The organism is Nocardia sp. Marseille-Q1738 (genome assembly GCF_965283145.1).
This window is the reverse complement of record NZ_CBDIMS010000002.1, coordinates 514827-630169: the sequence shown is the minus strand read 5'-3', so window position 1 is coordinate 630169 and position 115343 is coordinate 514827. Positions and strand designations below refer to the sequence as shown.

Annotated in this window: 106 protein-coding genes (2 of these 106 cut by a window edge); 43 read left to right on the top strand and 63 right to left on the bottom strand. The window is 67.9% G+C overall.

Annotated elements, in window-relative coordinates:
- The 7 genes from ACWPXK_RS11280 to ACWPXK_RS11250 form a co-directional block, all read right to left on the bottom strand.
- Window positions 1-110: the 5' portion of a cold-shock protein gene (locus tag ACWPXK_RS11280; protein WP_014987157.1), read on the bottom strand. Its footprint begins 94 nt before the window's first position; 110 of the gene's 204 nt are visible here — the first part of the coding sequence; it begins with the start codon at window positions 108-110; its stop codon lies off the left edge, out of view.
- Window positions 111-579: 469 nt separating this feature from the next.
- A complete protein-coding gene (iolD, locus tag ACWPXK_RS11275; RefSeq protein WP_454196011.1) occupies window positions 580-2433 on the bottom strand; it encodes a 3D-(3,5/4)-trihydroxycyclohexane-1,2-dione acylhydrolase (decyclizing) in 1854 nt (617 codons plus the stop codon).
- 145 nt (window positions 2434-2578) lie between these two features.
- On the bottom strand, window positions 2579-3517 hold the full coding sequence (gene iolC / locus ACWPXK_RS11270) for a 5-dehydro-2-deoxygluconokinase (protein ID WP_454196010.1): 939 nt from the start codon (window positions 3515-3517) through the stop codon (window positions 2579-2581).
- Complete coding sequence (locus tag ACWPXK_RS11265; RefSeq protein WP_454196009.1) at window positions 3514-4296, bottom strand: ATP-binding cassette domain-containing protein; 783 nt, start codon at window positions 4294-4296, stop codon at window positions 3514-3516. Before ACWPXK_RS11265 ends, iolC begins: the two co-directional genes overlap by 4 nt.
- Complete coding sequence (locus ACWPXK_RS11260) at window positions 4293-5342, bottom strand: ABC transporter permease (RefSeq protein ID WP_454196008.1); 1050 nt, start codon at window positions 5340-5342, stop codon at window positions 4293-4295. Before ACWPXK_RS11260 ends, ACWPXK_RS11265 begins: the two co-directional genes overlap by 4 nt.
- 17 nt (window positions 5343-5359) lie before the next feature.
- Window positions 5360-6370, bottom strand: coding sequence for a sugar ABC transporter substrate-binding protein (locus ACWPXK_RS11255; RefSeq protein WP_454196007.1), 1011 nt, complete (start codon window positions 6368-6370; stop codon window positions 5360-5362).
- Between the two features lie 9 nt (window positions 6371-6379).
- Window positions 6380-7276: a TIM barrel protein gene (locus tag ACWPXK_RS11250; RefSeq protein ID WP_454196006.1), complete on the bottom strand. Its 897-nt coding sequence runs from the start codon at window positions 7274-7276 to the stop codon at window positions 6380-6382.
- A 283-nt stretch (window positions 7277-7559) separates the two neighbouring features.
- Between ACWPXK_RS11250 and ACWPXK_RS11245 the strand changes: the two genes are divergently transcribed.
- From ACWPXK_RS11245 to ACWPXK_RS11225, 5 genes are all read left to right on the top strand, one after another.
- Entirely contained in the window at window positions 7560-8564 is a 1005-nt protein-coding gene (locus ACWPXK_RS11245; protein WP_454196005.1) for a LacI family DNA-binding transcriptional regulator, read from the top strand.
- 55 nt (window positions 8565-8619) lie between these two features.
- On the top strand, window positions 8620-9639 hold the full coding sequence (locus tag ACWPXK_RS11240; protein WP_454196004.1) for a Gfo/Idh/MocA family protein: 1020 nt from the start codon (window positions 8620-8622) through the stop codon (window positions 9637-9639).
- Window positions 9640-9684: 45 nt separating this feature from the next.
- Window positions 9685-10869 (top strand): hypothetical protein, encoded by a 1185-nt coding sequence (locus tag ACWPXK_RS11235; protein ID WP_454196003.1) that lies wholly within the window; start codon window positions 9685-9687, stop codon window positions 10867-10869.
- Between the two features lie 201 nt (window positions 10870-11070).
- Entirely contained in the window at window positions 11071-11364 is a 294-nt protein-coding gene (locus tag ACWPXK_RS11230) for a hypothetical protein (protein ID WP_454196002.1), read from the top strand.
- Window positions 11277-11645, top strand: coding sequence for a TIGR02391 family protein (locus ACWPXK_RS11225; RefSeq protein ID WP_454196001.1), 369 nt, complete (start codon window positions 11277-11279; stop codon window positions 11643-11645). Before ACWPXK_RS11230 ends, ACWPXK_RS11225 begins: the two co-directional genes overlap by 88 nt.
- A gap of 554 nt (window positions 11646-12199) precedes the next feature.
- Here the strand turns inward: ACWPXK_RS11225 and ACWPXK_RS11220 are convergent.
- Window positions 12200-12859 carry a hypothetical protein gene (locus tag ACWPXK_RS11220; protein WP_454196000.1) on the bottom strand — a complete coding sequence of 220 codons (660 nt, stop codon included), beginning with the start codon at window positions 12857-12859 and terminating at the stop codon, window positions 12200-12202.
- 108 nt (window positions 12860-12967) lie between these two features.
- On the opposite strand from ACWPXK_RS11220, the gene ACWPXK_RS11215 reads away from it, so the two are divergent.
- Together ACWPXK_RS11215 and ACWPXK_RS11210 are read left to right on the top strand one after the other, a co-directional pair.
- On the top strand, window positions 12968-13579 hold the full coding sequence (locus ACWPXK_RS11215; protein ID WP_454195999.1) for a hypothetical protein: 612 nt from the start codon (window positions 12968-12970) through the stop codon (window positions 13577-13579).
- Between the two features lies 1 nt (window position 13580).
- Window positions 13581-13898, top strand: a complete 318-nt coding sequence (locus ACWPXK_RS11210) for a hypothetical protein (RefSeq protein ID WP_454195998.1) — start codon at window positions 13581-13583, stop codon at window positions 13896-13898.
- 45 nt (window positions 13899-13943) lie between these two features.
- Here ACWPXK_RS11210 and ACWPXK_RS11205 read toward each other — a convergent pair whose 3' ends face one another.
- Both ACWPXK_RS11205 and ACWPXK_RS11200 read right to left on the bottom strand, forming a co-directional pair.
- Window positions 13944-14249 (bottom strand): hypothetical protein, encoded by a 306-nt coding sequence (locus ACWPXK_RS11205; protein ID WP_454195997.1) that lies wholly within the window; start codon window positions 14247-14249, stop codon window positions 13944-13946.
- A 528-nt stretch (window positions 14250-14777) separates the two neighbouring features.
- Window positions 14778-15929: an alpha/beta hydrolase family protein gene (locus ACWPXK_RS11200; protein WP_454195996.1), complete on the bottom strand. Its 1152-nt coding sequence runs from the start codon at window positions 15927-15929 to the stop codon at window positions 14778-14780.
- A gap of 873 nt (window positions 15930-16802) precedes the next feature.
- On the opposite strand from ACWPXK_RS11200, the gene ACWPXK_RS11195 reads away from it, so the two are divergent.
- The 3 genes from ACWPXK_RS11195 (at window position 16803) to ACWPXK_RS11185 (ending at window position 19440) form a co-directional block, all read left to right on the top strand.
- Window positions 16803-17090, top strand: a complete 288-nt coding sequence (locus ACWPXK_RS11195) for a hypothetical protein (RefSeq protein ID WP_454196416.1) — start codon at window positions 16803-16805, stop codon at window positions 17088-17090.
- Window positions 17090-18940, top strand: a complete 1851-nt coding sequence (locus ACWPXK_RS11190; RefSeq protein WP_454195995.1) for an alpha/beta hydrolase — start codon at window positions 17090-17092, stop codon at window positions 18938-18940. Before ACWPXK_RS11195 ends, ACWPXK_RS11190 begins: the two co-directional genes overlap by 1 nt.
- 110 nt (window positions 18941-19050) lie before the next feature.
- Window positions 19051-19440, top strand: a complete 390-nt coding sequence (locus ACWPXK_RS11185; RefSeq protein ID WP_454195994.1) for a hypothetical protein — start codon at window positions 19051-19053, stop codon at window positions 19438-19440.
- A gap of 594 nt (window positions 19441-20034) precedes the next feature.
- On the opposite strand, the gene ACWPXK_RS11180 is transcribed toward ACWPXK_RS11185, so the two are convergent.
- The 4 genes from ACWPXK_RS11180 to ACWPXK_RS11165 all read right to left on the bottom strand — a co-directional run bounded on the left by ACWPXK_RS11180 (window position 20035) and on the right by ACWPXK_RS11165 (window position 24510).
- On the bottom strand, window positions 20035-21423 hold the full coding sequence (locus ACWPXK_RS11180) for a hypothetical protein (protein ID WP_454195993.1): 1389 nt from the start codon (window positions 21421-21423) through the stop codon (window positions 20035-20037).
- Window positions 21420-22028: a hypothetical protein gene (locus tag ACWPXK_RS11175; RefSeq protein ID WP_454195992.1), complete on the bottom strand. Its 609-nt coding sequence runs from the start codon at window positions 22026-22028 to the stop codon at window positions 21420-21422. The genes ACWPXK_RS11180 and ACWPXK_RS11175 overlap by 4 nt, the downstream gene beginning before the upstream one ends.
- Window positions 22029-22582: 554 nt before the next feature.
- On the bottom strand, window positions 22583-23128 hold the full coding sequence (locus tag ACWPXK_RS11170) for a GNAT family N-acetyltransferase (RefSeq protein WP_454195991.1): 546 nt from the start codon (window positions 23126-23128) through the stop codon (window positions 22583-22585).
- Window positions 23125-24510, bottom strand: a complete 1386-nt coding sequence (locus tag ACWPXK_RS11165; protein WP_454195990.1) for a hypothetical protein — start codon at window positions 24508-24510, stop codon at window positions 23125-23127. Before ACWPXK_RS11165 ends, ACWPXK_RS11170 begins: the two co-directional genes overlap by 4 nt.
- Window positions 24511-25319: 809 nt before the next feature.
- Here ACWPXK_RS11165 and ACWPXK_RS11160 point away from each other — a divergent pair.
- Together ACWPXK_RS11160 and ACWPXK_RS11155 are read left to right on the top strand one after the other, a co-directional pair.
- Window positions 25320-25529, top strand: coding sequence for a hypothetical protein (locus tag ACWPXK_RS11160; RefSeq protein ID WP_454195989.1), 210 nt, complete (start codon window positions 25320-25322; stop codon window positions 25527-25529).
- A gap of 60 nt (window positions 25530-25589) precedes the next feature.
- Window positions 25590-26486 (top strand): HNH endonuclease, encoded by an 897-nt coding sequence (locus tag ACWPXK_RS11155; protein WP_454195988.1) that lies wholly within the window; start codon window positions 25590-25592, stop codon window positions 26484-26486.
- A gap of 50 nt (window positions 26487-26536) precedes the next feature.
- On the opposite strand, the gene ACWPXK_RS11150 is transcribed toward ACWPXK_RS11155, so the two are convergent.
- From ACWPXK_RS11150 to ACWPXK_RS11140, 3 genes are read right to left on the bottom strand one after another with little or no spacing between them, the layout of a single operon-like run.
- Window positions 26537-27907, bottom strand: a complete 1371-nt coding sequence (locus tag ACWPXK_RS11150) for a vWA domain-containing protein (RefSeq protein ID WP_454195987.1) — start codon at window positions 27905-27907, stop codon at window positions 26537-26539.
- A 47-nt stretch (window positions 27908-27954) separates the two neighbouring features.
- A complete protein-coding gene (locus tag ACWPXK_RS11145) occupies window positions 27955-28851 on the bottom strand; it encodes an AAA family ATPase (protein WP_454195986.1) in 897 nt (298 codons plus the stop codon).
- A gap of 30 nt (window positions 28852-28881) precedes the next feature.
- The gene (locus ACWPXK_RS11140; protein WP_454196415.1) at window positions 28882-29856 is read right to left on the bottom strand and encodes an acyl-CoA thioesterase; all 975 of its coding nucleotides are present in this window, start codon (window positions 29854-29856) and stop codon (window positions 28882-28884) included.
- 497 nt (window positions 29857-30353) lie between these two features.
- On the opposite strand from ACWPXK_RS11140, the gene ACWPXK_RS11135 reads away from it, so the two are divergent.
- Window positions 30354-30632, top strand: a complete 279-nt coding sequence (locus ACWPXK_RS11135) for a hypothetical protein (RefSeq protein ID WP_454195985.1) — start codon at window positions 30354-30356, stop codon at window positions 30630-30632.
- A gap of 117 nt (window positions 30633-30749) precedes the next feature.
- Here the strand turns inward: ACWPXK_RS11135 and ilvC are convergent, their stop codons facing one another.
- The 3 genes from ilvC to ACWPXK_RS11120 form a co-directional block, all read right to left on the bottom strand.
- Window positions 30750-31751, bottom strand: coding sequence for a ketol-acid reductoisomerase (ilvC, locus tag ACWPXK_RS11130; RefSeq protein WP_454196414.1), 1002 nt, complete (start codon window positions 31749-31751; stop codon window positions 30750-30752).
- A gap of 230 nt (window positions 31752-31981) precedes the next feature.
- Entirely contained in the window at window positions 31982-32485 is a 504-nt protein-coding gene (ilvN, locus tag ACWPXK_RS11125; RefSeq protein WP_040780853.1) for an acetolactate synthase small subunit, read from the bottom strand.
- A 7-nt stretch (window positions 32486-32492) separates the two neighbouring features.
- Window positions 32493-34415, bottom strand: coding sequence for an acetolactate synthase large subunit (locus ACWPXK_RS11120; protein ID WP_454195984.1), 1923 nt, complete (start codon window positions 34413-34415; stop codon window positions 32493-32495).
- A gap of 341 nt (window positions 34416-34756) precedes the next feature.
- Here ACWPXK_RS11120 and ACWPXK_RS11115 point away from each other — a divergent pair, with 341 nt between their 5' ends.
- Window positions 34757-35350, top strand: coding sequence for a PH domain-containing protein (locus ACWPXK_RS11115; protein ID WP_454195983.1), 594 nt, complete (start codon window positions 34757-34759; stop codon window positions 35348-35350).
- Window positions 35351-35528: 178 nt separating this feature from the next.
- On the opposite strand, the gene ACWPXK_RS11110 is transcribed toward ACWPXK_RS11115, so the two are convergent.
- Complete coding sequence (locus ACWPXK_RS11110; protein WP_454196456.1) at window positions 35529-35888, bottom strand: hypothetical protein; 360 nt, start codon at window positions 35886-35888, stop codon at window positions 35529-35531.
- On the opposite strand from ACWPXK_RS11110, the gene ilvD reads away from it, so the two are divergent.
- Window positions 35773-37614: a dihydroxy-acid dehydratase gene (gene ilvD, locus ACWPXK_RS11105; RefSeq protein WP_454195982.1), complete on the top strand. Its 1842-nt coding sequence runs from the start codon at window positions 35773-35775 to the stop codon at window positions 37612-37614. The genes ACWPXK_RS11110 and ilvD overlap by 116 nt on opposite strands.
- A gap of 82 nt (window positions 37615-37696) precedes the next feature.
- Entirely contained in the window at window positions 37697-38080 is a 384-nt protein-coding gene (locus ACWPXK_RS11100) for a nuclear transport factor 2 family protein (protein WP_454195981.1), read from the top strand.
- A gap of 202 nt (window positions 38081-38282) precedes the next feature.
- Here the strand turns inward: ACWPXK_RS11100 and ACWPXK_RS11095 are convergent, their stop codons facing one another.
- Window positions 38283-39221 (bottom strand): helix-turn-helix domain-containing protein, encoded by a 939-nt coding sequence (locus tag ACWPXK_RS11095; protein ID WP_454195980.1) that lies wholly within the window; start codon window positions 39219-39221, stop codon window positions 38283-38285.
- 124 nt (window positions 39222-39345) lie between these two features.
- Here ACWPXK_RS11095 and ACWPXK_RS11090 point away from each other — a divergent pair, with 124 nt between their 5' ends.
- Together ACWPXK_RS11090 and ACWPXK_RS11085 are read left to right on the top strand one after the other, a co-directional pair.
- Window positions 39346-39660, top strand: a complete 315-nt coding sequence (locus ACWPXK_RS11090; protein WP_454195979.1) for a hypothetical protein — start codon at window positions 39346-39348, stop codon at window positions 39658-39660.
- 8 nt (window positions 39661-39668) lie between these two features.
- Entirely contained in the window at window positions 39669-41033 is a 1365-nt protein-coding gene (locus ACWPXK_RS11085) for a serine hydrolase domain-containing protein (RefSeq protein WP_454195978.1), read from the top strand.
- 16 nt (window positions 41034-41049) lie between these two features.
- On the opposite strand, the gene ACWPXK_RS11080 is transcribed toward ACWPXK_RS11085, so the two are convergent.
- Window positions 41050-41916 carry a DoxX family protein gene (locus ACWPXK_RS11080; protein ID WP_454195977.1) on the bottom strand — a complete coding sequence of 289 codons (867 nt, stop codon included), beginning with the start codon at window positions 41914-41916 and terminating at the stop codon, window positions 41050-41052.
- Window positions 41917-42036: 120 nt separating this feature from the next.
- Between ACWPXK_RS11080 and ACWPXK_RS11075 the strand changes: the two genes are divergently transcribed.
- On the top strand, window positions 42037-43143 hold the full coding sequence (locus ACWPXK_RS11075; protein WP_454195976.1) for a PQQ-dependent sugar dehydrogenase: 1107 nt from the start codon (window positions 42037-42039) through the stop codon (window positions 43141-43143).
- 87 nt (window positions 43144-43230) lie between these two features.
- Here the strand turns inward: ACWPXK_RS11075 and gatB are convergent, their stop codons facing one another.
- The 5 genes from gatB to ACWPXK_RS11050 all read right to left on the bottom strand — a co-directional run bounded on the left by gatB (window position 43231) and on the right by ACWPXK_RS11050 (window position 50277).
- Window positions 43231-44736: an Asp-tRNA(Asn)/Glu-tRNA(Gln) amidotransferase subunit GatB gene (gene gatB / locus ACWPXK_RS11070; protein ID WP_454195975.1), complete on the bottom strand. Its 1506-nt coding sequence runs from the start codon at window positions 44734-44736 to the stop codon at window positions 43231-43233.
- Between the two features lie 57 nt (window positions 44737-44793).
- Window positions 44794-46170 carry an alpha/beta hydrolase family protein gene (locus ACWPXK_RS11065; RefSeq protein WP_454195974.1) on the bottom strand — a complete coding sequence of 459 codons (1377 nt, stop codon included), beginning with the start codon at window positions 46168-46170 and terminating at the stop codon, window positions 44794-44796.
- A 73-nt stretch (window positions 46171-46243) separates the two neighbouring features.
- A complete protein-coding gene (locus ACWPXK_RS11060) occupies window positions 46244-47278 on the bottom strand; it encodes an ATP-dependent 6-phosphofructokinase (protein ID WP_454195973.1) in 1035 nt (344 codons plus the stop codon).
- 82 nt (window positions 47279-47360) lie between these two features.
- Window positions 47361-48251, bottom strand: coding sequence for a hypothetical protein (locus tag ACWPXK_RS11055; RefSeq protein ID WP_454195972.1), 891 nt, complete (start codon window positions 48249-48251; stop codon window positions 47361-47363).
- 790 nt (window positions 48252-49041) lie between these two features.
- The gene (locus ACWPXK_RS11050; RefSeq protein ID WP_454195971.1) at window positions 49042-50277 is read right to left on the bottom strand and encodes an alpha/beta hydrolase family protein; all 1236 of its coding nucleotides are present in this window, start codon (window positions 50275-50277) and stop codon (window positions 49042-49044) included.
- Between the two features lie 90 nt (window positions 50278-50367).
- On the opposite strand from ACWPXK_RS11050, the gene ACWPXK_RS11045 reads away from it, so the two are divergent.
- The 3 genes from ACWPXK_RS11045 to ACWPXK_RS11035 all read left to right on the top strand — a co-directional run bounded on the left by ACWPXK_RS11045 (window position 50368) and on the right by ACWPXK_RS11035 (window position 52877).
- Window positions 50368-50982, top strand: coding sequence for a TetR/AcrR family transcriptional regulator (locus ACWPXK_RS11045; protein WP_454195970.1), 615 nt, complete (start codon window positions 50368-50370; stop codon window positions 50980-50982).
- Window positions 50983-51129: 147 nt separating this feature from the next.
- Window positions 51130-52134 (top strand): permease, encoded by a 1005-nt coding sequence (locus ACWPXK_RS11040; protein ID WP_454195969.1) that lies wholly within the window; start codon window positions 51130-51132, stop codon window positions 52132-52134.
- Complete coding sequence (locus ACWPXK_RS11035) at window positions 52131-52877, top strand: TIGR03943 family putative permease subunit (RefSeq protein ID WP_454195968.1); 747 nt, start codon at window positions 52131-52133, stop codon at window positions 52875-52877. Before ACWPXK_RS11040 ends, ACWPXK_RS11035 begins: the two co-directional genes overlap by 4 nt.
- A 164-nt stretch (window positions 52878-53041) precedes the next feature.
- On the opposite strand, the gene ACWPXK_RS11030 is transcribed toward ACWPXK_RS11035, so the two are convergent.
- The 3 genes from ACWPXK_RS11030 to ACWPXK_RS11020 all read right to left on the bottom strand — a co-directional run bounded on the left by ACWPXK_RS11030 (window position 53042) and on the right by ACWPXK_RS11020 (window position 57659).
- Window positions 53042-55423, bottom strand: coding sequence for a protein kinase domain-containing protein (locus ACWPXK_RS11030; RefSeq protein WP_454195967.1), 2382 nt, complete (start codon window positions 55421-55423; stop codon window positions 53042-53044).
- 70 nt (window positions 55424-55493) lie between these two features.
- Window positions 55494-56147: a response regulator gene (locus ACWPXK_RS11025; protein WP_454196413.1), complete on the bottom strand. Its 654-nt coding sequence runs from the start codon at window positions 56145-56147 to the stop codon at window positions 55494-55496.
- A gap of 198 nt (window positions 56148-56345) precedes the next feature.
- A complete protein-coding gene (locus ACWPXK_RS11020) occupies window positions 56346-57659 on the bottom strand; it encodes a sensor histidine kinase (protein ID WP_454195966.1) in 1314 nt (437 codons plus the stop codon).
- Between the two features lie 159 nt (window positions 57660-57818).
- Here ACWPXK_RS11020 and ACWPXK_RS11015 point away from each other — a divergent pair, with 159 nt between their 5' ends.
- The 3 genes from ACWPXK_RS11015 (at window position 57819) to ACWPXK_RS11005 (ending at window position 61527) form a co-directional block, all read left to right on the top strand.
- Window positions 57819-58127 (top strand): hypothetical protein, encoded by a 309-nt coding sequence (locus ACWPXK_RS11015; protein WP_454195965.1) that lies wholly within the window; start codon window positions 57819-57821, stop codon window positions 58125-58127.
- A gap of 51 nt (window positions 58128-58178) precedes the next feature.
- The gene (locus ACWPXK_RS11010) at window positions 58179-58886 is read left to right on the top strand and encodes an ABC transporter ATP-binding protein (RefSeq protein ID WP_454195964.1); all 708 of its coding nucleotides are present in this window, start codon (window positions 58179-58181) and stop codon (window positions 58884-58886) included.
- 148 nt (window positions 58887-59034) lie between these two features.
- A complete protein-coding gene (locus ACWPXK_RS11005; protein WP_454195963.1) occupies window positions 59035-61527 on the top strand; it encodes an FtsX-like permease family protein in 2493 nt (830 codons plus the stop codon).
- 5 nt (window positions 61528-61532) lie between these two features.
- On the opposite strand, the gene ACWPXK_RS11000 is transcribed toward ACWPXK_RS11005, so the two are convergent.
- Complete coding sequence (locus ACWPXK_RS11000) at window positions 61533-63368, bottom strand: protein kinase domain-containing protein (protein ID WP_454195962.1); 1836 nt, start codon at window positions 63366-63368, stop codon at window positions 61533-61535.
- A 265-nt stretch (window positions 63369-63633) separates the two neighbouring features.
- Here ACWPXK_RS11000 and ACWPXK_RS10995 point away from each other — a divergent pair, with 265 nt between their 5' ends.
- Window positions 63634-64527 (top strand): hypothetical protein, encoded by an 894-nt coding sequence (locus ACWPXK_RS10995; protein ID WP_454195961.1) that lies wholly within the window; start codon window positions 63634-63636, stop codon window positions 64525-64527.
- 7 nt (window positions 64528-64534) lie between these two features.
- Here the strand turns inward: ACWPXK_RS10995 and ACWPXK_RS10990 are convergent, their stop codons facing one another.
- Window positions 64535-65200, bottom strand: coding sequence for a response regulator (locus ACWPXK_RS10990; RefSeq protein WP_454195960.1), 666 nt, complete (start codon window positions 65198-65200; stop codon window positions 64535-64537).
- Window positions 65201-65396: 196 nt separating this feature from the next.
- Window positions 65397-66638: a sensor histidine kinase gene (locus ACWPXK_RS10985; RefSeq protein ID WP_454195959.1), complete on the bottom strand. Its 1242-nt coding sequence runs from the start codon at window positions 66636-66638 to the stop codon at window positions 65397-65399.
- A 240-nt stretch (window positions 66639-66878) separates the two neighbouring features.
- Between ACWPXK_RS10985 and ACWPXK_RS10980 the strand changes: the two genes are divergently transcribed.
- The 3 genes from ACWPXK_RS10980 to ACWPXK_RS10970 are packed head-to-tail and all read left to right on the top strand — an operon-like array spanning window position 66879 to window position 69550.
- Window positions 66879-67673 carry a hypothetical protein gene (locus tag ACWPXK_RS10980; RefSeq protein ID WP_454195958.1) on the top strand — a complete coding sequence of 265 codons (795 nt, stop codon included), beginning with the start codon at window positions 66879-66881 and terminating at the stop codon, window positions 67671-67673.
- The gene (locus ACWPXK_RS10975) at window positions 67670-69049 is read left to right on the top strand and encodes an alpha/beta-hydrolase family protein (protein ID WP_454195957.1); all 1380 of its coding nucleotides are present in this window, start codon (window positions 67670-67672) and stop codon (window positions 69047-69049) included. Before ACWPXK_RS10980 ends, ACWPXK_RS10975 begins: the two co-directional genes overlap by 4 nt.
- Window positions 69050-69103: 54 nt before the next feature.
- Window positions 69104-69550, top strand: coding sequence for an SRPBCC family protein (locus ACWPXK_RS10970; protein WP_454195956.1), 447 nt, complete (start codon window positions 69104-69106; stop codon window positions 69548-69550).
- Window positions 69551-69626: 76 nt separating this feature from the next.
- Here ACWPXK_RS10970 and ACWPXK_RS10965 read toward each other — a convergent pair whose 3' ends face one another.
- Window positions 69627-70214, bottom strand: a complete 588-nt coding sequence (locus ACWPXK_RS10965; RefSeq protein WP_454195955.1) for a TetR/AcrR family transcriptional regulator — start codon at window positions 70212-70214, stop codon at window positions 69627-69629.
- A gap of 109 nt (window positions 70215-70323) precedes the next feature.
- Between ACWPXK_RS10965 and ACWPXK_RS10960 the strand changes: the two genes are divergently transcribed.
- The gene (locus tag ACWPXK_RS10960; RefSeq protein ID WP_454195954.1) at window positions 70324-71259 is read left to right on the top strand and encodes an SDR family NAD(P)-dependent oxidoreductase; all 936 of its coding nucleotides are present in this window, start codon (window positions 70324-70326) and stop codon (window positions 71257-71259) included.
- 101 nt (window positions 71260-71360) lie between these two features.
- Here the strand turns inward: ACWPXK_RS10960 and gatA are convergent, their stop codons facing one another.
- Window positions 71361-72887 (bottom strand): Asp-tRNA(Asn)/Glu-tRNA(Gln) amidotransferase subunit GatA, encoded by a 1527-nt coding sequence (gene gatA, locus ACWPXK_RS10955; protein WP_454195953.1) that lies wholly within the window; start codon window positions 72885-72887, stop codon window positions 71361-71363.
- Window positions 72884-73183 carry an Asp-tRNA(Asn)/Glu-tRNA(Gln) amidotransferase subunit GatC gene (gatC, locus tag ACWPXK_RS10950; protein WP_454195952.1) on the bottom strand — a complete coding sequence of 100 codons (300 nt, stop codon included), beginning with the start codon at window positions 73181-73183 and terminating at the stop codon, window positions 72884-72886. Before gatC ends, gatA begins: the two co-directional genes overlap by 4 nt.
- A gap of 440 nt (window positions 73184-73623) precedes the next feature.
- Here gatC and ACWPXK_RS10945 point away from each other — a divergent pair, with 440 nt between their 5' ends.
- Window positions 73624-74274 carry an amino acid-binding protein gene (locus ACWPXK_RS10945; protein WP_454195951.1) on the top strand — a complete coding sequence of 217 codons (651 nt, stop codon included), beginning with the start codon at window positions 73624-73626 and terminating at the stop codon, window positions 74272-74274.
- Between the two features lie 305 nt (window positions 74275-74579).
- Here the strand turns inward: ACWPXK_RS10945 and ACWPXK_RS10940 are convergent, their stop codons facing one another.
- The 3 genes from ACWPXK_RS10940 to ACWPXK_RS10930 all read right to left on the bottom strand — a co-directional run bounded on the left by ACWPXK_RS10940 (window position 74580) and on the right by ACWPXK_RS10930 (window position 76831).
- Window positions 74580-75128, bottom strand: a complete 549-nt coding sequence (locus ACWPXK_RS10940; RefSeq protein ID WP_454196412.1) for a GNAT family N-acetyltransferase — start codon at window positions 75126-75128, stop codon at window positions 74580-74582.
- A gap of 114 nt (window positions 75129-75242) precedes the next feature.
- Window positions 75243-75566, bottom strand: a complete 324-nt coding sequence (locus ACWPXK_RS10935; protein WP_454195950.1) for a hypothetical protein — start codon at window positions 75564-75566, stop codon at window positions 75243-75245.
- A gap of 20 nt (window positions 75567-75586) precedes the next feature.
- Entirely contained in the window at window positions 75587-76831 is a 1245-nt protein-coding gene (locus tag ACWPXK_RS10930; protein ID WP_454195949.1) for an AAA family ATPase, read from the bottom strand.
- Window positions 76832-77056: 225 nt separating this feature from the next.
- On the opposite strand from ACWPXK_RS10930, the gene ACWPXK_RS10925 reads away from it, so the two are divergent.
- Complete coding sequence (locus ACWPXK_RS10925) at window positions 77057-77605, top strand: Uma2 family endonuclease (RefSeq protein ID WP_454195948.1); 549 nt, start codon at window positions 77057-77059, stop codon at window positions 77603-77605.
- Window positions 77606-77735: 130 nt separating this feature from the next.
- Entirely contained in the window at window positions 77736-78065 is a 330-nt protein-coding gene (locus ACWPXK_RS10920) for a hypothetical protein (RefSeq protein WP_454195947.1), read from the top strand.
- 1 nt (window position 78066) lies between these two features.
- Here the strand turns inward: ACWPXK_RS10920 and ACWPXK_RS10915 are convergent, their stop codons facing one another.
- The 6 genes from ACWPXK_RS10915 to ACWPXK_RS10890 all read right to left on the bottom strand — a co-directional run bounded on the left by ACWPXK_RS10915 (window position 78067) and on the right by ACWPXK_RS10890 (window position 85765).
- Entirely contained in the window at window positions 78067-79101 is a 1035-nt protein-coding gene (locus ACWPXK_RS10915; protein ID WP_454195946.1) for an S-adenosylmethionine:tRNA ribosyltransferase-isomerase, read from the bottom strand.
- Complete coding sequence (locus ACWPXK_RS10910; RefSeq protein ID WP_454195945.1) at window positions 79098-79793, bottom strand: SDR family NAD(P)-dependent oxidoreductase; 696 nt, start codon at window positions 79791-79793, stop codon at window positions 79098-79100. The genes ACWPXK_RS10915 and ACWPXK_RS10910 overlap by 4 nt, the downstream gene beginning before the upstream one ends.
- Before the next feature lie 70 nt (window positions 79794-79863).
- A complete protein-coding gene (gene ligA, locus ACWPXK_RS10905; RefSeq protein ID WP_454195944.1) occupies window positions 79864-81978 on the bottom strand; it encodes an NAD-dependent DNA ligase LigA in 2115 nt (704 codons plus the stop codon).
- Between the two features lie 217 nt (window positions 81979-82195).
- Window positions 82196-83230, bottom strand: a complete 1035-nt coding sequence (locus ACWPXK_RS10900) for a methionine synthase (protein ID WP_454195943.1) — start codon at window positions 83228-83230, stop codon at window positions 82196-82198.
- A 193-nt stretch (window positions 83231-83423) separates the two neighbouring features.
- On the bottom strand, window positions 83424-84539 hold the full coding sequence (gene mnmA / locus ACWPXK_RS10895; protein WP_454195942.1) for a tRNA 2-thiouridine(34) synthase MnmA: 1116 nt from the start codon (window positions 84537-84539) through the stop codon (window positions 83424-83426).
- Window positions 84539-85765 (bottom strand): cysteine desulfurase family protein, encoded by a 1227-nt coding sequence (locus ACWPXK_RS10890; protein ID WP_454195941.1) that lies wholly within the window; start codon window positions 85763-85765, stop codon window positions 84539-84541. Before ACWPXK_RS10890 ends, mnmA begins: the two co-directional genes overlap by 1 nt.
- Window positions 85766-86127: 362 nt before the next feature.
- Between ACWPXK_RS10890 and ACWPXK_RS10885 the strand changes: the two genes are divergently transcribed.
- The gene (locus tag ACWPXK_RS10885; protein WP_454195940.1) at window positions 86128-87360 is read left to right on the top strand and encodes an erythromycin esterase family protein; all 1233 of its coding nucleotides are present in this window, start codon (window positions 86128-86130) and stop codon (window positions 87358-87360) included.
- A 139-nt stretch (window positions 87361-87499) separates the two neighbouring features.
- Window positions 87500-87862 (top strand): hypothetical protein, encoded by a 363-nt coding sequence (locus ACWPXK_RS10880; protein ID WP_454195939.1) that lies wholly within the window; start codon window positions 87500-87502, stop codon window positions 87860-87862.
- Window positions 87863-87923: 61 nt separating this feature from the next.
- Here ACWPXK_RS10880 and ACWPXK_RS10875 read toward each other — a convergent pair whose 3' ends face one another.
- The 3 genes from ACWPXK_RS10875 to ACWPXK_RS10865 form a co-directional block, all read right to left on the bottom strand.
- Complete coding sequence (locus tag ACWPXK_RS10875; RefSeq protein ID WP_454195938.1) at window positions 87924-88958, bottom strand: lysophospholipid acyltransferase family protein; 1035 nt, start codon at window positions 88956-88958, stop codon at window positions 87924-87926.
- A complete protein-coding gene (locus ACWPXK_RS10870) occupies window positions 88955-89782 on the bottom strand; it encodes a GNAT family N-acetyltransferase (protein ID WP_454195937.1) in 828 nt (275 codons plus the stop codon). Before ACWPXK_RS10870 ends, ACWPXK_RS10875 begins: the two co-directional genes overlap by 4 nt.
- Window positions 89783-89952: 170 nt before the next feature.
- On the bottom strand, window positions 89953-91248 hold the full coding sequence (locus ACWPXK_RS10865) for an NAD(P)/FAD-dependent oxidoreductase (RefSeq protein WP_454195936.1): 1296 nt from the start codon (window positions 91246-91248) through the stop codon (window positions 89953-89955).
- Window positions 91249-91359: 111 nt separating this feature from the next.
- Here ACWPXK_RS10865 and ACWPXK_RS10860 point away from each other — a divergent pair, with 111 nt between their 5' ends.
- Window positions 91360-92217 carry a LysR family transcriptional regulator gene (locus tag ACWPXK_RS10860; protein ID WP_454195935.1) on the top strand — a complete coding sequence of 286 codons (858 nt, stop codon included), beginning with the start codon at window positions 91360-91362 and terminating at the stop codon, window positions 92215-92217.
- Between the two features lie 104 nt (window positions 92218-92321).
- On the opposite strand, the gene ACWPXK_RS10855 is transcribed toward ACWPXK_RS10860, so the two are convergent.
- The 3 genes from ACWPXK_RS10855 to ACWPXK_RS10845 all read right to left on the bottom strand — a co-directional run bounded on the left by ACWPXK_RS10855 (window position 92322) and on the right by ACWPXK_RS10845 (window position 95476).
- Complete coding sequence (locus tag ACWPXK_RS10855; RefSeq protein ID WP_454195934.1) at window positions 92322-93377, bottom strand: cobalamin-independent methionine synthase II family protein; 1056 nt, start codon at window positions 93375-93377, stop codon at window positions 92322-92324.
- Window positions 93378-93622: 245 nt separating this feature from the next.
- On the bottom strand, window positions 93623-94579 hold the full coding sequence (locus ACWPXK_RS10850) for an electron transfer flavoprotein subunit alpha/FixB family protein (protein ID WP_454195933.1): 957 nt from the start codon (window positions 94577-94579) through the stop codon (window positions 93623-93625).
- A gap of 111 nt (window positions 94580-94690) precedes the next feature.
- On the bottom strand, window positions 94691-95476 hold the full coding sequence (locus tag ACWPXK_RS10845) for an electron transfer flavoprotein subunit beta/FixA family protein (protein WP_454195932.1): 786 nt from the start codon (window positions 95474-95476) through the stop codon (window positions 94691-94693).
- A 261-nt stretch (window positions 95477-95737) separates the two neighbouring features.
- Between ACWPXK_RS10845 and ACWPXK_RS10840 the strand changes: the two genes are divergently transcribed.
- The 3 genes from ACWPXK_RS10840 to ACWPXK_RS10830 are packed head-to-tail and all read left to right on the top strand — an operon-like array spanning window position 95738 to window position 99470.
- A complete protein-coding gene (locus ACWPXK_RS10840) occupies window positions 95738-96556 on the top strand; it encodes a class I SAM-dependent methyltransferase (RefSeq protein WP_454195931.1) in 819 nt (272 codons plus the stop codon).
- Window positions 96553-98220, top strand: coding sequence for a 1,4-alpha-glucan branching protein domain-containing protein (locus ACWPXK_RS10835; RefSeq protein ID WP_454195930.1), 1668 nt, complete (start codon window positions 96553-96555; stop codon window positions 98218-98220). The genes ACWPXK_RS10840 and ACWPXK_RS10835 overlap by 4 nt, the downstream gene beginning before the upstream one ends.
- Window positions 98217-99470 (top strand): glycosyltransferase family 4 protein, encoded by a 1254-nt coding sequence (locus ACWPXK_RS10830; protein ID WP_454195929.1) that lies wholly within the window; start codon window positions 98217-98219, stop codon window positions 99468-99470. The genes ACWPXK_RS10835 and ACWPXK_RS10830 overlap by 4 nt, the downstream gene beginning before the upstream one ends.
- A 6-nt stretch (window positions 99471-99476) precedes the next feature.
- Here ACWPXK_RS10830 and ACWPXK_RS10825 read toward each other — a convergent pair whose 3' ends face one another.
- The gene (locus ACWPXK_RS10825; protein WP_454195928.1) at window positions 99477-100022 is read right to left on the bottom strand and encodes a DUF1697 domain-containing protein; all 546 of its coding nucleotides are present in this window, start codon (window positions 100020-100022) and stop codon (window positions 99477-99479) included.
- Window positions 100023-100077: 55 nt separating this feature from the next.
- Window positions 100078-100827, bottom strand: coding sequence for an acyltransferase (locus ACWPXK_RS10820; RefSeq protein WP_454195927.1), 750 nt, complete (start codon window positions 100825-100827; stop codon window positions 100078-100080).
- A 244-nt stretch (window positions 100828-101071) separates the two neighbouring features.
- Here ACWPXK_RS10820 and ACWPXK_RS10815 point away from each other — a divergent pair, with 244 nt between their 5' ends.
- A complete protein-coding gene (locus ACWPXK_RS10815) occupies window positions 101072-102418 on the top strand; it encodes an outer membrane protein assembly factor BamB family protein (protein WP_454195926.1) in 1347 nt (448 codons plus the stop codon).
- 84 nt (window positions 102419-102502) lie between these two features.
- Here ACWPXK_RS10815 and ACWPXK_RS10810 read toward each other — a convergent pair whose 3' ends face one another.
- The 9 genes from ACWPXK_RS10810 to ctaD form a co-directional block, all read right to left on the bottom strand.
- Entirely contained in the window at window positions 102503-103702 is a 1200-nt protein-coding gene (locus ACWPXK_RS10810) for a THUMP-like domain-containing protein (RefSeq protein WP_454195925.1), read from the bottom strand.
- A 220-nt stretch (window positions 103703-103922) separates the two neighbouring features.
- Entirely contained in the window at window positions 103923-104900 is a 978-nt protein-coding gene (locus ACWPXK_RS10805; protein ID WP_454195924.1) for a methyltransferase domain-containing protein, read from the bottom strand.
- A 37-nt stretch (window positions 104901-104937) separates the two neighbouring features.
- Window positions 104938-105714, bottom strand: a complete 777-nt coding sequence (locus tag ACWPXK_RS10800; RefSeq protein WP_454195923.1) for an enoyl-CoA hydratase-related protein — start codon at window positions 105712-105714, stop codon at window positions 104938-104940.
- 172 nt (window positions 105715-105886) lie between these two features.
- Window positions 105887-106657 carry an NUDIX hydrolase gene (locus ACWPXK_RS10795; protein ID WP_454196411.1) on the bottom strand — a complete coding sequence of 257 codons (771 nt, stop codon included), beginning with the start codon at window positions 106655-106657 and terminating at the stop codon, window positions 105887-105889.
- A gap of 113 nt (window positions 106658-106770) precedes the next feature.
- Window positions 106771-107604, bottom strand: coding sequence for an ABC transporter ATP-binding protein (locus ACWPXK_RS10790; protein WP_454195922.1), 834 nt, complete (start codon window positions 107602-107604; stop codon window positions 106771-106773).
- A 411-nt stretch (window positions 107605-108015) separates the two neighbouring features.
- Window positions 108016-108819, bottom strand: a complete 804-nt coding sequence (locus tag ACWPXK_RS10785; RefSeq protein ID WP_454195921.1) for an aminoacyl-tRNA hydrolase — start codon at window positions 108817-108819, stop codon at window positions 108016-108018.
- Window positions 108819-109244, bottom strand: a complete 426-nt coding sequence (locus ACWPXK_RS10780; RefSeq protein ID WP_454195920.1) for a protease inhibitor I42 family protein — start codon at window positions 109242-109244, stop codon at window positions 108819-108821. The genes ACWPXK_RS10785 and ACWPXK_RS10780 overlap by 1 nt, the downstream gene beginning before the upstream one ends.
- A gap of 316 nt (window positions 109245-109560) precedes the next feature.
- The gene (serB, locus tag ACWPXK_RS10775; protein ID WP_454195919.1) at window positions 109561-110823 is read right to left on the bottom strand and encodes a phosphoserine phosphatase SerB; all 1263 of its coding nucleotides are present in this window, start codon (window positions 110821-110823) and stop codon (window positions 109561-109563) included.
- 126 nt (window positions 110824-110949) lie between these two features.
- The gene (gene ctaD / locus ACWPXK_RS10770) at window positions 110950-112689 is read right to left on the bottom strand and encodes an aa3-type cytochrome oxidase subunit I (protein ID WP_454195918.1); all 1740 of its coding nucleotides are present in this window, start codon (window positions 112687-112689) and stop codon (window positions 110950-110952) included.
- Window positions 112690-112928: 239 nt separating this feature from the next.
- Between ctaD and ACWPXK_RS10765 the strand changes: the two genes are divergently transcribed.
- The 3 genes from ACWPXK_RS10765 to ACWPXK_RS10755 form a co-directional block, all read left to right on the top strand.
- A complete protein-coding gene (locus tag ACWPXK_RS10765) occupies window positions 112929-113735 on the top strand; it encodes a VOC family protein (protein WP_454195917.1) in 807 nt (268 codons plus the stop codon).
- 332 nt (window positions 113736-114067) lie between these two features.
- Window positions 114068-115159, top strand: coding sequence for an ABC transporter substrate-binding protein (locus tag ACWPXK_RS10760; protein ID WP_454195916.1), 1092 nt, complete (start codon window positions 114068-114070; stop codon window positions 115157-115159).
- A gap of 141 nt (window positions 115160-115300) precedes the next feature.
- Window positions 115301-115343, top strand: partial view of an AMP-binding protein gene (locus tag ACWPXK_RS10755; RefSeq protein WP_454195915.1) — the 5' portion only. 413 nt of this gene lie beyond the right edge of the window; only the first 43 of its 456 coding nucleotides appear in the window; its start codon is at window positions 115301-115303; its stop codon lies beyond the right edge, outside the window.

Below are 115343 nucleotides of genomic sequence, written 5' to 3'. Positions count from 1 at the left end.
GAGCCGCTCACAGCCGAGTAATGCACGAAGACGTCGGGGCCCCCGCCGTCTTGCGCGATGAAGCCGAAGCCCTTCTCGCTGTTGAACCACTTCACAATGCCTTGAGCCATTTCATACTTTCTGTAGACGAGCCAGGTGTGTTCATCGATATGCCCCGGTCTCGTAGATCAACGATGCCATGATCCGACGAATTACTCACGTTCGGTCCACTAACTGTGAGCTAACGCTCACGACTTTACTCTCCTTGGCGCTCGGCTGGCGTCGTGCGCGAGTGCTCGCTCACGGCGGGCCGCGTCTGTCACCTCCCACGCTCGATCGGTACCCGATCCGGACGACCGCTCTCCGGAACAGCACTCGGGTACCCGCACTACTCGCCGGATGGGCCCGCCGCCGTCTTCGACGAGCACATCCCGATCGCATGGGCCACCGCGTCCGGCACCATGGACGTTTCCTTTGTCCACGCGGCTCGGCACCGGTCTTCTGTTACCAGTTTCGTTGTGTCCCAACGGTTTACAGCCTACAGCACAGCAGACTCCGACAGTTCAGCGTACGCCGGCCGACCGTCGGGCGCACCGTTCGTTAAGTTCTGTTCACGCCACGCAGATAGCGCAGCTGGCGCGGTTTGGTCTCGTCGTAGTCGACCCGGCCCGGCAGGTGCTCGGGCACGCCGACCTCCCACCAGGCGCCCGCCTCGGTCCACGCCGACGGCTGTGTCCGCACCACGACCACGGCCGGACGGGATTCGGCAGCGGCGGCGGCGCGCGCCCGCGCGTAGGCGTCGCGGAATTCGTCCAGGTCGACAGCCGTGAAGACGGAACAGCCCAGGGCCGCGGCATGACCGGCGAAGTCGACGCGGGGCGGATGCTCCTGGGTGGTACGGCAATTCGCGTAGAAGTTGTTGAACGGGGCGCCCCCTTGGCCTTCTTGCAGGCGGGCGATCACGCCGTAGCCGTCGTTGTCGCAGACCACCGCGACGAACGGGTGCCCGGCGAAGGCGGCCGAGAACAATTCCGAGTTCAGCATCAGATAGGAGCCGTCCCCGAGCAGCGTCGTGACCACGCCATCGGTATGGGCCATGGCCGCGCCCCACGCGCCCGCGAGCTCGTAGCCCATGCAGGAAAAGCCGTACTCCACGTCCATGGTGGGTGCGCCGCCCGTCGCGCGCCAGCCGCCCACGAGTTCGCCGGGCAGGCCGCCGGAGGCCGTCATCACGTAGTCGCTCGGCCCGCTCAGGTCGTTCACCGCGCCGACGACCTGGGCATAGCTCGGCATGCCCGGGGTCGGCGCGCGCAGTTTGTCGATGTGCGCGTCCCAGGTGCTGCGCAACGCCGCGGCGCGCGCCGTCCACTCCGGATCGAGGCGCCACTCCCCCGGCTGGTCGGCCAGTTCGCGCACGGTGGCGTCGGCGTCACCGACCACCGCGAGGGCGCCGTGCTTGACGGCGTCGAACCGCGCCACGTTGATCGTCACCAGGCGAACGTCCGGGGCGAAGACGGTCCAGGACGCGGTGGTGAAGTCCTGCAATCGGGTCCCGACCGCGAGGACCACGTCGGCCTCGGCGGCCATCGCGTTCGCCGACGCCGAGCCGGTGATACCCAACGGTCCCGCGTACAGCGGATGGTCGTGCGGCACCAGCGTGCGGCCCGCGGTGGTCTCCACGATCGGAATGCCATGACGCTCGGCGAAATCCAGCACGGTGTGCCCGGCGCCCGAATAGCGGACACCGCCGCCCAGCACCAGCAGTGGGCGGCGCGCGGCGTGCAGCGTGGCGGCGGCGTCGGCGAGGGCGCGCTGGTCGGGGCGAGGCCGCGCCAAGCGGTGCACGACCGGCGCGAAGAGCGCGTCGGGGAAGTCGTAGCTTTCGGCTTGGACGTCCTGCGGGAGCGCGAGAACGACCGGACCGGCGTCGGCCGGGTCGGTGAGCACCCGAACGGCTTGGGGCAGGGTGGAGATCAGCTGTTCCGGGCGGGTGATGCGGTCGAAATACCGGCTCACCGCGCGGAACGCGTCGTTCACCGTGACGGTGGCGTCGCCGAAGTGCTCGACCTGCTGCAGGACAGGATCGGGCGCCCGGCCGGTGAACGTGTCTCCCGGAAGTAGCAGCAACGGAAGGCGATTCGCGTGTGCGACGCCTGCCGCAGTCACCATGTTCAGCGCGCCGGGACCGATCGACGAGGTCGCGACGCCGACCTGACGCCGATGCGTGGCCTTGGCATAGCCGACGGCCGCGAGCGCCATCCCCTCTTCGGTGTGTCCGCGCCAGACCGGGAGTTCGTCGCGCCGTTCGTGCAGCGCGGTACCGAGGCCGAGCACGTTGCCGTGCCCGAAGATGCCGAAAACGGCGGGAAAAAGCGGCACCTCGCGGCCGTCGAGTGTTTCGGAGCGCTGGGCGACCAGCCAGGCCACCAGCGCCTGCGCCGCGGTCAGTTTCATCCGAACCCTCCTTCGTTAGTGGTGACCGGGCGGTCGATCGGTTCGGCGTCCCATCGCGCGCACAGCACAGAGGCCCGCTCGGCAGGGTGTGTCGCCCGGACGTGCGGCGGCTCGCGCCGGCGTTCGTCGGTCACATGCCCAGCGGTCAACCGCACAGCAATTCCTCGATTTCCGCGGCGGTAGGCATCGCGTCGGCGCAGGCGAGACGTGCGGCCACCAGCGCCCCCGCCGCGTTGGCGTAGGTGGCGATGCGGCGCGGGTCCCAGTCCGAGAGCAGACCGTGGATCAATGCACCGCCGAATCCGTCGCCCGCGCCGAGCCCGCACACGACCTCCACCCGGCAGGGCTGCACGGTCCAGCGCTCGGAGTCGGTGGCGACCAGCACTCCGTCGGCGCCCTGCTTGATCACCGCGAGCCGCACACCCCGTGCGAGCAGCCGGTCGGCCGCCGCGTCCGGGTCCGCGGTGCCCACCGCCACTTGGACCTCGGCGCGGTTGCCGACCACCACGTTCACGTGGTCGAGCATCCAGCCGATCTCGGCCCGTGCGGTGTCGGCGTCGGGCCAGAACATCGGCCGGTAGTCCAGGTCGAGCACGGTGTGCCCGCGTCGCGCGCGCCGCAGCAGGATCTCGCGCTGCGTGCCCCGGCCCGGCTCGGCGCTCACGCCGGTGCCCGTGACCCACAGCAGTGGCACGGAATCCACCGCGTCCCAGGGCACTTCCTCCGGGGTGATGGTGAGATCCGGCGCGATCGGCGCTCGGTAGAACAGCAGCGGCGGATCGGCGGGCGGGGTGAGCTCGCAGAACACGACGGGGGTCAGCAGGTCCGGCGCGGTCGTCACGTAGCGGGAGGAGACGCCGAAACCCTCCAGCGCGGTCCGCACGAAATCGCCGAAGCCGTCGGGTCCAACCTTGGTGAGCACCGCCGAGCGGTGGCCGAGCCGGGCGGCGGCCACCGCGACGTTCGTCGCGGTCCCGCCCAAGAACTTCGCGAAGCTGCGCACCTGCGCCAGGGCGACACCGCTCTGTTCCGGATAGAGGTCCACCCCGACCCGGCCGATGGTCAGCGCCTCCAGCTCGGTCACGAGTCCATCACCCGCTGCAGTTCGTGCTGCAAAGCGTCCAGTTCCGCCCCACCTGCCATCTGGCGGGTCAGTTCCGGCAGGTCGATCTCCGATTTCTCGTACGAACCGAGCATCGCGCCCCGCTTGAGCAACAGGAACCGGTCGCCGACCGGATAGGCGTGGTGCGGGTTGTGCGTGATGAGCACGACGCCGAGACCGCGTTCGCGCGCCTGCACGACGTACTTCAGCACCACACCGGCCTGTTTCACACCCAGGGCGGCGGTCGGCTCGTCCAGGATCAGCACCTTCGCCCCGTAATGCACGGCGCGCGCGATGGCGATGCATTGCCGCTGGCCGCCGGACAGCGTGCCTACCGGCTGCTCCAGGTCGCGGATGTCGATTCCCATGTCGGCCAAGGCTGTTCGTGCGATCTGCTGGCCCTTCTTGCGATCCAGCAGCCGGATGGGTCCGTATCCGACGGTGGGTTCGGAGCCGAGCACGAAGTTGCGCCATACGCTCATCAACGGCACCACCGCGAGATCCTGATACACCGTGGCGATGCCGCGATCCAATGCCTCCCGGGGCGAGGAGAACCGGACCGTTTCACCTTCGACGCGCAGCTCCCCGCGGTCGTGCTGGTGCACCCCGGCCAGGATCTTGATCAGCGTCGACTTGCCCGCGCCGTTGTCGCCGAGCACGCAGGTCACTTCCCCCGCGTTCACCACGGTGGACACCTCGCGCAGCGCGACCACGCCGCCGTAGCTCTTGCCGAGGTCAACGGCCTCGATGAGGGGAGTCATCGGCGTACCCTTTCGGCTCGTTTCTGGAATCTGTTGTTGACCAGCACCGCCGCCAGCAACAGCACGCCGAGGAACAGCATGAACCAGTCGCTGTCCCAGCGAGCGAACACGATGCCTTGGCGCGCCATGCCGAAGATCAGCGCGCCGATCGCGGCGCCGACCGCGGAACCGAATCCGCCGGTCAGCAGGCACCCGCCCACCACGGCGGCGATGATGTAGTGCAGTTCGAGCCCGACACCCTGGTTGGCCTGCACGCTCGCGAACCGGAGGATGTTGCACGAGCCGACCACCCAGCCCGCGAACGCGGTGCCCATGAACAGCAGGATCTTGGTGCGGTCCGCGGGCACGCCGACCGCGCGGGCGCTCGGTAGCGCGCCACCCACCGCGAAGATCCAGTTGCCGAAGCTGGTGCGCACCAGGATGATCGCGGCGATAGCGGTCAGCACGATCCACCAGACCACCGACGCCTGGATGTGCGCATCGCCGATGTCGAGCGTCGAGGCGAACACCCAGCCCGCCGACTGGTAACCGTCGGCGCTCCGCACACCCGAAACCTGGACCGTGCCGGTGACCAGCCGCGTCACGCCGAGATTCAGGCCCTGTAGGGCAAGGAACGTGCCCAGCGTGACGATGAAGCTGGGCAGGCCGGTACGCATGACCACCCAGCCGTTGAACGCCCCGACCGCCAGCGCCAATACCAGCGAGGCCAGCAGCGCGAACCACACGTTCCACCCGGCGTGCACCGCGAGCAACGCGGTGACCAGCGCGGTGGAGGCGGTCATCACGCCCGCCGACAAGTCGAACTCGCCGCCGATCATCAGCAGGGCCACGGCAACCGCCATGATGCCGAGCGTGGACGCGTCGTCCAGCCAGGTCGCCACGCCGAGCGGGCTCAGGAATCGGTCGGTGATGATCGAGAAGAACACGAATACCAGCAGCGCGCCCAGCGCCGCGCCGATCTCCGGCCGTACGGCCAAGCGCTGGAGTGGCGAGAGGCCCGCCGATCGCTCCTGTGTCGTGTCGGATGTCTTTGTCGCAACGGTCATTTCATCCACTCCCGACCTCAGCGCGTGCCCTGCGCGACGAGCGCGGCGACGGCTTCTACGTTGCTCTTGTCGACGAAGCCGGGGCCGGTCTGCACCGGCGTGCCGCCGCCCACGGTGTTCAGATTCGCCCGGTACAGCCGCAGCAGCACGATCGGCAGGTAGCCCTGCTCGTACTGCTGCTGATCGACGGCGAACAGCAGCCTGCCCGCCCGGAGTGCCTCCACCACATCGGAATTCAGATCGAAGGTGGCGACGGTGGCTGCCGAGCCCGCTTCCCGCACCGCGTCGACGGCTCGCGCGGCGACTTGGGAGTTCAGTGTGAGGACCGCGTCGATGGACCGGTCGGCCTCCAGCGCGCCTTTGATCCTCGACTGCGCGTCGGTCGGGTTGTTGATGTCGACTTGAAGGGTGGTCGCGTTGCCGAAAGCCTTCGTCGCGCCTTCGCAACGCTGGTTCGCGCCGATATTGCCCGCCTCGTGGATGACGCACAGCATCTTGGTGCGCTTGGCGTCGGCCAGTCGCCGGCCCGCTGCCTGACCCGCCAGCGCTTCGCTCTGGCCCACGTGGACGAACGCGCCGAACTTCGCGCTCTCGGCCTCACCGGAATTGATCGTCACCACCGGAATGCCCGCGGCCACAGCCTTTTCCACGGATGGTCGCAGCGCCTCGGGATTGGCCATCGAGACGACGAGGCCGTCGACACCCTGCGCCACCGCGTTGTCGATCAGCTTCGCCTGCTGACCGGGATCGCCCGAGGCGTTGTACTCCACGCGGATGCCCAGATCCTTGCCCGCGGCCTCCGCTCCGTTCTTGACGACGTTCCAGAACGCGTCACCGGGGCTGCCGTGGGTTACGACAGCGACCGAATTCACCGTCCCAACGGCGATCGGGGTTTGTGAAGGAGCGGGCGCGTCGGCGCCAGGGCCGGTGCACGCGGCCAAGAGGGCGGCCGCGGCGACCCACGGCAGCATGCGACTGAAGCGCCACGTGGTCGCGTCGCGCTGTGGTCTCAGAGACATCGTTGTCATCGCTTCCCACTAGATTCCTGCCGCGGCGAGCGCGATGTCCGCCAGGTAGCGCAAGCTGCGTCCGGCGTCACGGCTGGACTGCCGCGCCGAGTCGGTCGGGCGCAGCGCGGCGTCCTGCTCCAGCACGTACCACCCCCGATAGCCCGCGGCCTGCATGCATCGCATGAGCGCTGCGACGTCGACATCGCCCTCGCCCAGCGGGACATACAAGCCGCGACGCACCGCCTCGCTGTACTCCAGGTCCCCGGCGCGCACCTGGTCGGCCAGTGCGCCGCGGACGTCCTTGAGGTGAACGTGCCCGATTCGCTCGGCATGCCGTTGAGCGAGGCGCACGGGGTCGGTGCCGCCGATGAGCAGGTGCCCGGTATCCAGGCAGATGTCGAGATCGGAGTCGGCGAGGAACCGTTCGACCTCCGGCTGGCTCTCCACGTGGGTGCCGACGTGCGGGTGCAGAACAGTGCGCAGGCCGTGCGCGGCGGCGACATCGCGGATCGCGGCGGCCGTGTCGACCAGGGTTCGCCATTCTGTGTCGTCAAGTTGCGGGCGCGCGTCGTATCCACCGAGTCCGGTCGCGGCGGCGAGTACGAGGACTTCCGCGCCGGTTGCGGCCAGCAGCGATGCGGTGTCGTCGGCCCGCGCGATGACGTCCTGCGGATCGCGGTGCAGCACGTCCGCGAGGAACCCGCCGACCGCTGTCAGGCCGAAGGTGTCGAGCAACCGTCGCAGTTCAGCGGGGTCGCGCGGTAGGTAGCCGGGTGGGCCCAGTTCGGTGGCGGACAGGCCGAGTGCGGCCATTTCCGACAGAACGGTGCGCGCGTCGAGCACGTGGCCCCAGCCGGGGACCTCGCAGACTCCCCAGGAGATCGGCGCGGCCGCGATGCGCGGCGGGTAGAGGGATTCGGTCATCGGCACTTCTCCGACCTTCGATGTCGAGGTGACTCCGCTCTATTGGAGCGCTCCAACTATGTAACGTAGGTCATAGTGTGTCAAGAGCTTTCGCTTCGTCGGTCAAAGCGCCACTACCAGCTGATACTCCAGATCTAGCCTGAAAGGCAATGCAATCGAGCGTCCGGAAAGTCCAGTTAGAGCGCTCTATTGTTTCGGATGCTGGGATCTTGTATCGTCCGGTCCGGCGGGTCCAGCATCCGGACCGACCCGATAGATCAGACGAACTCGGAACGGAGGCGATATGGCGCGACCCACCATGGAGGATGTCGCCGCGCGCGCAGGCGTTTCTCGTGCCCTCGTCTCGCTCGTCATGCGCAACTCGCCCAAGGTCAGCGAGCACCGCCGCCGTGCCGTCCTGGACGCGGCGAAGGACCTCGGCTACCAACCGCACATCATGGCGCGCTCGCTGGCCAGCCGGACGTCCAACATCGTCGGCGTCATGGTCTCCGACCTGCGCAACGCCTTCTTCGCCGACGTGGTCGAAGGCATGGACGCCGCCGCCCAGGAATCCGGCCTCGAGCTGATCCTCAATACCGGCCGCCGCAGTGCCGCGCGCGAGCGGACCGCATTGGAAAGCCTGCTGTCCTTCCGGCCCGGGGGCATCATCCTGCTGTCGCCCATCCTGCCCGCCGCCGCTATCCGCGAAGCGGCGCAGCAGGCTCCGCTGGTGCTGGTCTCCCGCACCTCCACCGTCCCCGACATCGACACGGTCAACGACGACGGCGAGATCGGCGCCGGTCTCGCCGTCGATCACCTGGTCTCCCTCGGCCATCGGCGCCTCGTGCATCTCGATGGCGGCGGCGCTTTCACATCGGCGCCACGCCGCAAGGGCTACCGGGCGGCCATGCAACGTCACGGCTTGGAGCCGATGGTCGTGCCGAGCGAACACACCGACTCCGCGGGCATGGCCGCGGTGCGCAAACTGCTGAACCTGTTCTCCCGCGACAACTTTCCCACCGCGCTGATCTGCGGCAACGACTTCAACGCCGTGGGCGCGATGTCCGCGCTGGAGGAAGCGGGATTGAGCGTGCCGGAAGACGTTTCGGTCGTCGGCTACGACAACACCTCGCTCGCCGCGCTGCGCCACGTCGCCCTGACCACCATCGACCAGCCCCGTATCCAGATGGGCCGCCTCGCCGTCGAGGCGCTCACCGAACGACTCCGCGACGGCCGCACCGCCCCGGTCCGCCGTCGCCTGCAACCATCCCTCGTCGTCCGCGCCACCACCGCCGCGCCCGGTCACTGAGCCACCGCCGAGCCCGAACTCGGCGTCCGCGCGATTCCACCGCTAAGGAGAGCCGATGTCATCCCACCGAGCCGTCACCCTGGGCCTGGCCGGAACCGGCCGCATCGGGACCTCGCACGCCGAAACCCTGACCAAACTCCCGAACGTCGCCACCGTGCTCGTCGCCGACGCCGACGCGGACCGAGCCCGCGCGACCGCCACCCACCTCGGCGTCGAATTCGCCCCCGACCTCGAAACCCTCTTCGCCGCCGACCTCGACGGACTGATCATCGCCACGGCCACCGACTCCCATCCCGAACTCATCATCCGCGCCGTCGACGCGGGCATCCCCGTCTTCTGCGAAAAGCCGGTAGCCGCCGACATCGAAGGCACCCTCGCCGTCATCGACCACATCCAGAACTCGCCCGTCCCCGTCCAAATCGGCTTCCAACGTCGCTTCGACACGGGCTACCGCGCCGCGCGTGCAGCCATCCGATCCGGCGAACTCGGCTGGCTACACACGTTGCGCGCCACCACCCTCGACCCCGCTCCCCCACCTGCCGAATACATTCCGCGGTCCGGCGGAATCTTCCGCGACTGCGGCGTGCACGATTTCGACATCATCCGCTGGGTGACGGGACGCGAGATCGTCGAGGTCTATGCCCTCGGGGCCAACCGGGGCGCGGCGTTCTTCGCCGAAGCCGACGACGTCGACACGGCCGCCGTGCTGCTACGCATGGACGACGGAGCGCTGGCGACCGTGTCGCTGACCCGCTACAACGGCGCAGGATACGACGTCCGCCTGGAAGCGTTGGGCTCCAAGGGAAACGTCATCGTCGGATTGGACGACCGCGCACCGCTCACATCGGTCGAATCCGATTACGCACCCTCTTCCCAGCCTGCCTACGCAAGCTTCATGGAACGGTTTCGTCCCGCGTACACCGAGGAACTGTCCGCCTTCGTCGCGGTCGTCAACGGCGAACTCGACAATCCCTGCAGTGGTCTGGACGCGCTCGAAGCTTTCTACGTCGCTGAGGCATGCGAGCTGTCCCGGCGGGAAGGTCGCGCTGTCGAGATAGCCGAGGTACGGCGCTGATCTGCATGATGACGCCCTCGCCCTAGAGCGTGTCAGGATGGCGCGATGAGCACTGCGGCACATCCGGTCAGCGAAGAAACGGTGGAGCTGTTCATGGATTATGGACAGTTCTGTATTGATGGAGGTCTGGGAGACCCGGAGAAAGAACTCGATCTCCTCGACCGCGCGCTGGCGGCACATCCCTACGCATCGGACGGCTCGGCCATGGTGGTGCTCAGCCCGCACCAGAACAACTTCCGCATGCCGGTGACGGTGCAAGTGTGGGGTGCCCGGCCACCCGGCGATCGGGACCAGTGGCAACAGGTATGCGAGGAGCGACTGCGAGTCGGCCCGGAGGGAATACTTCAGCTGTCGTCACCCACAGACGGTGCGGCGGACTGTCCGGTTCCGGAGGGTGACTATCTGATCGAGGTCAGTGGCCGCGGATTCGTCAACTACGGCTGGCCCGGATCCACCGAACCCGGCGACGTGTGGCGAATCCGGCTCTGGCCGGACGACGGCAGTGAACCGTTACCAGCCGTGCAGTGGAGTATGCCCGGATACGGCGTGCCGGAGAATGTTCCGATTCCCGACCGCCCTGCCTCGGCAGAATCCGAAGAGCCCGAATGGGTCATGGTCCTCGATGAGAGCGGCGATTACAGCCGGCTGCACATCTCCGAGTTGCCGGAGCGAGCCGCGGCGGCCGAGCGACAGCGGTGGGGCGGAGAGCCGATCGAAGAATTGCGGGATTACTCCGGCGCTGAAGAGCTGTCCCGCTCCGACCGCGCGCTCGCCGAGGCGATCGTCGCGATGGGCGAGCAGGATCTACGGCGCTTGGCGCACTGGTCCGCCGTCCAGGCCTGCGAAAAGGCCGAAATCGCCCAACGACCATGGGTACGAACAGCTTTGATCGCCCTGCGAGAGGACAGACCGCTGCCGCCGCCGTTCGACGACATGGAGGCGGCGTTCGACCGTTTGCACGAGGAGGATTTCGGGCCGGTGGACGCAGACGGGAACGATGCGGTCGGATCCCTCGTCTGCGTCGTTTCGCCCGAGTCGCCACCGAATCCCTTCGACCTGGGTCCGATCCACCGGCCGTCCTTCGCCCTGCCGACGCTCGTCGACGCGACCAAGCCCGATGCCAGGGACGCGGCGATCACGACCCTGTACGAGACGGCCATCGTCTTCGGCCCGGATGTCGATGTTCTCCTCGCCGCGATCCGATCCGAATTCGGGCTCCCACCTCAATGATCAGTTCGGCCCGCGAAGGTCGTGACGGATGCGCTGCACGCGTCGGTGCGGCACGTCCGGTCCGCGCTCGAGGCCCAGCAGTCGGGCCATCTCGTCCATAACAGCCGGGTGGGATATCCGGCACTGGGAGGCTGGCGCTGTGGGTGTCGGAGCCGCTGCAATTCGCCTGACCGCGGCTATGCGTATACGTATACTGCAAGTGTGTTGGATCCCCTCAGCCTTGCAGTAGGCGCCGGCCTGGTCGGGGTCGGCTGGGTATGTGGCCGGTTCGGGCATCGGCGGCGAGCCGGGTCGAGGGACAAACTTCCCGCGCGCTGCGGTTGCGGCCACGACCTGGCGCTGCACGACCGCGCCACAGGTACTTGCCACGCCGAGATCTCCCGTAAGGGCACTCACGGCCTGCGGGAGTGGGTCGGCTGCCACTGCCGCCGCTACACCGGCCCGACTCCGCTGGAGGACGTGTTCACGTCGCCGATACTCCCGCCGGAATCCTGAACGGTTCATCTTCTCCGGAGCGATGTCGGCCGCGTCGGGACCCCGAAGCAGGCAAGCCGCGCCTGCGGTACAACGAGATCCCGGCTGACAAGATGCGGGGTTCGATGCGTCAGGGAGTGATGGATTTCGGGGCAGGATGCTTTGCGGCGATTCGTAACCCGATCGGGCACCGACCGAACGAGGAGATCGAGCGGACCGAACAGACCGCGCTGGAGCGACTGTGTGCGTTGAGCCTGTTCGCCCGTTGGATAGACCAGGCCGAGATCCACAAGGCCGAGTAAGGCACCAGTGCACCGACCGCCGGTTCTTCCTGCTTATCGGCGGTTAGAAATCGGCGCTTTCTCCGGTCGAAACGCCGTCAGCGTTCCCTGACTGCACCTGGACCGCCCCGGTCTGCGCGCTGTGCGACACCGACCACCGCGCCCACGTGCCGGGAAGAAACGCCGGGTTCGACGGCTGGCTCGAGCTGCGCCGGCGGGCCGAGATCCTGACCGACCCCGCCACCGGCCACCGGTTCCTACACCCTCGGGTGGCCTGTAGCCGCGGGCGCCCCGGCCGAGCCGGACGGCCGCTGGAATGGCCGCATGGTCTACCCTTCGGCCGCCGGCCACACGGCATCCGACCCCAATCTGGTCGAACTGCTGGCTCTGTCCGCGAACTGTGACGTCAGTTGTTCGCGAATCCTGGTGGTGTGTCGCCACCTACACCACTTCGAAGATGTTCACGAATGACGCGCAGGGGTCAGTCCGACTCAGCCGAGCATCCACCGCCTGCCTCGAACGCTCGGTAATAGCCGATGTGCGGACGCATTCGCGGTGGTGGGCGCGCGGCACGATCACCGTCGTCCTCCGCTCAGTCCCCATTCGTCGAGACCGGCGTAGACGCGGGCGACACGGAGCCTTGGCGCGTCGTAGCATTCGGCCTCTCCCGTATAGATCGCGATCAGCGAATCCGGGCCTCGCCACCAGGTGTCGGCCAGGCCGCGAATCTCGATCACGGGTTCGAGGGTGCTCAATGCCAGCCCGTCGATCGCATCACCGCGAATCGTGCTGATCTGCTGGGCCCAGTAGGACGCATGGTGAGCCAGCGCAACCGATTCGATCCATCCTTCGATGCTTGCGTGCAGTGGCACCCACCGATCGCCGTCGATGCCGAATTCTCCTGCGGGACCGATCATGAACGCGTAGGCCATCGACGCTCGCTCTACCCCCGCCTCGAACCACCCGACCCGCTCGAGTGCCCCACTCGGCATCTCGGCACACAGCATCTTCGGCCCGCCCTCATAGGCTGGAGACGGCGGCAGGACCAGCCCGCCCCACCGCCGCTGAAACTCGACGACACGGTCGACCTGCGTTGCGGGAATGCCGATTTCGAGCCACCGATCCCGATACTCCTCCAACCGGGGGCATTCGCCGCGAACACCGTGCGTCGAAATGAATAACTCGGTCCGGCGCGTGAGCCGCTCGGACGAATCGACGACGGGCTGCAGATCCACGCGGCCGACAGTACGCCGACTCGACAGTTCGCAGGAACACGCGCTCATGCCGGTGGGCGCGCGTCGACCCGCTGCGGTAGGTGGGACGACGCGCCGCTGTCATCATTCGTGAACATCGCCTCACCGCCGAACGCCAGTGCTGTCGATGTTCGCGAACAACCGCTCATGCTCGTTACTCCGACGCTACGGGCGTGCTTCGAGGCGGCGCTCACTGCGCACTGGATCGCGATGTCCACCGACGCGGCTAAGGCGATGTTCAACAAGGAAGTCAAGCAACGTCGTGCGCTGCAGAGGACCTTGGCTGATGCGCGCTCGAACACCATGCAGGAGATGGTTGATCGAGTCGCTCATACTGATCTTCCGATGCTGGTGACCTCGTCGGAAGATCAGGCCAGGTTCTTCGAGCGGATGCCGGCCCCAGCTGCGTCAGCCCCGGCGCCGCTGACGCGGACATCTACCGCCGATGGCGGTATGCTCGGCGGTATGGCTGGACGGAAGACGTCGGTGTCGTTCGACGACGAGACCCTGGCAATCCTCGCCCGCCGCGCCGAAGAGGAAGGCATGGACCGCTCCGCTTACCTCGCGCAGCTGGTTCACCGTGACGATCTGCGGCGGCGCATCGCCGCCGACAGCGCCACGCTGAATGCCGCCGGGTACACCCCGGACCGGGCGACCACGCTGACCGCGGGCCTCATCGCCCAGCGCCGCGCGGCCAGCTGATATGGCTGCTCCCCGATTCGGCGAGGTCTGGCACGCCCCGTCGGGCTCGGTGCTGCCCGGCGGAATGCTGTGCCTGATCGTCAGCTCCGACGACTACAACCGGATCCGGCGCCAGTACATCATCGTCGAAGTGGTGTCCGACCCGCTGTCGGGCGACGCCATCATCTGCGAACTCGGCCCGGTCGGCGTCGCCCTCACCGGCGCACCATTCACCGTCGGCCCGCAGTGGTTCGCCGGAACCGATGAACCGGTCGCGGTCGTCGACGAGGAGATCGCGCGCCGCGCTGCGGACCAGATCCGCGCCATCCTCGGTCCCTGAACGGCGGGAAGAAGTAGCCCAGCACAGAGGGTGTTCAGGTGTTGGTCAGATGTCCTCGATCCGGATGGTGGCGACGGTGAAGTACCGCACCGCGCCGGAGTTGGTGGTTCTGCGGCGCCAGTCGCCGGTGCGGGTGTACCCGGCGGCGGTGAGCGCGGCATCCAGCGCAGTGAGGCTGACCGGTGCGCCCGGTTCGGCGGGAACGGACTCCCATCGGCAGCTGACGTGGCGGCCGTGGATGCTGCCGTCGTCGTTGTAGAACAGCTCGCAGCTGTAGAGGTCGGCGACCGCACCGGCGGGGTCGTCGAGTCGGGCGATGACGTGCAGATCGACGGTTTCGGTGTCGGTCACCGCTCCACCCCCGAATTGCGCACCGGCCGCCGTCCTGCAGAACGGGCTGGGGCAGGCGAGGCGGTCTGTGCCGCCCGGTCGGGACGGTTCGCGCAGCGTCCCGACCGTGGGCTACGGCCAGCGGCGGCGGCCTGGCGCTGAGCACCTATCTGGCAACAGCAGGTCGGTGGACTCCTACCGCGGTGAGCTGTCTCCACGCGCACCGCAGCGCATGACAGAAATAGCTCCCCGGCGGGACTGTCTCGTTGCATGGGGCATGTATGGGAAACATCAAAAACGAAGGTCAGCTGATCGTTTCAGGCACGGTCCGTGGTCACATCCAGAGCACTCCCGAAGCAGACACAGTTGTCGAAGATGGAGCGATCGGTGGCCGGGGATAGTAAGCATCCCGGTCCACACGTTTCTTGGACACCACGAACTTGTTGAGGCCCTGTGTGACTCGCAGCGGTAGATGGCGGTGTTCTCGCGCTGATAGTTGGCGCTGCGAGCAGGGACCTGCCGCCGCCGAACACCTGGGATGCGGCGCGTCTACGGGCGCGGGAGGACTTCGGGTTGGGTCAGGGTTGTGATCGCCTCGACGATGCCGGTGTTGTTGCGGCCGAAGGACGCGTCGAAGAAGGTGCGTAGATAGTTTGGTTGCAGGTCGATCGAGCGCTGGGGGTCGATCTTGCCGACTGCTTTCGTTGTTGTTTCTGTCGAGAGCAGTCCGGCGGCGGTCAGTTGAGGCAGGATCGTCTGCTGATCGCAGAAGGACATGTGCTCGGTGCCCGACACCTGCAGGGGCAGCTTTACGCCGGTATTGCTGGACCAGTAGGGCTCCCAGCCAGGGTTGCCGTACCAGGGCGAGGCGCCACCGGCCAGCATGAGCAGCGGTTTGTCGGTTCCCTCGGTGGCGACCGATCCCAGGATCGGCCCGTCCAGATTGATCCCGGCACCGATCCTGGGATCGTCGTGCAGGGCTTGCACCGTGGTCGAGCCGCCGAGTGAATGCCCGAACATTCCCACCTTCGTCAGGTCCAAGCTCGTAGCCAATCCTGCGGGCAGGGCTCTGGTGGCCTGAGATCCCTGCCCGGAGGCGGCGGCGGAGAGTTCGTCGAGCACGAAGCGGGTGTCGGCCACCCGTGTCGGGAGCAGGACATCGCGCAGGACTTCCTGCGGGGAATCCAGCGGGACAACTGTGTGTTCGATCCGTCCGTCGGGGAAGTGGACCGAGAACGCCTCGTGTGTGTGGTTGATCGCGGCCACGACATAGCCGTGACTGGCGAGATCCTCGGCTTGGGCGGTGCTCCAGCCGGTTGCGTCGCCCATACCGGGGGAGTTCAACAACACCGGGAACTTGCCGGTTTCTTCGCGTGCCGGTCGATGCGGGTAGCTGTGACTCGGGCCGAGCGACCAGCGTTCGCGCGGGACGCCGAGTTCGGCGAGGTAGTCGGCTTGCTCCTCCCACCCGCCCGGCGGCATCCACGCCGCCGCGGAAGCACGCGAATCCTGCGCTGGATACCAGATTTGCACCAGCAATTCCCGGTGGCCTCCGCCCCACGGGTCGTTTCGATCGGCGTCGGTGAGATGAAGTTCGGTCACGCCGACAGTGTTCTTGCCGGTAGGGGAAGGCAGAGAGACGACCACGGCATCGGCTGACACCGAATCAGGCGCGGCTCCGGCCGCTGCCACAGTGGTCATGGTCGCCATCCATGCCACCATGACCATGCCCCCGAATCGTCGTAAACCTCTGCGCGCCATAACAACCCCCGAGTTCGGTCCGCCAACGAACCGCCACCCTACAAGACCTCTGTCACCGCGCCCGAGCTGCTAACTCTGACACCTACCCTGTCACCGAACGCCCCGCCAGTCACAGCAGCGTGTGCCGCGACAGGAATCGCGGGGCGGCGTGCGCAGCCTCGGTGAACTGTCAGCATTGTCCGGAAACGATCGTTCACGAGACACCCTCGACCACAGCAGGTTTCCGCAGGCCGGATCTGTAAAGGTTGCCGTGTACGCGCCAATGTCAACTTGTCGGGGTTCGCCATGCGGCTATACAGGATGGCTGCCACCGAGGCCGCACCGCTCGCTGCGGCGTCAGGATGCTCTGTGCCGTCTGGTACGTTCGCGGCGCAGGGACGGCCGGCCCGCCCAGGCCATCGCCCGGCCGCCTTGCCCAGCAGATCGCGCGCGTCCGTGCCATACGGGACGTTCAAACACGTGCGACTCCAGACCACAGACCCCACATTCGGTCTCACCGGCGCCACCTGACGGTGCGAGAACACCGCCATCTACCGCTGCGAGTCACAGCCCTGCGACTTCCGGCCCGGACGGCCGAGTGTCCAAGAACCGTTTCTCGACACCGGCCGCGACGATGGCATCTGATCGCCGGTAACACTCGGCCTCGCATGCCGGTGGCGCACCGAGGCGAGATCCGATTACGGTGAACGGACCGCATGTCCAGATCACCCGGGTAGCCCGGGCAGACGAGGGGGGAACATGAGTCCCGATCCAACGACGTCACCGACGCCGCCTGCACCAACCACTCCACCCGCAGCACCACCGGCCGGAAATGTGGCGTTGGGTGTCACACCGGATCAGCTGAAGAACATTTCGGCGACGTGGCGGCGGGAGGGCGAGGAGATCGGCAAGATGTCCTGGTCCGCCATGGCGGAAGCGACCGGTGCGGGCAGCGACGTCCTCGCCCTGGTCCGCGGCATGGCGGATCCGGCGCAGCAGGCGATGACCTCGATCGCGACCCGGTTCACCACGTTGGCCGACCTGCTGGACAAGTACTCGGCGAACATTCAGGACAAGGACGCCGAGATCGCCACCGAGATCGGAAAGCTGAGTCCCCGCTGATGCGCCCGCTGATCAGCCAGCTCGAAGGCTGGAACATCGACGGACTCAACCGCGCCGCCGAGGCAGCCCGGAACAATGCCGAAGCCCTCTACAGCTCGGTCAACGACTGCTCTCGAGCGGCATCGGCCGCCGGCGACTGGAAGGGACAGACCCGCGACGCGGCGATGCGACGCATCGATGAGGAGGTCGATCACGGCTACGAGGTCCGCAGTCTTCTGCTGCGGCTTGCCGATGACGCCGACGACGCGTACAAGGGTATGCGGCATTCCAGGGACTACGTTCTCGGTCAGCGCAATGCGGCTGTCGAGCAAGGATTCGTTGTTGCCGATGACGGTCAGGTGACGCATCCGGATCCCGCAAAGGCTGGTGATGCCGGAGTTTTCCAGCTCAATATCTCCAGTGGGTTGGATGAGCTCGAACGTCTCGACAACACCTTCGGTGCGAGCCTGCGGGACATCCAGGCCGACCTCGCGGCGATCCGCAGCGGTCAGCAGGACATCACGCTCCCGGATGGTTCGCGCCAGGACCCGGATGCCGTGGCCACCCAGCTGGCATCGATGGCGCCGGATCAGCGGGCCACGTTCGTGGCCGGATTGAGCCCCGAGGCACAGCGGCAATTGGTGATCGCGGCACCGGAGAAACTGGGGAACATGAACGGTGTGCCGTTTTCGATGCGGATCGATGCCAACGAGATCAACATCCGCAACGCCCTCACCATCGAGAAGCAGAAGCCAGATCCCGACAAAGCCCGCGTGGCACAGTTGGAGAAGATGCTCGCCCTGATCCCCAACCCGGACACCACTCAGCCCGGCCAGAAAATCGAGTCGCGAGGGCCAAATGCGACACCGGGTAACCACTTGATCGACCGCAAGTTCGTCATGTTCGACCCCGAGGGCAACGGCCGCATGATCGAGATGATCGGCGAGATGAAACCGGAAGCACCCGGCGTGGGGGTGTACGTCCCGGGCACGAGCACGAACCTGAACGGGTCCGGATCGAACCATACGGCGGCGTGGAATCTAGCCGATCAGACTGGTGGCCCGATCTTCCTCTATATGGAAGGCGACTTCCCGCAGAGCCTGACTAGTCTGAGTGACGGCGCACCGAGCCCGAAGTTCGCGCAGGACATGGCCCCGAAGCTGGTCGAGTTCGGCCGCGAAATCGATCGCGAAGTGGCGCAGCACGCGCCAGGAAAACCGGTGTCCTACGTCGGGCACTCCTACGGTGGATCCATCGTCGCTTCCGCCGAGCAGTTGGGTCTGCGTGCCGACCGGATTCTGCATGCCTCCTCAGCCGGAACCGGCGTGTTCGAAGGCAGCTGGAACAATCCGAACCCAAACGTCCAGCGCTACTCAATGACCGCTCCCGGCGACATGATCGGCATTGTCCAGTCCTACCCGCAAGCTGGCCTCACCCTCCCCGGCGGCATCCCGATCCCCGGAAACCCCCACGCCGGACACCCACTCGGCGGCGACCCAGACGAGGTCCCCGGAGTCACCCGCCTCGACACCGGCTACTACCACACGAAGCAACCGCAAGCCGGACTCGAAGCAGGCGAGGTGGTCTTCGGCCCGGATGGTCACGGAAAGTACTGGGATGACCCGACTTCGGACGCATTCCGGAACATCGTGGGCGTAATCAAGGGCACGGAGGTCACCGGCTATGTCGAACGGGGCATCGAAACCCCGTACGTCGACATCGGGCTCGGTGACAACGGCAACGGCGGCAAGGAAGGTTTCGACGCAACCAAGGCCGCGACCATGGGCCAGATGTTCGGCGTCGACAACCCTTACGACAACCCACGCGTGACCGACAACCCCCAGCTCGGCCCGAAGATCGACGTCCCATGAAAACCACACTCCGCACGGTCGCACTGCTCTCGCTACTGCTTATCGCCGGATGTGGCCTCGTCGACGAGGGACCGACGAACGACGACATCAAGAACTCCACCGGACTCACCATGGACGAGGCCACTCGAATCGTGTTTGACAACCTGAATTCGGTCTGGCTGTACTCCGTTGATCCCGATCCCGGCTCCGTCCAGAAACTCGGCTGTCGCACCAATCCGGACTCCTTGATGAGCGAAGGCCCGCCATGGGGAGTGGCGACGATGGTGGTTGCGCAGGATCCTCCGCCGGAGCTGGTCACCCAGGTCCTTGCCAAGCTGGACACATTGACCAAGCGTGGGTTCACCGTCGACACACCCGGCGTCACAACGGATCACCCGGCAGACCGCGTCTACACCGACAACCGAGGATTTGTCGTCCAGTCCGAAATGGATATCGACTCACGTGTCGGAGGCCCCCCGAAATTCTCCGTGAGATCAAGCTCTCCGTGCGCCGCAGAGTGAGGGTGCGGTTCGGTTCTACGGGCCATGAGGAAGTCGATCGCTGTCGTGGCTGCCGCTGGGACGCTGCTGGCCGCGTCCTGTCAGGCGGTGGTCGGTGAGGGCCGACTAACCAGGAGGTCAAGGCCTCGACCGGACTTATCGTCGGGAAGGCTTTCAGACCGGGCGTACTCGCACCCCAGAGGATTCACGGTCCAGCGCTCAGGGACGCAGGCACAGTGCCGAACAAGGTGCACTTCGTCATGATTTCGTCGTCACATTGCGCCGCAGAGTAAGTATGTTGCAATTAGAAATGCCCTGGGCCTGCGCTACGATCACCGCTTTTGCTTCGAGCGCCTCGCGCAACATGCCAACAACCGGGCCGTTTTCCAAACCTCGCTGGGCTGTGCCACGGATAAACGACCGACTATTGCGCGGAATGACGCTCTTGAGCGAAGTGGTTAGAATATCCTGACCAGGTGGTCGCCTCACCATATCGCAATTCGGCCGGTCCGTTGTCATAGCGTACGACACCGAGAATTCGATGGCCGCTATTTATGGCGACGCGCACGCTTTCATTTACTTCAGCCGTTGCCATATAGAAGTATCATCCGATATCTACTTCCGTCCCTTTCGCGGATATTTTACCACTTTTCTACCGCCCCCGAATCGCGATCCGGCTGTTACTCGTATCCTTTGCTCAACGTTGACCAGCCCCAGAGCCGCGGCCGTGAGCGCTTCCGGGCTAATCCATTTCTCAAGATCTTCATCCTTTACTCGAATTGCATTTCCATCTTCATCTATCGCTAATTCTTGCCCTTTAAGCTTGTACGCATGCATCAGCTTTGAGACCAGCTCATCTTCATATACCTGCTTCACTAGGGCGATCACTTCGTCTTGATCCGCCTTAGGGAACTCTTCACCCCAGAACTTGAATTCGTTCCGAAAGAGCGGGAAGGCTAAGTTTATGCTGATAGTCCCGAAGGACGCACCACCCTCTGAAAGCTTCTCATCGAACCTCGCTGCATGGACAACGTCATCCTCACGAAATACTTCCCACTTCACATCTGGAAGCCCATCACTCTTCCGACGTGCTGCACCGGCAAATTCGCCAGTCTCGTCCGGGTTCAAGATTATCTTGTCACCGGTACCACCGGAATCCTTTGAGTTATTACGAGGCTGCATCACGACAGAGTTTCCAGCGCGTGAATTTCCAGCCCCGAGACGAGGCGTTCCGGTTGTCGACGATGCAGTGTTGCCCGATTCTTGACCAAGATCATCCTTGACAAGAAGCGGCGGACGAAAGCGAGTTGCCAGACGTTCCATTGTTCGCTTGAGACGCTCCCGCCGATCCTGATCGTTGCTGTCAGTTCCACCGGAACGACTTTCCTCTATTGCTCTCTTAATCGGACCAGGCAGCTGCTGGTAAAAGTTATCCTGCCAATCCTCCCATGGAAGGCTGGTGCTCCCCTTGCCGATCAGCATGCCCCGAGACGCCTGCGGCATAACTCCCCATCGTGTCGGCTCAGATTCTTTGTAAGGGGGTGGGACGATGAAGATCCACAGACGCATTCGAATTGCGTCAGGTATCCCGAACTGGCGATATTGCTGTGGGCGATCCTTTCGATCGTACGCCTCATTTTCATACTGAACCACTATGAGCGGTTTGGTGGGCCCCTTCTCTTGGGTCAATGCATTCTCATCCCCGTCCGTCAGATACCACTCGATCTTCGTCCCATGTTTCACCATCACAGTACCGTGCTGATGCTTGGGTGAGATTACCGCCTTAATGCCATTGACACGCCGCGGGTGGATCGCATACCTCAGCCCGTCGGGCGCAACAATAACTTTATCCTTACTCTCGCGCCGTTCAGTCTCTGCAGGCTTCGGCTCAAGTGTTGCGACACGAACAGATACATGGCTGGGAATCTCGACAAACCGGGTGTTCAAGTAGTTGACGATCCCACGCTTTACCTGATCCTCGCCACGTTTGTAGTCGCCGCTCACCGTGTCTCGCGATGGACCATCGCCAAGGAATACAAAGACCGTTCCATGACCCGCATCTTTGATCTCATCGAAATGAAACTTCCGCAGGTCGATTCCGAGAGCTGGGTTGAAGGAAGGAGGGATGCAGTCGTTAATATCGTCCGGTGGTCCTCCGGGTCGGAGCCCGGTTCATAGATATAAAAATCCTTCAATTTCCATCTGTCGTGACGTTCATCGAAGTGAATCCAAATCATCCGACCTTCAGGCGTCTCGTCGGTCCACGACAATACGATTATCCCATATGGATTCCACTCATAGCAGGACGCCTTGAACCCTTGCCCGAAATTCTCGGTCAGTGAAATTGTCCTACCACCGCCACCGAACGATGACAGGAATAGTTGAAGGTTCTCCTCGTTCATGCCTACGCCATTATCGGCGACGTAGCGTCGGGCCACCCCATGCGTCGTGAACGACTCCTCATCAACACCGAAATATATCCAGGTTGCTTCAGCTTGAATCGAATTAACGAGCGCCTCCCGCGCCCATTGATAGGGGCCACCAGCATTATATGCCTGGCGAATCAAATGATGCACGTTCTCATCGGGAACGGTCACAATCTTGCCCATGAATAATTTCGCTTCCCCTTGTTCTCGAGAGGTCGGCACTGGTGCCCCGCGCTGCTCTAACTTGTAGCGGCGATCTTACTCGTGCTATATGCGCGGGCGACGAGATTGCTGAATATGAGCCAAATGACCTGTACCAATTAAGGAGACCAGTCAGTATCGGACTCCTGTTGTCCCTGGTGAGAGCCGGTAGGAGAGGGATGGCTGGTCGCAAGCGTTCCGGGGAGAAGATCGTGCGGAAGCTTCGCCCTACAGGCGAACTCGCCGCATCGGGGCGTCCGGGCCCTGCTGCCCATAGCCACGAGTCCGAGCTTGCAGCAGGGGCATGCCCGAGGGACGTGTGCGCCACGGCATCGTTGAGCTACTCGATGAGCTGTTCTGTTCCTCGGCCCAGCAGACCGACGTTGCGTGAGTCAGCGGTATTCTGCGTGTCCGTCATTTGGCTGGATCGGCCAGATTGTCGCGTTGACACCAGTCTGGTGTTCGACAAAGGGCGCGAACGCACTCCGGCCCAAGAGGGTTCATAGTTCGAGGAACTTAGGGACGTACCTCGCTCATCAGCCCAACGGCCGAGCCATTTCATCCATCACCGGAGAGTCGATGAAGGGCTGGTCTTGACCGATCACACGCCAGCCCCACGACTCATACGCCGCTCGGGCAGGATTGCCGACCCGGACCAGCAGATAGGCCAGTGGTTCAGGACGCTCCGACAGTAGGGCGTCGTGGATGATTCGCGCGAACCCCTGGCCCTGGCGATCAGGGTGTACGGCGAACTCACGGAAGATGTAAACGGGTGCACCCGTCGACACCGGCTGCAACTCGGGATAGACCCGAAGAGCTTTATGCCACACCGCTTCCGGTCGGCCATATGGGGTCCCGAACGCATAACCGATCATTCGGCCGTCGATCCATCCCGCCACCAACTCGAAACCCGCAATCGGGGCATACATCCCTTCTAAGCGTTCCCAGAACTTCGCGGGGCTGTACCAGGGATTGCCTTGCTGCTCGCGGTGCGACGCGAGATATACAGTCTTGAGTTCATCGGCGAGTGCGAGTGTTCCTGCGGCGTCATAGCGGACGAGTTCGACCGGGCTGGCGGTCATGACTCGATCGCCCTTCGTTCGCGAGCAACATGGTCACGCAGGAGTTCGTGAAGCTCTCGGGCACTGCGAGTGCGTCGCTGATCCGAGGGCACGGCCGCAAGGACCTGTTCTCCCAACCCCATGACGAACTGTGTCCGGTGCTCGGTAGGCAGAGCCTCCAACGTGGTCGTCGCGTATCCGGCACCCTGGGTCGGATCACCGGTAGTGACCAGGCAGAGGGCACGCTGTAGCTCGATCTGGACCGGGCCCCGCCGACTGTTGGGTGGGTACAGGCCGAGTGCCGCCGACTGCGCTTCCTCGGCCCGGCGGGTGTCGCCGAGGTGGGAGTACACGAAGCTCTCGGCGAACCTGACTCGCTCTTCTGGATATGCCCAACAGTGCCAGCCGTGATCGTTGGTCATTTGGGACGGCAAGGCGGCGAAGGTCTCTCGCAGGGCGACCAATGACGACTCGGCATCCTCGGCACGGCCGAGCAAAGCGAACGACTGAGCGCGCGCAGCGAGCAGACTCGGTCGCCCGACAGCAGGGCCGTCCGCGATCAGGTCATGAGACTTGCTGATCTCATCAATGATGATTTCGGGGCTCTGACCGTCATAAATCGCCCTGATAGCTTTGCGTCCTCGCACATGCATCATCGTGTGGCGGTCACCGGAGGAATCTGCGGCATAGCAGGCTGTGCGCCACCACCGCTTCGCTTCGCGGCGCTGGCCGAGGTCCCCAACGGCCTGGGCCAGGTACTGGCTCAGCAGTGCACCAATCTTGTAAAGCGCTCGGCGTTGGGCCGGGTCCGACGACATGCCCAACGCCATCTGGAGGCTCAGGACATCCACCAACAGCATCTCGTGCAACTCAGCGGCTGTGTGTGTGACGGCAGCGGCTCCGTACTCGCGGACGATCTCATGCCAGTCATCCACATCTACCGAGAAGCCGTCGGAGACCGCCCGATTGAGGCCGTGCCGCGCCGACTCCAACCCGAGCGCCATACCGACACCAGCAGCCGAAGCGCTGAGTAGGAAGGTCCGGCGGAGCACGTCATCAACCTCTTTCCCTGCGGTCGGCAGGAACGTCGGCGGATCATTCTCGTCTGGCCCCATACTAATGGCGCCAGCCCCTCGCTCGACCGGACGGAAGCCGAGTTCGGCGTCCGTAGCGACACCGAGAACCGCCCTCAATCCGGCACGGTACTCGGAATTCGGCCAGCGGAATACGCCACGTTCCAACTTGCCGATGTAGTTGCCGGACAGTTGAATGACCCGACCTGTCTGGCGGTATACCCAGGCGTTTACAGCGTCGGCGACCTCCGCACGCGACAGCGGATGCCCGGTCAATTTCGACCGGGTGCGTGCTCTGGCTGCGCTGAGCTGGTGATTCGGTTCGGACAAGCCCCGTCCCCCTCGTTCGGTAACCCGCACCCGCAATCCTCGCAGCCACCAGAAGCGCCTGCGGCCGAACCGGGCGCCCTCCCGCACATCTCCCCGTGTCCTCCCTCAAACCGCCGTTCCCACAGGCCCCGCCGCGAGGAAATCTGGCGACAGCACCCGACGACCCGGTCCACACCGTCCCTCATCCGGTTCTCCAGCGTCGGGTGCCTTCCTCATCGAAGCAAACAGGAGGCTTGGGTAGTGGTTCGACGAGATTTGGCGGCAAGCGGTACGAGGCGGGCGGCACCGCTCGTGAACTGGAATGGCAGCAAGGTCCTTCCGGTCGAATCCGGAGACACTTTGGCGTCGCGGTGCCGGTTCTATCGCGAGATCTGCGGCCTGCCTGCGCGAGTACAGCCTGAACTCCACCAGATCTTCATTTCCTCGGGCAGGGTCGGCGCAATCACCGTTCCGGCCAAGCTCGGCGTGGCCGTAAAAGGGCACATGCAGTCCCGGCGTGTGCAGCTCGGCCCGATCGTCTCGCATCCTCGGTCGAAGCGGTGGACATTTCTCGTCGTGCCCGACCTCCCTGACGACAACCTTGCCCTGTTCGGAGAACTGTTCCGCCTCAATGCTTCCGTCGCCCGCGTCGGCGCCCGAATCGCACTCCCGTCGCCGATCGGCCGACACCGTTTCCGGATCTGGGTGCAGCCACCGCGCAACAGCTACCGGCCATCCGGCCGGGCCGTTGTCGAAGCCATTCGCGCATGTGCCAGACCACGGCCGCGCGGATCCCGGTAGGTGAAGCTACGCCACTAAGGAGATCAGCGATGACATCGAATCGACTTACGGTCGGCAGCTGGGTGAGCACGAGCAAAGGCTGCCCAGTACGGGCGGTCCTCGGCGAGTATCGGGAATACGTGATCTTCGTTCTCGGCACGTACGGCCACGAGTTCGAGCTCCTGCTGGATCCCTCGACTCTGGCAGACCTGCTGCGACTCGGCTCAAAGGCATTGGAAGAACTGGCGTCCGACGAGTAACGATCGGCGAGAGATCACGAGTCCTCAGCCGAGGTCACGTGACCATGGCACACTCCATGTATGGAGACCGGGGCGGAGCTAGAGCTGCGCCAGATGATCTTCGATCATCTGGCGCGCCGAGTCGAAGAGGATGGGTCGCTGAGTCGTGAGGAGCTGACCGAGTTCGAAGTCGGCGCCGAAACCTATCGGCTGATCGATCGCAACAAAGGGATCTGGAACCCCGCTCGATTTGCAGCCACCTTGTCGATTCTCTCGAAACCCGACAGTCCCTACACCGACGAGGAAGTCGGCGACTCCCTATACGCGTATGCGTATAGGGAGGGCAACGTCCGTGGCGACAACACGAAACTACGGCGCGCCCATGAGCTACAGCTTCCTATCATCCTGCTTCGATGGATCAAGATCGGCACAGCCATTCGCTACGTCCCAGTTTTTCCTGTCTATGTCATTGCGGACGACCCGCAACGCCGACGTTTTATCCTCGCGCTGGACGAAGGCCTCAGGAACGTTGACGATCCGCTGAACCTGAAGCCCATCGAGCGTGCGTACTCTCGACGTGTCACAGAGCAACGACTGCACCAGCCGGAGTTCAGGGGAAGGGTCCTCTTCGCATACGACCATCGCTGCGCAATGTGCAAGGTGGGCCACGGGCAGCTGCTCGATGCGGCTCACATCATCGCGGACGGCAAGGAGCACGGCGCCGCCGATGTCGCTAACGGTTTGAGCCTCTGCAAGCTCCACCATGCCGCGTATGACACCAACTTGATCGGCATATCTCCCGAGTACGAGATCCACGTCGGGAAGCAGCTGATGCAAGATCAGCACGAGGGGCCGATGCTGCGGTATGGACTGAAGGCGATGGACGGTCAGCACCTCGCCTTACCGCACCGGCGGAAGGACTGGCCCTCGCCGGAACGGCTCGAGGAACGGTTCTCCGAATTCAAGGCAGCTGGCTGACCGCACGAAACTTGCGCAGGGTCTGCTGCGTCGGCACTGCTCGTGCAGGCCTACGCAGGCAAGAGTCGGGCTACGACCTCCGTCAGTTGTTTGATGTTGCGGCACTCGTGCATCGTGACGCACTCCGCGTACGCGTGGGCGGCGGAATCTCCGGTGGACCAGGAGCGGGAAGGCTCGGGATTGAGCCAATACATGTGTTTGGCTCGGTCGCGGATGGTTTGTAGCGCAGCAAGATTCGGGTCGGTGCGGTTGGTGCGTGCGTCGCCGAGGATGAGGACGGACGTGCGCGGCCCGAGGGCGTCGGCGTAGTTGCCGAGGAAGCCTTGGAATGCTTCACCGTAGTTGGAGCTGCCGAAGCGGGCGACGTTGGTGGAGCGGATGATTCGGGCTGCTGCGCCGGGAGTGGGTGGTTCGCCGGGCGTGAAGAAGCTGGTGATTTCGTCGCAGGTGTCGATGAAGCCGAAGCTGCGGACCTTGCTGAATTGGTCTTGTAGGGCCTGGATCAGGTGGAGGGTGAATTCGGCGAAGCCGGTGACCGAGCCGGAGAGGTCGGCGAGGACGACGAGGTCGGGGCGGCCGTGTTTGCGGGCGCGGAGGACCGGGGCGATGGGGGCGCCGCCGGTGGACATGGAGCGGCGGAGGGTGCGGCGGAGATCGATCTGGCCGCGGACGGATTTGCGGCGGCGGACGGCGAGGCGGGTGGCGAGTTTGCGGGCCAAGGGGTGGACCAGGCGGCGCATTTCGTCGAGGTCTTGTTCGCGGGCGCCGAGGAAATCGATCTGGTCGGTGCTGGATTCGACGCCGCGGCGGGCGATGTATTCGGTGCCGCGCAGCTGTGCCGAGCGCAGGCGGGCCTCGGTTTGGACGGCGGCGCGGAATTCGGCGAGGCGGCGGTTGGCTTCGATCGTGTGGACGGTGGTGTCGAGCTGGGAGGCGCCGTTCATGCCCGCGACGATGCGATCGACGAGGTCTTCCGGCTGTAGGGCTTTCATGGTCAGGTAGGAGGACCAGCCCGCACCGGAGGCGGTGGTGACGGGGCCGGAGGACTCACCGGTGCCGACCCCGCCGTAGCCGCCGAGTTCGGTCAGCGCCTGACGAGCGAGTTCGGTGACTGCCTGGGAAGGCCCTTGGGCCAGTGCGGAAACGAGTTGATCCCGCAATGCTTCGACGGACTCGGGCGTCGACGGGGCCGCGGGCTGCGGCTGTTCCCCGGTGAGGAAGTAGAGGTCGAAGAGCTGATCGAAGACGGCGCGTTGACCGTTGCGGCGCAGCAGGCAGGCGGCCATGCCGGAGCGCAGGCGATCGCGATCGGCCACGCCGAGGGTGACCATCGCCTCGGCCGCGTCGATGGTTTCGCTCGGCCCCGCGTTGATGCCGTGGTCGCGCAACAACCCCACGAATTCGACGAGCCGATCGGTCATCGAGTCGGTGATTCGAGGCCTCGTCTCGCCGCGTGCTTGCGCCGTACTCATGGTGTTCCGCTAGTTGTCGAAGGTAGGTCCGGGTCGGGTAGCCCCAGCCGTTCGACCGCCGTGCGGTGATCGGATTGGTATTTCAGCAGCACCCCGAGGGTCGAACGGACAACATTTCCGCTCAGATTGCGAGCACCGAGGGCGACCAGGGTCTTTGCCCAGTCGACGGTTTCGGCGATCGAGGGGGCCTTGCGCAACGACAGTTGCCGGAGCGCGCCGACCATCCGGACCACCGGCTCGCCGAGCGCCTCGTCCAGCTCGGGCACCTTCATCCGCACGATCGCCCGCTCCAACTCGGCGGTCGGGTAATCGATGTGGAGGTAGAGGCAGCGTCGTTTCAGGGCCTCGGACAGCTCGCGGTTGGCGTTGGACGTCACGATGACGAACGGTTTGCGGACCGCGGTGACGGTGCCGAGTTCGGGGATGCTCACCTGGTAGTCGCCGAGCACCTCGAGCAGCAGGCCCTCGAGCTCCACATCGGCCTTGTCGAGTTCGTCGATGAGCAGCACGGTGGAACGCGGGTTGCGGATGGCGGCCAGCAGAGGCCGGGCTAGCAGGAATTCCTCGGTGAAGACGTGGTCGCGCGTGCTGTCCCAGCTCTCGTTGTCCGTCGCGGTGATGCGGAGCAGTTGCTTGGCGTGGTTCCACTCGTAGAGGGCGCGGGCCTCGTCGATGCCCTCGTAGCACTGCAGGCGCACGAGATCGGACGTCGTCGCGGCGGCGACGGCTTTCGCCAGTTCGGTCTTGCCGACGCCCGCCGGACCCTCGATCAGCAGCGGCTTGCCGAGGTGGCCTGCGAGGAACACGGCGGTGGCGATGTCGAGGGACGGCAGGTACCCGGCCTTGCTGAGGCGACCGGTCACCTCGTCTACCGACGAAAAGAACTTACTCATCGGTAACTAGTTTAGCCGTGAGGTCGCGACCTACCTCGGCACCGGTACCCGGAAAAGACTGGGCTCGGCGTCGTCCGGCACCGCGGTCGCCGGGGTGAACGGCTCCACCAGCGCGCGTAGTTCGACGAGATGCCGGGCGTGCGCGTCCAGCGCTTCGTCTTCCTCGGAGACCGGCACCCATTGCGGCACCGCCCGAGCCTTTCCGCCGTCGTCCAGCGCGACAACCACCGCGAGACCGTGCGCGGCCAGCGCGGGTTCGTCGGAGTGGGCGTCGGTGGACGTCACGTGCACGCTCATATGCATGCTGCGCGGGCCGGTATGGATCAGCCGAGCGGCAACCTCGACGACGTGGCCGATGACGATCGGCCGGTAGAAGCGGATCCCGCCGAAGTAGGACGTGATGACGCGCTCTCCGGCCCAATCGGCGCCACACACGTACGCCGCCTCGTCGATCCACCGCATGGTCCGGCCGCCATGGACCTTGCCGCCCCAGTTGATGTCCGAGGGCGCTGCCAGGAACCGCAGCGTGGCAGTCGGCGCGGTGCCCGCGGCCGTGTACCGCTGGGTGGCCATCGCCTCCTCGATGTGCTTGCGCACCGAAATCCTGGCCCGCGCCTGTCGATGCCGCTGCAGCTCCAGCAGCGTTGTCGGATTCCATTGCGGGACTTCGACTGTGCGCCTGTCGTCGTCGACCGCGACGAAGATCGTGAGGCATTGGGCCGACTGCACCGGCTTCACCCGGGTGGGATCGGTCGAATAGACGGTGACGAGGATGTGCATGCTGGTGCGCCCGGTGTGGACCAGATTCGCATGCAGTTCGACCAGCTCACCGACCGCGATCGGCCGATCGAGATGGATGTTGCCGACATAGGCGGTGACGCAGTAACGACCGCTCCACTGGGCCGCCGCCGCGTAGGCGACCTTGTCGATCCATTCGAGCAGTTTGCCGCCGTCGACCGATCCCACAATGCCTGCGTCGGCAGGTTGAACGAGAAAGCGGTGGATCGCCTCGGGTCGCCGACCGGCCGAGGCCGGGCCGGGAACGGCGCGGTCGAGATTCGTCGAGTTGGGCAAGGTTCACAATCCGTTCGGGCAGAGAATCTTCGGGTATTCAGGTCCCTGACCTCGTTGTCCCGGAGAACCTTAGGTCCCCGCGGCCGTACGAGCGAGTAACGAGACGGCGCCCCCGCGACCTACTGTGCGGTACCGATCTCGGCGCTCTGATTCATTTGCCCGCCGCATCGCTCAGGCGGAATGGGAACGTCTAGGGGGAAGCCCCTAATACCGCAGTTTGATTTTGCCCGCTGGGGAGCCAACCCCCGTGACCTTTCTGGACAAGTGCGCAAGAGTGGAGACGTGCAGTCGCTGCCCCGTCGGTGAACAGGCCCGCGAAGCAGCGGCGACCCAGTTGATCCGGACCTATCTGTGTGGCTAGGCCGCGGACAAACCCGCAACGGGGGGATGGTGGGCGAACCGCTCACCGCAGAGTGAAAGGATCCACGTTGTTCTCCACAACCAGCACCGCACGCCGCAGCCTGGCCCGGCTGGTCGTCGCCGGTGCGATCGCCGCAGTTCCGTTGACTGCCTTGGCCATGCCCGCTTCCGCGGACCCCGCTACTCCGGGTGTCACCGAAGTCCGGCACAACCGCCATTACCCCGACCGCCACTGCGACTTCGGCCCCTTCCAGGACTGGAGCTGCAACAACAACCCGTTCTTCGGTTGGTGGGGCGGCCAGGGCGATCGGCACAACCGGCCACCCGGCCTGTTCGGCAGCAGCTAGAAACCGAAACGGCTCGGCGCTCGCGAAGTGCCGGGCCGTTGTCGTGCGCCGACCCCGAAGACGCCGGTGGCCCGCTCCGAAAACCGAAGCGGGCCACCGTGCGAATCAGCCTGGGAATCAGGCGGTTTCGGTGATCGGCCGGTCGACCCAGCTCATCAGGCCGCGCAGCTTGGCGCCGGTGACCTCGATCGGGTGCTCGGCGTTCTGCTTGCGCAGCGCCTCGAGCTCCTTGTTGCCGCCCTCGACGTTGGCGACCAGGCGCTTGACGAAGCTGCCGTCCTGGATGTCCTTGAGGATCGCCTGCATGCGCTTCTTGGTGTCGGCGTCGATGACCCGCGGGCCGGACAGGTAGCCACCGAACTCGGCGGTGTCGGACACCGAGTAGTTCATCCGCGCGATGCCGCCCTCGTACATCAGGTCGACGATCAGCTTCAGCTCGTGCAGCACCTCGAAGTAGGCCATCTCCGGCGCGTAACCGGCCTCGACCATGACCTCGAAACCGGTCTTGACCAGTTCCTCGGTGCCGCCGCAGAGCACGGCCTGCTCACCGAAAAGGTCGGTCTCGGTCTCTTCCTTGAAGGTCGTCTTGATGACGCCCGCGCGGGTGCCGCCGATGCCCTTGGCGTAGGACAGCGCCAGCGCCTGGCCCTCGCCCTTCGGGTCCTGCTCGACGGCGATCAGCGCCGGAACGCCCTTGCCGTCGACGAACTGGCGACGAACCAGGTGGCCGGGGCCCTTCGGCGCGACCATGCCGATGGTGACGTTGGCCGGCGGCTTGATCAGGCCGAAGTGGATGTTGAGGCCGTGCCCGAAGAACAGCGCGTCGCCGTCCTTCAGGTTCGGCTCGATGTCGTTGGTGAAAATCGACGCCTGCGCGGTGTCGGGCGCGAGCAGCATGATGACGTCGGCCCAGGCCGAGACCTCGGCCGGGGTGCCGACGGTCAGGCCCGCCTCTTCGGCCTTCGGACGCGACTTCGAGCCCTCCGCGAGGCCGACGCGCACCTCGACGCCCGAGTCGCGCAGGCTCAGCGAGTGCGCGTGGCCCTGGCTGCCGTAGCCGATGACAGCGACCTTGCGGCCCTGGATGATCGACAGGTCGGCATCGTCGTCGTAGAACATCTCGACTGCCACTGTGGTTCCTTCCGAGGTCATCCCCGCGCGAGGCGGGGCACACCGTGCTTGCGCCGGTGTCGGTTTACAAGTTTCTGGATCGGATCACCCCCGCGTATGCGGGAGATGATCATTCCCGCTCGCGCGGGGAGGGCGGCACGCCAACCGTCGATCGGAGAAAGGTTAGCGTGTGGCCGCCGCCGGGCGGTCGGCCCCATCGGTGTGCGCCGCCCGCCGCGTCACCGGGTGGCGGTGATGGACTTCGGTCCACGTCCCACCGCGACGACACCGGACTGCACGATCTCGCGTATGCCATACGGTTCCAGCATCCGCAGCAGCGCGTCGAGCTTGGACCGGGTTCCGGTCGCTTCGACGGTGAGCGCGTCCGGGGAGACGTCGATGACCTTGGCGCGGAACAGCCCGACGGCCTCGATCACCTGGGTCCGCACGCTGGCGTCCGCACGCACCTTCACCAGGATCAGTTCGCGGGCCACGGAGCTGTCGGCGTCCTGCTCCACGATCTTGATGACGTTCACCAGCTTGTTGAGCTGCTTGGTGACCTGCTCGAGCGGCAGGTCCTCGACGGTCACGACGATGGTCATACGTGAGATCTCGGGCAGCTCGGTGCCGCCGACGGCGAGCGACTCGATGTTGAAGCCGCGGCGGGAGAACAGCGCCGCGACCCGCGCCAGCACGCCCGGTTTGTCCTCGACGAGAACGCTGAGGGTGTGGGTGGTACTCATCCGTGGTTCACCTTGTCTGTTCATGCGACATCGCCGCGTGGATGACCGCGGGCTCGGCGGCCTGCTCGTCCTCGTCGAACAGCGGACGGATGCCGCGCGCGGCCATGATCTCGTCGTTGCTGGTGCCCGCGGCGACCATCGGCCACACCTGGGCGTCCTTGCCGACGATGAAGTCGATCACCACGGGGCGGTCGTTGATCGACTGCGCCTCGCGGATGGCGGCCTCCACGTCCTCTTCGCGCTCGACCCGGATGCCGTGGCAGCCGAGGGCTTCGGCGAGCTTCACGAAGTCGGGGATGCGCTTCGTGTGCGTGCCCAGATCGGTGTTGGAGTAACGCTCTTGGTAGAACAGCGTCTGCCACTGGCGGACCATGCCGAGGTTGCCGTTGTTGATCAGCGCGACCTTGATCGGCACGCCCTCGAGGGCGCAGGTGGCCAGCTCCTGATTGGTCATCTGGAAGCAGCCGTCACCGTCGACCGCCCACACCTCTTTCTCCGGCGCGCCCATCTTGGCGCCCATGGCGGCCGGCACGGCGTAGCCCATGGTGCCGAGGCCACCGGAGTTCAGCCAGGTGCGCGGCTTCTCGTACTTGATGAACTGCGCGGCCCACATCTGGTGCTGACCGACACCGGCACAGTAGATCGCGTCGGGTCCGGCCAGGCGGCCGAGCGCGTCGATGACGAACTCCGGCGACAGCGACCCGTCCGCGGGCGGGGTCCAGCCCAGCGGGTAGGCCTTGCGGATGCCGTCGAGGTAGGTCCACCATTCGCCGAGCGCCAGCGGCAGTGCGTCGCCCGCGGCCGGGTCGGCCTTCAGCGTCTCGATGAGCTCGACGATGACCTCGCGGCAGTCGCCGACGATCGGGACGTCGGCGTGCCGGTTCTTGCCGATCTCGGCCGGGTCGATGTCGGCGTGGATGACCTTGGCGCCGGGCGCGAAGGAATCCAGCTGACCGGTGACGCGGTCGTCGAAGCGCGCGCCGAGGGTGATCAGCAGGTCCGACTTCTGCAGCGCGGCGACGGCGCCCACGGTGCCGTGCATGCCTGGCATGCCCATGTTCAGCTGGTGGCTGTCGGGGAACGCGCCGCGCGCCATCAGCGTGGTGACCACGGGAATGCCGGTCAGCTCGGCCAGTTGCAGCAGCTCGGCCGAGGCTTCGGCCTTGATTACGCCGCCGCCGACGTACAGCACCGGCGCCTTGGCTTCCATGATCATCCTGGCGGCCTCGCGCACCTGCTTGCCGTGCGGCTTGGTGACCGGACGGTAGCCGGGCAGGCGCATCTCCGGCGGCCAGCTGAAGGTGGTCTGGGCCTGGAGCACGTCCTTGGGGATGTCGACCAGCACGGCACCCGGGCGGCCGGAGGCGGCGAGATAGAAGGCCTCCGCGATGATGCGCGGGATGTCTATGCCGTCGGTGATCAGGAAGTTGTGCTTGGTGATCGGCATGGTGATGCCGGAGATGTCGGCCTCCTGGAACGCGTCCGTGCCGATCAGGCCGCGGCCGACCTGGCCGGTGATGGCCACGATCGGGACCGAGTCCATCTGGGCGTCGGCGATCGGGGTGACCAGGTTGGTGGCGCCGGGGCCGGATGTGGCCATACACACACCGACCTTGCCGGTGGCCTGCGCGTACCCGGTCGCCGCGTGACCCGCGCCCTGCTCGTGCCGGACGAGGACGTGGCGCACCTTGGTGGAGTCGAACAGCGGGTCGTAGACGGGGAGGATCGCACCGCCCGGAATGCCGAATACGGTATCGACGCCGAGCTCCTCGAGCGAACGCACGACCGACTGCGCGCCGGTGACCCGCTCGGGCGGGACCTGGCGGCGGTTGGCCGCGGACGTCGCGTTGGCAGCGGGCGTTGTCTGCTGATTCGCCGAAGGCGCTGGCCTGCGGGCCGAGGGCCCGGGCCGTGCGGTAGGTGCGCTCACCGTCTTCGTTCCTTACTGGTTGTCGTTCCGACCCCGGATTGTGTGCCTCGAGGCGTTGGCCCGGACGAGCATCCGCCCTGACATTAGTCCGAACATAAAAAAGCCCCCGACAGCACAGGGCTGATCGAGGGTGGCGCGTCGCAACGCGAGCTGACGTATTCGACTCAGAGTGTCAGGCTCAACGCTGGACGCGCCGGCCGAGTACGAGCAACTCGTTTCGATTCACGCGCACGACGTTAAGCGGGTGTGAACCGAAGAGTCAAACAGATGACTTCTCGTGTCCCATTATGTGGGACAGTGCGGTTGCTTGTGTCCGTTCACCAGGATGCGAGGATGGTGGTGTGTCATCACCGCATCAGTCCGTGCCACCTTCTGAATCGTCCCATACGCCCGCCGCGGCGACGGATACGGGTAGCGCCCGGAACGCCCATGTGATCCGCATCCCACGACTGGCTTTCCTCGGCGTATTCATCCTGCTGATGTGCGTGTTCTTCCCGTTCGTCGGCTGGCCTGCCGGACTGTGGTGGCTGCTGCTCATCCCGGTCGTGGTGCTCGCGTGGGTGCTGCGGACGCAGACCACGGTGTCGGATGCCGGACTTGACCTGCGGACGCTGTTCGGCTCGCGTCATCTGGACTGGGCACAGGTGAAAGGCGTACGGATTCCGAAACGCGGATACGTGCGCGCCGACCTGACCGACGGCACCGAGGCGAAGTTGCCCGCGGTGAGCTACGACCGGCTGCGCGATCTGGCGGCGGCGTCCAACGGGCGGATCCCGGACCCATTCGCGAGGCCGGAGGAACCCGCGGCGGACAGCGCGTCCACCGAGACCGCGGACGGCGAACGAGAGACGCGATCCGCCGACGACGCCCCACTCACCAACGGTGCCCCCGAGACCGGCGAAGCCGAGGACACCGACGGCAAGAGCGCGCGGTAACCCCGGCAGCACCGCATGCCCGACGCCGCCCTCATGGCGATCCACCGGCACGCAATACGTGGGCGACGAGGACCACAACGCGACCTCGCCGCCCGGCAGGGAACATCCGGGGTCGGTAGGATGTTGCGGCAAAGTGATGGGATGATTTCGTCGGGAGCACCGATTCCCTGCGCCCCTATCACTCTCGACGGTCCGGCACCTCCGGCAACACCGTCAGCGTCGACCACACCACTGGCGGCGACGAACCGAACAAGGCCGAGACCGAAACACACGGACTGACACCCAGCGACACAGCACATGGCGGCCGCACGTCGGCCATGACCGACATGTCGGCGCAACGAGCAGCGGGAGTAACGTAAAGCCGCCGCCGAGCGAGCTCTGCGCCGTCGCACGTCAGCCCCCGCGACCCGAGGACCATCGAAATGCCACCGCTTCGTTCACGAACCACGACCATCGGCCGCAATGCCGCAGGCGCCCGCGCACTCTGGCGCGCCACCGGCATGACCGACAGCGACTTCGGCAAGCCGATCGTCGCCATCGCGAACTCCTACACCCAGTTCGTGCCCGGTCACGTGCATCTGAAGAACGTCGGCGAGATCGTGGCCGACGCGGTGCGCGCCGCCGGTGGCGTGCCGCGCGAATTCCACACCATCGCCGTGGACGACGGCATCGCCATGGGACACGGCGGCATGCTCTACTCGCTGCCCTCGCGCGAGATCATCGCCGACTCGGTCGAGTACATGGTGAACGCGCACACCGCCGACGCGCTGGTCTGCATCTCCAACTGCGACAAGATCACCCCGGGCATGCTGAACGCGGCCATGCGGCTGAACATTCCGGCCGTGTTCGTCTCCGGTGGTCCGATGGAGGCGGGTAAGGCCGTGGTCGTCGGCGGCGTCGCGCAGGCACCGACCGACCTGATCACCGCGATCTCCGCGAGCGCGAATCAGGCCGTGTCGGAAGAGGGTCTGGCCGAGGTCGAGCGGTCCGCGTGCCCGACCTGCGGCTCGTGCTCGGGCATGTTCACCGCCAACTCGATGAACTGCCTCACCGAGGCGCTGGGTCTCGCGCTGCCCGGCAACGGCTCCACCCTCGCCACGCACGCCGCGCGGCGGGCCCTGTTCGAGAGGGCGGGCACGGTGGTGGTGGACATCGCCAACCGCTGGTACCGCGAGGACGACGCGTCCGTGCTGCCGCGGAACGTCGCCAACGCCAATGCTTTCCGCAACGCGATGGCACTGGATGTCGCGATGGGCGGCTCGACTAATACCGTGCTGCACACGCTGGCGGCGGCGCAGGAGGGTGAGATCGACTTCGATCTGCACACCATCGAGGAGACCAGCCGACGGGTGCCCACGCTGTCGAAGGTGTCACCCAACTCCGACTACCACATGGAAGACGTGCACCGCGCCGGCGGCATCCCCGCCATCCTGGGCGAGCTGCGCCGCGCCGGTCTGCTGGAGACCGACGTCACCACGGTGCACACCAAGACCCTCGACGAGTGGCTCGACACCTGGGACATCCGCTCCGGCAAGGCATCCCAGGAAGCCATCGAACTGTTCCACGCCGCGCCGGGCGGGGTGCGCACCACCGAGCCGTTCTCCACCGAGAACCGCTGGTCCTCCCTGGACACCGACGCCGAGGGCGGCTGCATCCGCGATCTGGAGCACGCCTACACCAAGGAGGGCGGCCTGGTCGTACTACGCGGCAACATCGCGCCCGACGGCGCGGTGCTGAAGACCGCTGGCATCGACGAGGATCTGTTCTCCTTCCAGGGTCCCGCCGTGGTGGTGGACTCGCAGGAGGAGGCCGTGTCGGTCATCCTGGGCAAGAAGATCAAGCCCGGCGACGTCATCGTGGTCCGCTACGAGGGCCCCGCCGGTGGCCCCGGCATGCAGGAGATGCTGCACCCCACCGCCTTCCTGAAGGGCTCGGGGCTCGGCAAGCAGTGCGCGCTGATCACCGACGGCCGGTTCTCCGGCGGCACCTCGGGCCTGTCGATCGGGCACATCTCCCCCGAAGCGGCCAGCGGCGGCGTCATCGGCCTGGTGGAGAACGGCGACCAGATCCGCATCGATGTCGCCACCCGCACGCTGGAGGTGCTCGTCGACGACGCCGGGCTCGCCGAGCGCCGCGCGAAAATGGAAGCCTCCGAGCGCCCTTGGCAGCCGCTCAATCGCGATCGGCCGGTCACGACCGCTCTGCGTGCTTACGCCGCGATGGCGACGTCGGCCGACAAGGGTGCCGTCCGCCACGTGCCGTAGCTCCGCTCCCCCGTCTCTCCGCGTCTTCAGGGTAGTTCCGTTCGTACAAGACAGGAGAAGCGGATCGGTCGATCATCGGCGTATGGATGACAAGAATAGGTTCCAGGCTCTGCTCGACAAATGGGCGGCAGCGATTGTCGCCAACGATGCCGACACCATCGGCAGCTTCGCGACCTCCGACTGGATATTGACCGGCCCAGAAGGCGGCCCCGGCGACCGGGAAACGTTCCTGTCGCTGGTCGCCTCCGGCGATCTGACCCATTCGGAGATGGAGTTCGAACTGCTCGAAGTGCGGGTATTCGGTGAGGTGGCGGTGGTCCTCGCGCACGGGACGAACAAAGGAGCTTGGCGCGGTGAGCCGTTCAGCTCCGATGAGTGGGTCACCGAGGTGTTCGTCCGCGAGGACGGCGCCTGGTTGTGCACGATGAGCGCCCTCACCCCCAACTACGCGGCGCGCACTGCCTGATCTACATCAGACAGCGCGCGGGCCGACTAGAGGGCACCTTCACCCGATCGCTGGATGAAGGGGCCCTTCGGTTTTCCGAAATCAGTCGAAGGGGCCGATCCCGTGCCGTTGATGCCGTGGGGGCAGCTTCCCCGTTCGTCGTGGTCGGCTCGACTGGGCACGAGGTCGAGTCGGCGACTCGCTACTTGCGGGAATCGCGTGATCACGGAGCTCGGTCCCGGATACCCGTCTGGAGTGCTTCACGCTGGACCGGGCTCAGGCGGTCCGGCCTCGTGGTGAAGGTGTACGTCTCGGGTCCGATGGCACGCAGGGCGAGGGGATCGGCGATAGCCGGTTGACGTTGGATCGCGTCCACGGCGGCGGTGGCGCGGTCCCGGGGCCAGTCGAGCGCGGTGGCCAGCGTATCCAGCGTGAGCGGTCGACCGGCGTGCACGAGCGCGGCGATTACGGTCAGCGCGTCGTACACGATGGTCTCGCCGAGGGTACCGCCGCTCATCTGCTCGCTGAGCCGGGCGAAGAACTGGCCCATCTTGCCGAGCCGGGCGCCGGCGGTGGTGTCGGCACCGAAGATCTCGATGCCCCGCTGCGCGGCGGTCGCGATCTCGCCGTGCGCGCTGGTGTCGGCTTGCCACGCGCGGAGCCAGACGTCGTCGTCGATGACGTATCGCTCGCGGCGACCACCGGGATCCGATCGGCGAACTACCAGTTCCATGGCTTCGAGGTAGGCGATGGACTTGGATACCGACGCCGGGCTGACCTGTAGCCGGCGCACCAAGTCGGCTGACGTCAGGCCGCTTGCGTCCGCGGTGAGCAGGCAGACGAACACCCGGGCGGTCATCCGGGGCAGGCCGGTCGCGGCCAGTAGGGTCGCGAACTGGTCCACGAAGCCGCGCACCACCTCGCTCGACTGCCCGTCGGGCCGAGCCGGCCGGGCCGGCTTGCGTCGGCGGGCACGGTGGCCAGCGGCCTGCTGCGCGTCGTCCGCGAGGTAGGCGGCGGATGCGCGGTTGCGTGCGACCTCACGACTGATCGTGGACGTCGGCCGGCCGAGCCGTCGGCCGATCTCGGCGTACCCGAGCCCGTCGGCCAGCCATGCCGCGATCTGCCGACGGTCCTCGTGGGTCAGTCTGCCTCCGGGCACGGACAGACCTCCTCCCTTTGCGTTCATCAACAGTACATTGCAACGACCTGGCGGCGATCATTGCATTTATTCACAACTCTGTTGCAACAATTGCCGTCTATCTGGTGTTTATGCAGCACTATTGTTGACGATTTTTGAAATGCAACGTAGCTTTTCCTCATCTGAAAAGGAGGAAACAACAATGCACGTGATGGCCGTATCGACCATTTCGGACGAAGGCAAGTTCTGGGCTGGCTTGAAGAAGGCACACGCCACGCTCCCCAAGGGCGCCAAGTGGAAGCTGGCGGTCGCCAGCAAGGACGGGGCCAAAGCGGTGAATGTCATCACCCATGACTCCGTCGATGGTGTTCGCGACTTCTTCGAGACACATGCCGGCGCGTACGCCACGACGGAGTACTTCGAAGCGGACGCCGCGAACGCGGTCGGTCTCCCGCGATGAGGATCGACATGCCGCGGATCCAGGCCCGGGTCGCCGGACTCCTGGCGGAGTACGGAATCCCGAGCGCCGCGATCGGCGTGCTCCACGACGGTGAGCTCGCCGAGCTCGCGGTCGGCGTCGAGAACGTGGAAACGCGGCAACCCGCGACCACGGACACCGTCTACCAGTGCGGCTCCATGACCAAGACGTGGACCGCGCTGGCGTTCATGCAGCTCGTCGACGAGGGAAAGGCCGATCTGGACGAGCCGGTGCGGACCTACCTGCCCGGTTTCACGGTGGCCGATCCGGAGGCAAGCGCCAAGCTCACCCCGCGCCACCTGCTGTGCCACACCAACGGCATCGAGGAGGCTTTCGGGGATCCCGGCGAAGACGACGACGTCTACGAGCGCATGGTGGAGAACATCGCCGACGCGCCCCAGGTCTTCCCGCTGGGCCACACCCACGGCTACAGCGCGGCGCTGGGTTACGCGATCCTCGCGCGGATCCTGGAGTTGCACGACGGCAAACGCTGGGACGACGTCATGCGGGATCGCCTGTTCGACCCCATGGGCCTGACCAGCACGAACAGCTGGCGCGAGCAGGTGGACGAGACCCGTGCCGCGACCGGGCACCTCATCCGCTCCCTGGACGAGGGCCCCATCGTCACACCGGTGGAGTACCTGCCGCGTGCCTACGGCCCCGGCGGGGGCATCACGTCGACGACCCGGGAAGTACTCGCGATGGCGCAGGTCCTCCTCACCGGCGGCACCGCGCCGAGCGGACAGCGCATCGTCTCGGACGAAAGCATCCGGCAGATGACACTTTCGCGGGTGCCCGTACCGGATCCGTACATGTTCGGGCCGGAATGGGCACTCGGCCTCATCGCGTGTAACTGGCACGACGAAACCGTCTACGCGACCGACGGCAGCACGATCGGCCAGAACGCTCGGCTACGGCTGCTGCCGGAATCGAACACCGCCATCGCGATGCTGACGAACGGAGGACCTCGGGAAAGCTTCTACCGCAAGGTGTTCAACGAGATACTGACCGACCTCGGCACGGTCACCATCCCGGACCTGCCCGCACCGAACGCGACCCTGAATCTCGACCTTTCCAGATACGAGGGCGTCTACGAGCGCCCCGGCGCACGGTACGAGATCTCAGCCGAACACGGACAGCTGTACCTGACCTTGGTCCTCGACCCGATGCAGGCAGAGTTCCTTCAGAAACCCGACCGCATCAGATATGAGCTGCTCCCGGTGAGCGAGACGCATTTCCTGATGCCGCCCGCGGATTCGTTGGAGGACACCCAGACGGTCGCGATCTACGACTTCGCGAACGGCAGCGCTCGATACCTGCACACCAACTGCCGGGTGAACCCACGAGTGGGGTGACCGAGCAGGAACGACCCTAGTCGAACGGGCCGATGCCGGTGAGCGGGTTGCCACCGTGCAGGTACCAGTAGGTGCCGACCGCGGCGGCGACGGCGAGGAGAAGGACGGTGAACGAGCCCAGATGGGGCCGGGTGGCCCAGCCTCGCTTGACGTCGAAGGAATAGCGGCCCGGGCCGGTCAGGATGATGGCGGTGGCCGCGCCGGCGAGGATGCTCTCCAACTCGACCGCGCCCTCGCCCGCCTTGTACTGGAAACCGGGGGCCATCCCTTGCTTCCAGGCCCAGGCGTCCAGGATGACCGCGAGCACCGCGCCCGCCGCCAGCGGGGTGGCCAGGCCGAGGATCAGCAGGGTGCCGCCGCCGACTTCCCCCGCGGTGAGCAGGATGGCGGACGCCGTCGGATGGTCCCAGCCACCACGTTCCATCATCTCGCGGGTGCCGTCCAGGCCGGGGCCGTGGAACCAGCCGGTGAGCTTCTGCAAGCCGTGGTAGAGGAACGTTCCGCCGACGACCAGGCGCAGCAGGAACAAGCCGAGATCGAGTGTGCCGCGGCGGTTCTCGGCGGTCCGGCGGCGCAACCTGCCGGTGTCGGTCGGTGGGGCCGCCGCGGGTGGGATGCTCGCGTATTCGTAGGTGGGCGCGGCCTTGCTCTCCGCCGTGGTCGGTACCTCCGGGTCGAGCCCGAGTTCGTCGTCGGTCCGGGGGACGTCCTTGCCCAGCCGTCGGCGCCCGGACGGATCCACCCGCTCGAATTGCTCGGTCGGCGAGTCGTATGGGCTGCTCACTCCTCGACCGGTGGACGACGCCACCGACTGCTCGGCCCTGGGCGGCGCTGAGGCCTCGGCTCGCGAACGTTCGGGCGTATCTTTCGGCTTGTCGGTCACGGCCACTACCCTAAGCCGCGCCGCGCTACCGCGGGCGAGTAAGCAATACGGCGTGTCAATGCGCGCGCAACACCCACCCGGAGGGGGCGCGCGCGACGGTATTTCCGTAACGTCTGAGCTATGAATTTGGTTGTCGTTGGCCGCGTCGCGGCGAGCTTGGCGCTCGGTGCCGCGCTGCTGGCCGGTTGCGCCCGGTTCGATGACTCGGCGTCCAGTCCGTTCACCCCGGAGCCGACCCTGCGCGGAGCCAACATCGACCCGAAGAAACCGAACCAGCCGCCCACCTCGACCACGCGGCCGAGCGGGCCCTGCATCGATCCGGACCCGGCGGTGGTCGCGACCTGCCTGGACACGACCGGCGGACTGGTCACACTCGGCGACGGCGCATTGGTCGCCGAGCGCCGGACCGGGCGCATCCTCAAGGTGGCCCCGGAACAGCCGCCGGTCGAGATCGCGCGGCTGGACGTGGACGGCTCCACCGACGGCGGCCTCAGTGACATCGCGCTGTCCCCGACCTACCGCGAAGACGGCCTGATGTACGCCTACATCACCACCTCCAGCGACAACCGGGTGGTCCGCATCGCCGAGGGCGGCGCGCCGAAAGACATCCTCACCGGAATCCCCAAGGGCCCCAGCGGGAATCGCGGCGCGATCGATTTCGCCGCCCCCGACCAGATGCTCGTGTTGACCGGCGACGCGGGCAATCCCGCCGCGGCGGCCTCGGCCGGCTCGCTCGCCGGCAAGCTGCTGCGGGTGAACTCGCTGGTGCCCGGCCGCACGTCGGCGCCGGAAATCGCCGTCTCGGGCATCGGCACTGCGGGGGACGTCTGCCGGGACACCAAGGACAGCATCTGGATCACCGACCGCACCGCCGCCGAGGACCGGCTGCAGCGCGTCGGCGGCGACGGCGTGGTCACGACCGCGTGGACCTGGCCCGACCGCCCGGGCGTCGCCGGTTGCGCCGCGGCCGTCGACGGTGTCGCGATCTCGCTGACCCGCGCGAAGGCCCTCGCCATCACCGCCGCCGACCCGAACACCCACGCGGTCACCGCGTCGCCGACACTGGTCGCCCAGGACAAGTACGGTCAGCTCGGCGGCGCCGCGGTCGGCGCAGACGGCACCATCTGGGTGACCACGGTGAACAAGACCGACGGACAACCGGGCCCGTTCGACGACCGCGTCGTCCGCATCCCACCGCCGCAGGCCGGGGGCGGCGGACCGGACTGATTCGGGACGACGAAGGGGCCGACTCCGTGGAGTCGGCCCCTTCGAGCCATCTCAGGCCGCACGCTGTGCGCGCGAGGCGACGAGCTTTCAGCTACAGGCGGCGAGCACCAGTTCGCGCACCCGCGCCGCGTCGGCTTGGCCGCGGGTGGCCTTCATGACGTCGCCGACGATCTTGCCCGCGGCCTGGACCTTGCCGGAGCGGATCTTGTCGGCGATGTCGGGGTTGGCGGCGAGCGCTTTCTCCACTTCGGCCTGCAGGGCGCTGTCGTCGCTGACCATGCCGAGGCCCTTGGCCTCGACGATCTGCGCCGGGTCACCCTCACCCGCCAGCACGTAGTCGACGACCTGCTTGGCGACCTTGTTGTTGATGGTCTTCGCGTCGACCAGCTTGATCACCTCGGCCACCTGGGCGGGGGTGATCGGCAGCTCGTCCAGCGCGACGTCGCGCTCCTTGGCCTTCTCGGTGAGGTAGGCGACCCACCAGGAGCGCGCCTCGTTGGCCGGGGCGCCCGCATCGACGGTGGCGATGATCAGGTCGAGCGCGCCCGCGTTGACCAGGTCGCGCATCACCTCGTCGGACAGGCCCCAATCGGACTGGATGCGCGCGCGGCGCAGCCAGGGGTACTCGGGGATGGTGCCGCGCAGCTGCTCGACCCACTCGGCGTCGGGCGCGACGGGCTCCAGGTCGGGTTCGGGGAAGTAGCGGTAGTCCTCGGCGGTCTCCTTGCGGCGGCCGGGCGAGGTGGTGCCGTCGGTCTCGTGGAAGTGGCGCGTCTCCTGCACGATCGTGCCGCCGCCCGCGAGCACGGCGGCCTGCCTGCGCATCTCGAAACGCACCGCGACCTCAACGCTGCGCAGCGAGTTGACGTTCTTGGTCTCCGTGCGGGTGCCGAACTCGGTTGCGCCGATGGGCATCAGCGAGACGTTCGCGTCGCAGCGCAGTGAGCCCTGCTCCATCTTCACGTCGGAGACGCCGAGCGCCTTCAGCAGATCGCGCAGCGCCGTCACGTACGCCCGCGCCACCTCCGGCGCGCGCTCACCCGCGCCGGTGATCGGCTTGGTGACGATCTCGATCAGCGGAACGCCCGCCCGGTTGTAGTCCAGCAGGGAGTGACTCGCGCCGTGGATGCGACCGGTCGCGCCGCCGATGTGCACCGACTTGCCGGTGTCCTCCTCCATGTGCGCGCGCTCGATGTCGACCCGGAAGGTGCTGCCGTCGTCGAGCAGCACGTCCAGGTGACCGTTCGTGGCGATCGGCTCGTCGTACTGGCTGATCTGGTAGTTCTTCGGCTGGTCGGGGTAGAAGTAGTTCTTGCGCGCGAACCGGCCCCACGGGGTGATCGTGCAGTTCAGCGCCAGCCCGATCCGGATCGCCGACTCGACGGCCTTCTGATTCACCACCGGAAGCGAGCCGGGCAGACCGAGGCACACCGGGCACACCTGAGTATTGGGCTGTGCGCCGAACTCGGTCGGGCAACCGCAGAACATCTTCGTCGCGGTGGACAGCTCGACGTGGACCTCCATGCCGAGCACCGGCTCGAACCGGGCGATGACATCCGAGTAATCCATCAGGTCGACCGTGGGTGCGCTCATGGCCACAAGTCTAAGTAAGCGTTCCGGCCACAGCGCAGCGGCTCTCGCGGCGCGCTGCTACTTCGCTGGGACCCGCTGCCGCAGCCAGCCGGTGACGTAATCGAGCACCTCGGGCGCGATGGTCGTGGGGATGGAGCTGTACTCGCTGGGACGGCCCGTCTCGGTGGGCTGCATCAGGTGGTTGAGCCCAGGGAAGACGTGGACGGTCGCGTCCGGGTCGGCGGCCAGGTGGTCGCGCATGGGCTGCTCGCTCTGGGCGGCGGGAACCTGGAGGTCCTTGCCGCCGAAGAACGCCAGCACCGGGATGCGCAGGGCGGCGAGGGCGGGCGCGGGGTCGTAGGCGACCAGGGCGGCCAGATAGGGCGTGATCCCCGCGGCCGCCTGCTCGTCGGGCACGCGCTGATCGGCGGGCAGCGCCTGGTTCTGGCGGCGCGCCAGGTCCTTGGCGCCCGCCACGTCGCCCGCTTTCAGCAGAGCGGCCAGCTCGCTGATTTCGCGCACGCGGGTGTCCACCTGGTCAGGGGGTGTGCCGTTCGCGGTCGCGATCAGGCGGGTCTGTTCGACGAGGATGTCCGAACCCGGCACGCCCGGCCCTGCCATCAGTACGGCGAACGCGACGCCGCTGTCCGGTCGCGTGGCGACCAGCGGCGCGAGGTAACCGCCCTCGCTGTGGCCGAAGAGCCCGACGCGGGCCGGATCGATCTCGGGGCGGGCACGGAGGAATCGGACGCCCGCCGCGGCGTCCTCGGCCAGGTCGGTGTAGTTCGCGTCGTCCAGCTTGCCGGTGGTGGCGCCCACGCCACGATCGTCGGTGCGCAGCACGGCGTAGCCCGCGCGGGTGAAGGTGTCGGCCAGCAGCAGGAAGGGCTTGTGGCCCATGAGTTCTTCGTTGCGGTCCTGCGGGCCGCTTCCGGTGATCATGAAAATGGCGGGAAACGGGCCAGGACCCTGCGGCTCGGTCAGCGTGCCCGCGATGGTGATGTCGCCGTTTCGATAGGTGACGTCCTCGGACTCGTACGGGAACGGCGGCTTCGGCTCCTGCGGACGGGCCAGCGGTCCGACCTCGCCTCGGCTCAGCGTGAGCCGGAAGCTTTGGCCCCCCTGCGTGAAATCGCCGGTGATCTGGTCGGATCCGGACTCGTACCGGCCGCGGAACACCGGGTCGCCCGGGATGTCCGGAATCGCGAACGATACTCCGTTGCGATCGGAGCTGACGTCCTTCAACTGCACGTCGGTCGCGCCCTGCGACGGGATGTCGATGGTGGCCGACCCGTCATCGCGGAAACTGACGCCGACCTGGATCGGCTGACCGGGCACTTCGATGGAGCCGTGCCAGTCGCCGATGGTCGGCTCGGGCGGATTCGACTCCGAACACCCGGCCACCAGTGCAGCGATCACGAACAGAGCCAACGCGATCAGTCGCCCACTGCGCATGCGATTCACAGTACCGACGATCCGGACCGGCTCGGGCTATTCGCCGCGCGTACCGCACCGCGAATCGGCATGCTCAGCCGAAGAACGCCTCTGCCTCGCGGTAGCGCTCCGGGGGGACGCGCTTGAGCTGCTTGGTGGCCTCCGAGAGCGGAACGAGGTCGATGGTGGTGCCGTGCAGTGCGACCATCTGGCCGAATCGGCCTGCATGGACCGCTTCGGCTGCGTGCAGGCCGAAACGGGTGGCCAATACCCGGTCGTAAGGAGTGGGGCTGCCGCCGCGCTGGACGTGGCCCAGCACGGTGGTGCGGACCTCCTTGCCGATGCGCCGTTCGATCTCGATACCGAGCTGCTGGGCGACGCCGGTGAAACGCTCATGGCCGAACTCGTCGATACCGCCCTCACGCAAGGTGAATCCAGAATCCGGGGCCGGATGCGAGCCCTCGGCGACGACGCAGATGAAATGCTTGTCGCCGCGCTGGAACCGGCGCTTGATCATGGTGCACACCTCGGCCACGTCGAACGGGACCTCCGGCACCAGGGTCAGGTGCGCGCCCGCCGCCATGCCCGCGTGGATCGCGATCCAGCCCGCGTGGCGGCCCATCACCTCGACGAGCATGACGCGCTGATGCGACTCGGCGGTGGTGTGCAGGCGGTCGATCGCCTCGCTGGCGATGCTCAGCGCCGTGTCGTGGCCGAAAGTGACGTCGGTGCAGTCGATGTCGTTGTCGATGGTCTTGGGGACGCCGACCACCGGGACACCTTCGTCGGCCAGCCAGCTCGCGGCGGTGAGCGTGCCCTCGCCGCCGATCGGGATGAGCGCGTCGATACCGTTGTCGTCCAGGGTCTGCTTGATCCGGCCGAGACCGTCGCGCAGCACCTCGGGGTTGGTGCGCGCGGTACCGAGGATGGTGCCGCCCTTGGTCAGGATGCGGTCGGTGCGGTCGTCGTTGTGGATCTGGATCTTCCGGTCTTCCAATAGGCCGCGCCAGCCGTCCTCGAAGCCGACGATCGCGTCGCCGTAGCGGCCGTTCGCGGTGCGAACAACGGCCCGGATGACCGCGTTCAGTCCTGGGCAGTCTCCGCCTCCGGTCAAGACTCCGATGCGCATGGCCGCTATCTTGCCCCTCATGTCCGATCTCGGCAGCCCCGACCCCGTGAACGATGAGTAACGGTGACCTGGACGGATGTCCTCACCCCGCCGGGCAGCGACCGCCGGGCAATTCGTCGAGATGCTGGGAGACGACCGCGGCCAGCCGGTCCAGGACGTTCATGCCGTCGCTGAACGTCCCCGAATCCGGCTGCACCGCCACCGCGATGGCGATTTGCCCGGAAGGAACGGTGATGAGCCCGAACTGGCGCACCAAGTAAGCGCCCGAGGGTTCCGGACCCCATCCGCCCTTGAATTCGGCTCCGCTGAACTCGCCGAGACCCCAGCGCTGGCTGACGACGACCTGTTCCATCAGCGAGGTCACGCGGCCGGAGTCGGACAGACAGGGCAGCCGCGAGCCGAACCGCACCTGGTCGACCAGCGACCACTCGGCTTGCCCGAAGGCCGAATGCTCGGGACGGGAACGGGTGGCCGGCACGACGGTCTTGGTGTCGCCGCCTTCGCGCAGCACCGCCTGCACGGCCTGGGCTGCCTCCTGCGGGCTGCCGAGCGATTGCCACAGCGTCTCGGCGGCAGAGTTGTCTGAGGCGGTGATCGCTGCCGACGCGGCATAGTTCGAGGTGCTCGGATTGCGGCGCAATGCGGCGATGGTCAGCGGGACCTTCATCGTCGACCACGCCGGACCGCTGGTCCAGTCGCCGAAGGTCACCGGCTGAGTGCCGCCGACCGGCATGACCGCCATCCCTAGCTTCCCGCGCACTCCTGTCGCCAGGTCGGCGAAACTCGCGGCCAACGTGCCGGGCACGATGAGGGACAGACCCTTTTGATCGGTCCGCGCGGCGGCCTCGGTGATGGTCGGCTCGCTCGCCGCCGGATCCTCGGAGCGGTCGGTCCCGCACCCGGCGACAACACATACGACAAGCGCCGCGCAGCCCAGAACTTTTCGAGCCTTGCGGAATTGATCAATAAACATTCTTCGACACATTCTCGTTGTGAACTCCCCCAGGTCTGTGTGTCAGTACCGCGTGCCGACACCGTGCCGGGTCATATCGCCGACTGCCTCCCCTATCGACGGGGAAGGCGCCATAGGTAATGACGTACCGGGAGTTCTGATTCCGCGCGTCGCCCGACTTGCGGTGGGCTCCACCTTCCACGATCAGCGGATTCCCGCGCGCCCCGCCCCACCGCCGGCGTCGGTAGCCGGACCGCACCCGCCCACCACGCTGTAGGGAGTTCGCGCGGTCGACGGCGGAGGATGACTCATCGACACAATCGTGCGGGGCGTGGATCGGACGACCGGCATTCGCCCGCACGTCCGCGCACACGATCGGTTGATCCTTGTCTCCCAGCCAGGTGACGACGGCGTGGTCAACAAGCATGGACACCTCCAGCTATCCGCCCGGCATTGCCGGGCGGGCGGGATCAGCACAGGCGGCCGAGCACTGCCGGTCGCCGACCTCTCCCGAGAACCGCTTCTCGTTTATCCCAGAGAACGTACTAGATGAATTGATCGCACCCCACTCGCCGAATACACCGGAGAGGACCCATGTCCCGACAGCGACTGTCTAGCAAATTGTCTCCGCCATGGTCATTCTCAATAGCTTTGACGTATCGCCGCAGTACTTGTCGGACACCGCGGCCGTTGTGCGGTCGGCACAAACCTTCGGCGAGTACGTGCCGCAGGTTCGCCACAACTACATCGGCCATCGGAGCAGTCTTCTCGAACTCGCGCTATCGCCGACCGACGGTCCGGCGAGATCGTTTCATGTGGCCAGCTGATCCAAGAGCCAGGGAATCATGACTTCCCAGGCGGCGGGGATGTGGTCGGCCTGGCAGTGGGCCGAGCCGGGCCGCCCGGATGGGACGACGTGCAGGACCTTGGGCGCTTGGACGGCGTCGTAGAGGTGCCGGGCTTGCGACACCGGCACCAGAACGTCATCGGCGCCGTGGATGATGAGGATCGGGTTGCGGATCAGATGGGCCACCGGGGCGATGGTGAACCGGCGTGCGTCGAGGTAAGCCCCCACCGGGTCGCCGCCACCGAATACCCAGGTCCCGTACTGCGCGAGGAAGAATTTCGTCTCGACATCGCTTCCGCTGGCGAGAATTTCGGACTCGTCCCAGATGGCGCCCCAGACCACGGTTGCCCGCACTCGGTGCTCGAAGGCCGCTGACCTAGCCGCATAGTAACCGCCGAGGCTGATTCCGATCAGACCGATCCGGTCCGGGTCGACGTCCGGATCGCGGACGAGAAAATCGACGGCCGCGGCGGTGGCAACCTCGTAGTCGTACCGCGACAGGATGCCCCGGAACCGCAGGGAAGCGCCGTTCCCTGGACCATCGACGAGAAGAGCGCCGATGCCGTTGCGCGCCAGTTCTCTTCCGGCCCAGAGGTAGAGCTCTTCGCCGACGCTGTCGAGGCCACCGAAGAAGACCACGGCCGGATGGGTCGCGCCGGCCACGCCGTCCGGACGGACGTAATAGGCGTCGAGCAGGGTGTTTTCGTACGGGATCTGCACCGCCTCGATCCGCTGCCCCCGTGTGCCGATCGCGAAGGACTGGCGCATCTCGCGATACAACGCGATCTTCGTATCCAGCGAGGAGCCGAGAGGCTCGACGAAGAATTCGGCCGCGCGGAGGTAGTTGGCGGCACGCAGCGCAGTGGCGGCGGCACCGGCCGGATCGGCGGCGGTCATATCGGCAGCTTGTCGCGCCAAACCGCGGCCCAGTGCCGCGAACGCTTGTACCCATGCCTGCGCGCTCGGGGACGACCCGATTTCCTCGACCGCGGCTGCCACCTCGTCTACGTTCGCGCCTCCCAGCGGCGCCTCACCGAGCAGCCTGCGCAACTGGAAGTCGAAGAACGGGCGGTCGAGCCAGCGCGGCACCGAAGCAGGTTCGGCACGGGCCGGTATCGGCGCGGCAAAGGCCAGGGCACCGGCGGCCGCCAACCCGCTCGCCAGAAAACTCCTCCGGCCGGGTGCGAATCGTGGACACATCGGGCGGCTCCTCATCGGACACTCCTTAACGCACTCAAAAGTGCTTTAAGCGAGTTTGGTGCTGGACATACCGGATGTCAAGCTGTGGTCGTGGGCCAGCGCGAAAGGGTGGAACGACGGCCGCGACCGGGCGGACGCAGCGCACGCGTCGTCGCGGCCGTGCGTCAGGCGACCCTCGAGCTGCTGCTGCGGCAGGGCTACGACGGCTTCGAAATTCCCGATGTAGCGCGGCTCGCCGGTGTCCATCCGACGACGATCCGTCGCCGCTGGCCGAACAAACAGGACCTCGTCGCCGACACGGTGCTGACGCATATGGACGAACAGATCCCCATCCCGGACACCGGCTCGCTGCCGGGTGACCTGACCCAACTGGTGAACGAGGTCGTGGCGGTGCTCGCCCGGCCACCGCTACTGGCGCTGCTGCGGGCCCAGGTGGCGCTGGTCGACTCCGCGCCGAGCGTACGGGTAGCGAGTCGCCGATTCTGGACGGCGCGTTTCGAGGGCTCGGCCGCCATCGTCGAGCGTGCGATCGCGCGTGGCGAACTTCCGGACGACACCGATCCGCTGGAGTTCAACGAGACGGCGATCGCACCGGTCTATCTGCGCATCCTGGTCACCGGCGAGCCGGTCGACGACGGCTTCATCCGCAGATCCGTCGAGCGAACCCTCCGTGCTTTCGCAAGCCGCTCGAGCGATCTCCCGTAGGCCCGAGACCGCGTCGGCACGACTACGCGGGTCGATGTGCTGCGATGTCGACCGGTGTCCGCAACCGCGGCGTGTCGGTGGTGCGGTGACGGACCGGCTTCAACAGCGGAAACAGTTGCGGGCCAAGGTTCCTGGCAGGATGTGGTGATGGCCGATCAGAGCCTGCGGCGCTCGCCGCGCAGCAAAGTTTCCTCGACCTATGTTTTGGCCGCACTGGTGGGCGCGGGTGTAATCGTGCAGTCGCAGCTGGTCTCGGCGGTCGGCGCGTCGGCGCGTCTACAGACCGCGATGACGGTCTTCGTCGGTGTGTTCGTCCAGGCTGTGCCGTTTTTGATGCTCGGGGTCATGGTCAGCGGGTGTATCGCGGCGTTCGTTTCGCCTGCTGTGCTGCGGAAGGTGCTGCCCCGCAATGAGCCTGCGGCGATCGGTGTCGCGGGGTTGGCCGGGATGGCGTTGCCCGGTTGTGAGTGCGGTGTGGTGCCGGTGGCTCGCCGGCTGATCGATCAAGGTGCGCCGAGTTCGGTAGCGCTGGCGTTTTTGCTGTCGGCGCCGGCGATCAACCCGGTCGTGCTGGTCGCCACGGCGGTCGCGTTTCCTGGCGAGCCGGGGATGGTCGGGGCGCGGTTCACCGGCTCGCTGGCGACCGCTGTCGTGATGGGTCTGGTGTGGTCGCGGATCGGGCGTCCGGGCTGGATGCTGCCGCACCGGGGCGGCCATGATCACTGCGTGACCGGCCGAACTCGCTGGGAGGTCTTCACCGAGGCGGCGCGGCATGACCTGTTGCAGGCGAGCGCTTTTCTCGTGCTCGGCGCCGCGGCGGCGGCGGCACTGCGGGTACTGGTTCCTCCCGCCTGGTACGAGCGATTGGCCGGGCAGATGGTGATCGCGATCGTGGTGATGGCGGTGCTGGCCCTCGTGCTGGCCCTGTGCTCGGAGGCCGACGCGTTCGTCGCGGCGAGCATGTCGAGCTTGCCGCTGCTGCCGCGACTGGTGTTCCTCGTGGTCGGCCCGGCGGTCGATGTGAAGCTGTTCGCCATGCAGGCCGGGAGTTTCGGGCGGCGTTTCGCAATCCGGTTCTCGCCATTGACCTTTGGGGTGGCCGTACTGTGCGGCACGGTCTCGGGGTACCTTTTTCTCGGGGGTGCGCGATGAATCGAGAGACGCAGAACCTGCTGCTGCTGTTGATCGGTGGCGCGGTGCTGTGGACCGCGCTCGACGGCAGTTACCTGCGCTATGTGAAGCCGGGTTTGTTCCCCTTCTTGGTGATCAGCGGCGTGGGCTTCATCTTGCTCGGGCTCATCGCGATCGTTCGCGATATCCGGCGAGGCGAGGGTTCGGCCGACCACGGGCACGACAACGGCCGAGCACAGTGGCTGCTGCTGGCACCGGCCGCCGCGCTGCTGCTCATCGCCCCACCCGCGCTGGGCGCCGGTGCCGCGACCACCGCATCCCCGGTCCGGGTGGCATCACACACTTCGGCGGATGAGCCGGAAATCCGTCCGTTCCCGCCGCTTCCGGACGAGCCCGCGCCGACCCTGACGATCTATGACCTGGTGAATCGGGCCGTACTCGACGCCAACCATTCACTCGACGGCCGCGAGGTGACCATCAGCGGCTTCGCCCTCGGCGTCGAGGACAGCGGACAACCGCGGCCGCCCGGTGTCGATCTCGACTTGGCGCGCGTGCTGATCACCTGCTGCGTCGCCGACGCCCGATACATCTACGTCCACCTGTCCGGAATAGCGGAGCCGATCGCGGACGACACCTGGCTCGAGGTTCGCGGCGTCGTCGCCCCGGGCAGCGCCAACGAAGACCCCGACCGGACACCCACCCTGGTCGTCACCGATTTCCACCGGATCCCTGCCCCGGATCGCCGATACGAGCACTCCAGGTGAGAACTGCCAGGTTCCCGCGGCGCCACCCCTGGTTCATCCGGCACTGATCGAGCATGGGGGGGCGCCGTGCACTCGACCGCCCCCGCTTTCCCCGATGGCGTACGGGCTAGGCGAACGACTCCGGTGATCGGCCGCAGGCTCCGATGTTCGCCCGGCGCATGGTGTCAGTAGACATACACCACCGCGTTTTCGCCGCCACTGCATGTGACGAGCTGACCTTCGCTCTGGCAGTTCATCGTGTAACTCCGGCCGGTGACCGGACTGGTCGCGACCACCGTGCGCGGTGCGTCGCGGGCTGTGTTCTGCGCAGTGCCGACTTCGGCATAGGCCCTACGCACCTCTTCGGCGAACGCACAGCTGGTTACGGCGGTACCCGCCGCCGACTGGGTGAACGCCCCGGCCACGGCTTGGCCCTGGCCGCAGGGCTTGGCGCCCGCGGGCAATGTGACCGGTGTCGGCTTGGCCGAGCTGGACGCGGCCGACGAGCTGCCCGGCGGCCGGGTGGGGCTCACCCCCGGAGTCGGCGTATCGGACTGTCGTCCGGCGGAGGTCGCCTCGACACCGCCGGAGCCGAGCGACTGCCAGGCGATCGCACCGCCGACGGTCACCGCCACGATGGCGAGCACCGCGACCATGATCGGCAGCGCGATGGAACGTCCGGGGCGCGAAGAGTAAGCGGCATCGTCGTAGTCGTAGTGACCGTACTCGGGGTCGTCGCGACGCGACGGGTAGTCGGCATGCGCCGGATAGTCGCCCCGTGGTAGGTAATCGACCTGCGACTGGTCGTCGCCTTGTGGCTGATCGCCGGTATGCGCCGGATAGTCGGCATTCGGCGGAGAGTAGGCCCGTGTCGGGTAATCGGTAAGCCCCGCATAGTCGCCCTGCGGCGGGTAATCACCACGAGCCGGAGGGCCATCCAACGGCGGATAGTCGGTACGCACCGGGTAGTCACCCCGCGGTGGATAGTCGGTGCGGGTCGCGTGACCGTCCGGCCTGGCTCGGGCGGGGGCCAGGTATTGGGTCGGCGCCGCGGAGTCCTGTGGGATTGGATATCCGGACGCGTCTTCCGAGTCGCGCGGGCCGGGCAGGAGACCCTGATCCGGATACTGCTCGGTCTCCGGATAGTTCTCGGCTCCCGGATGCGCAGGAGTCTCGGCGAACGCGGAAAAGGCCGGTGCCTGCGAAGACATCTCCGAATACGCCTGCACCGTGGTGGTTTCCGGGTACGCCTGCACAGCCTCGGGAGGCGTGCCCACGCCTGGAGCCGGGTTCTGCTCCGATGAGTACTCCGCATAAGCCTGCGCGGCCCCAGACGATTCATGCGATGCATAACCTGCGTAACTGCCGGGATACGGCTGCGCCTCGGGCGCCGAATGCCCGTGTGCCTGCGTATATCCCGCCGACTCCAGATATGCCTCTGTCTCCGGGTACAAGTGTGCGTCCGGGAAGGGACGCATCGGAGGCAGTCCCCCCTTGGGCGGGGACGGCGCGCTCGCCACCAACGGCGTCGGAGGCGGTTCGTCCGCCGACGGAAGGGGCGTGAACTGGGTCTCCGTCGGCCGCACGACCGTCGGCGCACTGGGGTGGATCACGGCGGCGACCGACAGCTCACCCGTCGATTCCGGCGAAACCGCCGCACCACTCGCGGTCGGCTCACCTGCCCGCTGCGCTCGGTCGGGCGCGCGCACCACGAGTATCGGACCGGTGGATGGCGCCGGGGCGAGAGCGGCTCGGGCGGCCGCGGCCAATGCGGTCGCAGTCGGGAAGCGAGCGGCCGGGTCCTTGGCCATGCCGCGGGTGATCACCTCGTCCAACGCGGGCGGAATCCCGCGCGCTTGCGCGCTCGGTCGCGGCGGCGGATCGGAAATATGCGACTTGATCAGCACGTTCATGCTGTTCGCAGGGAACGGCGTTGCTCCGGTCAGGCATTCGTGCAGCACACAGGCCAGCGAGTAGACGTCGGCGCGGCCCGTTACCGGCCCGACGTCGAAACGCTCCGGGGCCATGTAGATATACGAGCCGACCGCCATGCCGACCAGGGTCACCGCGCTGTCGCCCTCGGTGTGCGCGATCCCGAAATCGGCGAGATACGCGAAATCCTCGTCCGTGACCAGGATGTTCGCCGGCTTCACGTCGCGGTGCACCAAGTTGGCCGCGTGCGCGGCGTCCAGCGCCGAGGCGATCTGTTCGATGATGCCCACCGCGCGAGCGGGAGTCAGCGGCCCCTGGCCGCGCAGCAGAGTACGCAGGTCGACGCCCCGCACCAGCCGCATGTCGATGAACAAGACACCGTCGATCACGCCCCAGTCGTGGATCGGGATGACGTGCGGCTCGTCCAGCCGGGCGGCGGCCTGCGACTCGCGCCGGAAACGCACTTGGTACATCGGGTCTTTGGCGAGTTCTTCCGACAGCAGCTTGACCGCGACGAACCGGTCCTTCAGCGTGTCGTAGGCCTCATAGACCTCACCCATTCCCCCCTTGCCCAGCAACGACCGCAGTTCATACGGCCCGAACCGCGTGCCGGTTCTCGGCCCGGACTCCTGCACCCGTCATCCTCCACATCCCGAGCAGGGATCGCACACCAGGATCACGCGATCCGCGACCGGAGCCCACCCGTCAACGAGTGGATTCTCCGGGTGTCACCACTCCGTGGTCAAACGCGAACACGATCGCCGCGGCCCGATCCCGGAGTTCGAGCTTACCGAAAATATGTCCGACATGGCTTTTCACGGTCACTTCCGAGATGCCGAGCTCGCGAGCGATTTCCGCGTTCACCCGGCCGCGACCGATCAATTCGAGCACCTCGTACTCGCGGGCGGTCAGTTCGGACAGGCGAGCGTCGGATCGGGTGTTCACCGGCCGCACCGTGCGGTAGGCCGACAGCACGCGACCGGTGACCGACGGGTCGAGCCAGGCTCCGCTGCCCGCGACCGTCCGCACCGCGCGGATGAGGTCCTCGGCGGGTGAGTCCTTGAGGATGAATCCGGCGGCACCGGCTCGCAGCGCCCCGGACAGCAGCTGGTCGTCGTCGAAGGTGGTGAGCACCAGCACCGGCGGGGCGCCGTCGCGCGCCCGCAGCATCCGGGTGGCATCGATGCCGCCCACACGCTTCATGCGCAGATCCATGAGCACGACGTCGGGATGGAACTCCGCGACGGCGGCGGGCACCTCGTCCCCATCGGCGCATTCGGTCACCACGAATCCATCGCGCCGGCGCAGGATGCGCCGCAGACCGCCGCGCACGAGTTCCTGATCGTCCACCACCAGCACGGTCACGGCGACTTCCCCACTGGCGGGAGATGGGACGCTCACGACTCCGCCTCGCTGGCGCTCGGCTCCGTCGTGCGCGAGGGCGCGCTGTGTCCTCGGTTCACTCGCTGACGCTCCCTCACAACTCCGCCTCACCGGCGCTCGGCTCCGTCGTGCGCGAGAGCGCGCTGTGTCCTCGGTTCACTCGCTGACGCTCCCTCACACACCCTCCCGTGGTGTCGGCGTGGCGCCGGGCAGTATCGAACACGAGAATCCGCCGCGACCGGGTGCGAGCGGAATGCCTGCCCGCACCGACCAGCCGTCGCCGGTCGGGCCGACCGTCATCCGGCCGCCGAGCAATTCGGCGCGCTGCCGCATGCCGGAAACACCCATTCCCGCGCCGCGTTGTGGCGGCACCCCGGCGGGCAGGGTGTTGTCCACCGTCAGCGTCACCATTGCCGCGTCCACCGCGATCCGGACGGAGGCGGACGCGCCGGGCGCGTGTTTGACGACGTTCGCCAGCGACTCTTGACCGATCCGGTACAAAGCCAGCCCGACGGCGGGCGACACCGCGCCGAGGTCGCCCTCGCATGCGTAGCGCACGTCCAACCCGGCGCGCACGAAGTCGCCGACCAAGTCCTCGATGTCCTCCACGCCCGGTTCCGCGACCTGCTTCCAGGGCCGCGCGTCGAGCAGGCCGACCGTGCGGCGGATGTCGGCCATGGCCTGCCTGCCGAGTCGCTCCGCGTCGGTCAGCGCCTCCACGGCCTCGTCCACGTCGCGGTCGGTCTGCAGCGCGTGCCGTGCGGCGGTGAGATGCAGCAGGGTGATGCTCAGCGAGTGCGCGATCACGTCGTGCACCTCGCGGGCGATCCGGTGGCGCTCCTCGTCGGCGGCTTGCGCGGCGCGGATGTCCTGGTAGCCGCGTTCCTGGTAGAGGAAGCGGCGCTGATACTGCATCATCAGCCCGGCCATCCAGCCGAACGCGATACCGACCAGGTAGGTCGGCAGTCCCTCCGGCACGTGGTGTATCGCGTCGAACGCAACCAACTGCAGCATCATCGCCACCGTGACCGGAATGCTCACCCGTTTCGGCGCGATCGCCGCGATCTCCCCCGCGGCGGCCACCAGCACGAACGGCGCGAAGTCGGCGCTGACGGGCTGGGCGAGGAACAACGCTTCCGCGGCCATGGCCAGCACACCGAGCAGCAACGGGCGGGGCATGACGCCGAGAAACGCGTACAGCGGCCCGAAGGCATAGGTCAGCAGCACCGCGATGATCGGAAGCGCGGTCGGGAAGTAATCGTGCCGCTGCACCGCGGCCGCGATCGCGACGACGAGCACGGCGAGATCGATGCTGATGATGACCGATGGCGGATAGTCGAACGGAAGCTGCTCGACATTGCGCCGGAACGCCGCCACCGGATCGCGCCCGAACTCGACGCACCGCTGCCTGGTGCGCAGCAGCGCGGCGCGCACGCGCCCGGTTCGCGGCGCACCGGGCGGTGCTTCGGAGACGCCGGTCACACCCATTCTGTAAGGCTAGCCGCCGCCCGCGAGGCGGTACATCGTCCCGCGAGCGGGCCGCCCCTCCTACCGTGGTCGGAGACGTATTCGGGTCCCTGGCACGACGACAACGCGACCTTCGCGTCCGTAACGTGAGCGGTAGTTCACCGACGGAAGGCGAAGGCCATGTCCTGGACAGAACAGCACGCTCGAACCGACATCGTGCACACCGTGCTCGCCCGAGCGGCGATCAATCCCGCCGGTCCCGACTTGTTCGCGGGGATCCCCGATCTGGAGCGGCTGTTCGGTGGCCAGGAAGGGTTGCTGCTCACGCTGCGCTATCGGTGGAAGATCCATTTCGATGCGAAACTCGAGCAGGGACTCACCGAGGTCGAGGCATACCTCGAGCTGGCCGCCGAACAGCCGGTGCTGCGCGCGGTGCTCGACGCACAGTATCGTCGCCGCAACCACGCGTCGGAGGCCATGGCGCGGTAACGCGCGAGGAACGAAGAACTGTTGATCGACCGAACGAAACGGGGGACAACGATGTCTGATCCGGCGATGCTGGAGTTATCGGGCGTGACGAAGGAGTACCGGGTCGGCGGTCAGACCGTCCGCGCACTCGACGAGGTCGGCTTGCGTATCGAGGCTGGTGAATTCACCTCGATCATCGGGCCGTCCGGTTCCGGCAAGAGCACCCTGCTGCACCTGCTCGGCGCGCTGGACACTCCCGACGCGGGCTCGATCCGGTTCCGGGGCGAGGAGATCGGCGCGCTCGACGAGGAGCAGCAGTCGCGGTTCCGGCGCCATCAGGTCGGTTTCGTCTTCCAGTTCTTCAACCTGCTGCCCACGCTGTCCGCATGGGAGAACGTGGCGATCCCGAAACTGCTGGACGGCACCGGTTTGCGTAAGGCCAAGCCGCGCGCGCTGGAGCTGCTCGACCTGGTCGGCCTCGCCGAGCGAGCCGAACACCGGCCCGCCGAGTTGTCCGGCGGTCAGATGCAGCGTGTCGCGGTGGCGCGGGCGCTGATCATGAACCCGCCGCTGATCCTGGCCGACGAGCCCACCGGAAACCTGGATTCCAAGACCGGCGCCGCCATCCTCGAGCTGCTCGGCGAGATCGCCGAATCGGGCAATTCGGTGGTGATGGTGACCCACGACATGGGCGCGGTGACCTACTGCGATCGAGTGATCACCCTGCGCGACGGCCGGATCGGCTCCAACGACAGGGTCGAGCGGACGGTCAACGCATGAGTGAGCGCAGCGAGCGAATCATCGGCACAGCGGGCACCGCGCACGACGGAGCCGAGCGTCAGCGAGGCGCAGTCGTGAGGGGTCAGGCCGGGAGGCGGCAGCGAAGCGTGACCACGGAGGGCCCCGCTCACGCGAGAAGGGACACCGCATGATCGGCGCGGCGTGGGATCGCCTGCGGCTGTTCAATATCGGCGAGTTGCTCGCCCATCGCGGCCGCACGCTGATGTCGCTGGTCGTGATGGGTGTCTCGGCGTCGCTGCTGGTCGCGGTGCTGAGTATCTCCGGATCGGTGACCGGTTCGGTGGACAAGCTGACCCGCGGCCTCGGCGGCAAGGCGCAGCTGGAGGTCACCGGAGTTACCGACGCGGGCTTCGACCAGCAGGTACTGCGTCAGATCACGACCACTCCCGGTGTGGCGGTGGCGGTGCCGATGTTGCGGATGCAGCTCGGCACCGGCGCGGACCGTGCGCTGCTGATCGGCGCCGACTCGACCATCGGCGCGCTGGGCAGCGAATTGACCGCTCCGATGAGCGGTTTCGCGGGAAAGCTGCTGTCGGTACCGAACGGGGTACTGGTCGGCGCGGCGCTGGGTCGCTCCGAGGGTGAGCGGTTCACGCTGGGCGCCACAACGGTCACGGTCGCGGGCGTCCTCGACGAGCAGACGTCCGGGAATCTCAACGGCGGGCACCTCATCGCGGCTCCGCTCGGGCTCGCGCAGAAGATCACCGGGCGGGCCGGGCGGCTGGATTCGGTGCAGATCATTCCCGCCGACGGCGCCGACCTCGGGCAGCTGCGCGCGGCGGTGACCGCCGCGGTGGACGGTCGCGCGGTGGTGGCCGAGCCGAGCTTGCGCACCGCGCAGGCGGGCGGCGTGGTGCAGATCGTCCGGTACTCCACCACGATGGCCTCCGCCGCCGCGCTGATCGTCTCGGCATTCCTTATCTACAACGCGATGAGCATGGCGATCGCCCAGCGCAGGCCGATGCTCTCGCTGTTGCGGGCCATCGGCGGCAGACGTGGGCCGATGGTGCGTGATCTGCTGGGCGAAGCGGCGCTGCTCGGCGTGCTCGGCGGCGCGGTCGGCGCGGTGCTGGGCGTGTTCATGGGCCGGATCGCGATCGGCGCCCTGCCCACCGCGATCGTGCAGTCGGTGGAGGCGCGCACCGAGTATCTGGTGCCCTGGTACGTGATTCCGTTCGCGGTCGCGGCGTGCGTGTTCACCAGTGTGCTCGCGGCGTCCCTCGCCGCGCGCCAGGTGTACAAGGTCCAGCCCATCGAGGCGCTGGCTCCGGTGGGAGTGGGCCGAACGGATACGGCGAGCCCGCTGCTGCGGTGGCTCGCCGTGGCGCTGGGCGCCGGACTGGTCGGCGCCGCCGTGCTGGTCGCAGGCAGCGATCTCGGCCGCTATTCGCTGACCGCGATCTCGATCTCGTTCGTCGCCGCCATCCTGCTGTGTTTCGGCGCAACCGGTCCGATCGTGCGGGCCGCCGCCGGGATCGCACGCTGGTTCCGCGCCCCGGGCGCGCTCGGCGCGACCACACTGGAACGCGCGCCGCGCCGCGTCTGGGCTACGGCTATGACGGTGATGATCGGCGTCGCAGCGACCGTCGGCATGGGTGGCGCCTCCAGCAACATGATCGATTCGGCCACCGTGACATTCAAGGATCTGGCCAAGAACGACGTCTACGTCAGCCCGGCTTCGATGGCGCAATTCCCGACCGGGCCGCTGCTGCCCGCCGATCTGCCGGACAAGCTCGTCGCCGTGCCCGGCGTCGCGCATCTGAGCCCGGCGCAAATGGCGTTCGCCACGCTCGGCAGCAGTCGTGTGATGCTGCAAGGATTTCCGCCCGATGCCAGGGAAACCCGCATGCGGATGCTCACCGACGAGAACGTCGCCCGGCTGTCCGCCGGGGAGGGTGTGGCGATCTCCCGTGACGTGGCGCGTTCGCTGGGCGTGAGCGCGGGCGCGGAGCTTACCCTGCCGACGCCGACCGGGCCGCGCACCGTGCGAGTGCTGCAAGTGATCCCGTACTTCTCGGCGATCGCGGGCGTGGTGATGATGGACCTGGATTTGATGCGCGCCTGGTACGAGCGGCCCGGCGAGACGGTGATCGCGGTCGACATCGAACCCGGCGCCGATCGCGCGGCGGTGCTCGCGGCTATCCGCCAAGTGGTGCCACCGGAACTGAACGTCGACACCGGCGCGAATACTGTGGTGGCCGCCTCGTCGAGCATTCGGCAAGGCATGGTGATGAGCAATGCCATCCTCTGGATCGTGGTGCTGGTGGCCACGGTCGCGCTGCTCAACACATTGATGCTCTCGGTGCTGGACCGCCGCAGGGAACTCGGGGTGTTGCGCGCCATGGGAAGCGGGCGCAAATTCCTGATGCGTTCGGTGCTCGCCGAGGCCGCGGGCATCGGAATCGTCGGGGCGGTACTGGGTTTGCTTCTCGGCGCCTTGGTGCAGTATCTGGCGTCGGTCGCGATGGGACACGCCTTGACCATCGACGTCGCCTATCAACCGAGCCCGATGGTGCTGGTCTACGGCGTGATCGCGCTGGCGCTGGCGCTGCTCGGGTCGATTCCGCCCGCATTGCGAGCCGCCCGGCTGCCCATCGTGGAGGCGCTCGCCGTCGACTGAGCTCGTTACAGCGGCAGGTCGGCGAACCAGTCCTCGAATTCAGCGGCGGGTATGCCGAATCCGGAGGTCGGGATGCTGTCGGTGAGCGTCACCGTGGCGAACAGCAGGTAGCTGGATCGGGCCGGATCGTCCTGGAAATCGACGACCAGGAACCCGTCCGGCAAACCACTGCCGGACTGCCACCGGTAGGTCGAATACGACTTGCCACTGTTGCGTTCGGTCGCGGCGGTGTTGGACGGCAGGTCGCGTACCGCCGCCTGCGCGTCCTGCGGCGACTTGAAGGCGATGAGGACGTAATCGGGCTCGTTGATCGGTGTGCCCCAGCAATTCCAGGCCGTTGCCCAGTTCGGGAAGTCGGGCACACCGTCGGCCGCGGACACTTTGTCACCCGGTTCGGCCGTGTTGAGAAAACAGGTTTTGTCCCGGTATCCCGGGCCGGAGCCGACGTTGTACTTCGTCTCCACACCTTGCGGCAGCAAGTTCGGGAACGCCTTGGCGAGCGTCCCGGCGTCGGCCGGTCCCGTGGGCGCCTTGGTGCCGAGATCCAGTGGAGACGCGGAGTCGGAATTGGAGAATCCGACCTTCGCGGCGACGATGCCGACGCCGCCGAGCAACGCCACCACGATCAGCACGACCATCACGATCACACCGGTATGGGAACGGCGTTCGGGCGGATAGCCGGGTGGCTGGTGGGGTGAGTAGCCCATCGGCGGCGGCATATTCGGCGGAATCGACTGTGCCGCAGGATAACTCGGCGAGGACGCCGGATAACCGGGTTGCTGCGGCACCGCCGCGTAACTCGGCGGAGCCACCGCGGATGCTTCGGACAGTCCGGCGGTCGGATTCGAGGCGTACTGCGGCGGCGCGGTGTAGCCCGGGCCGGACCCCGCGGCGACATACGTCGGCGAACTCGCCTCCGGCCCGGGATAGGCCGGACTCGACGGCTGCGCGATGACGGTGGGCGCCGGTTGCGGCTGGTACTGCGACGCCACGATCGTCGGCGCGGGCGCGGTCAGCGCTTGCCGTGCGGCCGTGGCGAACTCGACGCAGGAGGCGTACCGGTCGTCGGGCCGCTTGGCCATCGCCTTCCCGATCACCGCGTCGAGCGCGGCCGGGAGTCCGGCGCGCACGGCCGCGACCGAGGGCGGCGGCAGCTGGAGATGGCCGCGGATGATCTCGGCCGGGGCGGGGGCGTCGAAGGGAGCGACGCCGGTCAGCAACCAGTACAGCGCGCACGCCAGCGAGTACTGATCGGAGCGGTGGTCCAGGTGTGCGCCGGTCATCTGTTCCGGCGAGGCGTAGGCGAGCGTCGCGGTGAACATGCCGGTCTGCGTGAGGTGAGTGGAATCCTCACGCAACCGGGCGATGCCGAAGTCGGTGAGGAAGACGCGTTCCCCGTGCCCGCCCACCGAGCGGGCCAGCATGATGTTCGCCGGCTTGACATCCCGGTGCAGCACGCCCATGCCGTGGGCGTAATCCAATGCGGCGGCGACGCCTTCGATGATCTGCACGGCCCGCTCCGGCGGCAGGCTCTGCGGATTCACCGTCGCCGCGTCCACGCCGTCGACGTACTGCATGGAGATCCACAGCTGCTCGTCCTCGGTGCCGCGGTCGTACACCGCGACGATGTTCGGATGATCCAGCTGCGCGGCCAGGTCCGCCTCCCGCTCGAATCGCGCCCTGACCTCTTTGTCGGCGAACAGCTCGCGGTTTAGCAGCTTGAGCGCCGTCTGCCGTGGCAGTCTCGGGTGACGGGCCAGATACACCGATCCCATGCCGCCCTGGCCGAGCAGCTTCTCGATGGTGAACCCGGCGAACACCGCACCGCTGTTGAGCAACACGCCCCCTTCAGGTGACCCACGGCCGGACGTGGACGTCCGGGCGCTCCGTACAGATCCTGGAGCCTACCGGGTGTCGCCGTGGCCACTGAGTTTCGAATTCTCCGCGAAAATCGGCGAAACTATGTCCCGAGATATCGTTCTCGCGACGCTGTCGCGTGTCGCGTGACGATGTCTCCCGCCCGGTCACCTGCCGGACGGGCCCGATCAGCTATTTTGCACCGCCGATGAACAGCGAGCACGCGCACGTGGTGGTGGGGAGGACTCGGTGGTGAGGTCGACCGGATATGGTTCGGTGCTGCGCGCTTCGGCGATGGTGGTGCTGCTCACGCTGACCTCCTGCGCTCTGTTTTCCGGCGAGGGGCCGGCCGCCGAACCGCCCCCCGTCGTCGTCGACACCGCCGGGACGTGGCGGCCGAATCTCGCGGTCTCCATGCCCGACTCGCTGGCCGCCGATTTCACTCAGCTCCAGCCGCAGCTGGCCGGACAGGTCGGCATGGCGATCATGCCCGTCGGCGGCGGCCGGATGACCATCTTCGGCGACTGGGTCAGCGGCATCGCGTGGTCGACGATCAAGGTCCCGCTCGCGATCGCGGCGCTGCGGCACGACCGGCAGGAAGGGATCCTGCACGAGGTGGAGGCCGCCATCACCTGGTCGGACAACGCCGCCGCCGATGCGCTGTGGCGGTCGCTCGGCGACGGGCTGGAAGCCGCCAAGGCGGTGCAGGACGTGATCGACGAAGCGGGCGACGCCACGACCGGTGTCGCGGGCCCGCGCACCACGCTCGACTACACCTCCTTCGGCGGGACCGAGTGGACGCTGGCCAACCAGGCCCGCTTCGCGTCCCGCCTGCCGTGCCTGCCCGAGACGTTCCACGTCACCGAGCTGATGACGGAGATCACACCCGAGCAGGCGTGGGGTCTCGGCGTGCTGGAGGGCACGGCGTTCAAGGGCGGCTGGGGGCCGGACGACGTGACCGGCGTCTACACCGTCCGCCAGTTCGGCCTTGTCCCGGTACGGTCCGGCATGATCGCGGTCGCGCTCGCGGCGCAGGCCGATTCCGGCACGTTCGACGACGCCACCACCATCCTGAGCCGGATGGCGCAGCTGCTCGGACGTCATCTCGACGAGGTGCGCGGCGGGTCCTGCCCGCCGCTGTGAGCACGGATCAGCCCGGAGTGACGAGGCCGGTCTCGTAGGCCAGGACGACGGCCTGGGCGCGGTCGCGCAGATTCAGCTTCGAGAAAACCTTGGATACGTGGGTTTTCACGGTCTGCTCGGCGACGAAGAGGGTCTCGGCTATCTCGGTATTCGACATGCCCTTGGCGATCAGCTCCAGCACCTCCCGCTCGCGCGGGGTGAGCGCGGTCAGCTCCGGTGCCGGCTTCGCCCGCGCGATAGTGCGGCGGCGGGTGACATCGGCGATGAGCCTGCGGGTGACGGTCGGCGCGAGTAGTGCCTGACCGTCGGCGACCACTCGCACCGCGCGGACCAGTTCCTCGGCGGGCGCGTCCTTCAGCAGGAATCCGCTGGCGCCGAGGCTCAGCGCCTCGTAGACGTAGTCATCGATGTCGAAGGTGGTGAGCATCAGCACGCGCACCGGCGGATCGAATCCGGCGGCCAGGATGGCGCGGGCCGCGTCCAGTCCGTTCATCTCCGGCATGCGCACATCCATCAGCACGACGTCCGGGCGCAGCCGCTTGGCCTCGGCCACCGCGATCTTCCCGTTCGCCGCGTCGCCGACGACACTGATGTCCGGCTGAGCCGCGAGCAGCGCTCCGAACCCCTGCCGCACCATGGCCTGGTCATCGGCGATCAACACGGTAATTCCCACCGCCCACCCTAATTGCCGCTCGCACACACGCGCTGTCCCGTTCACCCGCTGGACCGCACGCTTCCGCACCCCGCGAGCCGGGCGCCACCGCACGAATGCCGCTCGACCGTTGGAGCATCGCGGCCTCGGTGGCGCATCGCAGCCCGAGCCCGCTCCCGCCGTGCTCGGCTCCCGCTGCGCCGGGAAGCACTCGTGTTCATGGCCGCGTTCGAGCGTTCACCAGTTCTGATGCTGCCTGCGCAGGTGTGGTGCCGGCGCCGATGGTCGGTAGCGCGAGCGGGAGGCGGGCCCGGACTTCGAAGCCGCCGTCGGCGCGCGGACCGGCCGAGACGTCGCCGCCGACAGCCACTGCGCGGGCTTGCATGCCCGCGATGCCGTGGCCACCGTTGCCTACCGGGCGGGCGGGCGTGGCCCCCGGTCCATTGCCGACCGTGAACAGCAGGTCCGCGCCGCGCACAATGCGCACCTGGACCGCGGCGCCCGGAGCATGCCGGGAGGCGTTGGACAGCGATTCCTGGGCTATGCGATAGAGGGCGAGTCCGATGGTCTCGGGGATCGTGTCCAGCGCGCCCTCGACCGTCCAGGTGACGTCGACTCCGGCGCGCCGCGCCCCCTCGAACAGGCCGACCACGTCGGCTGCCTTCGGCTGCGGCGCATGCTCGGGCAGCTGGCCGTCGCTGCGCAGAACGCCGAGCATGCCGCGGATCTCGTTGAGTGCCTCGCGCGCCGTGGCGCCGATCGATTCGAACTCGGCGCGAGCGGCCGGGGTGACGCCATCGACCCGATAGGGCGCGGTCTGCGCCTGCACCACGACCAGGGACATGTGGTGGGCGACCACGTCGTGCAGGTCGCGGGCGATGCGGGCCTTCTCCTCCAGGATGGCCCGGCGGGCCCGCTCGAGTTCGTTCTCCTCCTCCTGGCGCACCAACTCTCGCCGCGACAGCGCCAGCCAGCGGATGAGCAGGCCGAACAGCACCAGCGCCGCGAGTGCGATCGGCCAGCCCCACGCGGCGTTCGCGAACGCCTCCCCTTCGCCGGGCATGGTCGTCGCGAACAACAGCGCCGTGGCCGCCCAAGCGACCACAACGATCTGCCCCTGCGCGCGCAGCGCCACCGCGAACAGCAGCACCAGCAGGCACAGCACGTGCACGACCTGGAACGGCAGCTCGTTGTTCGGCTGATGCGGAATGGCCAGCGCGATCACCAGCGCCGAACCCGCCGAGATCGCCCACCCCAACGCCGGATTGATCCGCGCGAGCAGCACCGGGAAGGCGGCCAGCGCCGCGATGAACGGCTGCGCGGCGGCGGGCACCGCGTGGGTCAGATGCAAGGTCGGCCAGGCCACCGAGTACCAGATCAGCGCGACCAGCAGCGCGCCGAGGTCGAACCAGGTGCGTGCGTCCAGTCGCCGCGCCCAGGCACGACTTGGTTGGTTCATGCTTTGTTCCTTTCGGCATGAGCAGGGCCCTCCGTGGTTACACTCCGCCGCCGCCTCCGGGCCTGACTGCTCATGCCTATGACACTAGAAACCCTCCAGCGACCGCGGCCTCATACGCAGGGATGATTTCGGTGCGGTACCCCGGTGCGACCCGGTACGGCGGCTCCCCCGGCGGCATGGCGCGGGAAACCTTCCCGGGCGTGAGGCGCCCGCACGAACCGGTTCCCTAACGTCTTCGCCATGAGCACACCGACCAGCGCATGGCCCGTGACTCGGTCCGCATCGGCCGCAGGAGCCCGGACCCGTTCCGCCACAATATCTTCCGCTTCCAGGCAGACGCGACGCTACGTGGCGCTGACGGCGACGGCGTTGACCACCATGGCGGCGACGGTGTTCCTCGCCCCCGCGCCCCGGGCCGCCGCGGCGTCCGCGCCGGTCGAGAGCACGCAGGTGAGTGCCGCTGTCGCCGAACTGACCGCGGGCGACCCCGGCGCGCTCGGCACCATCCCGCCGGACTTCGTCGCGTCGTTCGGCTACCGTCCGAGCGCCGTGGACGGCCTCGTCGTGAATCCACGGGGCGACTGTTCCTCGCCGGTGACCCTGCCCACCGAGTTCGATACCGCATGCAAGGCCCACGACCTCGGCTACGACCTGCTGCGCTACGCCGACCAGCGGGGCGAGCCGCTGGGGCCGTGGGCGCGGCAAGCCCTGGACGCGACGCTGGACCGGCAGATGCACCAGGCCTGCGCGACCCGGGTGGATCCGTTCTCCCGGGCCCGCTGCGACGCGATGGCGTCGATCGCGAACACCGCCGTCGATTTGAACTCCCGTCGCCAGGACTACGGCGCACCGGTGGTCGAGCACCTGCTCGGAGCCGCGGATTCCGATTCGACGGCGAGCTGGAAGCTGCTCGGAGTGCTCGGCGCCGGAATCGCCGGGCTCGGCGCCGTTCTCACCGTGCGCAACCGGCGGCGCGGGGTCGTGTTCGCGGTCGGTTCGGCGAATACCGCTGGAGTCTCCGGGATTCGGAGATGACCGCCCCCTTCCACCGGGCTGCCACACTGCCCGGGGCCGTGCGCCGGGTCCTGCCGCCACGGATCGGCACGACACTCGGGACCGGGATCGGCGTCTTGGCATCATTGGCGCCCGGGCTGCTGCCCCGTACGCCCAGCGCCCACGCCGTGCTGACCGGGCTCCTCGCGGCGATCACACTCGGCGTCGCGGGAGTCCTGCGCGTTGTCGGGCGACGGTTCGGTTTCGACATCAACCAACGCCAGGGCTGGGTGCGACTACCCCTGCTGATCGCGACGTCGGTACTGGTCGTGGGTGCGGCGGCGAACGCGGGTCACTGGCAGAACCGGCTGCGCGCGGCGATGGGAACGCCGCGGATCGGAACGGACTACTGGCTGCGGTGCACACTCGGCGCCGCGCTGATCATCGGGCTGTTCGTCGGCGCGACCCGCTCGATCGCCTGGGCACTGCGCAGGCTGGGCTGGGCGCGGGGAGTATCGCTGACCGCGGTCGTGGCGATTCTGCTGTATCTCGTCGGCGCGCCCGCTGTCGTCGGGTGGCGGGATTCCGTGTATGCCAGCGCCAATGCCGAGCTGGATCCCGCTCTCGTACGGCCGGTTTCGCATAACGGCTCGGGTAGCACCGCGTCAGCGGTGAGCTGGCCGTCGCTGGGCGCCGAGGGACGCAAGTTCGTCAGCGACGCGCCGGTGCGGGCCGTGCGGGTCTACGTCGGGGTGGCCTCGGCGCCGGACCTGGACAGCCGCGTCGCCTTGGCGATTCGGGAACTGGAGCGTTCCGGCGGCTTCACACGCTCGCATCTGGTCATCACGGTGCCGACCGGGTCGGGATGGATCGATGCGAACGCCGTCGCGGGATTCGACCAACGCTTCGACGGTGACGTGGCGCTGGTCGGCTTGCAGTACTCCTACCTGCCGAGCTGGGCGACGTTCGTGTTCGGCCGCGACGCCGCGGTGACCGCCGCGCGCAGCCTGTTCACCGCCGTGGAGAACCACCTCCGAGGCCTCACGCACAAGCCGAAGCTCTATGTGTACGGCCAGAGCCTCGGCGCGCTGGGCGGCAACGCCGTCTTCGCCGACGACGCCGACCAGGACAACCGGACCTGCGCGGCGCTGTGGGCCGGACCCCCGGCCAACCACGTCCACCGCGGCGGCGCGACCGTGCTGGCCAACACCTCCGACCCGGTGATCCACTGGTCGCTCACACAGGTGTGGCGCGCGCCGGACCTCACCGGCGCCCGGGTCGACGCCCCGGTTCCCCAGTGGCTTCCGCTGATCAGCTTCGCGCAGACCACGGCCGACCTGCTCGCCGCGCTCGACGCTCCTCCCGGTCACGGCCACCGCTATGGGTTCGACCAAGGCACCGCCATGGGCGGCTGCTGATCGGTTCGCCCGGCGCATCCACCCATCTTCCATAGAACGTGTTCTAATTCCTCCATGGCCTTTGTCATCGACCTTGCCGTCGACATCGATGCCCCCGCCGAACTGGTCTGGCAGGTGATCACCGACTTCCCCCGCTACGGCGAATGGAATCCGTTCGTCTCGGAGTGCCGCAGCTCCCTGATTCCCGGCGAGCCGATCGACATGCTCGTCCAGGTCTCCGGTTCCAGCCCGCGCAAACAGCGCGAATGGATCCGCTCCCACACGCCCGGCCGCGAATTCAGCTACGCGATGAAACCGGTTTCCCTGGGCGCGCTGCACAGCCTGCGTTCACACACCGTGACGCCCCTCGCGGACGACCGCACCCGCTACGAGTCGCACTTCGAACTCGGAGGATGGTTGCATCCCGTGGTCGTCGCGCTGCTCGGCAAGAATCTGCGACGCGGCTTCGAGGGCATGACCGGAGGCGTCCGGAAGCAAGCCGAGTCGCTGCGAACCCCCTGAGAGGGCTCCGAATCCACCCACGCACGTGCCCTTCGGCGCGCCGGCCACTGGCGCCGGAATACGCGACCGGAGGTGTTCACGCGCGCAGAGATGCCAGCGCCGCATCGAGGGCCGCGTCCGCATAGGACTCGGTGAGTCCGCCCAGGCCCAGTGACCACCGCATTTGGATCGGGCCGAGCAGCAGATCGATCGCGAGTTCCAGGTCCAGTCCTGCGCGGAGTTCACCCGCGTCGACGGCGGCGGCGAGGCGGTCGGCGATGGCGGAGCGCTGGGGCAGCAAGAGGCGTTCGCGATAGGTGGCGGCCAGTTCCGGATCCTGCTGGATCTCGATGTACATGGCGCGAAGGAAGGATTCGTACCCGGGGTCGGTCAGCGCGGCGATCGAGCCGCGCAGCAATGCGCGCAGATCGGCCGCGACGGCGCCGGTGTCCGGCAGGGCGAGACCCGCTGGGCCGGAGTCGGATTCGAGCATGGCGTCGAAGACCACCGCTCCCTTCGACGGCCACCAGCGGTAGATGGTCTGCTTGCCGACACCCGCACGGGCCGCGATGGCTTCGATGCTCAGTTTCGCGTACGGCAACTCGCGGATCAGCTCGGCGGCAGCGGCGAGAATCGCGGCGCGGGCCCGCTCGCTGCGCCGCGCGGCGGTGGGTGTGTCGGGCATGCCGACACCATAGCAGTCAACGAGACGAAACGTCTCGTCTTGACAAGACGCTGTTCCACTCGGCATAGTCGCAAACGAGACGGAGCGTCTCGCCACGAAAGGATCTTCCGTGACCAGAACCTGGTTCATCACCGGCGCCAACCGCGGACTCGGCCGGGCATTCACGACGGCCGCGCTCGCCGAGGGCGACCGTGTCGTCGCGACCGCGCGGAACCCGGAGTCCATGGCCGGGCTGGCCGACGACCGGCTCACCGTGCTGCCCTTGGACGTTCGCGACCACGAACGCGTGACCGCCACGGTGGACAAGGCGTTCGCGCTGATGGGCACGATCGACGTGATCGTGAACAACGCGGGCTACGGCCTGGTGGGCGCCGTCGAGGAACTGACCGAAGCCCAGATCCGCGATCAGATGGACACCAATTTCTATGGCGCCCTTTGGGTTTCGCGAGCGGCCGCACCGCATTTGCGCGCCCAGGGCTCCGGGCACATCGTGCAGATCTCCACGGTCGGCGCCGTGGGCAGCCTGCCGCTGTTCGGCATCTACAACGCCAGCAAATGGGCGTTGGAAGGTTTCAGCGCCGCACTCGCCGACGAACTGCGTCCGTTCGGCATCCGGGTCACCCTCGCCCAGCTGGGCGGCTTCGACACCGACTGGGCCAAGTCGAGCATGCGGTTCGCCACCGGCATTCCGGCCTACGCGGACCTGCGCACCACGATCCTCGGCATGCCCGACTATCCGACGGAAGCACCCGCCGCCACCGACGACCCGCCGACCGCGCAAGGACCCGAGCCAGCAGACGATCCGGGAGAACCCGCCGCTGCCCGAGACGAATCGGCGACGGATGCCGACGCGCCCGGCACCGAATCCGAGTGGATCGAGGCACCACCGGAAGTCGGCGCCGCGGGCCTGATCGCGCTGGTGAACATGCCGAATCCCCCGCTTCGCAAGGTCATCGGCCCAGGCGCGCACCAGATGGTATCGATCGCACTGGACCAACGACGCCAGGACTACGCGACCGACCCCGAATTCACCTGGCCCGTATAGGTGCGGCTACTCCCGCACGCCCAGCCTCGCAAAGCTGCTCGGTTCTCCGCATCCCCCGCTATCTGTGCGAGGAACCAAGCGGCTTTGCGAGGACCAGAGCGTCAGGCGATGGGACCGCGCGCAGCTTCGTAGGCGGCGCCCACCCGGTAGAGGCGGTCGTCGGCGAGGGCGGGAGCCATGATCTGGAGGCCGACGGGCATGCCGTCGTCCTGGCTCAGGCCGGACGGGACCGACATGGCCGGGTGCCCGGCCAGGTTGGTGGGCAGGGTGCACAGGTCCGACAGGTACATGGCCAGCGGGTCGTCGACCTTCTCACCCAGCTTCCACGGGGTGAACGGGCTCGTCGGCGAGACGAGCACGTCGACCTGCTCATAGGCCTTGTCGAAGTCGCGGGCGATGAGCGTACGCACCTTGAGCGCCTGGCCGTAGTAGGCGTCGTAATACCCCGCCGACAGCGCGTAGGTGCCGATCATGATGCGCCGCTTGACTTCCGGGCCGAACCCGGCCGCGCGCGTGGCCGCCATGACCTGCTCGGCGCTGTGCTGCCCGTCGTCGGCCACGCGCAAGCCGTAGCGCATGGCGTCGAACCGTGCCAGGTTCGACGACACCTCCGACGGCATCACCAGGTAGTAGGACGCCAGCCCGTATTCGAAGTGCGGGCAGGACACTTCGACCACCTCGGCGCCGAGATCCTTCAGCACCGCCACCGCGGCGTCGAACGAGGCGAGCACGCCCGGCTGGTAGCTGTCGGAGTGCAGTTCCTTCACCACACCGATCTTGACCCCGCGCAGATCGCCCTGCGCCCCCGCGCGTGCGGCGGCCACCACCGGCGGCACCGGCACATCACGGGACGTGGAATCGCGCGGGTCGTATCCGGCGATCACCTCGTGCAGCAGCGCGGTGTCCAGCACCGTCCGGCCGCACGGACCGCCCTGGTCCAGCGACGACGCGCAGGCGACCAGGCCGAAGCGGGACACCGTGCCGTAGGTCGGCTTGGTGCCGACGGTCGCGGTGACGGCGGCGGGCTGACGGATCGACCCGCCGGTGTCGGTGCCGATGGCCAGCGGCGCCTGGTTCGAGGCCAGCGCGGCCGCGGAACCGCCGCCCGAGCCACCCGGGATGCGGGTGGTGTCCCACGGGTTGCGGGTCGGTCCGTAGGCCGAGTTCTCGGTGGAGGAGCCCATCGCGAACTCGTCCATGTTGGTCTTGCCGAGGATCGGGATGCCCGCGGCGCGCAGCTTCGTGGTGACCGTGGCGTCGTACGGCGACACCCAGCCCTCGAGGATCTTCGACGCGCACGTGGTGGGCATGTCCGTGGTGGTGAATACGTCCTTGAGCGCCAAGGGAACTCCGGCCAGCGGCGAGGCGGGCGCGGCGCCCGACGCGATCGCGGCGTCCACCTCCGCCGCGGCCGCCAGCGCCTGCTCCGGCGCGACGTGCAGGAAGGCGTGGTATTCACCGTCGACCGCGGCGATGCGATCCAGATGCGCCTGGGTGACCTCCACCGAGGACAGTTCCCCGCCGTGGATCTTGTCGGCCAGCTCGGCCGCCGACAGCGTGGTCAGGTCCTGCCCACCCGTCTCCCGGCCGCCGCCCCCCACGGAATCGCTTCGCGATGCTGCGTTCATTCGGCCTCTCCCAAAATCTGCGGCACCATGAACCGCTGCTCGTCCACCGCGGGTGCGCCGGACAGCGCCTCCTGCGGGGTCAGGCCGGGCACCACCTCGTCGGGGCGGGTCACGTTGGCCGCCGGATTCGGTGACGCGGTGGCCGGGACGTCGGCGGCGGCGACCTCGGAGATGGTCCGCACGTGGCTCAGGATCGAATCGAGCTGTCCGGCGAACTGATCCAGCTCGGCGTCGGACAGGGCGAGCCGGGACAGCCGGGCGAGGTGTGCTACCTCGTCACGGGAGATGGCGGGCACCGCGGGACCCCTTTCGGCTTGGGTTTGAACAGGTCACACCGGCTCCGCTCGCAGCGGACGGCGTTCAACATGCACAACACGCTATAGCGTGTATGACATGCTCATAGCTTAGTGGGAGCAGCCGGACGTCCTCCGTCGCAGCCCTGCCCGGGCCGAGCCGAGGCGAGGCATCCGCCTGATCATCGGCGACGGCCGACCCCTCCGGCGCCGGTGCTTCATGCGTCCGGGCGGGCCATCCACGCCGAGCAGGCAACTGGCAACCACACCGGCATCGCGACACGAATGCCCCAAATAGCCCGACACGCCGCTTGCGCTCGAATCTTCCCCGTGGCGTGTGTCACTGGACGCACTTCGACTCGATAACCGGCCCGTAGGGGTGTAATTATTGCGTTACCCGGGTATCCGTTCAGAACCTCGGCCGCCCAAGGAAAGGAACGCACGTGTCGTATCTACTCCGCGTGCAACTTCCGGATCGACCGGGAAGCCTCGGCGCACTCGCCCTCGCACTCGGCTCCGTCGGAGCCGATATCCTGTCGCTGGATGTGGTGGAGCGCGGCGCCGGCTACGCCGTCGATGATCTGGTCGTCGAGGTGCCCGCGGGCGCACTGCCCGACACCCTGATCACCGCCGCCGAATCGATCGGCGACGTGCACGTGGATTCGATCCGCCCCTATTCCGGCGTGCTCGACACCCACCGCGAACTCGAACTCATCGATCATGTGGCCAGCGCACGCGACGACCGGTTGCAGGTGCTGGTCGACGGTGTGCCACGGGTGCTGCGGGTCGGCTGGAGCACGATCATCGACGTCGGGCCGCAGGGCGCCTACCGGGTGGTCGGAAGCCCGAGTGCACCGCAGACACAGGCGGGTTCGGCACCGTGGATGCCGCTGGAGAAGCCCACCGTGCTCGATCCCGAGGCCGACTGGGTGCCGCAGATCTGGCGCGATATGGACACCAAGCTGGCCGCCGCCCCGCTCGGCAACACCGGCAAGGTGCTGCTGCTCGGCCGGCCGGGCGGCCCCGACTTCCGCCCCTCCGAGGTGGCCCGGCTCGGTTATCTCGCGGGGATCGTCGCGACCGTCCTCGGGTAGTTCGGACCGACGCTCACCGGCCAGGGCCGCACTTTCGTCGCCGTGCCCCACGTCTTCGACGAGTCGACAGCGCCCGTGGGGCCGATGTTCCGCACGGGATACGGATGCCCGGGCGCGTACCCAGGAGCTCATCGCTCACGACTCCGCCTCGCTGGCGCTCGGCTCCGTCGTGCGCGACGGCGCGCCGTGTCCTCGGTTCGCTCGCTGACGCTCGCTCACGACTCCGCCTCGCCGGCGCTCGGCTCCGTCGTGCGCGACGGCGCGCCGTGTCCTCGGTTCGCTCGCTCACAGACGGCGGGCACCCGTCACGAAACTCGGTCCGCGGATTCTCGGCCGTCCGGGTCGAGCGGTAGCCGCAGGACGTGCAGCGGGTCGCCGAGAGGGGTGTGCCAGTCGCGGCTGGGGATGGGGAGGAAGCCCATGCGGTCATAGATCCGGCGAGCCTCGACCATGGCGGGCATGGTCGTGAGCGCCACGGCGGCGAATCCTTCCGCGCGGGCCAGCTGGATTACGGTGCGCACCAACGACGTTGCGGCGCCGAGACCGCGCGCCGACTTCGCGACGGCGAGCATGCGGAACTCCAGCTCGCCCGGCAACGCGGTCTCCGCGTAGGGGGTGCCTGGACGTGCGACGGTGAGGGATCCGACGATCCGGTCGGCGTGGGTGGCTACGAGGATCCGGGTGGAACCCGCGCGGCGGGCCGGATCGGCCAACTCCTCCACATAGGGGCTGCTCGCGCGGACATAACCCTCGCCGACGTAGACCTCCACCGTCAGCTCGCCGACGGCGTCGTATTCCTCCGGCGTCGCCATCCGGACGACGACGCCGGTCTCCCGCAGATCCATACCCGGCATGATGCCACCGGCCATAGCGGGGGCTGTGTCACGTCCAGCCGCATCCCTCGACCCGACTCCGCACTGCTATCGCTCCGCGCCGACCTGGTGCCCCGCCAAGGGCCCGACCTTCACTCAGCCGGGTTGCGAGATCTGCCACCGTTCCGGTTTGCCCGCGGGATAGACGACGGTGAGCAGATCGCCGATTTCCGGCCACGAGCTGGTGTCCCAGGTGAAGCGGCCGTAGACGACCGTGCCCGGCACAGAGGGGCCGGTGAGGTTGCCCGTGATGGTCACATACTGCTCGCCCGGGAGGTCAGGGCGCGGACTCACCCCGGTGATGTACAGCGTGCCCTGCTCCGGGTTCGTCGGCCGGACGCCCTTGCGGCTGCGGAGGGCGAACACGATCATCGACGCCAGCACCGCGATCAGGATTACCAGCGAGGCGAACTCCAGCATGCCCCCATGCTAGGTGGGTGCTACACCGGCGCCAGCTCGCTGGTGCCGTGCGCGGTGCGACGAACATGCCATACCGAGCTACGAGTCCGTTGCGAGCGCCCGTTGCCCCGATCGATGAGCACGCGGTTGCTGGTGGTGAAGATCAACTGTGCACCATGGGAATTGGTCTCCGGATTCTGGAACAGCTGGATCAGCCGGTCGGTCTCCTCGGCGGACAGGCAGGCACCGATGTCGTCGATGGCGAGGACGCGGCCCGCGTCCAGCGCGTCGAGCATGGCCGGTAGCACCCGCAGCAGCGACAGCGTCGCCGACGATTCGTCGCCGATCTCGAACGGGTTCGGGATGCCGTCGTGGACCAAGCCGAGGCCGACGCCACGCCGGGCCACCATCCGCGCGTACAGGGCGTCGCGCGCGGCCTTCAGGTTGGTCAGCTCACGTTCCAGCAAGATGCCGGTGAGGCCGTTGTCGCGCAGTAGCTGGTCGGCGTAGCCGGGCGAGGTGGCGCACAGCTCGATCTGTTTGGCCAGCCCCGCGATGTCCGCGTCCAGTTCGCGCAGGTAGTCGGCGTACATCGGGTCGTTCTCGGCGATGAGCAGATCGGTGATGCCGAGCTCGGCGGTGCGCAGCAGCATCAGCAGCCGTGCCGCGTTCTCCGGCGATCGGGACAGGTGACTGCCCAGCCGGTGGGCGATGGCGTCCGGCTCGGCCGGGCCGTGCTGGACCTCGAGCATGGATTCGAACCAGCGGTACGTGGGCACGAGCGCGTCGGAGTACATCTGCCCGGCCAGGCTCAGCAGCAAGGCGTTCGGACGGACCAGCGGCACCAGCGCGGCGATGCCGTAGCGCGCCGCCTCGAACATCGGGCCGATCTTGATCTGTTCCCCGCTGCGCTCGAACACGATTCGCTTACGCGAGCGCGGGTGGGTGTGCAGCCATTCCGCGCTCACGTCGGCGTTGTCCAGCCGGAAGCCGTAGGTGTACGGCACGCCCTCGGCGACGAACGCGGCCACGAATTCCGAAGGCCGATCCGGGAATCCGAGATGCGGCGCCCGCACCGGCCCCGCGTACGGGTCCCACCCGGTGACCGAGTGCAAGACCGCGTCCCGCATCTGCGCCAGCGCATCGATCAGGTTCGTCTTGCCCGCCGCGGCGCCGCCGTGAACGGCGGTCACCGGTACGGCAACGGGCCCGCTCCCCTTGGTGAGCCGCAACTCCTGCTTGTCGGCCAGCGATCTGTGGTTGGTCACCTGAAAACTGCGCAGCATGCCGCCATACTTCCGTCTGAGCCGTGAGGCGGCGAAACCAGGCTGGTCGTACCCGCGATCCGTCGACGATCGCGGGTCGAGTACGGGTACACGTGAGCCGACCACGCACACCGATTCGCCGACACACGGACCTGTGCCCTGATCCCGGAGCGGGAACATGACTCGTCCGGCAGAACAGGTCTGTGACTGATACCTCGGCGCTCCGCGCCAAGGTACGGTGACGCCATGACCGAGGCTTCGATCGCCTACCGCTGGACACGCAGCGAATTCCTACGCGCGTGCGAAGCGGAGGCTTTCGCCCATCGCGTCGAACTTGTCGAGGGGGAGGTATGGCCGGTGGTTATCGGAGACTGGCACGGGTTCACAGTGGGCCGGATCATCGCTCACCTGCCGCGTGTCGGCGCGGAGGTGACAACGGCAGCGCTACCGACCGGTGACTCACTGCCCGCCCCTGACTGCTGGGCGCTACGTTCAGGCGCGGAACCGGTCGACAGGATCGGCACCGAGCTGTCTGCTTGGACCGCGTCCGACGTGCTGCTCGTCGTGGAAGTCTCCGACGAAACCGTGGCACAGGATCTCGATCGCAAAGCGGTCCTGTACGGCCGCGCCGGATATCCGGTCTATTGGGTCGTCACTACAGAGGAGATCCACGAATACACAGAGCCGACGTCGCACGGTTACCGCACTCGGACCAGCTACTGGCCCGGCGACCACATTCCAGTGCACTACGCGGGCACTGAGCTTGCCGTGCGGGACCTGCTGTCCTCCCAGTAGCGCACACTATCGCCAGGACAACTTCCGTGATAGCGGGTTAGCATGCCTGCACGCTGCGGTCTTTTGCGGCGTACTGCCGAAGTTGTTCGATGGGATGAGGGTAACGATGCGACCGACGGTTCGTCGTCTTGTGGTTGGAAGCTCCGTCGTGGCCGCGCTGGCGCTGGGCACGCTGGTCGTGGCGCCGGACGCGGTGGCCGACGCGCCGTGTCCGGACGGCACCGCGCGCGTGTTCCTGGCCAACAGCACGAACACCTGCCAGGGCGGAGGGACGGTCAGCTACGACCCGCCCGGCGCGGTGTCGAAGGTGTGCTCGACGGCGACCGCCGACGTGACCGCCGAGGCCACGTTCAAGAATCGCCGCGGAAAACTGATCACCCAGAAGCTCGACCTGAGCAGCGGCCGCTGCGGGCGGTTCGACATCGCGGGCCAGTTGAACGCCACCGTGACGGTCAGCTGAACTACCTGCCCGTGCCGAACAGCAAAGCGCTGTCGCCGAATTCGTGCCACAGATAGCCGGTGTCCACCGCAACGTCATAGGCCGCGGCGACGGTTTGCTCGCCCGCCACGGCGACCAGAAGGTCCAGGTGTGACGCGCCGGGAGCGTGCCATCCGGTGATCAGTCCGTCGACCACCCGAGCCGGGCGGTCCGCCCCGAGCAGGAGATCGGTCCAACCGCTGGCCGCACGCACCGGACCGGATGGGTCCGCGGCGGTCTCCAGCGCGCGTGTCACCGTCGTGCCCACCGCGACAACGCGTCCACCGGCGGCTTTGGTGGCGTTCACCAGTCTCGCCGTGGAGGCGGGGACGACGAACCGTTCCGGGCTCGGCGGCTCCCCTGACTCCGGTGACGAAACGCCCGTGTGCAGGGTGACCGGCGTGAGCACGAGGCCCGCGGCGATCAGATCCAGCACCAGACGCTCGGTGAACGGACGTGCCGCACTGGGCATTTCCGCACTGCCCGGGACCCTGCCGAACACCGTCGAGTAGTAGGACGCCGACCACCGCTGCGACACATACGAATACGTGATCGGACGCCCGTGTTCGGCCAGCAATCGGTGAACGTCGGTGGTGATTTCCGCGATCCAGAGCCTTCGCGCACCCGGTAACCACGGCGCACACAGGGTTGCCGCGGCGCCCGGAAGTCGCAGCACGACCCCTGGCACGAGGCTCTCCGCTGGATAGGGAGTGCGCTGCGTGGTGCGCACCTCCACTACCCAGCGGCCGTCGTCCAGCCAGGTGGAGAAGTGCAGCGCGACCGGCTCGCCGTCCAGCGTGGCGTCGACCGCCGACGACATGGTGGCCGAATTGTTCACCACCAGCAGGTCGCCGGGTCGCAAGTGATCCGGCAGTTCCCGGAACCGGGCGTGGGTCAGCCCGGAGTCTGCGACGAGCAGCCGGACCTCGTCCCGCGCCAGGCCCCGCGCCTCGGGCGGGGCGGCGGCGTCCCGCTCTCGGGGCAGGACGAAGGACAGCCGGTCGGCCTGCACCGTCATGACATCCGCCCGACCGTGAAATCCGCTGCCGCGTACCGCCCGCTCTTGGGTTTCTCCGCCAGCAGCCGCAGCAGAGCGGGGACCACCGTCTCCGGCTCCGGCCGATCCGAGATGTCGACGCCGGGGAACGCCGCCTGATGCATCTCGGTGCGCATATCGCCGGGATCGAACGCGTAGATCGACAGCTCCGGATGCTCCGCCGCCAGGATCGCCGTGAGTTGATCGAGCGCAGCCTTCGACGAACCGTATCCGCCCCACTCGGGATAAGGCTCCACAGCCGCGTCGGAACTGATGTTCACCACGATGCCGCCGTGGCTCAGCAGCGGCAGCGCGAACTGCAGGATCGCCAGCGGCGCGACGACATTCGTGCGGAACACGCGCTCGAGTTCGTCGAGCGGATAGTCCGCGAGGCGCGGCAGCGGACTCGGCCCGAGCCTGCTGGCGTTGTTCACCACCAGAGCGAGTCCGCCCGCACCGCGTGCCGTCTCTGCCAGCCGCGCACGGTGGGCCGGGTCGGTGACGTCGCCGGGAACCGCGACGAACGCCGATCCCAGCTCGGCGGCCACGGTCGCCAACCGGTCGGCGCGACGCGCGGTCCCGAGCACGTGCCATTCCTGTCCGATCAGCGCCCGCGCGAGCGCCGAGCCGAATCCGGCCGATGCGCCGGTGATCAGAGCGGTCGGACGAGACATGATGACCTCCTGGTAGTTCGTCCTACCGGTCGATCCTCATACCTCGAGTTATCTTCAGGTCAAGTGCCGGTCACTCCTCGGCCGCGGCGTCTTCCGCGACCGTTTCCGGCGCTACCGCCTCGGGGCCGCCTTCCAGCAGCCGCCGGAACCCGTCCTCGTCGAGGATCGGTACCCCGAGTTCCTCCGCCTTGGCGGCTTTCGATCCCGGCGCATCGCCGACCACCACGAACGCGGTCTTCTTCGACACCGAGCCCGCGGCCTTGCCGCCGCGCAGCAGGATCGCCTCCTTCGCGCCGTCGCGGGTGAAGCCCTGCAGCGAGCCGGTCACCACGATGGACAGGCCCTCCAGCGTGCGTTCGATGGATGCGTCGCGCTCGTCCTCCATCCGCACGCGCGCGGCCCGCCACTTCGCCACCACCGCGCGATGCCAGTCGACGGTGAACCATTCCGACACGGCTGCCGCGATGGTCGGGCCGACGCCGTCGGCGGCGGCCAACTCCTCGACCGAGGCCTGCTGGATGCGATCCAGGCTGCCGAACTCGGCGGCCAGCGCACGCGCCGCGGTGGGGCCCACATGCCGGATGGACAGGCCGACCAGAACCCGCCACAGCGGCCGGTCCTTGGCGGCGGCCAGATTCTCCAGCAGACGTTTGCCGTTGGCGGACAGGCTGCCGTTCTTGTTGGCGTAGAGCGAGGTGGTGAGCAGTGTCGCCGCGTCCAGATCGAACAGGTCGCCCTCGTCGGTGATCGCACCGGACTTGAGCAGATCGATCGCGCCCTCGTAACCGAGCGCCTCGATGTCGAAAGCGCCGCGGCCTGCAACGTGGTAGACACGCTCCCGCAGCTGCGCCGGGCAATACTGCTGGTTCGGGCAGCGGATGTCGGCGTCGCCCTCTTTCTCGGGCCGCAGTTCGGTGCCACATTCGGGACAGTGCGTCGGCATGACGAACTCGCGTGCGTCCTCGGGGCGCGCGTCCACCACCGGGCCGAGCACCTCGGGGATCACATCGCCCGCCTTGCGGATGGTGACCGTGTCACCGATCAGCACGCCCTTGCGCTTGACCTCGGCGGCATTGTGCAGGGTGGCCATCGCGACCGTGGATCCGGCGACGGACACCGGTTCCATCACCGCGAACGGCGTCACCCGGCCGGTGCGGCCGACGTTCACCTGAATGTCCAGCAGCTTGGTCGTCGCCTCTTCGGGCGGGTATTTGTAGGCGATCGCCCAGCGCGGCGCACGCGAGGTGGAGCCGAGGCGGCGCTGCAACGCCATCTCGTCGATCTTGATCACCTGGCCGTCGATCTCGTGCTCGATGTCGTGCCGGTGCTCGCCCCAGTAGGCGACCCGCTCGATCACCGCGTCGATGCCCTGCACCAGCCTGGTGTGCTCGGACACCGGTAGGCCCCACGCGGCGAGCGCGCGGTACGCGTCGTATTGCGAGGTCGGCGTGTAGCCCTCCATGCGGCCGAAGCCGTGGCAGATCATCCGCAGCCTGCGCCGCGCGGTGACCGACGGGTCCTTCTGCCGCAGCGAACCGGCGGCGGTGTTGCGCGGGTTGGCGTACGGCGGCTTGCCCTCGGCCACGATGGCGGCGTTGAGCGTCTCGAAATCCTCCAGCCGGAAATACACCTCGCCGCGGACCTCCAGCAGCTCCGGGATGGGGAACTCGTCGCTGGGCGTCAGCTCGCCGGGGATGTCGTCGATGGTGCGGGCGTTCAGCGTCACGTCCTCGCCGGTGCGCCCGTCGCCGCGGGTGGCGCCGCGGACCAGGCGACCGTGCTGGTAGACGAGGTTCAGCGCGACGCCGTCGATCTTGACCTCGCAGAGGTAATGCAGGTCCGGCCCGGTCTCCGCCTCCACCCGGGCGGCCCAGGCGCGCAGCGCGTCGAGATCGAACACGTTGTCCAGCGACAGCATCCGTTCGAGGTGGTCGACCGCGGCGAAATCGGTGGCGAACCCGCCGCCGACGAGCTGGGTCGGCGAATCGGGCGTGCGCAGGTCGGGATGCTCGTCCTCGATCGCCTCCAACCGCCGCAGCAACGCGTCGAACTCGCCGTCGGAGATGATCGGCGCATCCCGCACGTAGTAGCGGAACTGGTGCTCGCGCACCTCGTCCGCGAGCCGCTGCCACTCCACCCGCTGCTCCGGCGTCGCCGGGGCCGCCGCACTGTCGCTGTCACTCACGCATCGCACATTAGCCGAGCCCACCGACAGGACACCGCCGTGTTCCCGCACGTCGCCGCCCTCGACAGCGGAAAATCCGGCCGGTCCGTTTCGTCGCGAGAACACGGTGGACGCCCGGCAAGCGAGGATTCCACGGCGGTTTTCGGGCGTTCTCGGCGTGCAACCGAGCGAGGCGCCCGACCGACCCTCGACGCCCGGAGTCCGCGGCCGCTGGAGGTCAGGAGTACGAAAGCTCTTCCGGTTCCTCGGCGTAAGCCCGCGCGACGTCGTTGGCCAGGCGGAGGGCTCGGCGACTCCACTCCAGCGAGCCGCCCGCCAAACCGCAGGCGGGACTGACCGCCACCCGCTGCGCGAGCGTACGACGGTGGAAGCCGAGCCGGTCGATCAGCCGGACACCCGGCTCGGCGTAGTCGCGCCAGGTCACACGGGTGGCCGGTGCGTGAGTCGGAACGACGCCGAGCACCAATTGCTTGCCTGCTTCGAGGGTTTCCCCGATTTCGTCCAGTTCACCGGTGCCGATCGTGTTCAGGTCGAAGCCGATCGCGGCGGCGGCACTGCGGCGCAGCAAGCCCAGCGCGGGTGGCTCGGCGCAGGAGTGCACGAGCACCGGGGCGGACTGGCCGGTGATCACGGTGTCCAGCACGGCGAGCGCTTCCGGCTCGGGCAGGGCGCGCACGGTGTTCAGCACGCTCACGCCTCGCAGCGAGCCGTCGAGCACCGCGGTCGAGGATGGTTCGTCCAGTTGCAGGACGACCTGCGCGCCGAGCCGCTTGCGCACCTGCGCGACATGCTGGGCAAGTCCCTCGGCCAACGACTCCGAGAGGTCGCGCACCGCGCCGGAATCGGTGAGCAGGCGATGGCCGCCGGGCAATTCCACCTGGGCGGCCAAGGTCAGCGGGCCCGCCGCCTGCACCTTGACCACGCGGTCGCGGCCGGACAGACCGGCGTTCTCCCATGCTTCCTCGAGTGCGTCCAGGTCGGCGCGCAGCAGGTCATGGGCCCGCCTCGACACCGCTCCCGGGCGCGGCGCGAGCCGGTAGCCCCGCGGCGTGGTGTCGAAACGCAGGTCGACCAGCAGCGCGGAGGCGCGCCCGATGAGGTCCGCGCCCGCGCCGCGATCCGGCAGCTCCACCAGGTGCGGCAGCTCTCCGAGTTCGCCGACGATGGTGGCGGCGGCTTCCCGTGGATCGACACCCGGCCAAGAGCCGACTCCGGTAGCGATTCCGCCCCGTATGCGTAGGGGCTCGGTCACCGCGCTGCCTTCTTGCGCCACACTATCCGTGCCGGTCTCGTGCACCGCTGCCGTACTCCGTCCGTTCGATTCCGCCTTTACCGGACTCCGCCGACCGCGGCGGTGCCACCGGCATCCGCGTTTCCCGCAACCGTACCGGCAGACAGGTCGGACGACGGCGCCGGAGGCCCGCCGCACAGCGGCCGGGTCCGGATCACCGCGCCGCCTCGGACCCCGCTTCGCTCGTGATTCGCTCGCGCGCCGTGGCGGAGATGGTCCCGCTGCCGATCACCTCGTCGCCCGCCGGATCCGGACGGTAGAGCACCACGGCCTGGCCTCGTGCGACACCGGTCAGTGGCTCACGCAGCCGCACGACCAGCCCGTCGCCCACCGGCTCGGCCACCGCGGGCGCGGTGCCGCCGTGCGCCCGCACCTGCGCCACGCAGTCGATCGGGCCCGCGGGCGCCGAGCCCGAGGTCCAGATGGCGCGCTCCGCCTCGACCGTCCAGACACGCAGCTCATCGGCCGAACCGACGTGGACGGTGCCGGAATCGGGGTCGATGTCGGTCACGTACCGCGGCTTGCCGTCGGCCGCGGGGCCCGGCAAACCGAGACCCTTGCGCTGGCCGATGGTGAACCCGTGCACGCCCTCGTGCCGGCCGAGCACCTGCCCGTCGGCGTCGACGACCGCACCCGGCCGGATGCCGATCTTCGCGCCGAGGAAGGCGCGGGTGTCGCCGGAAGGGATGAAGCAGATGTCGTGGCTGTCGGGCTTGTTCGCGACGGCGAGCCCGCGTTCGGCGGCCTCGGCGCGGATCCGCGGCTTGGGGGTGTCGCCAACGGGGAACATCGCGCGGGAGAGCTGCTGCGCGGTCAGCACCGCCAACACGTAGGACTGGTCCTTGTCGGCGTCGACGGCGCGGCGCAGCACGCCGTTGTCCAGACGCGCGTAATGGCCGGTGACCACCGCGTCGAAGCCGAGCGCCACCGCACGGTCGGCCAGTGCGGAGAACTTGATCTTCTCGTTGCAGCGCAGGCATGGATTCGGCGTTTCGCCCGCCGCGTAGGCGGCCACGAAATCGTCGATCACGTCCTCCTTGAAGCGGTCGGCGAAATCCCAGACGTAGAACGGGATGCCCAGCACGTCGGCGGCGCGCCTGGCGTCACCGGCGTCCTCCTTCGAGCAGCAGCCGCGCGACCCCGTGCGCAGCGTGCCCGGTGTCGCCGACAGCGCCAGATGCACGCCGACCACCTCGTGACCGGCGTCGACGGCACGCGCCGCCGCGACGGCCGAATCCACACCACCGCTCATCGCGGCGAGTACCCGCATCAAACACCTCCTCTCGCACCGGCCAGACCCGCGGCCTTGGCCCGCTCCACCACCTGCGGCAGTACTTCCAGCAACGCGTCGACGTCGGCGCGGGTCGAAGTGTGCCCCAACGAGAAGCGCAGCGACCCGCGCGCCTGCCACGGCTCGACACCCATGGCGATCAGCACGTGGCTCGGCTCGGCCACGCCCGCGTTGCACGCCGAACCGGTCGAGCATTCGATCCCGGCCGCATCCAGCAGCATCAGCAGCGAATCCCCTTCGCAACCGGGAAAAGTGACGTGCACGTTGCCGGGCAGGCGCCGCTCGCCGACGGGTCCGTTGAGCACCATGTCCGGGGACGCCGCGCGGATACCCTCGATCAGCGCGTCCCGCAAGATAGCCAATTCGGCTGTGCGCGTGGACAATTCGAGCGCCGTCTGGTGCAACGCGGCGGCCAGCCCGACGGCCGCCGCCGTGTCCGAGGTCCCGGAGCGCAGGTCACGCTCGTGCCCACCGCCGTGCAGCAGTGGCACGCACGGCACATTTCTGCCCAGCAGCAGCACGCCAACGCCATGGGGACCGCCGACTTTGTGTCCGGCGAAGCTCGCCGCGGACAGGCCGCTCGCCCCGAAATCGATCGGCAGTTGCGCGGCCGCCTGGACCGCGTCGCTGTGCATCGGCACTCCGAATTCCTGGGCGACGGCGGCGAGTTCGCCGATCGGCTGGATGGTGCCGACCTCGTTGTTCGCCCACATGACGGTGACCAGCGCGACGTCGTCCGGGTTCGCGGCGAGCGCGGCCCGCAGCACACCGGGTGCGACCACGCCCTCGTCGTCCACCGGCAGCCAGGAGACTTCCGCGCCCTCGTGCCGCTGCAACCACTCCACCGCATCGATCACCGCGTGGTGCTCGACCGCGCTGGCGATGATCCGGTTGCGGCCCGACTCGGCGCGACGCGCCCAGAAGATGCCCTTGACCGCCAGGTTGTCGCTCTCGGTGCCGCCGGAGGTGAAGATGACCTCCGAAGGCCGGGCGCCCAGATCGGCGGCGATCGACTCGCGCGCCTCCTCCAGCACCCTGCGGGCGGCGCGGCCGGAACCGTGCAGCGACGACGCGTTGCCCGTCGTATGCAGGGCAGCCGTCATCGCCTCGATGGCCGCGGGCAGCATCGGTGTGGTGGCCGCGTGATCGAGGTAGACCGTCTGGGGCGCCGCACCGTTGACCGGACCCGAAAAAGCCGACTTCATGACCGATAAAGCCTATCCCACCCTGACCTGCGCACCTTGGGGCGTCCTTCAGCCCGCTTGGATTCACTCACGATTCGCAACCCACTGACCGGCTTCCCGTATTCCCGGGGCCCTGGCCGCGGAGCCGCCGGTGGCCACAACCTCTTGGCGCGGGCGACCGAGCGGGGCAGCAACAGCGGCATCGACCGGACCGGATCATCGCGATCCTGCCCCGAAGATCGTGGCGCCACCTTCGTCGTTGACATCAGCACCACCTCCAATTACCTTTGCCATCAAAGTCAATTTGCTTTCATTGCAAAGGTAATCACCCTTCCCATCCACACGCGCGCGGGAGGGTCACCCGCTCACTGGAGGACGGCTTCATGGCACATCCGGAAACCGGCACCATCGAGGTCACGCGATGGATCCGCGATACCGCTCATCCGCTGGACGGCACCGACGTCGACGCACCGACGACGGACCTGGACGCACTGGCCGATCGGGCCGACGGCGTAGTCGTCGCCGGGATCGGCACGACCACCCGCGCGGGACACGAGCTGTCCGAGATGGCCCACCGCGTGCTTCGAGTACTGGTGGAGCGGAAGGGGTTTCGCGCACTGGCGCTGCTGGACGACGAGACCGTCGTCGCGGCGATGGACGAGTACATCCGCACCGGCAGCGGTGATCCGAGGGCACTGTTACAGGGCGCCTGGGTGCCGTGGCGTACCAGCGAGACCTTGGCGGTGCTCGAATGGGCACGCGAGTTCAACCGCGCGCATCCGGATGACCCGCTGCGGTTGTTCGGGTTGACACCGGAGGCCGCCAAGCCCTCGCATTATGCGCGGGTAACGGAGTTCGTCGCCGCTGTCGCACCGGAGCGGCTCGACGAGCTCAACGCGCATTACGCCCCGATCATTACCGCCCACCGGCTGGGTGAGCACATCCAGCGGGCCAACGGCAGCCATCCGGGGCGACCGTTCGTGGACCACGCCCGAGACGCGCTGACACTGGTCAGATCCCTACCCGGCGCCGAGCCCGCGGTCACGGACACGGCGCGACTGATCGTGCGATATCACGAATTCAGCACCGCTTCTGGCCGCCGCGACTTCGCCGCCGAAGCCGCGGATGCCGCCCGCCGTATCGCCGACTGGCACCAGAACACCGGCCATCGCATCGTGTACTGGGAAGGAGCATCCAACACCGCGGTCGCCGAGCAACTCGAACTCGCCGCGATGTCCCAGCACTTCCCCACCACGGGATTCCTCCTGCGAACAAGGTTCGGCACCGGCTATCTGTCGATCGGGGTCACCTTCCACGCGGGCGAGCTGCGCGCGAACCTCGCCGCCCCCGCCCCCTCGGCCGAATTCGCCGATTCCGTGCTCGACCTCCCCGAATACACCGCCTACCTGCTGGATCTGCGGACACCGCCGGTAGGCGCGGTACACCGCTGGCTGCACCGGCCGAGCCGCCTGCGCCTCATCATCGGCACCTACGATCCGGCCCACGACACCGACCACTACATCGCCGGCGCCGGACTCGGTGACTGGTTCGACATCCTGCTGCGCATCCGCACCATCACCCCGACACACCCACTCGCTCCCGGAGCGCGTGATTGATCCATCCACACCTATTGAATGAACCGTTATATAGCGGTACGTTGGACGACGTATTGATCGCTGCCCGGCTAGATGCGGGAAACGGCTATCGAGCTGGGAGAAGCAAGCGGTCATCCGTCGAACGACAGAGGAAGTTCCGATGTACCCAAGCACCCGCCAGCCCGGACGGACGCGACGTGTGCTGGCACGCGGCGCCGCGGCGTCGCTGCTGGCCCTGATGCCGATCACCGCCGTCGCCGTGCCCGCACTGGCCGACCCGATCGTGCTCGAGCCCGCCGAGGACCTCGACGCGGTGCACGGCCGCCCGGGCCACGGCCACGGTCGGCACGGCCACGACAGCTGGAACCGGGGCCGCCATGACGACTGGTTCCGGGGCCGCCACAACGACTGGGACCGTGGACGTCACGACGACTGGTTCCGGGGCCGCCACCGCCACGACGACTGGGACCACGGCCGGCCGGGCTGGCACGGCTACCGGCCGCCCACGGGAAGCGGATTCTGAGCTCGTCCCACCGGTCCGGAGCGGGCCGAACGTTTGCGGCTCGCTCCGGTCTCCGGACCGCCTACCGCGCGGCGGCGGTGCTGCGGCGACCGCGCAGCGACGGGAGGCGTCGCGGCCTGCGCACCTCCGGCGCGTCCGTTGTGACGGATGGGTCCTGTACCCGGGTGTGCCCCGCCTCGATCCACACCGTGTCGTCCAGCGCGCCGTGGCGTGATCGTTCGGCGCCGCGCACGGCCGCCTCACAGCGCCGCGCCAGTTCACGCCGGTCCGAACCGGGCTGTTGCACCGGTTCGAGCACCACCTCGGCGATCATCCCGCGTGACCGCAGCACCCGTCGCGCGGACGAGGCGAAGGTGTCCACGCCGACGAACCCGGGCACCGTGCACGGCACGCCGTGCCGGTCCAGATAACGCAACCGCACCGGCTGCACCGCGGCGCCGGTGTCCACCGCCGCCTGGAACAGCGCTGGACGCATGGTGCCGTAGGCGCGGCCACACCATGTGGTGCCCTCCGGGAAGATGCCGATCCGCTCACCCGCGGCCAGCCGCGCGCCCACCGCGGTCACCACGCCGGGCAATTCCCGCAGGCGTTCCCGCTCGATCGGGACGACCCGCATCAGCTTCGCGAGCTTGCCGATCAGCGGCCAGTCCAGCATGTCCGCGCGGGCCACGAAGCCGAGCGGCTGCACCGAGGCCAGCGCGACGATGTCGGTCCAGCCGATGTGCCCGGTGACCACCAGCACGCCGCGGTCGGGCACACCATAACGAACCGGCGCGAGCGCGGCGCCGCCCTCATCGGCGACGCCCTGCTCGTCCGCGGCCGCCCGGTTGTCGACGATGCGCAATCGCATGCCGAGGCAGCCGAGCAACAGGCGCGCGTAGCCCCGCTGCATCCGTTCGCGCCGGCCGCGCGGCGTCATCACGTGCGCGACCGGATAGCTGAGCAGTAGTCCGGCGACCCCGGCCAGCCGGGCGGCCACCCGCTCCGTGCCGGCCTTGTCGATCGAATCCAGGCAACCGGGACCGCAGGGGCTGGAGGGCATCCACGCGTGCGCGGTGGACACGGCAGGTGGCGCGTCGAAGACCACGGTCCTCACCGTCCCCCGTCGAAGGTGGCCGCGGCCTCCCGTAACCGGTTGAGGTAGCGGGTGTTGATGGTGTCCAGACCGAGCAGGACGACGAAATCGGCGACCGCGAAATCGGGGTCGTGCGCGGGCTCGCCGCAGACCTCCGCGCCCAGCCGTAAGTAACCGCGCACCAGCGGCGGAAGCTTCGGGCGCGACGGCGGGGTGAGGCCATCGAGGGTCTTGCCGTCGACGATCACCGGGTTGTACGGACGTACCCGGCGCTCCGGGTCGGAGGCGTGGCGGCCGAGGAGCATGTCGCGCACGCCGCGCACGTTCACACCGGGCGGGTCGGCCGGGGTGTCCCGCATCGGCACCGACACGCAGCCCATCACCCATTCGTAGCCGGTGAGCTGGATGTAGTGCAGGATGCCCGCCCACATGAGGGTGAGCACCGAGCCGTTGCGGTGGTCGGGCACCACACAGGCGCGGCCCATCTCCACGATCCGCATGCCCTCCGGATCCAGTTGGGCCAGATCGAATTCCGTCGCCGTGTAGTATCCGCCCGCGGCGGCGACCTTGTCCGGCGGCAGCATTCGGTAGCAGCCGACGAACTCGCCACTGGCGTCGTCCCGCACCAACATGTGGTCGCAGTGCTCGTCGAAACGGTCGGCGTCGAGTCCGGTTCCGTTGTCCGGGATCTGGAAACCCGGCTCGTTGGCGAACACGCCGTAACGCAGCCGCTGCGCGGCGACCCGGTGCTCGAGGTCGGAGGAGACCACCAGCGAGTAGCGCGACCGTTCCTCCCCGGAGCCCGACGGTCCAGCCGGGGCGGTCAACACGGACGAAATAGTCATATCCATGATGAAGCCAGCCCGACAATGCGCCTCAGCAACCTCGAAGTGTCGCGTCGATGCCGGTTCGGTGAACGAGACGGCAGTCACACCAACCGTTCACCGAACGGTTCCACCGCGTTCGTCCATCCGCTTCACAACCGCATCCGGCCCGGCTCGCAGATCAACACACCTCAGGCAACGTAGCGTTCCGGAGCGCCTACCGTCGTCACCGGTGCCTCCTCCTCGTCGAAGCCGGGGCGTCCGGTGCCGACGAACGCGACCAACCACGAGGCGACCGCGGCGAAGCGGTTGCGGAAGCCGACCAAGTACAGCAGGTGCACGGCGAGCCACATCAACCAGGCGATCACACCGCGGAAGGTAATGTGCTCGTTGAGTTTCACTACCGCGCTGAACCGGCTGATCACCGCCATGCTGCCCTTGTCCCAGTACTTGAAGGGGGCGCCGGCCTGCTTCTTGCGGCGGATGATGTCGGCGGCGTGCCTGCCCTCCTGCATGGCCACCGGCGACTGCCCGGGATAGCCGTTGAGCGAGGTCATGTCGCCGATGGCATAGATGTCGGCGTAACCGCCGACGGTGAGATCCGGATTGATCAGCAAGCGGCCCGCCCGGTCGGTTTCCACGCCGGTGGCCTCGGCCAGAATCTTCGCGAATCCGCCCGCCTGCACACCCGCCGACCAGACCACGGTCTCCGCCGCGATGCTGTGCTCCACCCCGTCCTTGCCTTTGACGGTGACCTTGCCGCGCTCGATATCGGTGACGAACGTGCCGAGCAGCACGTCGACGCCGCTGCGGGTCAACGACTTCTTCGCGTATTCCGACAGACCGCCGCCGAACGGTGGAAGCACCTCGCCGGCGCCCTCGACGAGGGTGACCGAAATCTCCTGCCGGTAGTGCCGTTTCGCCAGTTCCTTCAGCTGACCGGCCACTTCGACGCCGGTCGCGCCCGCCCCGACCACGACGAAGCTCAGCAGCCTGCGCCTGGCCTGCTCATCGGCTTTCGCGGCTTCGGCGAAGACGCGTTCGATCTGCCCGCGCAGCCGCCGCGCGTCGTCGATGGTCTTGAGCGAGAAGGTCTTCTCGGCGAAATCGTCCCGGCCGAAGTAGGACTGGCTCGCGCCGGTCGCGGCGATCAACGAGCCGTAGCGGATCCGGTGCCGCATGCCCTCGTTGTTCTCGTAGGTGACGATGGCCTGGTCGGGGTCGATGGCGACCACCGTGCCGAGGCGCACATCGGCCTCGGGGTGGCGGCGCAGGACGCCCGCGATGGGCGGCGCGATCTCGTCCGATGTGAGCACACCGGTCGCTACCTGGTACAACAGCGGTTGGAACAAGTGCTCGGGCGTGCTGGAGATCAGCACGAAGTCCACCCCCGACTTGGCCAGTTGCTTGGCGGCGGCGAGCCCGCCGAACCCCGATCCGACAATGACGACACCCGCGGTTTCGATTCCCGCATCCACGTACTGCATGACAGCCTCCTTCTCTCATTACGAACCGTGATCCAGAGGGCAGATATTTCAGGTGTCAGGGCGCATAATTTAGATGACTCTTATCTGGATCCCTAATTAATTGGAGGCGCTGTGGAACTTCGGCAGCTCACCTACTTCGTCGCGGTGTGCGAGGAGCTGAGCTTCAGCGGCGCCGCCGCGCGGTGCTTCATCTCACAGTCGGCGATCAGTCATCAGATCTCGCGGCTCGAGCGCGATCTCGGCGTGCAACTGTTCGAACGCTCGACCCGCTCGGTCGTGCCCACCGACGCCACCGCTCGGCTACTTCCCCTGGCGAAACAAATGCTGAGCCTGGAGTCGGCGATTCGCGCGGCGGTGCGCACGGTGGGGCCGCGGATCCGGTTGGCCGCGAACATGTCCTTCGCCACCCGCTCGCTGTCGGCCATCGCGGGCGCGCGCGCCACGCACTCGGAAGCCGAAATCGAATTCGTGATCAAGCCGTTCCGCCAGCGCATCGCCGCGGTCACGGACGGGGACTGCGATCTCGCGCTGATCCGCGGCAGCGTCGATCAGCCGGGGCTGGTGGTGGAGCAGCTCTGGGTCGAGGATTTGGTGATCGCCACCTCCAGCGCGCATCCACTGGCGACCCAAGACGTGGTGACCCTGGTGGATCTGAGCTCATATCCGCTGCTGCTGCCGCCGGAACAGGAACAAGTCCTGCTGCACACCGTGATTCGCAGCGCGTTCGCCGAGCTGCCCAGCGGTCCGACCTTCGGGCCGCCGATCCCGCCGGACCACACCGCGACGATGGAGTTGATCAACCGGCCCGACGCGTGGACGGTGCTCTATGCCGAGAGCACCACCGAGGGACTGGTGGTGCTGCCGCTGGCCGAACACAAACTGCGCATACCGGTTTCGGCGGTGCTGCGCGCCGACGCCAAGCGTTCAGCGATCCTGACCACCCTGCTGTCCGCGCTGCACCGGTGCTGAGATAGCCGCCGGAACCATGAGGCGGGGATCACACAGCACCGCGTCGACCTCGATGCGTACGGCCTCAGCTGGTGCCGAAGACCGTACGCATCTCGCCGCGCGGATCAGACGCCCAGTTCCGTTGCGGCCAGCGCCGTTCCCTCGATGCGCGCCCGGATCTTGGCGAACGCGGTTTCGCGCGAGGTGGAGGTGTCGTCGGCGAACGGCGCGAAACCACAGTCGTCGCAGGTGCCCAACCGTTCGACGGGCAGGTAGCGGGCGGCCAGCAGTACCCGGTCGCGCACCTGCTCGGGAGTCTCGACGACCGGGTCGATCGGGTCGGTGACGCCGATGAACACGCGCGCATGGGCGGGCAAGTGCTCGGCGACCACGGCGAGCACCTTCTCCGGCTCCGGTTCGCTGGCCAACTGGAGGTGGAACGCGCCGACCCGCAACTGCAGCAACTTGGGCAGCAGCGCGGTGTAGTCCACGTCCAAGCTGTGCGTGGAGTCCTGATCGCCACCCGGGCAGGTGTGCACGCCGATCCTGGCGCGGTCCTGGTCCGAGAACCGGTCCAGCACAAGATTGTTGAGCTCGATGAACTGGTCGAGCACGCCGCCGCTCGGATCCAGTTTGAGCGAGAGCCGCCCCTCGGTGAAGTCGAGCTGCACCAGGTGCGCGCCCGCGTCCAGACAGGCACGAACGTCGGCCTCGGCCGCGTCGGCCAGATCGGCGAGGAACCGCTCGCGCGGATAGTCCTCGATGCCGTCGGCCGGGTACAGCAGACTCAGCGCTGATGGCGCGATGACCGCCTGCTTCACCGGCACGGTGGCGTGCCGCTCGGCCGCGCGCAAGTAATCCACCGCGTGCGCGGCGTAGCGGAACGGCCCCGAGGTCAGCCGGGGCAGCTGCCGCTGGTGGCCGTCGGCGAACGGGATGATCGCGCCGTCCGGAGCCAGATTGTCCAGCCCGGCGATCGGATAGGTGGCGAAGCTCGGCTTGGTCTGCTCACCGTCGGTGACGACGGGAGAGCCGAGTTCCTCCAGGCGGCGGATGGTCTCGGCGACCGCGCGCTGCTGGAGTTCGGCGAGCGCGGTGGCGTCGCCGGAATCATCGACCATGGCGGCCAGGAGGTCGTGCGGGCGAGGAATGCTACCGATCGGTTCTGTGGGGAGGCTCACACCGGCGAGTCTACGGACAGTCCCTGGCGTCCGACTCGAATTCGCCTGCGGCCGAGTTCCATTCGCATAGATCACGGACTTCCCGCTGTCCGGCTCGAGAACCAGCACAAATTCCGCACACACTGCTTCGAACGGACACAGGCACTCAGGCTGCACCGGCTGCCGATGCCATTACCTCCGTTGGCCTCTCGAACGCGAACGGCCCCGGACACGAAGTCCGGGGCCGTTCGACAGCGCTGAAAGGCTCAGCCCTTGTGCGTCTTGACCGCTTCGGTCAGCTGCGGCGCGACGTTGAACAGGTCGCCCACGATGCCGTAGTCGGCGATCTCGAAGATCGGCGCCTCTTCGTCCTTGTTGACCGCGACGATGGTCTTCGAGGTCTGCATGCCCGCGCGGTGCTGGATCGCGCCGGAGATGCCGAGGGCGATGTACAGCTGCGGCGAGACGGTCTTGCCGGTCTGGCCGACCTGGAACTGGCCCGGGTAGTAGCCCGAGTCGACGGCGGCGCGGGAAGCGCCGACGGCCGCGCCGAGCGAGTCGGCCAGCGCCTCGACCACCGCGAAGTTGTCTGCGGAACCGACACCGCGGCCACCGGAGACCACGATGCTCGCCTCGGTGAGCTCCGGACGGTCACCGGCCACGACCGGCTCGCGCGAGGTCACCTTCACGACGCCCTCTTCCTGCGCGGGCACCTCGACGGTGACCTTCTCGCCCGCACCGGCCTGCGCCGACGCCTCGACGGCGCCCGGGCGGATCGAGATCACCGGCACGTCGCCGGTGGCCTTGGCGTCGACGGTGAACGCGCCACCGAAGATGGAGTGCACCGCGCTGCCGTCCGGCTTCACCTCGATGACGTCGACCAGCAGGCCGGAGCCGATGCGGGCGGCCAGGCGACCCGACACCTCCTTGCCTTCGGCGGTGGCGGCGACGATGACCGCGGCCGGGGAGGCCGACTCGGTCAGGCCGGCCAGCACGTCCACCTTCGGGGTCACCAGGTAGTTCTCCACATCGTCGGACTCGGCGATGTAGATCTTCTCCGCGCCCGCGGCGGCCAGCGCGTCGGCCAGCTTCTCACCGGCGCCCGCCGTGCCGAGCACGACGGCCGCGGGCTCGCCCAGGGTGCGCGCCGCGGTGAGCAGTTCGGTGCTGACCTTCTTGATCGCACCGTCGGCGTGCTCGACGAGCACAAGTACTTCTGCCATTTGTGTTCTCTCCTAAGAAGTCTCAGTCCTGGAGGGCGGGACGAGCGAGGCTCGCGAAGCGGCTCGTTCCGCCCGACCGGGTGCGGGTGTCCCGCAGCAGCACTGCCGAGATCAGATGATCTTCTGGCCGATCAGGTACTGGGCGATCTTGGTGCCGCCGTCGCCCTCGTCCGCGATCTTCTCGCCCGCGGTGCGCGGAGGCTTCGGGGTAGCCGCGGTGACGGCGGTGCCCGCGTTCGCGACACCGACGGTCGACGGGTCGACGCCCAGATCGGCCAGCGTGAAGGTCTGCACTTCCTTCTTCTTCGCGGCCATGATGCCCTTGAAGGACGGGAAGCGCGGCTCGTTGATCTTCTCGTTGACGCTCACGATGGCAGGAAGCGTCGCCTCCAGCTTGAACACGCCCTCGTCGGTCTCGCGCTCGCCGGTGATCTTGTCACCGTCGACGGTCAGCTTGCGCAGGTGCGTCAGCTGCGGCAGGCCCAGGTACTCGGCGATGATCGCGGGGACGGCGCCGGCGCGGCCGTCGGTCGCCTCGTTGCCCGCGATGACCAGCTCGACACCCTCGACCTGACCGAGCGCACTCGCCAGCACCCATGCGGTCTGCACGGCATCGGAGCCGTGGATGGCCGGGTCATTGATGTGGATGGCCTTGTCGGCGCCCATGGACAGCGCCTTGCGGATGGCCTCGGTGGCGCGGTCCGGACCGGCGGCCAGCACGGTGACCTCGCCGCCCTGGGCCTCCTTGATCAGCAGCGCCTCTTCGACGGCGCGCTCGTTGATCTCGTCCAGCACGGCGTCGGCGGCCTCGCGATCGAGGGTGAAGTCACCGTCGGTCAGCTTGCGCTCGGACCAGGTGTCGGGAACCTGCTTGATGAGTACGACGATGTTCGGCATCGGTCTTCGTCGACCTCCTGTTCTGGTTACACGTTTGTGGTGGTCGCACGAGCTGGGCCGTACGTCCGTGTGAGTGGCTCAGGCCGTGACATTACCTTACGTTAAGTTACCCGTGGGTAACTTAGTGGCTTCTCTCTCACTGCCCAGCCCCGGGGGATAAAGTGCGCCGGCTCGGAGGACCCCGTCACGGCGAAACCCGCGCGACGAATCCGACCGGGTGCGGATGTCCCGCGCCGATACCGTGCCAGTAACGTCGGAGTGATGAGCGAGGCTGTGATCCCTGCCGCGGTGGGCGACCCCACGGGCGCTGCCGCGGACCCCGAGACGAGCGTCGGCGCCGTCGAACCGCTGCCGCTGACCGGCGAGCGCACCGTCCCCGGCATCGCCGAGGAGAACTACTGGTTCCGCAGGCACGAGATCGCCTACGCTCGCCTGCTGGACCGCTGCGCCGGAAAGACCGTGCTGGAGGCCGGTTCGGGGGAAGGCTACGGCGCCGACATGATCGCCGACGTGGCCACCAAGGTGATCGGAGTGGACTACGACACCACCGCCGTCGAGCACGTGCGCGCACGCTACCCGCGCGTGGAGATGATCCAGGGCAACCTCGCCGCGCTGCCGCTGGAGGACGCCACGGTCGACGTCGTGGTGAATTTCCAAGTGATCGAACATCTTTGGGACCAGTCCCAGTTCCTGCGGGAGTGCCTACGCGTGTTGCGCCCCGGCGGTGAGCTGCTGATCAGCACGCCCAACCGGATCACCTTCTCCCCCGGCCGCGACACCCCGCTCAACCCGTTCCACACCCGGGAACTGAACGCCGCCGAGCTGACCGAGCTGCTGGTCGACGCGGGTTTCGAGGTGGCGCGGATGATCGGCGTGCACCACGGGCCCGGCTTGCGGGCGCTGGACGCGAAGCACGGCGGGTCGTTCATCGACGCGCAGATCGAACGGGCGCTGGCCGGCGAGCCCTGGCCCGACGACCTGACCGCGGACGTCGCGAGCGTCACGGTCGACGACTTCGTGCTGGTCGCCGAGGACATCGACGCGAGCCTGGATCTGGTCGCCATCGCGGTGAAGCCTTGACCGATCGCAGTGCCGTGCCCGGCGGGCACTCCGCAAGTCCGGTGCCGGGCCAGTTCACCTTGGTCCTGCACTCCCACCTTCCCTGGCTGGCCAACCACGGTCGCTGGCCGGTCGGCGAGGAATGGCTCTACCAATCCTGGGCCGCGTCCTATCTGCCCGTCGTCGAGGTTCTGAGAACCCTTGCTGCCGAAGGTCGTTCGCATCTGCTGAGCCTGGGCATCACACCGGTGCTCGCGGCCCAGCTGGACGACGCGCACTGCCTGGCGGGCATGCATCACTGGCTGGGCAACTGGCAGCTGCGCGCGGATGAGGCCGCCATGGCGGGCAACCTCGCGCTCGGCAGGCACGAGCACCATCTGGCCGCCGCGGCACTGGCCGAATTCGAGCAGCGCTGGCGGCACGGCGCGGCGCCGGTCTGGCGCGAACTCGTCGACGCCGAGACCATCGAGCTGCTCGGCGGACCGCTGGCGCACCCGTTCCAGCCGCTCCTGGATCCGCGGCTGCGGCAGTTCCAGCTCACCGAGGGCCTCGCCGACGCGCGGCGGCGCTGGGGCCATACGCCCACCGGGATCTGGGCACCGGAGTGCGGCTACACCCCCGGCATGGAGGTCGGCTACGCCGCCGCGGGTGTGACACATTTCATGGTCGACGGACCGGCGCTGCGCGGCGACACGACGCTCGGCCGGCCGGTGCACGATTCCGACGTGATTGCCTTCGGCCGCGATCTGCAGGTGAGTTACCGGGTGTGGTCGCCGAAATCGGGCTATCCGGGGCACGCCGCCTACCGTGACTTTCATCACTATGACCACGCGACGGGTCTCAAGCCCGCCCGCGTCACCGGCAAAACCGTCGCCGGGCCGGACAAGGCGCCCTACGACCCGGAACTGGCCGCCGCGGCGGTCGCACGCGACGTGGACGATTTCGTTCAGACCGTGCGCGAGCGGTTGATCGCCGAGTCCGCGCGGATCGGGCGGCCCGCGCTGGTCGTCGCCGCGTTCGACACCGAACTGTTCGGCCACTGGTGGCACGAGGGCCCGCAATGGCTGGCCCGGGTGCTGCGCGCGCTGCCGGAGGCGGGCGTCACCGTTGGCACGCTCGCCGACGCCCGCGACCGCGGCTACCTGGGCGAACCGGTGCCGCTGGCCGACTCGTCCTGGGGTTCGGGCAAGGACTGGCGAGTGTGGGCTGGCGAGCAGGTGCGCGACCTGGTCGAACTCAACGACGACATCGTGCGGCTCACGCTGGACACCGTCGACAAGATGCGCGCGACCCAGGGCGGCGCGCCGGGCTTGCGCGATCAGGTTGCCGATCAACTGCTGCGCGAGGCGATCCTGACCGTGTCGAGCGACTGGGCGTTCATGGTCAGCAAGGATTCCGCGGCGGGCTACGCGCGCGACCGCGCGCACCGGCACGCGCACGCGGTGCGGGAAATCGCCGCGGCCGTCGGGGCGGGCCAAGTCGCCAAAGCACGGCAGTTGGCGGCAGGATGGGGGGCGGCTGACGGACTCTTCCCCGCCGTGGACGCGCGACGACTGACCTCCGCGGGGTCCGTACCCGGCACCACCGGGGCAGCATCCGCCACCACGCCGGGAACGGGCCGCGCCACCGCGGACCAGAGCCCCGACCCAGCGGAACCGGGCTTCGCCGCAGAAGGACGTGCATGAAGATTTTGATGGTGTCGTGGGAGTACCCGCCGGTCGTGGTCGGCGGGCTCGGCAGACACGTGCATCACCTCGCTGTCGAACTGGCCCGCGCCGGCCACGAGGTGGTCGTCCTGTCCCGGCGCCCCTCCGGCACCGACTCCTCGACCCATCCCACGCACTCGTTCATCGCCGAAGGCGTGCTTGTGGTCGCCGTCGCCGAAGACCCGCCGGTGTTCGACTTCGGCCAGGACATGCTCGCGTGGACGCTGGCCATGGGCCACGCGATGGTGCGCGCAGGCGTCGCCCTCGGCAAGCCCGGCATCGGCGACGGCTGGACGCCCGACGTGGTGCACGCGCACGACTGGCTGGTCGCCCACCCCGGCATCGCGCTGGCCGAGTACTACGACGTGCCGCTGGTGTCGACCATTCACGCCACCGAGGCCGGACGGCACAGCGGCTGGGTCGCGGGCAAGGTCAACAAGCAGGTGCATTCGGTCGAATGGTGGCTGGCCAACGAATCCGACGCACTGATCACCTGCTCGACGTCCATGCAGGACGAGGTCGAGCGGCTCTACGGTCCGGAACGGATCCCGATGACGGTGATCCGCAACGGAATCGACGTGGGCGCCTGGACCTTCCGTCCGCGCTCGCCGCGCAGCGGTCCGCCACGGCTGCTGTACGTGGGCAGGCTGGAGTACGAGAAGGGTGTGCAGGACGCGATCGCGGCGCTGCCGCGCATCCGCCGCGCCCATCCCGGCACCACGCTCACCATCGCCGGTGTCGGCACCCAGTTCGAGTGGCTGCGCGAACGCGCCCGAGTGCACCGGGTCGCCCGCGCGGTGAACTTCGCCGGACAACTCGACCACGAGGAACTGCTCGGCTGGCTGCACGGGGCGGACGCGATCGTGCTGCCGAGCCGGTATGAACCCTTCGGCATCGTCGCTTTGGAGGCGGCCGCGGCGGGCACGCCGTTGGTCACTTCGACAGCGGGTGGGCTGGGCGAAGCCGTGATCGACGGCGTCACCGGCGCCTCCTTCGCTCCCGCGGACGTCGACGGCCTGGTCGAGGCGGTCCGCGCCACCCTCGACGACCCGGCCGCCGCGCAACACCGCGCCTACGCCGCCCGGGAACGGCTCACGGCCGATTTCGCGTGGGACGTGGTGGCCGCGGAGACCGCCCAGGTGTATCACTCGGCGAAGCGTCGAGTGCGCAATCCACTGGGCCGCCCGACCATCGTCGAACGCCCGCTGCCGGAACGCGATCCGGAATAAGACGGGTCACTTTTCGAGCTTCTTGACGATGCGCTCGATGGTGAGCCAGGTGCGGGTGGTGATGTCCTTGCCGTACGTCTTGTCCAGCCAGGCCATGAAGTTCGGCGTCTTGCCCGGATCGCTGTTGTCGATCACCGCGAGGAAAGCGCGCGCGGCCTTGTCGTAGCCGACGATCCGGGTGAGCGGATCGGGTTGTTCGGGCAGCGTAACCGTGGCGGCGGCCGCGTCCTTGAGGAACGTCACGATCAGATAGGTCCCGCGTCCGTGGGTCAATCCCTCGAAAGGGTCGCTGTCCAGCAACGCGCGGAGTTCGTCGTGGCCGCGGATGATGGTGCCGCCACCGATCCCGAGTTCCGTGATCAGCGCCTGCTGGATGCGCTCCTCCAGCGCGGGCACGTCGGTCTCGGCGCTGTGGAACACGATATTGCCGCTGGCCAGCACCGATCCCACGCGATCGAATCCGAGTGATTCGAACACCGCCCGCAACTTCGCGTTGCTCATGTTCGGATTGCTCGGCATGATCCCGCGCAACAGTGCGGCGTAGGCGTTCATACCGCGAACCTACTCGCCCACGCCGACAAGCCGACCGATCTCGGTGGGCGCGCGATTACGCGGTCTGGGTGGCGCCGTTCTTCTTGCGGGCGATGTCCTCCAGCGCCGCAAAGTATTTGGCGCGTTCTTCGGCGCCCGCCTCCCAGGCGGCCTTGCGGTTCTTGACCACCTTGGCCGGTGCGCCGACGGCGATGCTGTAGTCCGGGATCTCGCCCTTGACCACCGCGTGCGCACCGAGCACGCAGCCGCGGCCGACGCGCGTCTCGCGCAGCACGGTCACCTTGGCGGCGATCCAGGTGTCGGGTCCGATGCGGACCGGGCTCTTCACGATGCCCTGGTCCTTGATCGGCACGTTGATGTCGTCCATCTTGTGGTCGAAGTCGCAGATGTAGCACCAGTCGGCGACCAGCGTCGATTCGCCGATCTCGATGTCGAGGTAGGTGTTGACGACGTTGTCCTTGCCGAACACCACCTTGTCGCCGATGCGCAGCGAACCCTCGTGGCAGCGGATCGCGTTGCCGTCGCCGATGTGCACCCAGCGCCCGATCTCCATCCGGGCCAGCTCCGGCGTCGCGTGGATCTCCACCCGGCGGCCGAGGAACACCATGCCGCGCAGCACGATGTGCGGGTTGGCCAGGCGGAACTTGAACAGCCGGTAGTAGCGCACCAGATACCAGGGCGTGTACGCCCGGTTCGCGAGCACCCAGCGCAGCGACGCCAGCGTCAGAAATCGCGCCTGCCGCGGGTCCCGGCGGCGCGAACCCCGCCAGCGCGAGCGCAACGGTGCGCCCCACATGCTCGTCACGAACGGTTCTCCTGTCGTGGTCCTACCGGCTGTCGCCCACCTCGGCGGCGACGGATAGAGCCTATCGCTCCCGGCGAGCACCGAGACGAGCACCCGCGACGACAACGGCGGGACTCGTTCACCCTCGCACGGGCCTCCCGTACAGTGACTCCTGCGTCGGCGACGGCGACTGCGAACCCGCCGGTGCGAAGACCGTTCCGCAGGGCGCGGTTCGCGGATCTCAACGGTCTCGTGCGAGCCAACGATGACAGGAGTGCGGCAGGTGCGAAGCGGCGGGGTACTGGCTACTTCCATGTGGCGACCGTCCCGGAAACGTGCCGTGGCCGTGCTGGCCGCGGCCGCCGCGCTGGCCTTGACCGGCTGCGGAACCGATGTCGACGACATCACCGTCGGTTCGGGCAAAGGCTGGACCGCCGCCTACCACGACGGCCGCAACAGCGGCAGCAGTCCGGTCACCGGCTCGCGGAAGCTGGCACTGAGCTGGTCGCGCCCGATCGGCGGGCCGATCGCGCAGCCCGTCACGCTCGGTCCCGACAGCCAGATGTTCGTCACCACGCGCCTGCAGAACTGCTCGATCTTCTCCTTCCAGATGGCCACCGGACGCAAGCGGTTCTGCAACGCGCTCGGCCCGAGCGCTATCTCCGCGCCCTCGGCCGTGGACGGCATGACCAACGTCTACGTCGGCGACGACAGCAAGGTGAACGCGTTCAACTACCTGGGCCAGCCCCGGTGGAGCACACCGGTCGCCGGGACGCCGGTCTCGGTGCAGTTCACCGGTGACGGAAAGCTGGTGACGGTCACCCAGTCCGGCCAGGTCGACGTGTTGTCGCGGCAGACCGGCGCGCGCCTCGTGCCGACGGTGCAGCTGCTCGGCCAGCCGGATTTCCTGGCGAACGCCGGTCTCACCTGGCCCGCCGCCGGCCAGGGGCTGGACGACTGCGCGACTGGGGGACCGCAGTGCCCGGTCGCGAACATCTCCCCCATCGACGGCTCGAGCGGCCGCTTCTACGTGACGTTGTGGCAGCCGGGCAAGCCCATCGCGGCACTGGTCGCACTCCGCTACGCCGATGGCGAGATCAAGCGGGAATGGAGCGCCGACCTGCTGGAACGCGGTAGCGCGACCAGCCCGGCGCTGTCCGCGGACGGCGCCACCCTCTACGTCGGCGACAACAGCAACCGCCTGATCGCGCTGGACACCGCCGACGGGCGGACCAAGTGGGTCCAGCGGCTGGACTGGACGCCGCGCGGCGGTATCTCGGTCTCCAGCGACGGTTTGATCATCCCGTCCGGCGACGACGGTTACCTGCTCGCGCTGCGCGACAAGGGCGATTCCGTCGAAACCGTCTGGGAACGGAAGCATCTCGCGTTGCGCGGAACCGCGGTGCAGACAGCGGGCGATACCGGCTACACCACCGCGGCGATCGGCGATGGCCTGAGCCTCGTCACCTTCGACACCCGGACCGGCGCCACCATTGATTCGGATGTCCTCCCTGGCGCACAGGGCTCCACCGCGGGCACGTCGGTCGGCGCCAAGGGTGAGGTCGTGGTCGCCACCCGCATCGGCGAAATCTTCGCCTTCAAGCCGGAATAGCCACCCGCTGGCGCAGCAGTGCAGGAGCGATGCGGGTAGGGCAAGTCAGCTTTCGGGCGACTTGCCACCTTCCGGTCCATCGGGTCAGGGGGTGGCGCAGACAAAGGCGGTGGCGCTGCGGCCTATGCGGGTGATGACGAGAGTGTGCGGCCGGGTGCCGCGGAGCTTCATGCGCGCACGCAAAGCATCGGGGTCGATGTCGACGCCGCGCGTGAGGATTTCGAGCGGGCCGCAGTCGCGGCGACGGAGTTCGGCGCGCAGGGACTTCTCGCGGAAGTCCATGCGCTCGAGGATGCGGAAGCCGCGCACGCCCTCGGGGACGGTGTCGCCGGTGAGGTAGGCGATGCGGGGATCCAGTTGCCACAGGCCGTGTTTCGCGGCGTAGTGACGGACGAGACCGGCGCGCACAACGGCGCCGTCGGGGTCGATGATCCATTCCCCGGGCGTGCGCTCGTCGATATCGTCGGGTTCGGCATCGGTGATGGTCTGGGCAGCGCCGGTGGACGTGAGCACCGTGGCACGACGGGTGATGCCGGGTTCGGTCAGCCCTGGAGACCACAGACAGGCCTCGCGCACCGCGCCGTCCAGCGAAACGACCTCGATCTCACCCGACCAGTCCAGGCGGTCGAAATCCAGGCCGGGAGCGCATTTCACGGCCAGATCGCGGCGCTCGTAGGCCGTCAGCAGGTCCGGCAGCGGCGGCTGCAACTTCGCCGGATCGTGGGTGCGCCGACCGTCGGCACGCCGCGCCGGATCAGCGATGACTACGGTCTCGCTGGTGCTCGGGCGCAGCGCGTCCGCCTTGGCCAGCACCACGTTCCGCGCTGGCGACGCACCCGATCCCCCTACCGGAAGCCAGCACTGTCCCAGATTGTGCGCGGCGATGGCGAGCCGCACGTCGTCCAGATCGCTGCCCACCACAGCCGGGCACACCCGGGCCAGCTCGACGAGTTCGGCGCCGATAGAGCAGGTCACGTCGTGCACCGGCCGCCCGGCCAGTCGAGCGGCCCGATGCCGGGCGACGGCAGTGGGGGTTGCCTGCTGCAGGGCGTCGTCGGTGAACAGCCACTCCCCCGCGTCGGTGAGTTTGGCCGCGGCGCGGCGGCGCAGCCGGACCGTCTCGACAAGAGCCGCGGCCTGGTCGCCGTGGGCGCGGCGCACCTGCTCGAGATCCTTCAGCAGGGATGCCGGGGTCAGCGCCAGTCGATCCACCTCGGCCAGCGCGGCCCGACCGGCTGCACTACCCAGGTACCCGACATCATCGCGGGAAAAGCGATAGCCCACTACCGATCCCCTACACGCCCGTGCACCGACTTGCCCCGCCCGATTCCGGCAATTGCGATCCTGCCGGTGGCGATCCCGCAAGCCTTCGCCCGGTCACCGTTTCCGCGGCGTTCCGTCTCCAGATTCCGAAACGGCGACATGGGCTGGCACCCGCCCACCGCGGCAGCACCGGCCGTGCCGCCGAGATGGACGATGCGATCGCGAGAGGGATCGCGAACCACTACTTTCCGGCGGCGCTCGGCTTCACGCCGGTGATCATCGCGTTGTAGAAGAACTGGCGCGGAACCACGCGGCGCATGACGTTCTCGTCCACCCAGCTCAGCCCCAGCCACGCGCGGTACATCGCCATCCGGTAGCGCCAGGTGAGCTTCTCGGCGGGCACGGCCGCCTCGAAGGTCCGCACCGGCCAGCCCCACAGCGCGGCGGCGAATTCCTCGGTCTTGGCGGACACGTCGACGGCGCCCGCCGAGCGCGCCATCGCCTCCAGCCGGCTCGGATCGAAGGTGTGCAGATCGACCACCGCTTCCAGGGCCGCGGCGCGCGAGGACTCGTCCAGCTCCTCCTGCGGACGACGCCAGTCGCTCAGCATGGGCAACCTGGTGACCGTGGTGGTGGCCTTCCAGGTGATCCGGCCCAGCCAGCGCGCGTAGAAGTTGCCGACCGTGGTCGGCTCGCCGGCGAACACGAATCGGCCGCCCGGCTTGAGCACGCGCAGGCACTCCTTCAGCGCCAGCTCGACGTCGGGGATGTGGTGCAGCACCGCATGGCCCACCACCAGATCGAAGGTGTCGTCCTCGTAGGGGATGGTCTCCGCGTCGGCGACCCGGCCGTCCACGTCCAGTCCGAGGTTCTCCGCGTTGCGCAGGGCGACCTTCACCATGCCAGGCGACAGGTCGGTGACCGAACCGGACTTCGCCACGCCCGCCTGCATCAGGTTCAGCAGGAAAAAGCCGGTGCCGCAGCCGAGTTCCAGCGCCTTGTCGTAGGGCAGCGGGGCGGGACCGACCGCGGCGTCGAAGCGCCCGCGGGCGTATTCGATACAGCGCTCGTCATACGAGATGGACCATTTGTCGTCGTAGGTCTCGGCTTCCCAGTCGTGGTAGAGCACCTGGGCCAGCTTCGTATCCTTGAGCGCTGCTTCGACCTCCGCCTCGGTGGCGTGCGGGTTCGGCGCGGGGTCGTCGGGACGTACCGTCATGGTCGGCTAGCCTACCCAAATCCGCAGTTGACGCCTGCTATCGGCCCACGAATTCGGCCGACCCTGGACCGTTGGCCAGATAAGAACCTGTTCCGATCAGGCGATCTTCCGTGGTGAACAGCGCAGACCATTCGGTCCGTGCCCGATCGAGGCCATGCGGACCGGCTTCGAAGACCGCTTTCGCGGCGGCCAGCGCGCGGGCCGGGCCGTCCTCGAACTGCCGCGCCCAGCGCATCGCGGCGGTGTAGACGTCGTCCGGCGCGACCACCTCGTCGACCAGGCCGAGCGCCTTCGCCTCGTCCGGCTCGACGAAACGACCGGTGTAGACCAGGTCCTTGGCCGGGCCCGGTCCGATCAGCAGGGAGAGCCGCCGGATGCCCGCGAGCGGGATCAAGCCCGCCTTGATCTGCGGAAGACCCAGCTTGACGTTGTCACCGATGACGCGGCGGTCGGCGCCGAGGGCCAGTTCCAGGCCGCCGCCGAGGCAGTAGCCGCTGATCGCCGCCACGGTGGGCTGCGGGATCCTGGCCAGGCAGCCGAGGGCGCGCTGCATATCGGCCGCCATGGCACCGGCCTGATCCACCCCGAGCCCGGACAGCTCGGCCACGTCGTCGCCCGCCGAGAACACCCGCTCGTCGCCGTACACGACCACCGCGGCCACGCCGGGATCCGCGGCCACGGCGGCCGCGGCCTCGGCCAGCTCCCGCGCCAGTTGCACGTTCAACAGGTTCATCGGCGGGCGGGCGATCCGGAGCACGGCCACGCGCCGCTCGGCGGCACTCTCGGGCAGATCCAGGGTCACGAATTCGGCCATGGGAGGCCACGCTACCGGGTGCTCGCACGAGCGAGCGCAGCGAGCGAGCAACAGGCACAGCGAGCACTCATCGTGCCGGAACCGAGCGCCAGCGATGGCGCACACCTGGTGAGCGAACCATCTACGCAACCGCCGGAGCGGTCGCGCCGGGCCGAGCGCCGGCGCGGCGCAGTCACGGACGCACAGAGCCCTTGAGACGTCCGGCATCCGGGAGATCGGCGAAGTAGCGCTTATTGTCCGGAAAGGACAGCATTTGCTTGCCGTCCACGTCGGCCAGCACCGGCAGGATCGGGTCGATCGCGCGCCGCGCGGCCAGGATCTCGGCGGTGGAACCGAATTCGCCGAGCGCGACCAGTTGCGACCAGGTCGGCGGCAGCAGCACGTCGGTGCCCGACCGCCAGCGGGCCAGCGCCTCGGCCGGACTGCTCCACTGCACCTCCGCCGCCTCGGACGTGGCGCCGTCGGCCAGCTGCCCTTCCGGCAGCACCGCGACGAAGAACCGGGTGTCGTAGCGGCGTGGCTCGATCACCGGGGTGATCCAGTTCGCCCACGGCCGCAGCAGATCCGCGCGCAGCACGAGTTTCTCTTCGGCGAGGAAGGTCGCCAGCGATAGTTCCCTGCGTTCCAGCCTGCCGCGGGCGTCCCGGTATCCGGTCGTGTCGCAGACCACGCTGTCGGCGGTCGGACCGGCCAGCAGCACGCCGCATTCCTCGAACGTCTCCCGCACTGCCGCGCAGACCAGCGCCTTCGCCCTGGCCTGGGTGGTCGCGAATCGCTCCGCCCACCAGGCGGGCTCGGGACCGGCCCAGGCGATGTCCGCGGTGCCGTCGGACGGGTCGACACCGCCGCCGGGGAACACGGTCATGCCCGCGGCGAACGCCATGGCGCCGACCCGGCGCTGTAGGAAGATCTCAGGTCCATCGGCGCCGTCACGCACCAGCATCACCGTCGACGCGTCCTTGGGGGACGGAGGCTGTTGGGAGTCGGCCTGCGCCGCTGTCTCACTCACTCCTGCACCCTAACGCCCGCTTGGTGAGCGCCGTCACGACGTCCGCGTCAGCGGGTGCGGTGCTTGCCCGCGCGGCGGGCGCGCCGCGCGAAGTAGCGGCCGTCCACCCGGTCCAGCGCGATCGATTGCCGGAAGGCGTCGCTGAGGTTCTCCGCGGTGAGCACATCCGACAGCAGGCCCTGCGCGACCACCTCACCCTCGTTGAGCAGCAGGCCGTGGGTGAACCCGGGCGGGATCTCCTCCACATGGTGGGTGACCAGCACGATCGCGGGTGCGTCCGGGTCGGCGGCGAGATCGCCGAGCCGTTCCACCAGTTCTTCCCGGCCGCCCAGGTCCAGGCCCGCGGCGGGCTCGTCGAGCAGCAGCAGTTCGGGATCGGTCATCAGCGCGCGAGCGATGAGCACTCGCTTGCGCTCGCCCTCCGACAGCGTCCCGTAGGTGCGGTCGGAGAGATGTTCGGCGCCCAGGCTTTCCAGCATGTCGATGGCGCGGTCGGTGTCCATGTCGTCGTAGCGCTCCCGCCAGCGGCCGAGCACCGCGTATCCGGCGGACACGACCAGGTCGCTGACCTTCTCGTCGACCGGGACCCGGCTGGCCACCGCGGCCGACGACAGGCCGATGCGCGGACGCAGCTCGCTGACGTCGACCTTGCCGATCCGTTCCCCGAGTAGATGGGCGATGCCCGCGGTCGGGTGCATCTCGGCCGCGGCCATCCGCAGCAGCGAGGTCTTGCCCGCGCCGTTGGGGCCGAGGACCACCCAGCGTTCGTCGAGCTCGACCTGCCAGGTGACCGGGCCGACGAGGGTATGCCCCGAACGGCGGACGGTCACGTCGGTGAAATCGATGAGCAGATCGGGATCCGGTTGCGGCACGCGCTCCATCTTGGCCCACCAGCGGGGGCACTTGCCAACGCGGGGAGGGAAAACGGTCCAGTTGGTCTGATCGACACCTCCCCAGCTGTCGCCGCCGCGCCGGAAGTCCAGGACCACGCCGAGTACGCGTGTGCCGCCGCAGCGCGCTCACCAGGACCGGGCGGGCACCGCGATCACCGTCATCGAGCCCGGCGCAAACCTCGGTGAACACCACATCACGCATTCCCACCGTGCCACCCGGAGCCGCCTGCCAGACGCCGCGTCGACGGCGCCGAGGGTCCACCACCCGCTCATCGGGATTGGGCGGGGCACACCATGTTCGGCGCAACCGCCATGAACCACGCGTCACGCACTACCACCGCGCTGGCCAGAGCCACTTGGTCAAGACCGCTCGACCGCGACAGTTCCCCCGCAAGCCGGTCACCAGGATGGGGCGGGCACCGCGATCACCGTCATCGAGCCCGGCGCCACCTCGGTGAATCCCGCGTCTCGCACGGCGACCGCAGTGCCTTCGGCCACCTGGGCGGACAGGGACGCCCAGCGCTGGGGGTCGGCGTCGCGCACCGCGCAGCGGAAGCCGAGTTCCGCCCACCGCAGCGCGTGCTCGACCGGCAGCGCACCGGCCAGCAGCATGCTCGCATGCCCCACCTGCGCGGCCGCTTTGCCGAGCGTCATCCCGAGCGCGGTGTTGATCCAGAGCACGGGCAGTTCCGGGGCGGGCGGTCCAGGGTCGTCGTGGTCCAGATCGGTTCCGCCGATCTGTAAGCGCTTGATCACCGGGTCGACCTCGCCCACCGGGCCGGGGACCAGTGCGCGCGCTTGCGCGCCGTCGATCTCGACGGTGACGCCGTCCACCGCGCAGGTCGCGCGCCACTGGGCGCCGCGGGCGCGCCGGGCCAGCTTGCGGATGCGCGAGCGCTTCCACGCCAGATAGCGCGCTTCCCACTCACCGTCCGGACCGACCCGCTCGTCCAGGCAGAGCGCCACCGCGGCGGCGGCCGCCGCGGCGAGCAGAGCGCTGCGCGGCGGCGGATCGGTCTTGGGCAGATGCAGGATGATCTGCATCGCCTGCACCATGGCCGGGTCGTCCGGATCGCCTGTGCCGCCGTACCCGCGCGCCAGCTCGGCATGCCGCGCGCGGAATCCCGCGATGTCCGATACGGTTGCCGCCGTGCCGGTCTCGCCGCCGCGGACCTCGGCCCCGCATTCCGGGATGCCCGTCATTACTCCACCTTGATCTTCAGCGAAAACGTTTCGGCTGGTGTCAAGCCGTGCTCCCACGGCCGGGTGTACTCCATCCTCAGCGCCGTCACACCGGCCGCCGCGCCCATGAAGCTCCACACCGAGGTGCCGCCCGCGCCCGGCGCGACGGGCACGGCCGGATCGGGTTCGAAATCCGCCTCGCCGTCCTGCTTCGCCACGGCTGGGTCCAATTCGGCGATGCTCCAGGAATACCCGGTCGACGGGTTGGACGGCAGGGCGACCACGAGCCGCTGTCCGACGCGCAACCGCCGCTCCTGCCCGTTGTCGGCAGCACCGACGCGCACAACGGGATTCGAGGACTCGGAAATGGTCTCGTCGGACACGTCGTTGCCGCCGCACCCCGCCACCGCCAACCCGAGAAGCAGCACCAGCAGGGACTTCCGCACCCGTCCTCCGATCGCCGAATGATCAACCGCAGCGAGCCTACCGAGCGGCGTTCGTCGGCATCGGCGAGCGGTGGGCTATCTGTGGCGCATCCGTGGGAGCCGGACGGCGCACGCCGCGGCCTCGGCGAGATCCGAGTGGGCGAAGCCGCGAGCCGGTCGCCCACGACACGCAGCACAGCCTCTCGGCCCGCGGTCCTCCCGTCGGCGCGGTCGGCACGACGACGTGCCGACGCCATGCGGATTGTCGAGGTGATCCGCAGCGGCCCCCCACCGACCGGGCCGGACCTGCGCCTACCCGCCGGACCAGGTCCGAAAGCTAGCCCAGTGGAACGCGGCGCAGCAGGCCGTCTCTGGCGTCCGCGGCCTCTACCTCGTGCCGGGTGACCCCGAGGATGAACAGCACCGCGTCCAGGTAGGGATGCGAGAGCGCGGCGTCGGCGACCTCGCGCAGCGCGGGCTTGGCGTTGAACGCGATACCGAGCCCGGCGGCGTTGAGCATGTCGATGTCGTTGGCGCCGTCACCGACCGCGACGGTCTGTTCCATCGGCACCCCGGCCTCGGCCGCGAACTTGCGCAGCGCGGTGGCCTTGGCCGCCCGGTCCACGATCTCGCCGACGACCCGGCCGGTCAGCTTGCCTTCCACCACCTCGAGTGTGTTCGCCTGCACGAAGTCCAATTCCAATTCGTGCGCCAGCGGTTCGATCACCTGCCGGAAGCCGCCGGAAACCACGCCGCAGCGGAAACCGATGCGGCGCAGCGTGCGAATGGTGGTGCGCGCGCCGGGGGTCAGCGCGATCTTCTCGGCCACCGCCTCGATCACCGACTCGTCGAGACCGGCCAACGTCGCGACCCGCTGGCGCAGCGATTCGGCGAAGTCGATCTCCCCGCGCATGGCGGCCTCGGTCACCTTGCGGACCTCGTCCTCGACGCCCGCATGCGCGGCGAGCATCTCGATGACCTCACCCTGGATCAGCGTCGAGTCGACGTCGAACACGATCAGGCGCTTGCCGCGGCGCGCCAGCCCGGCGCGCTCCACCGCGACGTCCACCTCCTCGGTGACCGCGACCTCGGCGAGCGCGGTGCGCAGCCGGGAATCCGTGTCGGGGCCGGAGTCGATCGCGGTGACCATCAGCTCCATACCGGTCACCGGGTAGTCGGCGATGCCGCGGATGGTGTCGATGTTGGCGCCCAGAGCGGCCAGTTGCCGCGAGACCGCGCTGAACGCGCGCGCCGTGACCGGGCTGCCGAGGATCACCACCGCGTGCGTGGACATCGGCTGCCTGCCGATCGCCGCGTCCACCTCCACGTCGACGTGCATGCCGACGGTGTTCATGGCCTCTTCGAGTTCGTCCTGCAACGCCTCGGCGTCGTGCGGACAGGTCACCAGGACGCCCAGGGTCAGCCTGCCCCGGATCACGACCTGCTCCACGTCCAGCAGGCTCACCTGGTGCCGCGACATCGCCGCGAGCAGCACGGACGTCACACCGGGGCGGTCGGGCCCGGTGACGGTGACGAGGACGGTGGTGTCGGCCAACTGATGAGCTCCAAGTTCGGTGTTTGCCGTCGCTGTGCTGGACATCGTTGTCGCAAACGCCACGGTGCGTATCGGTCTGCACAAATGAGTGTGCACCCGCTGGTCACCAGCAGGTGCACACCCGTCGCGCTGAATCCTACGGCGCGGCCGGACGAACTCCGGCCATAAAACTTACTTCGCCCCGACCGTTTCGCGGACCTCGACGGCGTGCTTGCCCGAGCCCCAGCCGACGTGCGCCTCGGCGCGCATGCGCTCGATCATGTGCGGGTAGTGCAGCTCGAACGCGGGTCGCTCGGAGCGGATGCGCGGCAGCTCGTAGAAGTTGTGCCGCGGCGGCGGGCAAGTGGTGGCCCACTCCAGCGAGTTGCCGTAACCCCACGGGTCGTCCACGGTGACCACCTCGCCGTAGCGGTAGCTCTTGAAGACGTTCCACAGGAACGGCAGCATCGAGGCGCCGAGCACGAAGGCACCGATCGTGGAGATCGTGTTCAGCGTGGTGAAGCCGTCGCTGGGCAGGTAGTCGGCGTAGCGGCGCGGCATGCCCTCGGCACCGAGCCAGTGCTGCACCAGGAAGGTGGTGTGGAAGCCGATGAAGGTGGTCCAGAAGTGCCACTTGGCCAGGCGCTCGTCCAGCATGCGTCCGGTCATCTTCGGGAACCAGAAATAGATGCCCGCGTAGGTGGCGAACACGATGGTGCCGAAGAGCACGTAGTGGAAGTGCGCCACGACGAAGTAGGAGTCGGTGACGTGGAAGTCCAGCGGCGGGCTGGCCAGGATGACACCGGACAGACCACCGAAGAGGAAGGTGACGATGAAGCCGATGGAGAACAGCATCGGCGATTCGAAGGTCAGCTGGCCCCGCCACATGGTGCCGATCCAGTTGAAGAACTTCACACCGGTCGGCACCGCGATGAGGAAGGTCATGAACGAGAAGTACGGCAGCAGCACCGCGCCGGTGGCGTACATGTGGTGCGCCCACACCGCGATGGACAGGGCCGCGATGCCCAGGGTCGCGTAGACCAGCGTGGTGTAACCGAAGATCGGCTTGCGCGAGAAGACCGGGAAGATCTCCGAGACGATGCCGAAGAACGGCAGCGCGATGATGTACACCTCGGGGTGGCCGAAGAACCAGAACAGGTGCTGGTAGAGCAGGATGCCGCCGGTCGCGGGGTCGTAGATGTGCCCGCCGAGGTGGCGGTCGTAGGCCAGGCCGAACAGCGCGGCGGTCAGCAGCGGGAAGGCGAGCAGCACAAGGACGCTGGTGACGGCGATGTTCCAGGTGAAGATCGGCATCCGGAACATGGTCATGCCGGGCGCGCGCAGGCAGACGACGGTGGTCAGCATGTTCACGCCACCGAGGATGGTGCCGAGACCGGAGACCGCCAGACCCAGGATCCACAGGTCGGTGCCGACGCCGGGCGAGTGCAGGATGTCGGTCAGCGGCACGTACGCCGTCCAGCCGAAGTCCGCGGCGCCACCCGGGGTGATGAACCCGGCGGTCGCCATGCTGGCGCCGAACGCGTACAGCCAGTAGCTGAAGGCGTTCAGTCGCGGGAAGGCGACGTCGGGCGCGCCGATCTGCAGCGGCAGGATGATGTTGGCGAAGCCGAACACGATCGCGGTCGCGTAGAACAGCAGCATGATCGTGCCGTGCATGGTGAACAGCTGGTTGAACTGCTCGGGCGAGAGGAACTGCAGGCCGGGCCGCGCCAGCTCACCGCGCATCAGCAGGGCCATCAGGCCACCGATGAGGAAGAAGCCCATCGACGTGGTCAGGTACATGACACCGAGGACCTTGGGGTCCGTGGTGGTGACCATCTTGTAGATGAACGAGCCCTTCGGCCCGGTCCGAGCCGGATACGGCCGAGTCGCTTCCAACTGAGGGACTGGCTGGGGCTCTACGGCAGTCACTGATCCTCCTGAAAGGTGCCTTTAGGTCGCTCCGCAGGCTCCGCTGATCGCATCCACCCCGATCCGGGACAGACGACAGTTCGCTTGCGCTCATCGAATGGTAAACGGTGCCTATCCGGCGAGCCGAACGGGTCCTACTCTCTGTCGTATTTCCCCGGTGCGCCCGCGTACCGATGAGAACACCGGGCGGCGGCCGTCTCTACCGGTGACAGACGTTCACCGCAGCCAGGAGACCAGCGATGACCAATCCGAACAGCAGCAAGCCCGGCGATCCCTGCTGGGTCGATCTCTACACCTCCGATCCCGAGCGCAGTATCGCGTTCTACCGCGACCTGTTCGGCTGGACCGCCGAACAGGCGGGGGCGGAGTTCGGCGGTTACATCACCTTCCGCAAGGACGGCCGCGCGGTAGCGGGCGCCATGGGCAGGATGCCGGGCGACACCGACAGCCCCGAGCAGTGGACGGTGTATCTGGCCAACCCCGACGCGCAAGCGACCGCGGACGCGGCCGTCGCCGCGGGAGCGTCGCTGATCGTGCCCGTGATGCGGGTCGGTGAGCTGGGCACGATGGCCGTGCTCGGCGACGTCGGCGGCGCGGGCGTCGGCATCTGGCAGGCCGGGACGTTCCCCGGGTTCGAGACGATGGGCCTGGTCTCCGGCGGGCAGTGGCGCGAGCACGCGGGCGCGCCGTCCTGGTTCGAGCTGCACACCCGCGCCTACGACGCCTCGCTGGCGTTCTACCGGGAGGTCTTCGGCTGGTCGGACGTCTTCACCATCTCCGACGTCCCGGAGTTCCGCTACACCACGATCCACGCGCAGACCCCGATGCTCGGCGGCGTCATGGACGCCTCGGCCTTCCTGCCCGAAGGCGCGCCCGCGGGCTGGACCGTCTACTTCGGCGCCGACAACGTGGACGAGACCGTCGAACGGGTCGTCGCACTGGGCGGCTCGGTCCTCTCACCCGCCGAGGACACCCCATACGGCCGAATGGCCTCGGTCGCGGACGCCACAGGCGCCCGATTCAGTATCGGCGGCGAAAAAGCCTGAAGTCATTTCCGCGGCGGACCTGTCTGAGGTCCGCTTATGGCGAGCGTCCGGGCGGTCGTCAGAACGAAGCCCAGTTCGCCGGGACGCGGGCTACCAGGGTGCAGCTGAGTCCTGCGGTTACAGCGCGACGCAACCACACGGCCCCACCCCCGCTTTCGAGCGAAGCGAGACCGAGCATTGCCCGTTCGCGGCCCGGCTCGCGTCCGAGCGGCCGACGCGCAAGCGACGAAGTCGCAAGCGGCGGTCGCTCGGACGCGAGCCACAAGGGGGTCGCGAACACGCAGCGCCGCAGGCGCTGCAAAAAAAAAAACAAACGCTGTACCCTCACCGGCATGCCGCTGAGCGCCTTCGTTCGCATCCGAAACCGCACAGCCTCTTCCGCACACGCCGCTTCGGCGGGCCGTCGGGTGGTCGCCGTCGCCGCGTTGTGCGCGACCGTTCTCGCGGCGGGGTGTGGCGGGAAGAGCGATGACGACGTCTCGATCGTGCGCACCACCACGAACATCGCGGGCGCGGGGGTGGTCGGGCTGGAGCGCGACACCACCCGGGCGTGCGCGCTGCCGAGTGCGCCGGACCCGGCGAGCGGGGCCACCCGCAGTGTCACGCATGCCGCGGGCGTCTCGGAGGTGCCCGCCGACCCGCAGCGCATCGTCGTGCTGTCCACCTCAGCGCTGGACGCGGTCTGCGCGCTCGGTCTCTGGGAGCGGGTGGTGGGCGCGGTGACCATCGAGGGGCCGAGCCCGCAGCCCGCCTATCTCGGCACCGGCGTGCTGAAGATTCCCGGTGTCGGAACCGCAGCGCAGCCGGATCCGGCCCGGATCGCCGATCTGCGTCCCGATCTGATTCTCGGCGAGATCCCCACGGGTGCGGCGAATTTCGCCGCGCTACAAGCCATCGCCCCGACCGTGCTGGTCGGCGCGAACGCCGGCTGGCAGGCCGAATTCGCCGCGTTCGCAGCGGGTTTGGGACGTCGCGAGGCCGCCGACACCGCGCTGCAGAACTATCGCACCGAAGCAAAAGACACCGGTACCGCCTTGGCGGCGGGACAAACCCAGGCGTCGGTCCTCCGCTTCACCGCCGACGCCGACCAGGTGCAGGGCGGCGACAGCTTCGCGGGTCAAGTCCTCGGCGACGTGGGTGTGCAGCGTCCCGCCGCCCAGCGCGGCGCCTCGTTCGAGGTGGGCGAGGATGAGTTCGCCACCAAGGTGGAGGGCGACGTGATCTACGTGATCCTCGCCGGCGCCGAGGGGAAGAAGCACGGCGAAGCCGTCATGCGCACCGACGAATGGAAGGAACTCAGCGCCGCCACCGATCGCCGGGTGTTCGCCGTCGAGGACACCGTCTGGCACGGCGACGGCCTCACCGCCGCCCGCGCGCTGCTCACCGATCTGCGCGCCACGCTCAACGGCTACGTGAACGACTGAGTTCCGCGCCCCACCCTGGGTGAGGTTTTGCCCACCCTGGGAGTGCGCGGACCAACGCTGGGGTTGGTGTCGGAAAGCCCGCTCGAGGACGAGATTGAGAAGTACGCGAAACACCTCTCATTCGACACTCGAGGACATGACATGCACACCCTGACCGCTTCCGACAACCTGTACGTCCTGCCGC

Coding starts and splice junctions, on each gene's coding strand:
- ACWPXK_RS10890 (WP_454195941.1), bottom strand. CDS start 85,765: ATGAAGTCGGCTTTTTCGGGTCCGGTCAACGGTGCGGCGCCCCAGACG.
- ACWPXK_RS10760 (WP_454195916.1), top strand. CDS start 114,068: ATGCCGCTGAGCGCCTTCGTTCGCATCCGAAACCGCACAGCCTCTTCC.
- ACWPXK_RS10850 (WP_454195933.1), bottom strand. CDS start 94,579: ATGGCAGAAGTACTTGTGCTCGTCGAGCACGCCGACGGTGCGATCAAG.
- ACWPXK_RS10925 (WP_454195948.1), top strand. CDS start 77,057: ATGACCGAGGCTTCGATCGCCTACCGCTGGACACGCAGCGAATTCCTA.
- ACWPXK_RS11055 (WP_454195972.1), bottom strand. CDS start 48,251: ATGTTTATTGATCAATTCCGCAAGGCTCGAAAAGTTCTGGGCTGCGCG.
- ACWPXK_RS10980 (WP_454195958.1), top strand. CDS start 66,879: ATGAGCACACCGACCAGCGCATGGCCCGTGACTCGGTCCGCATCGGCC.
- ACWPXK_RS10880 (WP_454195939.1), top strand. CDS start 87,500: ATGTACCCAAGCACCCGCCAGCCCGGACGGACGCGACGTGTGCTGGCA.
- ACWPXK_RS11200 (WP_454195996.1), bottom strand. CDS start 15,929: ATGACCACTGTGGCAGCGGCCGGAGCCGCGCCTGATTCGGTGTCAGCC.
- ACWPXK_RS10970 (WP_454195956.1), top strand. CDS start 69,104: ATGGCCTTTGTCATCGACCTTGCCGTCGACATCGATGCCCCCGCCGAA.
- ACWPXK_RS11110 (WP_454196456.1), bottom strand. CDS start 35,888: ATGGCGACGATCGGCTTGCCGAAGTCGCTGTCGGTCATGCCGGTGGCG.
- ACWPXK_RS11245 (WP_454196005.1), top strand. CDS start 7,560: ATGGCGCGACCCACCATGGAGGATGTCGCCGCGCGCGCAGGCGTTTCT.
- ACWPXK_RS10985 (WP_454195959.1), bottom strand. CDS start 66,638: ATGAACCAACCAAGTCGTGCCTGGGCGCGGCGACTGGACGCACGCACC.
- ACWPXK_RS10870 (WP_454195937.1), bottom strand. CDS start 89,782: ATGACTATTTCGTCCGTGTTGACCGCCCCGGCTGGACCGTCGGGCTCC.
- ACWPXK_RS10790 (WP_454195922.1), bottom strand. CDS start 107,604: ATGGAGCGCGTGCCGCAACCGGATCCCGATCTGCTCATCGATTTCACC.
- ACWPXK_RS10865 (WP_454195936.1), bottom strand. CDS start 91,248: ATGCAGTACGTGGATGCGGGAATCGAAACCGCGGGTGTCGTCATTGTC.
- ACWPXK_RS10805 (WP_454195924.1), bottom strand. CDS start 104,900: ATGACGGTACGTCCCGACGACCCCGCGCCGAACCCGCACGCCACCGAG.
- ACWPXK_RS11240 (WP_454196004.1), top strand. CDS start 8,620: ATGTCATCCCACCGAGCCGTCACCCTGGGCCTGGCCGGAACCGGCCGC.
- ACWPXK_RS11065 (WP_454195974.1), bottom strand. CDS start 46,170: ATGCGCAGTGGGCGACTGATCGCGTTGGCTCTGTTCGTGATCGCTGCA.
- ACWPXK_RS11255 (WP_454196007.1), bottom strand. CDS start 6,370: ATGACAACGATGTCTCTGAGACCACAGCGCGACGCGACCACGTGGCGC.
- ACWPXK_RS11075 (WP_454195976.1), top strand. CDS start 42,037: ATGAATTTGGTTGTCGTTGGCCGCGTCGCGGCGAGCTTGGCGCTCGGT.
- ACWPXK_RS11190 (WP_454195995.1), top strand. CDS start 17,090: ATGCGCCCGCTGATCAGCCAGCTCGAAGGCTGGAACATCGACGGACTC.
- ACWPXK_RS11040 (WP_454195969.1), top strand. CDS start 51,130: ATGGCCGATCAGAGCCTGCGGCGCTCGCCGCGCAGCAAAGTTTCCTCG.
- ACWPXK_RS11260 (WP_454196008.1), bottom strand. CDS start 5,342: ATGACCGTTGCGACAAAGACATCCGACACGACACAGGAGCGATCGGCG.
- ACWPXK_RS11250 (WP_454196006.1), bottom strand. CDS start 7,276: ATGACCGAATCCCTCTACCCGCCGCGCATCGCGGCCGCGCCGATCTCC.
- ACWPXK_RS11010 (WP_454195964.1), top strand. CDS start 58,179: ATGTCTGATCCGGCGATGCTGGAGTTATCGGGCGTGACGAAGGAGTAC.
- ACWPXK_RS11155 (WP_454195988.1), top strand. CDS start 25,590: ATGGAGACCGGGGCGGAGCTAGAGCTGCGCCAGATGATCTTCGATCAT.
- ACWPXK_RS11015 (WP_454195965.1), top strand. CDS start 57,819: ATGTCCTGGACAGAACAGCACGCTCGAACCGACATCGTGCACACCGTG.
- ACWPXK_RS10930 (WP_454195949.1), bottom strand. CDS start 76,831: ATGCTGCGCAGTTTTCAGGTGACCAACCACAGATCGCTGGCCGACAAG.
- ACWPXK_RS10910 (WP_454195945.1), bottom strand. CDS start 79,793: ATGTCTCGTCCGACCGCTCTGATCACCGGCGCATCGGCCGGATTCGGC.
- mnmA (WP_454195942.1), bottom strand. CDS start 84,539: ATGCGGGTACTCGCCGCGATGAGCGGTGGTGTGGATTCGGCCGTCGCG.
- ACWPXK_RS11175 (WP_454195992.1), bottom strand. CDS start 22,028: ATGGGCAAGATTGTGACCGTTCCCGATGAGAACGTGCATCATTTGATT.
- ACWPXK_RS10815 (WP_454195926.1), top strand. CDS start 101,072: ATGACAGGAGTGCGGCAGGTGCGAAGCGGCGGGGTACTGGCTACTTCC.
- ACWPXK_RS11050 (WP_454195971.1), bottom strand. CDS start 50,277: ATGTGTCCACGATTCGCACCCGGCCGGAGGAGTTTTCTGGCGAGCGGG.
- gatB (WP_454195975.1), bottom strand. CDS start 44,736: ATGAGCGCACCCACGGTCGACCTGATGGATTACTCGGATGTCATCGCC.
- ilvC (WP_454196414.1), bottom strand. CDS start 31,751: ATGTTCTACGACGACGATGCCGACCTGTCGATCATCCAGGGCCGCAAG.
- ACWPXK_RS11035 (WP_454195968.1), top strand. CDS start 52,131: ATGAATCGAGAGACGCAGAACCTGCTGCTGCTGTTGATCGGTGGCGCG.
- ACWPXK_RS11235 (WP_454196003.1), top strand. CDS start 9,685: ATGAGCACTGCGGCACATCCGGTCAGCGAAGAAACGGTGGAGCTGTTC.
- ACWPXK_RS10935 (WP_454195950.1), bottom strand. CDS start 75,566: ATGCTGGAGTTCGCCTCGCTGGTAATCCTGATCGCGGTGCTGGCGTCG.
- ACWPXK_RS11005 (WP_454195963.1), top strand. CDS start 59,035: ATGATCGGCGCGGCGTGGGATCGCCTGCGGCTGTTCAATATCGGCGAG.
- ACWPXK_RS11170 (WP_454195991.1), bottom strand. CDS start 23,128: ATGACCGCCAGCCCGGTCGAACTCGTCCGCTATGACGCCGCAGGAACA.
- serB (WP_454195919.1), bottom strand. CDS start 110,823: ATGTCCAGCACAGCGACGGCAAACACCGAACTTGGAGCTCATCAGTTG.
- ACWPXK_RS11150 (WP_454195987.1), bottom strand. CDS start 27,907: ATGACCGATCGGCTCGTCGAATTCGTGGGGTTGTTGCGCGACCACGGC.
- ACWPXK_RS11210 (WP_454195998.1), top strand. CDS start 13,581: ATGGCTGCTCCCCGATTCGGCGAGGTCTGGCACGCCCCGTCGGGCTCG.
- ACWPXK_RS10965 (WP_454195955.1), bottom strand. CDS start 70,214: ATGCCCGACACACCCACCGCCGCGCGGCGCAGCGAGCGGGCCCGCGCC.
- ACWPXK_RS11085 (WP_454195978.1), top strand. CDS start 39,669: ATGCCGCGGATCCAGGCCCGGGTCGCCGGACTCCTGGCGGAGTACGGA.
- ACWPXK_RS10825 (WP_454195928.1), bottom strand. CDS start 100,022: ATGAACGCCTACGCCGCACTGTTGCGCGGGATCATGCCGAGCAATCCG.
- ACWPXK_RS10975 (WP_454195957.1), top strand. CDS start 67,670: ATGACCGCCCCCTTCCACCGGGCTGCCACACTGCCCGGGGCCGTGCGC.
- ACWPXK_RS11060 (WP_454195973.1), bottom strand. CDS start 47,278: ATGCGCATCGGAGTCTTGACCGGAGGCGGAGACTGCCCAGGACTGAAC.
- ACWPXK_RS10765 (WP_454195917.1), top strand. CDS start 112,929: ATGACCAATCCGAACAGCAGCAAGCCCGGCGATCCCTGCTGGGTCGAT.
- iolD (WP_454196011.1), bottom strand. CDS start 2,433: ATGAAACTGACCGCGGCGCAGGCGCTGGTGGCCTGGCTGGTCGCCCAG.
- gatA (WP_454195953.1), bottom strand. CDS start 72,887: ATGAACGCAGCATCGCGAAGCGATTCCGTGGGGGGCGGCGGCCGGGAG.
- ACWPXK_RS10830 (WP_454195929.1), top strand. CDS start 98,217: ATGAAGATTTTGATGGTGTCGTGGGAGTACCCGCCGGTCGTGGTCGGC.
- ACWPXK_RS11020 (WP_454195966.1), bottom strand. CDS start 57,659: ATGGGTGTGACCGGCGTCTCCGAAGCACCGCCCGGTGCGCCGCGAACC.
- ACWPXK_RS10940 (WP_454196412.1), bottom strand. CDS start 75,128: ATGCCGGGTATGGATCTGCGGGAGACCGGCGTCGTCGTCCGGATGGCG.
- ACWPXK_RS11265 (WP_454196009.1), bottom strand. CDS start 4,296: ATGACTCCCCTCATCGAGGCCGTTGACCTCGGCAAGAGCTACGGCGGC.
- ilvN (WP_040780853.1), bottom strand. CDS start 32,485: ATGAGTACCACCCACACCCTCAGCGTTCTCGTCGAGGACAAACCGGGC.
- ACWPXK_RS10845 (WP_454195932.1), bottom strand. CDS start 95,476: ATGCCGAACATCGTCGTACTCATCAAGCAGGTTCCCGACACCTGGTCC.
- ACWPXK_RS10915 (WP_454195946.1), bottom strand. CDS start 79,101: ATGACGGTGCAGGCCGACCGGCTGTCCTTCGTCCTGCCCCGAGAGCGG.
- ACWPXK_RS11160 (WP_454195989.1), top strand. CDS start 25,320: ATGACATCGAATCGACTTACGGTCGGCAGCTGGGTGAGCACGAGCAAA.
- ACWPXK_RS10800 (WP_454195923.1), bottom strand. CDS start 105,714: ATGGCCGAATTCGTGACCCTGGATCTGCCCGAGAGTGCCGCCGAGCGG.
- ACWPXK_RS10840 (WP_454195931.1), top strand. CDS start 95,738: ATGAGCGAGGCTGTGATCCCTGCCGCGGTGGGCGACCCCACGGGCGCT.
- ACWPXK_RS10795 (WP_454196411.1), bottom strand. CDS start 106,657: ATGCTGGTGCGTGACGGCGCCGATGGACCTGAGATCTTCCTACAGCGC.
- ilvD (WP_454195982.1), top strand. CDS start 35,773: ATGCCACCGCTTCGTTCACGAACCACGACCATCGGCCGCAATGCCGCA.
- ACWPXK_RS10785 (WP_454195921.1), bottom strand. CDS start 108,819: ATGACGGGCATCCCGGAATGCGGGGCCGAGGTCCGCGGCGGCGAGACC.
- ACWPXK_RS11145 (WP_454195986.1), bottom strand. CDS start 28,851: ATGAGTAAGTTCTTTTCGTCGGTAGACGAGGTGACCGGTCGCCTCAGC.
- ACWPXK_RS10885 (WP_454195940.1), top strand. CDS start 86,128: ATGGCACATCCGGAAACCGGCACCATCGAGGTCACGCGATGGATCCGC.
- ACWPXK_RS11100 (WP_454195981.1), top strand. CDS start 37,697: ATGGATGACAAGAATAGGTTCCAGGCTCTGCTCGACAAATGGGCGGCA.
- ACWPXK_RS11185 (WP_454195994.1), top strand. CDS start 19,051: ATGGACGAGGCCACTCGAATCGTGTTTGACAACCTGAATTCGGTCTGG.